88 protein-coding genes, 5 tRNA genes and 1 pseudogene (2 of these 94 only partly in view) are annotated in these 115343 nt (G+C 64.2%); 49 read left to right on the top strand and 45 right to left on the bottom strand.

Annotation, left to right across the window (positions count from 1 at the left end; translation table 11 throughout):
* Positions 1–1009 carry the 5' portion of a zinc-binding alcohol dehydrogenase family protein gene (locus CHB87_RS01025; RefSeq protein WP_089406530.1) on the bottom strand. It extends 5 nt beyond the left edge of the window, so 1009 of the gene's 1014 nt are visible here — the first part of the coding sequence; it begins with the start codon at positions 1007–1009; the stop codon falls past the left edge of the window.
* Between the two features lie 86 nt (positions 1010–1095).
* Between CHB87_RS01025 and CHB87_RS01020 the strand changes: the two genes are divergently transcribed.
* Together CHB87_RS01020 and CHB87_RS01015 are read left to right on the top strand one after the other, a co-directional pair.
* Complete coding sequence (locus CHB87_RS01020) at positions 1096–3528, top strand: RelA/SpoT family protein (protein WP_089406529.1); 2433 nt, start codon at positions 1096–1098, stop codon at positions 3526–3528.
* A gap of 3 nt (positions 3529–3531) precedes the next feature.
* Positions 3532–4545, top strand: coding sequence for a VWA domain-containing protein (locus CHB87_RS01015; protein ID WP_089406528.1), 1014 nt, complete (start codon positions 3532–3534; stop codon positions 4543–4545).
* 242 nt (positions 4546–4787) lie between these two features.
* Here CHB87_RS01015 and CHB87_RS01010 read toward each other — a convergent pair whose 3' ends face one another.
* On the bottom strand, positions 4788–5180 hold the full coding sequence (locus CHB87_RS01010) for a LysM peptidoglycan-binding domain-containing protein (protein ID WP_089406527.1): 393 nt from the start codon (positions 5178–5180) through the stop codon (positions 4788–4790).
* A 36-nt stretch (positions 5181–5216) separates the two neighbouring features.
* Entirely contained in the window at positions 5217–5669 is a 453-nt protein-coding gene (locus CHB87_RS01005) for a YidB family protein (RefSeq protein WP_245817746.1), read from the bottom strand.
* 151 nt (positions 5670–5820) lie between these two features.
* Here CHB87_RS01005 and CHB87_RS01000 point away from each other — a divergent pair, with 151 nt between their 5' ends.
* A complete protein-coding gene (locus CHB87_RS01000; RefSeq protein WP_089406526.1) occupies positions 5821–6225 on the top strand; it encodes a RidA family protein in 405 nt (134 codons plus the stop codon).
* Positions 6226–6448: 223 nt separating this feature from the next.
* On the opposite strand, the gene rpmB is transcribed toward CHB87_RS01000, so the two are convergent.
* A complete protein-coding gene (gene rpmB / locus CHB87_RS00995; protein WP_089406525.1) occupies positions 6449–6637 on the bottom strand; it encodes a 50S ribosomal protein L28 in 189 nt (62 codons plus the stop codon).
* 129 nt (positions 6638–6766) lie between these two features.
* Positions 6767–6843 (bottom strand) — tRNA-Val (locus tag CHB87_RS00990).
* A 160-nt stretch (positions 6844–7003) separates the two neighbouring features.
* Here CHB87_RS00990 and CHB87_RS00985 point away from each other — a divergent pair.
* The 6 genes from CHB87_RS00985 (at position 7004) to CHB87_RS00960 (ending at position 10803) form a co-directional block, all read left to right on the top strand.
* Positions 7004–7540, top strand: a complete 537-nt coding sequence (locus CHB87_RS00985) for a CDP-alcohol phosphatidyltransferase family protein (RefSeq protein WP_245817745.1) — start codon at positions 7004–7006, stop codon at positions 7538–7540.
* 99 nt (positions 7541–7639) lie between these two features.
* A complete protein-coding gene (locus tag CHB87_RS00980) occupies positions 7640–8116 on the top strand; it encodes an RrF2 family transcriptional regulator (RefSeq protein ID WP_089406524.1) in 477 nt (158 codons plus the stop codon).
* 45 nt (positions 8117–8161) lie between these two features.
* The gene (locus CHB87_RS00975; RefSeq protein ID WP_089406523.1) at positions 8162–9439 is read left to right on the top strand and encodes an IscS subfamily cysteine desulfurase; all 1278 of its coding nucleotides are present in this window, start codon (positions 8162–8164) and stop codon (positions 9437–9439) included.
* Positions 9440–9508: 69 nt separating this feature from the next.
* Entirely contained in the window at positions 9509–9928 is a 420-nt protein-coding gene (gene iscU / locus CHB87_RS00970) for a Fe-S cluster assembly scaffold IscU (protein WP_089406522.1), read from the top strand.
* A 151-nt stretch (positions 9929–10079) separates the two neighbouring features.
* Positions 10080–10304 (top strand): hypothetical protein, encoded by a 225-nt coding sequence (locus tag CHB87_RS00965; RefSeq protein WP_142988145.1) that lies wholly within the window; start codon positions 10080–10082, stop codon positions 10302–10304.
* Positions 10305–10311: 7 nt separating this feature from the next.
* On the top strand, positions 10312–10803 hold the full coding sequence (locus CHB87_RS00960; protein WP_089406520.1) for a HesB/IscA family protein: 492 nt from the start codon (positions 10312–10314) through the stop codon (positions 10801–10803).
* 89 nt (positions 10804–10892) lie between these two features.
* On the opposite strand, the gene CHB87_RS00955 is transcribed toward CHB87_RS00960, so the two are convergent.
* A complete protein-coding gene (locus CHB87_RS00955) occupies positions 10893–11603 on the bottom strand; it encodes a DUF6624 domain-containing protein (protein ID WP_089406519.1) in 711 nt (236 codons plus the stop codon).
* Between the two features lie 106 nt (positions 11604–11709).
* On the opposite strand from CHB87_RS00955, the gene hscB reads away from it, so the two are divergent.
* Entirely contained in the window at positions 11710–12336 is a 627-nt protein-coding gene (hscB, locus tag CHB87_RS00950; protein WP_089406518.1) for a Fe-S protein assembly co-chaperone HscB, read from the top strand.
* A gap of 97 nt (positions 12337–12433) precedes the next feature.
* Here hscB and CHB87_RS00945 read toward each other — a convergent pair whose 3' ends face one another.
* From CHB87_RS00945 to cysD, 4 genes are read right to left on the bottom strand one after another with little or no spacing between them, the layout of a single operon-like run.
* Positions 12434–13315: a sulfite exporter TauE/SafE family protein gene (locus CHB87_RS00945; protein ID WP_089406517.1), complete on the bottom strand. Its 882-nt coding sequence runs from the start codon at positions 13313–13315 to the stop codon at positions 12434–12436.
* Between the two features lie 29 nt (positions 13316–13344).
* Positions 13345–14070, bottom strand: a complete 726-nt coding sequence (locus tag CHB87_RS00940) for a phosphoadenylyl-sulfate reductase (RefSeq protein ID WP_089406516.1) — start codon at positions 14068–14070, stop codon at positions 13345–13347.
* Positions 14067–15728 carry a sulfate adenylyltransferase subunit CysN gene (gene cysN / locus CHB87_RS00935; protein WP_245817744.1) on the bottom strand — a complete coding sequence of 554 codons (1662 nt, stop codon included), beginning with the start codon at positions 15726–15728 and terminating at the stop codon, positions 14067–14069. Before cysN ends, CHB87_RS00940 begins: the two co-directional genes overlap by 4 nt.
* 25 nt (positions 15729–15753) lie before the next feature.
* A complete protein-coding gene (gene cysD, locus CHB87_RS00930) occupies positions 15754–16701 on the bottom strand; it encodes a sulfate adenylyltransferase subunit CysD (RefSeq protein WP_089406514.1) in 948 nt (315 codons plus the stop codon).
* 597 nt (positions 16702–17298) lie between these two features.
* On the opposite strand from cysD, the gene CHB87_RS21725 reads away from it, so the two are divergent.
* The 3 genes from CHB87_RS21725 to CHB87_RS00920 all read left to right on the top strand — a co-directional run bounded on the left by CHB87_RS21725 (position 17299) and on the right by CHB87_RS00920 (position 23421).
* Positions 17299–17814, top strand: a complete 516-nt coding sequence (locus tag CHB87_RS21725; protein ID WP_142988144.1) for a hypothetical protein — start codon at positions 17299–17301, stop codon at positions 17812–17814.
* 435 nt (positions 17815–18249) lie between these two features.
* Complete coding sequence (locus tag CHB87_RS00925; protein WP_342743529.1) at positions 18250–21465, top strand: carboxypeptidase-like regulatory domain-containing protein; 3216 nt, start codon at positions 18250–18252, stop codon at positions 21463–21465.
* Positions 21466–21687: 222 nt separating this feature from the next.
* Entirely contained in the window at positions 21688–23421 is a 1734-nt protein-coding gene (locus CHB87_RS00920) for a tetratricopeptide repeat protein (RefSeq protein WP_089406512.1), read from the top strand.
* A 262-nt stretch (positions 23422–23683) separates the two neighbouring features.
* Here the strand turns inward: CHB87_RS00920 and CHB87_RS00915 are convergent, their stop codons facing one another.
* Positions 23684–24370, bottom strand: a complete 687-nt coding sequence (locus CHB87_RS00915) for a DsbA family protein (RefSeq protein WP_245817743.1) — start codon at positions 24368–24370, stop codon at positions 23684–23686.
* A 107-nt stretch (positions 24371–24477) separates the two neighbouring features.
* Here CHB87_RS00915 and CHB87_RS00910 point away from each other — a divergent pair, with 107 nt between their 5' ends.
* Positions 24478–25950 carry a TolC family protein gene (locus CHB87_RS00910; protein WP_089406511.1) on the top strand — a complete coding sequence of 491 codons (1473 nt, stop codon included), beginning with the start codon at positions 24478–24480 and terminating at the stop codon, positions 25948–25950.
* Positions 25951–26011: 61 nt separating this feature from the next.
* On the top strand, positions 26012–26743 hold the full coding sequence (locus tag CHB87_RS00905) for a hypothetical protein (RefSeq protein ID WP_089406510.1): 732 nt from the start codon (positions 26012–26014) through the stop codon (positions 26741–26743).
* 137 nt (positions 26744–26880) lie between these two features.
* Here CHB87_RS00905 and CHB87_RS00900 read toward each other — a convergent pair whose 3' ends face one another.
* Complete coding sequence (locus CHB87_RS00900) at positions 26881–27192, bottom strand: FAD-binding oxidoreductase (RefSeq protein ID WP_089406509.1); 312 nt, start codon at positions 27190–27192, stop codon at positions 26881–26883.
* A 130-nt stretch (positions 27193–27322) separates the two neighbouring features.
* On the opposite strand from CHB87_RS00900, the gene CHB87_RS00895 reads away from it, so the two are divergent.
* Complete coding sequence (locus CHB87_RS00895; protein WP_089407456.1) at positions 27323–27895, top strand: TetR/AcrR family transcriptional regulator; 573 nt, start codon at positions 27323–27325, stop codon at positions 27893–27895.
* Positions 27896–27971: 76 nt separating this feature from the next.
* The gene (locus tag CHB87_RS00890) at positions 27972–28535 is read left to right on the top strand and encodes a hypothetical protein (RefSeq protein WP_089406508.1); all 564 of its coding nucleotides are present in this window, start codon (positions 27972–27974) and stop codon (positions 28533–28535) included.
* A gap of 13 nt (positions 28536–28548) precedes the next feature.
* Here the strand turns inward: CHB87_RS00890 and CHB87_RS00885 are convergent, their stop codons facing one another.
* Positions 28549–29877 (bottom strand): MFS transporter, encoded by a 1329-nt coding sequence (locus CHB87_RS00885; RefSeq protein WP_089406507.1) that lies wholly within the window; start codon positions 29875–29877, stop codon positions 28549–28551.
* A 147-nt stretch (positions 29878–30024) separates the two neighbouring features.
* Between CHB87_RS00885 and CHB87_RS00880 the strand changes: the two genes are divergently transcribed.
* On the top strand, positions 30025–31806 hold the full coding sequence (locus CHB87_RS00880) for an amidohydrolase family protein (RefSeq protein ID WP_089406506.1): 1782 nt from the start codon (positions 30025–30027) through the stop codon (positions 31804–31806).
* Positions 31807–31847: 41 nt separating this feature from the next.
* The gene (locus CHB87_RS00875) at positions 31848–32240 is read left to right on the top strand and encodes a YybH family protein (protein ID WP_176441531.1); all 393 of its coding nucleotides are present in this window, start codon (positions 31848–31850) and stop codon (positions 32238–32240) included.
* A gap of 83 nt (positions 32241–32323) precedes the next feature.
* On the opposite strand, the gene CHB87_RS00870 is transcribed toward CHB87_RS00875, so the two are convergent.
* On the bottom strand, positions 32324–35272 hold the full coding sequence (locus CHB87_RS00870; RefSeq protein WP_089406504.1) for a phosphoenolpyruvate carboxylase: 2949 nt from the start codon (positions 35270–35272) through the stop codon (positions 32324–32326).
* Positions 35273–35355: 83 nt separating this feature from the next.
* Positions 35356–36903: a two-component system sensor histidine kinase NtrB gene (locus CHB87_RS00865; protein WP_245817742.1), complete on the bottom strand. Its 1548-nt coding sequence runs from the start codon at positions 36901–36903 to the stop codon at positions 35356–35358.
* A 194-nt stretch (positions 36904–37097) separates the two neighbouring features.
* Between CHB87_RS00865 and CHB87_RS00860 the strand changes: the two genes are divergently transcribed.
* Both CHB87_RS00860 and CHB87_RS00855 read left to right on the top strand, forming a co-directional pair.
* Complete coding sequence (locus CHB87_RS00860; RefSeq protein ID WP_089406503.1) at positions 37098–38633, top strand: GH39 family glycosyl hydrolase; 1536 nt, start codon at positions 37098–37100, stop codon at positions 38631–38633.
* A 138-nt stretch (positions 38634–38771) separates the two neighbouring features.
* A complete protein-coding gene (locus CHB87_RS00855; RefSeq protein ID WP_245817741.1) occupies positions 38772–40097 on the top strand; it encodes a glucoamylase family protein in 1326 nt (441 codons plus the stop codon).
* A 4-nt stretch (positions 40098–40101) separates the two neighbouring features.
* On the opposite strand, the gene CHB87_RS00850 is transcribed toward CHB87_RS00855, so the two are convergent.
* From CHB87_RS00850 to CHB87_RS00840, 3 genes are read right to left on the bottom strand one after another with little or no spacing between them, the layout of a single operon-like run.
* Positions 40102–40602, bottom strand: coding sequence for a DUF3455 domain-containing protein (locus CHB87_RS00850; RefSeq protein WP_089406502.1), 501 nt, complete (start codon positions 40600–40602; stop codon positions 40102–40104).
* A gap of 18 nt (positions 40603–40620) precedes the next feature.
* Complete coding sequence (locus CHB87_RS00845; RefSeq protein WP_176441530.1) at positions 40621–41661, bottom strand: type 2 periplasmic-binding domain-containing protein; 1041 nt, start codon at positions 41659–41661, stop codon at positions 40621–40623.
* Positions 41662–41668: 7 nt separating this feature from the next.
* Complete coding sequence (locus CHB87_RS00840) at positions 41669–43618, bottom strand: phospholipase C (RefSeq protein ID WP_245817740.1); 1950 nt, start codon at positions 43616–43618, stop codon at positions 41669–41671.
* Positions 43619–43969: 351 nt separating this feature from the next.
* On the opposite strand from CHB87_RS00840, the gene CHB87_RS00835 reads away from it, so the two are divergent.
* Entirely contained in the window at positions 43970–47911 is a 3942-nt protein-coding gene (locus CHB87_RS00835) for a TonB-dependent receptor (RefSeq protein WP_089406499.1), read from the top strand.
* Positions 47912–48068: 157 nt separating this feature from the next.
* Here the strand turns inward: CHB87_RS00835 and CHB87_RS00830 are convergent, their stop codons facing one another.
* Positions 48069–50021 (bottom strand): ABC-F family ATP-binding cassette domain-containing protein, encoded by a 1953-nt coding sequence (locus tag CHB87_RS00830; RefSeq protein WP_089406498.1) that lies wholly within the window; start codon positions 50019–50021, stop codon positions 48069–48071.
* A 65-nt stretch (positions 50022–50086) separates the two neighbouring features.
* Between CHB87_RS00830 and CHB87_RS00825 the strand changes: the two genes are divergently transcribed.
* Positions 50087–51745, top strand: coding sequence for a hypothetical protein (locus CHB87_RS00825; protein ID WP_142988142.1), 1659 nt, complete (start codon positions 50087–50089; stop codon positions 51743–51745).
* 214 nt (positions 51746–51959) lie between these two features.
* Here CHB87_RS00825 and CHB87_RS00820 read toward each other — a convergent pair whose 3' ends face one another.
* Complete coding sequence (locus CHB87_RS00820; RefSeq protein WP_089406496.1) at positions 51960–53465, bottom strand: M28 family peptidase; 1506 nt, start codon at positions 53463–53465, stop codon at positions 51960–51962.
* Positions 53466–53522: 57 nt separating this feature from the next.
* Here CHB87_RS00820 and CHB87_RS00815 point away from each other — a divergent pair, with 57 nt between their 5' ends.
* The 9 genes from CHB87_RS00815 (at position 53523) to CHB87_RS00780 (ending at position 63221) form a co-directional block, all read left to right on the top strand.
* Complete coding sequence (locus tag CHB87_RS00815) at positions 53523–54200, top strand: putative signal transducing protein (protein WP_089406495.1); 678 nt, start codon at positions 53523–53525, stop codon at positions 54198–54200.
* Between the two features lie 94 nt (positions 54201–54294).
* Positions 54295–55647: an NAD(P)-dependent oxidoreductase gene (locus CHB87_RS00810; protein ID WP_089407453.1), complete on the top strand. Its 1353-nt coding sequence runs from the start codon at positions 54295–54297 to the stop codon at positions 55645–55647.
* Positions 55644–56018, top strand: coding sequence for a DUF6717 family protein (locus CHB87_RS00805; RefSeq protein WP_089406494.1), 375 nt, complete (start codon positions 55644–55646; stop codon positions 56016–56018). The genes CHB87_RS00810 and CHB87_RS00805 overlap by 4 nt, the downstream gene beginning before the upstream one ends.
* Positions 56018–57457, top strand: a complete 1440-nt coding sequence (gene preA / locus CHB87_RS00800; RefSeq protein ID WP_089406493.1) for an NAD-dependent dihydropyrimidine dehydrogenase subunit PreA — start codon at positions 56018–56020, stop codon at positions 57455–57457. The genes CHB87_RS00805 and preA overlap by 1 nt, the downstream gene beginning before the upstream one ends.
* A gap of 99 nt (positions 57458–57556) precedes the next feature.
* Positions 57557–58012: a hypothetical protein gene (locus CHB87_RS21720; RefSeq protein WP_142988141.1), complete on the top strand. Its 456-nt coding sequence runs from the start codon at positions 57557–57559 to the stop codon at positions 58010–58012.
* Between the two features lies 1 nt (position 58013).
* Positions 58014–59420: a dihydropyrimidinase gene (gene hydA, locus CHB87_RS00795; protein WP_089406492.1), complete on the top strand. Its 1407-nt coding sequence runs from the start codon at positions 58014–58016 to the stop codon at positions 59418–59420.
* The gene (locus CHB87_RS00790) at positions 59354–60856 is read left to right on the top strand and encodes an NCS1 family nucleobase:cation symporter-1 (protein ID WP_425432467.1); all 1503 of its coding nucleotides are present in this window, start codon (positions 59354–59356) and stop codon (positions 60854–60856) included. The genes hydA and CHB87_RS00790 overlap by 67 nt, the downstream gene beginning before the upstream one ends.
* Complete coding sequence (locus CHB87_RS00785) at positions 60853–61746, top strand: IFT57 family protein (protein ID WP_142988140.1); 894 nt, start codon at positions 60853–60855, stop codon at positions 61744–61746. The genes CHB87_RS00790 and CHB87_RS00785 overlap by 4 nt, the downstream gene beginning before the upstream one ends.
* A gap of 71 nt (positions 61747–61817) precedes the next feature.
* A complete protein-coding gene (locus tag CHB87_RS00780) occupies positions 61818–63221 on the top strand; it encodes an aminotransferase family protein (protein WP_089406490.1) in 1404 nt (467 codons plus the stop codon).
* 155 nt (positions 63222–63376) lie between these two features.
* Here CHB87_RS00780 and chrA read toward each other — a convergent pair whose 3' ends face one another.
* Together chrA and CHB87_RS00770 are read right to left on the bottom strand one after the other, a co-directional pair.
* A complete protein-coding gene (gene chrA / locus CHB87_RS00775; RefSeq protein ID WP_245817739.1) occupies positions 63377–64549 on the bottom strand; it encodes a chromate efflux transporter in 1173 nt (390 codons plus the stop codon).
* A gap of 93 nt (positions 64550–64642) precedes the next feature.
* Positions 64643–65455 carry a hypothetical protein gene (locus tag CHB87_RS00770; RefSeq protein ID WP_089406488.1) on the bottom strand — a complete coding sequence of 271 codons (813 nt, stop codon included), beginning with the start codon at positions 65453–65455 and terminating at the stop codon, positions 64643–64645.
* A 122-nt stretch (positions 65456–65577) separates the two neighbouring features.
* On the opposite strand from CHB87_RS00770, the gene CHB87_RS00765 reads away from it, so the two are divergent.
* From CHB87_RS00765 to CHB87_RS00755, 3 genes are read left to right on the top strand one after another with little or no spacing between them, the layout of a single operon-like run.
* The gene (locus tag CHB87_RS00765) at positions 65578–66291 is read left to right on the top strand and encodes a Crp/Fnr family transcriptional regulator (RefSeq protein WP_245817738.1); all 714 of its coding nucleotides are present in this window, start codon (positions 65578–65580) and stop codon (positions 66289–66291) included.
* 21 nt (positions 66292–66312) lie between these two features.
* Positions 66313–66561 carry a hypothetical protein gene (locus CHB87_RS00760; protein WP_089406487.1) on the top strand — a complete coding sequence of 83 codons (249 nt, stop codon included), beginning with the start codon at positions 66313–66315 and terminating at the stop codon, positions 66559–66561.
* Positions 66561–67007, top strand: a complete 447-nt coding sequence (locus CHB87_RS00755) for a type II toxin-antitoxin system VapC family toxin (protein ID WP_089406486.1) — start codon at positions 66561–66563, stop codon at positions 67005–67007. Before CHB87_RS00760 ends, CHB87_RS00755 begins: the two co-directional genes overlap by 1 nt.
* Here the strand turns inward: CHB87_RS00755 and CHB87_RS00750 are convergent.
* From CHB87_RS00750 to CHB87_RS22825, 6 genes and pseudogenes are all read right to left on the bottom strand, one after another.
* Entirely contained in the window at positions 66994–68547 is a 1554-nt protein-coding gene (locus CHB87_RS00750) for a CoA-acylating methylmalonate-semialdehyde dehydrogenase (protein ID WP_089406485.1), read from the bottom strand. The two genes, CHB87_RS00755 and CHB87_RS00750, sit on opposite strands and share 14 nt — an antisense overlap.
* A gap of 118 nt (positions 68548–68665) precedes the next feature.
* A complete protein-coding gene (locus CHB87_RS00745; protein WP_089406484.1) occupies positions 68666–70435 on the bottom strand; it encodes a hypothetical protein in 1770 nt (589 codons plus the stop codon).
* Positions 70436–70704: 269 nt separating this feature from the next.
* Positions 70705–73923, bottom strand: a complete 3219-nt coding sequence (locus CHB87_RS00740) for a DNA polymerase III subunit alpha (protein ID WP_089406483.1) — start codon at positions 73921–73923, stop codon at positions 70705–70707.
* Positions 73916–75451, bottom strand: a complete 1536-nt coding sequence (locus CHB87_RS00735; RefSeq protein WP_245817737.1) for a DNA polymerase Y family protein — start codon at positions 75449–75451, stop codon at positions 73916–73918. Before CHB87_RS00735 ends, CHB87_RS00740 begins: the two co-directional genes overlap by 8 nt.
* Positions 75415–76146: a hypothetical protein gene (locus tag CHB87_RS00730; protein WP_245817736.1), complete on the bottom strand. Its 732-nt coding sequence runs from the start codon at positions 76144–76146 to the stop codon at positions 75415–75417. Before CHB87_RS00730 ends, CHB87_RS00735 begins: the two co-directional genes overlap by 37 nt.
* 123 nt (positions 76147–76269) lie before the next feature.
* Positions 76270–76563: pseudogene (locus CHB87_RS22825) on the bottom strand (ATPase domain-containing protein); the annotation flags it as partial.
* Positions 76564–76780: 217 nt separating this feature from the next.
* Between CHB87_RS22825 and CHB87_RS22700 the strand changes: the two are divergent.
* The gene (locus tag CHB87_RS22700) at positions 76781–77269 is read left to right on the top strand and encodes a tyrosine-type recombinase/integrase (protein ID WP_089406480.1); all 489 of its coding nucleotides are present in this window, start codon (positions 76781–76783) and stop codon (positions 77267–77269) included.
* A gap of 9 nt (positions 77270–77278) precedes the next feature.
* Positions 77279–77354, top strand: a tRNA-Ile gene (locus CHB87_RS00720).
* Between the two features lie 143 nt (positions 77355–77497).
* On the opposite strand, the gene CHB87_RS00715 is transcribed toward CHB87_RS00720, so the two are convergent.
* Complete coding sequence (locus tag CHB87_RS00715; RefSeq protein WP_245817734.1) at positions 77498–80242, bottom strand: TonB-dependent receptor; 2745 nt, start codon at positions 80240–80242, stop codon at positions 77498–77500.
* Between the two features lie 214 nt (positions 80243–80456).
* Complete coding sequence (locus tag CHB87_RS00710) at positions 80457–81233, bottom strand: phosphatase PAP2 family protein (RefSeq protein ID WP_217896993.1); 777 nt, start codon at positions 81231–81233, stop codon at positions 80457–80459.
* Positions 81234–81532: 299 nt separating this feature from the next.
* Here CHB87_RS00710 and CHB87_RS00705 point away from each other — a divergent pair, with 299 nt between their 5' ends.
* Together CHB87_RS00705 and CHB87_RS00700 are read left to right on the top strand one after the other, a co-directional pair.
* Complete coding sequence (locus CHB87_RS00705; protein ID WP_089406477.1) at positions 81533–82459, top strand: tetratricopeptide repeat protein; 927 nt, start codon at positions 81533–81535, stop codon at positions 82457–82459.
* Between the two features lie 200 nt (positions 82460–82659).
* A complete protein-coding gene (locus tag CHB87_RS00700; protein WP_089406476.1) occupies positions 82660–83901 on the top strand; it encodes an MFS transporter in 1242 nt (413 codons plus the stop codon).
* 76 nt (positions 83902–83977) lie between these two features.
* Here CHB87_RS00700 and CHB87_RS00695 read toward each other — a convergent pair.
* The 5 genes from CHB87_RS00695 to CHB87_RS00675 all read right to left on the bottom strand — a co-directional run bounded on the left by CHB87_RS00695 (position 83978) and on the right by CHB87_RS00675 (position 86721).
* Positions 83978–84054, bottom strand: a tRNA-Arg gene (locus CHB87_RS00695).
* A gap of 70 nt (positions 84055–84124) precedes the next feature.
* Entirely contained in the window at positions 84125–84769 is a 645-nt protein-coding gene (locus tag CHB87_RS00690) for a hypothetical protein (RefSeq protein ID WP_089406475.1), read from the bottom strand.
* A 41-nt stretch (positions 84770–84810) separates the two neighbouring features.
* Positions 84811–85824, bottom strand: a complete 1014-nt coding sequence (locus CHB87_RS00685) for a YheT family hydrolase (RefSeq protein WP_089406474.1) — start codon at positions 85822–85824, stop codon at positions 84811–84813.
* Positions 85821–86606: a DUF72 domain-containing protein gene (locus CHB87_RS00680; protein ID WP_089406473.1), complete on the bottom strand. Its 786-nt coding sequence runs from the start codon at positions 86604–86606 to the stop codon at positions 85821–85823. The genes CHB87_RS00685 and CHB87_RS00680 overlap by 4 nt, the downstream gene beginning before the upstream one ends.
* A 40-nt stretch (positions 86607–86646) precedes the next feature.
* Positions 86647–86721, bottom strand: a tRNA-His gene (locus CHB87_RS00675).
* A gap of 66 nt (positions 86722–86787) precedes the next feature.
* Between CHB87_RS00675 and CHB87_RS00670 the strand changes: the two genes are divergently transcribed.
* The 5 genes from CHB87_RS00670 to CHB87_RS00650 all read left to right on the top strand — a co-directional run bounded on the left by CHB87_RS00670 (position 86788) and on the right by CHB87_RS00650 (position 96091).
* Positions 86788–87330: a DUF4112 domain-containing protein gene (locus CHB87_RS00670; protein ID WP_089406472.1), complete on the top strand. Its 543-nt coding sequence runs from the start codon at positions 86788–86790 to the stop codon at positions 87328–87330.
* Positions 87331–87352: 22 nt separating this feature from the next.
* Positions 87353–87429 (top strand) — tRNA-Pro (locus tag CHB87_RS00665).
* 501 nt (positions 87430–87930) lie between these two features.
* On the top strand, positions 87931–93903 hold the full coding sequence (locus CHB87_RS00660) for a pectinesterase family protein (protein ID WP_089406471.1): 5973 nt from the start codon (positions 87931–87933) through the stop codon (positions 93901–93903).
* Entirely contained in the window at positions 93900–95759 is a 1860-nt protein-coding gene (locus CHB87_RS00655; protein ID WP_089406470.1) for an NHL repeat-containing protein, read from the top strand. The genes CHB87_RS00660 and CHB87_RS00655 overlap by 4 nt, the downstream gene beginning before the upstream one ends.
* A gap of 11 nt (positions 95760–95770) precedes the next feature.
* Entirely contained in the window at positions 95771–96091 is a 321-nt protein-coding gene (locus tag CHB87_RS00650) for a hypothetical protein (protein WP_089406469.1), read from the top strand.
* Here CHB87_RS00650 and CHB87_RS00645 read toward each other — a convergent pair.
* The 7 genes from CHB87_RS00645 to CHB87_RS00615 form a co-directional block, all read right to left on the bottom strand.
* Positions 96088–96600 (bottom strand): chemotaxis protein CheX, encoded by a 513-nt coding sequence (locus tag CHB87_RS00645; protein WP_089406468.1) that lies wholly within the window; start codon positions 96598–96600, stop codon positions 96088–96090. The genes CHB87_RS00650 and CHB87_RS00645 overlap by 4 nt on opposite strands.
* Positions 96601–96608: 8 nt before the next feature.
* A complete protein-coding gene (locus tag CHB87_RS00640; RefSeq protein WP_217896992.1) occupies positions 96609–97475 on the bottom strand; it encodes a CheR family methyltransferase in 867 nt (288 codons plus the stop codon).
* On the bottom strand, positions 97472–98554 hold the full coding sequence (locus tag CHB87_RS00635; RefSeq protein WP_089406467.1) for a protein-glutamate methylesterase/protein-glutamine glutaminase: 1083 nt from the start codon (positions 98552–98554) through the stop codon (positions 97472–97474). Before CHB87_RS00635 ends, CHB87_RS00640 begins: the two co-directional genes overlap by 4 nt.
* A 135-nt stretch (positions 98555–98689) precedes the next feature.
* Positions 98690–99067, bottom strand: a complete 378-nt coding sequence (locus tag CHB87_RS00630; protein WP_217896991.1) for a response regulator — start codon at positions 99065–99067, stop codon at positions 98690–98692.
* Between the two features lie 36 nt (positions 99068–99103).
* Positions 99104–101662 carry a methyl-accepting chemotaxis protein gene (locus CHB87_RS00625; protein WP_089406466.1) on the bottom strand — a complete coding sequence of 853 codons (2559 nt, stop codon included), beginning with the start codon at positions 101660–101662 and terminating at the stop codon, positions 99104–99106.
* A 49-nt stretch (positions 101663–101711) separates the two neighbouring features.
* Complete coding sequence (locus tag CHB87_RS00620) at positions 101712–102158, bottom strand: chemotaxis protein CheW (RefSeq protein WP_089406465.1); 447 nt, start codon at positions 102156–102158, stop codon at positions 101712–101714.
* The gene (locus CHB87_RS00615) at positions 102155–104554 is read right to left on the bottom strand and encodes a chemotaxis protein CheA (RefSeq protein ID WP_089406464.1); all 2400 of its coding nucleotides are present in this window, start codon (positions 104552–104554) and stop codon (positions 102155–102157) included. Before CHB87_RS00615 ends, CHB87_RS00620 begins: the two co-directional genes overlap by 4 nt.
* Positions 104555–104683: 129 nt before the next feature.
* On the opposite strand from CHB87_RS00615, the gene CHB87_RS00610 reads away from it, so the two are divergent.
* The gene (locus tag CHB87_RS00610; RefSeq protein WP_089406463.1) at positions 104684–105076 is read left to right on the top strand and encodes a response regulator; all 393 of its coding nucleotides are present in this window, start codon (positions 104684–104686) and stop codon (positions 105074–105076) included.
* A gap of 147 nt (positions 105077–105223) precedes the next feature.
* Positions 105224–105877: a hypothetical protein gene (locus tag CHB87_RS00605; RefSeq protein WP_089406462.1), complete on the top strand. Its 654-nt coding sequence runs from the start codon at positions 105224–105226 to the stop codon at positions 105875–105877.
* Positions 105878–105960: 83 nt separating this feature from the next.
* On the opposite strand, the gene CHB87_RS00600 is transcribed toward CHB87_RS00605, so the two are convergent.
* The 3 genes from CHB87_RS00600 to CHB87_RS00590 form a co-directional block, all read right to left on the bottom strand.
* Positions 105961–108321 carry a choice-of-anchor D domain-containing protein gene (locus tag CHB87_RS00600; protein WP_089406461.1) on the bottom strand — a complete coding sequence of 787 codons (2361 nt, stop codon included), beginning with the start codon at positions 108319–108321 and terminating at the stop codon, positions 105961–105963.
* A gap of 170 nt (positions 108322–108491) precedes the next feature.
* Positions 108492–109757 (bottom strand): Zn-dependent hydrolase, encoded by a 1266-nt coding sequence (locus CHB87_RS00595; protein ID WP_217896990.1) that lies wholly within the window; start codon positions 109755–109757, stop codon positions 108492–108494.
* Positions 109758–109991: 234 nt separating this feature from the next.
* Positions 109992–110216 carry a hypothetical protein gene (locus tag CHB87_RS00590; RefSeq protein WP_089406460.1) on the bottom strand — a complete coding sequence of 75 codons (225 nt, stop codon included), beginning with the start codon at positions 110214–110216 and terminating at the stop codon, positions 109992–109994.
* 152 nt (positions 110217–110368) lie between these two features.
* Between CHB87_RS00590 and CHB87_RS00585 the strand changes: the two genes are divergently transcribed.
* The 3 genes in view from CHB87_RS00585 to CHB87_RS00575 are tightly spaced (at most 21 nt apart) and all read left to right on the top strand, a layout consistent with a single transcriptional unit that may run on beyond the window.
* Positions 110369–112798, top strand: a complete 2430-nt coding sequence (locus CHB87_RS00585) for an SLBB domain-containing protein (RefSeq protein WP_089406459.1) — start codon at positions 110369–110371, stop codon at positions 112796–112798.
* A gap of 19 nt (positions 112799–112817) precedes the next feature.
* A complete protein-coding gene (locus CHB87_RS00580) occupies positions 112818–114050 on the top strand; it encodes a GumC family protein (RefSeq protein WP_176441527.1) in 1233 nt (410 codons plus the stop codon).
* Between the two features lie 21 nt (positions 114051–114071).
* Positions 114072–115343 carry the 5' portion of a hypothetical protein gene (locus tag CHB87_RS00575; RefSeq protein WP_089406457.1) on the top strand. The gene runs 90 nt beyond the window's last position, so 1272 of the gene's 1362 nt are visible here — the first part of the coding sequence; its start codon is at positions 114072–114074; the stop codon falls past the right edge of the window.

Here is a 115343-nt window from a genome sequence, read left to right as displayed (position 1 = left end):
ATCCTTCCAGCACCAGCTTGCCCTTCGCCTTGCCGCTCTCGATCAGCGCATGCGCCTTCTTAAGGTTCGCGGCGTTGATGATCCCCAGCGTGTCGGCGTGGGTGGAGCGTAGGACGCCCTCGCCGATCAGCCGGCTGACCTCGTCCAGCAGGCGATGCTGTTCGATCATGTCCGGCGTCTGGAAGATCGAGCGGGTAAACATCAGCTCCCAGTGCAGGCTCGCGGCCTTGCGTTTCAGCGGTTTGGCGTCGAGCGTGGGCGGGTCGTCGATCACGCCGATCTTTCCCTGCGGCCTCAGCACCTCGATCACCGCGGGGTAGTGCTTGTCGGTCGCGGTCAGGCAGGCGATGTACCCGACCTCCGCATGGCCGATGCGCTGCATCTGCGGCGCGAACGGCTGCGTGTGGTCGATGACGTAGTGCGCGCCCAGCTCCAGGCACCAGTCGCTCGTCGCATGGCGCGAGGCGGTCGCGATCACGGTCAGTTTGGTCAACTGGCGCGCGAGCTGGATCAGGATCGATCCCACGCCGCCCGCGCCGCCGACGATCAGGATCGCCTCGCCCTCGCCTCCGCCTCGCGCGACGCCGAGGCGGTCGAAGAGCAGCTCCCACGCCGTAATCGAGGTCAGCGGCAGCGCGGCGGCCTCGGCGAACCCGAGCGATGCGGGCTTGTGCCCGACGATGCGCTCGTCGACCAGGTGCAGTTCGGCGCAGGTCCCAGACCTTAGCAGCGATCCGGCGTAGAAGACCTCGTCTCCCGGTCGGAAGAGCGTACACTCCGGCCCAACCGCCTTCACTACGCCCGCCGCATCCCAGCCCAGAATTTTGTATTGTTCGCCCTCGGCCGGCGCGCCGGTCTTGCGCACCTTCGTGTCGACCGGGTTGACCGAGACGGCCCTTACCTCGACCAGCAGGTCGCGGCCCGCAGGCATCGGCGCCGGGAGATCGATATCCAGCAGGGAATCGGGGTCGCCGATGGGGAGAGGACGCTGATAGCCAATCGCTCGCATAACAATCTCCTATAGGAAGAGGCGGTTTTGCCCTGTCCAGTGTGCAGATGAAACTTATCCCGCAACCTCGCACTCTATAATGGACTATGGCAAGCGCACAACCGGCGATTCCATCCGCCGCTCCGGTCAATCCGCGCACCACTGCAATCCCCACTGGCGAGCCGCTCAGCGAGGTGGGCATGCTGATGGAGGCTGCGCCTCCGAAGCCGCTCGAGAGCTTTACCCCGGTGGTGACTGCGCTCGATGAGCCCACGGGCAGCTTTTTGCCGATCGCGCCACCGCCCGCGGCGCCCGACGCCTCCGATCCGGATGGACTGATCTCCGGCTTCCAGCGCCTGCTGGACACAGTCCGGGCGAACCGCCCGCACGACGATCTGGATCTTATCCGCCGCGCCTGGGACTTCGCGCTGCAGCAGCATACCGGCCAGATTCGCAAATCGGGCGAGCCGTATGTGATTCATCCGCTGGCAGTTAGCCAGATTCTCGCGGACCTGAAGATGGATTCGACCGCGATCGCCGCCGGTCTGCTGCACGATGCGGTTGAAGACACGGACGTCACCAGCCCCGAGATCGCGCGCCGATTCAACGAACAGGTGGCGCACATCGTCGAAGGCGTCACCAAGCTGGACAAGATCAAGTTCGCGAATCGCGAAGATCACCAGGCGGAGAACATCCGCAAGATGCTGCTGGCCATGGTCACGGATGTGCGCGTGGTCATCATCAAGCTGGCCGATCGTCTGCACAACATGCGCACGCTGCAGCATATGAAGCCTGCCAAGCAGCAGGAGATCTCGCGCGAGACGCTCGATATCTACGCGCCGCTGGCGCACCGGCTGGGCATGGGCAAGATGCGCGGCGAGCTTGAGGATCTTGCCTTCCGGTACACCGATCCCTACGCCTACGCGGCCGTCGAGGACGAGGTGAACGCCATCCGCGGCGAGGGCGAGGGCTTCCTCTCGACCATCGTCTTCACGCTGCAGCAGAAGCTGAAGGAGTTCAACATCGAGGGCCGGGTGGAGTCGCGCATCAAGCGGCTTTACTCCATCCAGCAGAAGCTGGTCTCGCAGAAGGTGCCGGTCGATCAGGTCTACGACCTCTTCGCGATTCGCGTGATTTGCAACTCGGTGCAGGATTGCTACGCCCTGCTGGGGCTGTTGCACTCGATCTGGCGGCCGGTGCCGGGACGCATCAAGGACTTCATCGCCATGCCGCGGCCGAACCTCTACCAGTCGCTGCATACGACGCTGATCGCCGCCGGCGGCCACCAGTTCGAGGTGCAGATCCGCACGGAGGAGATGCATCGCATCGCCGAAGAGGGCATCGCGGCGCACTGGAAGTACAAGGCTGGCGACGTCGTCAGCGCGAAGGACGAGCAGCGCTTGGCCTGGGTGCGGCAGCTCATGGAGTGGCAGCGCGAGATGTCCGACCCCAACGAGTTCATGTCGACGCTGAAGATCGACCTGTACCCGGAGGAGGTCTACACCTTTACGCCCAAAGGCAAGGTCGTCGTGCTGCCCAAGGACGCGAGCCCGATCGACTTTGCCTACGCGATTCACACCGACGTCGGCCACAAGACGACCGGCGCCAAGGTGAACGGACGCATCGTGCCGCTGCGGCACAAGCTGCGCAACGGCGACATCTGCGAGATCACGACGCAGGCGGGCCACGCGCCGAGCCGCGACTGGCTGTCGTTCACCAAGTCCAGCCGCGCGCGCAACAAGATCAAGCACTGGCTGAACGAGCACCAGCGCGAGCGCGCCATCGAGATCGGCGGCAAGCTGCTGGACCGCGAGGCGCGCAAGTACAAGCTGTCGCTGGGCAAGTTCGAGGACGCCGACTACGCGCGCGTCGCCGGCGAGTACGGCCTGGGCACGAAGGCGGAGCTGCTGGCGAATGTCGGCTTCGGCAAGTATTCGGCGCGGGTGGTGCTGAACAAGCTCGAACCCGGCAGCACGATGGCGGTCGAGCCCGCGGCGCCGGAGGTTGGGCCGGGAAACACGGTCGGGCAGATGTCCGACGCGGTGAAGAAGGTCTACTTCGGCAAGGGGTCGGACTCGCTGCAGGTCGAAGGCCAGGACGATCTGCTGGTCTATCGCGCGCGTTGTTGTAACCCCATCCGGGGTGAAGAGATTATCGGCTATGTGACGCGTGGAAAAGGAGTTGCGGTTCACGCCCGGCCTTGTCCCAACGTTCAGAATCTGCTGTATGAGTCCGACCGCCGCATCCAGGTCGAGTGGGGCGCCAGCCCGCTGGAGCCGGGCGCATCCAAGCCCCAGACCTACCCCGTCCGTCTCACCGTCCTGTGCGAAGACCGCTCCGGCCTGCTGAAGGAGTTTACGGCCATCATCGCCGAGGACGGCACGAACATCCGCTCGGTCGACTCCAAGCCCACCGCCGACGGCAACGCGCTGGTCGACTTCGTCATCGAGACCGTCGACGTCCGCCACCTGAACAAGCTCACGCAGAATCTGCGCAAGGTGCAGGGCGTACGCGACGTGCAGCGCATCCAAAAGATTTAGCCTATGCGCCTCTTCCTGCTCGCGCTGTTTCTCGTTCCGTGTGCGCTTCACGCGCAGGACGACGCCACGCCGTTCACCCTGCGGTCGCAGACCTCCGTTGTGCTGGTGCCGGCGCAGGTTCAGACGAAGAAGGGCGAGGTCATCTACGGGCTGAAGCCGGAGCAGTTCCTCCTGACCGACAACGGCGTCGCGCAGAAGATTCGCGTGGATGAGGATGTCGACGCGCAGGGCTTGTCGCTCGTGGTGGTGGTGCAGTGCAGCCGCGCCGCGATCATGGAGGCCCAGAAGACGCGCGGTCTGGGAGAGATGATCGACGACCTGACGGGCGGCGCGCCGCACGAGGTCGCGCTGGTCTCCTACGGCTCCGAGCCGGAGCTGCTGACAAACTTCACCTCGCGTCCGCAGAAGCTGGCCGACGCCATCGGCCAGTTGCAGCCGTGCGAGGACGACGGCGGCGCCGCGCATCTCGACGCGGTCGCCTTCGCGAACAAACTGCTCGAACGGCGCGATGAGCAGATCGCCCTTGACCCGCGCATCAAGCGCTACCGGCACGCCATCGTGCTGATCGGCGAGACGCGCGACCACGGCTCGAAGGCCAAGCCGGCGGACGTGATCGCCGCTCTCGGCCGATCGAACACGGTGCTCGACGCCGTGGCGTTCTCGCCCGGCAAGACCGAGATTCTGAACGACCTGCACTACGGCGGCGGCTCCGGCCCGATGGGCCTGCTGGTGATGGCGGTGAACGCGCTGAAGAAGAACGTGCCGCATACCCTGGCGTCGCTCTCGGGCGGCGAGTACACGAACTTCACGACGCAGAACGGCTTCGACGCCGGGCTGCACCGGTTGTCGAACCACATCCACAACTACTACCTGCTGAGCTTCCAGCCAGCCGCGTCGAATACGCCGGGAATGCACCATCTGGAGCTGAAGATTCCCGACTACCCCGACGCGCAGATTCGCTCGCGGATGAGTTACTACGCGGGCGACGCGCCGGCGCCGGATGTGGCGGGGAAGTAGGTCCGAAGAAGTGCCGGAGTGATATCGAGTCTCGTTAAGGACACGGCTTCAGCCGTGCCACCTATACAGATTTCGCATTTAAGAACCTCTGGATATTCATCGCCAAGATGATCGAAACCGTACCTCAGCGGCTAAAGCCGCATTTCGTACCTCTTCTATGGCACGGCTGAAGCCGTGCCCCTAAACACAGAACCGGCCCGCATCGGATATCCGATGCGGGCCTTTCTTTACGCGAAAAAGACCTACGGCAGGACGGGTAGCGAGATGGTCTTGCCCACCGCCACGTTGTTCGGGTCGGGAAGGTGGTTGGCCTTCACGATCTCCGGGTACTTGTTGCCGTTGCCGTAGAACAGCTTCGCCACCGCCGAGAGCGTATCGCCGGACTTGATCGTATACGGCTGCTCCGCTCCGCCGGTCGTCGCAATCTCGTGCTTCAGATCGGCGTAGACCGGGTCGACCGACTTGATCTCGTTCCAGACGCGGTTGGCGACCACCTGCGACGGCACCTGTGCGACGAGGTGAAGCTGTTCGCCGTCCAGCTCCGAGCTGACGAACTTCGCGCCATACGGCTCGAACTGCTTGATCTTGTCGATCACCGGCATGTACTTGTTGTTCAACGCCTCAAAATCTGCCATACCTATCTCCTTGTGCTGCACAGAGTTGGATGCAGATTAGAGGAAGCGCGCAAGCATCTGCTGGGCGAATCCGCCGAGCTGGCTCTGGACGCCGGCCTCGCCGCCCGCTGCAAAGTGCTTCATGATCATCGGCAGCAGCATGGCGATCGCCGCCTGCGCGATCTGCGGAGAGACGCCCGCCTTCTCCGCCGCGCTCTCGATCAGGCCGGTGCCGCCAAGACCCTGCTGCACCTGCTCGGGCGAGGCGGTCTGGCTCTGGCCGGACGCCCACTCCTGCACGCAGCCCGAAAGGCCGTTCTGCTGGAAGCTCTCGACCAGCCCGCCAATGCCGCCCGGATGCTCCTGAAGCGCCTGCATCAGGCCGCCCGCGACTTTGGCCTGATCGGCCGGCGTCACCTGTTCGCCGTCTGTCGTCGTGGCGGGCTGGCCGCCCATGCGCTCTTCAATCTGCTGTGTTGCGATCGATTCGATTGCGTCGAAAAATCCCATATCGTACCTCGTTTGAGTTGGCGAATCCGCTGGAAGAGCCAGACCAGTGTAGGGCAAAACCGGCGTGTGCGGCATGGGCGCGCGGGGGAACTTCACAAAGCGGCTTCGCGGAAGTTTGCGAAACCGGCCGCGCCGTTGGACAATCGAAGCCATGCAGACCAAGACCGCAATTTCGACCACCGCCGCTCCCGCCGCCATCGGCCCCTACTCGCAGGCCGTGCGCGTGGGCGATATGCTCTTCACCTCCGGCCAGGTCGCGCTCGATCCCGCCACCGGCCAGCTCGTTCCGGGCGGCATCGAGGCCCAGACCGTCCGCGTGCTGGAAAACCTGAAGGCCGTGCTCGCCAAGGCCGGCATCGACATGGTGCACGTGGTCAAGACGACCGTCTTCCTCAAGGATATGAAGGACTTCGCCGCCATGAACGAGATCTACGCGAAGTACCTGGCGCCCGAAGGCGTCGTGCCGCCCGCGCGCTCGACCGTGCAGGTCGCCGCGCTGCCCAAGGATGCGCTGGTGGAGATTGAGGTGATCGCCAAGGAATCGCCGGAAGAGTAGCCCTTGCAAAATGCCTGTCCCGAGCGAAGCGAAGGACCTGCTGTTTGCCTGAAGCGGCGTTGGCGCTCCGGGCAAACAGCAGGTCCTTCGACTCCGCTGCGCTCCGCTCAGGATGATAGACAGAAGTGGCCGGAGAAAAGCACGAAAAACCCCGGCTGCCGAAGCGGCCAGGGCGTTCTTGTCTTGCTGGACCCTTGAATCGGAGTCCTAAATCTTGATTTGACTAGCCTTTGACGACGACGCCGGTCTTGATGCAGCTGGTGCAGACGCGGACGCGCTTGCTGGCGCCGGCGATGCGGGCGCGAACCGACTGCAGGTTCACATTCCAGCGGCGGCGGGTCTTGTTGTTGGCGTGAGAGACGTTGTTACCGAACTGCGGGCCCTTGCCGCAATATTCACATTTGGCTGCCATGGTGGTGCTCCAATCTCGTAAATCCGACCGGACATCCATCCGGCGGTAATCTTGAACGCAGAGTATCCAGAACCGCTGATTCACCCGTTCTAAACTCTGTGGAGTTTACTGCTGGGGAACTGCTGGAAATGGTAGGCACGAGCGGATTCGAACCGCTGACCTCTACCGTGTCAAGGTAGCGCTCTAACCAACTGAGCTACGCGCCTGCATGCGTTTCTCTAGTGTACCCGCAATCTGGCTTTTGAAGCAACAGGGGAGAGAAATAGATGCAGTTTCGCCAGTTGGGAACTCATCGGCAAAGACGGGCGCGAATGCGATACGATGGGCACACCGCGAGCCGTGCCTCTTCTACGCCAATTCGGGTCCATGCCGAACCTTCTGACGATGGCTCGGCTCTTCATGATTCCGTTTATGGTCATCGAGATTCTGGACGGGAACTTCACCGTCGCCTTCATTCTATTGATGATCGCCGGCGTATCGGACGGTCTGGATGGCTTGCTGGCGCGCTGGCTCTCGCAGCAGACGACGCTCGGACTCTACCTCGACCCCATCGCGGATAAGTTGCTGCTCAGCACGTTGTTCATCGCGCTCACCCATGCCGGGCTGATTCCGCGCTATGTGACGGTGCTGGTCTTCAGCCGCGACTTCGGCATTCTGCTGATCGCGACCCTGCTGTTCGCGACCCACACGCTGCGCGATTTTCGTCCCAGCTTCTTCGGCAAGGCGAACACCTTCGTCCAGATCGTGGCGCTGGTCTGCCTGATGGCGGGGCAAACCTTCGCTATCCCCGGGCTGAAGATGGTGACCGATCTGCTTTTGAAGGCGATCGCCGTGCTGGCGCCGCTCTCGGCGGCGCAGTATGCGTGGATCGTGATCCGCCGGGTCAACGCGCCCGCCGCCTAGGTCAAAACGGTTGCGCCCGCAGAACGTGGGCCGTACACTATCTAAGACCGGACAGGTCCGATTCATCGGCCCGTCCTTGAGGGAATTGCAAAAGCCGATATGCTTCGTCTGACCAAAAAAGCGGACTACGGCCTGATGGCCCTCAAGTACCTGGCTGAGAAGGCGGCGAGTCCCACTGCGTCCGGCAACAACGCGCAGAGCGCCAAGGATATCGCCGAGGCGTACCACATCCCGCCGCAGCTTCTGGCGAAGATTCTGCAGACGCTCGCCAAGGGCGGCATTCTGGTCTCGCACGCCGGAACCAACGGAGGGTATGCGCTGGCCCGGCCGGCGGCGGAGATCTCTGCGTTTGAGGTGATTCGGACGATCGACGGTCCGCTCTTCATCACCAGTTGCATCACGATTCACGGCACGTGCGATCTTGTGGGCCACTGCACCATTAAAGAACCGCTTCGAAAGGTCAACGACAGCATCAAAGACCTGTTGAGCGCGATTCGCATCGCCGATCTGATTGAACCGGCCGACCAGGAAGAACATATCTCCGTCGGCGGCGGACTGATCTCGATCGCCCTTTAGTTTTCGTTTCAAAGTTTTCGTTTCAAAGGATATAGGAGCAATAGAATGAGCGACATCGCATTGAACGGCCTGGTCATCTCCGAGAGCGCAACGCCACTTCCCGAGGGCGTCACGCTGCCCATCTACATGGATAACCATGCGACGACCCCCATGGACCCGCGCGTGCTCGAAGCGATGCTGCCGTACTTCGGCAAGATCTTCGGCAACGCCGCCAGCCGCAATCACCAGTTTGGCTGGGAGGCCGAGCAGGCCGTCGATAAGGCGCGCGAGCAGGTTGCGAAGCTGATCGGCGCATCCGCGAAGGAGATCATCTTCACCTCCGGCGCGACCGAATCGAACAACCTCGCCATCAAGGGCATCGCCGAGATGTACCGCGAGAAGGGCAACCACATCATCACGCAGACGACCGAGCACAAGGCTGTGCTCGACACCTGCAAGAAGCTCGAAAAGATGGGCTACCGCGTCACGTACCTCGAGGTACAGGCTGACGGTCTGATCTCGATGGACGATCTGAAGGCGGCGATGACGCCCGACACGATCCTGGTCTCGATCATGTTTGCCAACAACGAGATCGGCGTCATCCAGCCGGTCGAGGAGATCGGCAAGCTCTGCCACGAGCGCGGCGTCATCTTCCACACCGACGGCGTGCAGGCTGTGGGCAAGATTCCGGTCGATGTGCAGAAGATGAATATCGACGTCCTCTCGCTGACCGCGCACAAGATCTACGGACCCAAGGGCGTGGGCGCGTTGTATGTTCGCCGCCGTAACCCGCGCGTGCAGATCACGGAGCAGATCAACGGCGGAGGCCACGAGCGCGGCATGCGTTCGGGCACGCTGAACGTTCCGGGCATCGTCGGCCTGGGCGCGGCGTGCGAGATCGCCGGCGCGGAGATGGAGGCCGAGGCCAAGCGCCAGACCGAGCTCCGCGACTACCTGAAGGCGAAGTTCGAGAACGCGCTGGACTACGTCCACGTGAACGGTAACATGGAGCACCATCTGCCCGGCAACCTGAACATGAGCTTCGTCTACGTCGAAGGCGAGAGCCTGCTGATGGGCATCAACGACGTGGCCGTCAGCTCGGGTTCGGCATGCACCTCGGCTACGCTTGAACCCAGCTATGTGCTGAAGGCTCTTGGACTTGGCGATGATGTGGCGCACAGCTCCATCCGTTTCGGTCTGGGCCGCTTCAACAACAAGGCCGAGGTCGACTATGTTTCGGACAAGATCATCCACGTGGTCAAGCACCTGCGCGAGATGAGCCCGCTGTACGAGATGGTCAAGGAAGGCATTGACCTGAGCAAGATCGAGTGGGCCGCGCACTAAGCCTTAAATTTCAAGCGGCGACCATTTCGCCGCCGTATCATCTAAAACATCAGCGTCAGGAGAAACGACATGGCATACAGCGATAAGGTAGTCGATCACTACAGCAATCCCCGCAACGTCGGACAGATGGACAAGACCCTGGACGAGGTCGGCACCGGACTTGTCGGCGCGCCGGAGTGCGGCGACGTGATGCGTCTCCAGATCCGCGTCAACCCCGAGACCCAGGTCATCGAGGACGCCAAGTTCAAGACCTTCGGCTGCGGCTCGGCCATCGCCAGCTCGTCGCTCGCGACCGAGTGGGTGAAGGGCAAGACCATCGCCGAGGCGCTCGCGATCTCGAACACGGACATCGTCAAGGAGCTCGCGCTTCCCCCGGTCAAGATTCACTGCTCGGTGCTCGCGGAAGACGCGATCCGCGCGGCCATCGGCGACTGGAAGAAGAAGAATCATGTCGCCGAGACCGAAGGCGCTGTCGCCGTCGCTCACTAAAGTATCCCTGCGGGCGGCGTGCGGTCGATCTGTATGCACTTGATCCCATGCCGTCCGTCAGCACCTTTCAGAGCCATCTCAACGCCCGATTTTGAGAGCTGCGATGAACCATGAACCTGGGTGGCTCGACAAAGGAAGCTTTCTCCAGAGGATGGCGAAGGAATCCATCGTCATCTTCCCCATAGCCTTGCTGATGTCGTTCTACGGGTCGGTGCGCTATGCCAGTCTGGACCTCTCGGCGCAGGATATCGCTGCGGTCGCTGTCCTGCTCACCTTGGCGATGAGCGCATACTTCGCCCGAAAGTCGCCGCGAAGACCGCCGACCCTGCCGCAATCGCCAGCGCAGGTTTCCTCCGAACCCATCGAACCGAAGTAGGCCTTTTATGTCCACCGTTTCCATCTCAACCAGCACCTCGCAGTCAATGTCCGCGCCGCCCGCACCGAAAGACCCGCTGGCGGGCATGACGCTGCTCACCGCCGAAGGCCAGCAACCGCGCGCCAAGGCCGCCATCGAAATCACGAAGAACGCGCTCAAGCGCATCCGCGTGGCGATGGCGAAGGAGGGCGTCTCGCCGTCCGAGGGCGGGCTGCGCGTCGGGATCACCGGCGGCGGCTGCTCGGGCCTGTCCTACAACATCCGCTTCGATACCCAGCCACGCGAGCGCGATCGCACCTTTCTCTTCGGCGAGGGAATCGAGACACCGAACGACCCATCCGGCGCGCAGGCAGTTCGCATCTTCGTCGATCCGAAGAGCTATCTCTATCTCGCGGGCATGGTGCTGGACTTCGAAGAGACGCTGATGCGTCAGGGCTTCAACTTCATCAACCCGAACTCGACCAAGAGCTGTGGGTGCGGGTCCAGCTTTTCGGCGTAAGTCACATAAGACAATGCCTAACACCAATCTGCACCGAAGCCTCCGATCTGATCGGTGGCTTCGGTGCAGATCGGTGTTAGGCATTGTCTTTAGGGCCTTTTCGCCGTCTCCGCCCGCGCCATCACGATCTGCTTCGAGACCTTCAGGTGATACATCGCCATCAGGCGGTGCTCGTAGACGTCGATAGGCGGCAGCATCACCTCGGCGCGGCGGCGGTCGAGTCCCGCGGGATCTTCGACGGCGTACATCGCCATCGCGCCATCCACCAGCTTGAACTGCGATCCGTAGCGCTGCAGGTGGCCGGTGGCGATCAGGTCTTTGTCGATCACCAGAGCGAGCGAGGAGCCGTCGATCTTGCCGGCATCGGCGAGGTCCGCCAGCTTCGGCAGCAGCGAGCGCTGCCACTCGCGGTCGGGCGTGTGCGTCAGCAGCAGCATGGCGGCGTTCGAGCCGTCGATGCCGACCAGCGCGATCGTCGGCCATCCGCGCTTTTCGACGATACCTTTCAGTTGATCGCTCAGAAACTTATCGATCTCGGCGAGGTTGGCTGCGACCCGGACAGGGCCTTTCGGGGCGTTGGGGTCGACCTTCAGTCCGCGCGCCTCCTGGTCCGAAGCCTGCATGGAGAGCAGTTGATCGCGCAGCGGCGCGTCGGTTCCGGGACCGTTGCGTTCGATGAGCGACTGGCGGCGATGTTCGATCTCCGCCTGCCACGGCGCAGCCTCCGCCGGCTGTTGTGCCTGGGCGATGACCGGAGTGGCGAAGACGAGTGCGAGAAGGAGCCCATGAACGAGACGCATGGCGTCAGGCTAGCACCCTTCCCAGGCGGCGCAACGCTGGATCGTAAAGCCGGTGCATATCTGGTAACCATGCATCGCGGGCTGGGCTGGGGTAATCTGAAGCTCCATGAGCTACGTTCCCCAAGCCGACTACTTCGCCGTCTTCTCGCTTCCGCGCCATCTCCGCATCGACCTTGCTCCGTTGGAGAAGGCCTTCTACGCGCAGTCGAGGCGGCTGCATCCGGACCGCTTCGCCTCGCGCCCGGCGGAGGAGCAGGAGGCCGCGCTGGCGCAGGCGTCGGAGCTGAACGACGCTTACCGGACGCTCAAGGATCCGATCCTGCGCACGCAGTATCTCCTGACTCTTGAGGGCGTCGAGTTGGAGGAGCAGTCGAAGGCCGCGACCGAGGCGGCGCGCGCATCCGGCACGCAGAAGAAGCAGATCGTGCCGCCGGAGCTGCTGGAGGAGGTCTTCGAGCTGAACATGCAGCTTGCCGAGATGAAGATGGCGAAGCAGATGGGCGAGGACGATCCTATGCTGCGGCGCGATCTTGAGGCGGCGAAGGCCAGCTTCGACGGCAAGATGGCCGAGACGCAGGCCGAGCTGGAGGGACTGTGGGCGGAGTGGGATGCAGGCGTGGATGCTTCGGATGATTCCGCGAAGGGTAAGGCGAAGGACGCCATGGTTGTGCTGCTGAACAAGCGGAGCTATCTGCGGAATCTGGTCAGGGATGTGAACGCGGCGCTGGAGTAGGCGTCGCCTCTACCGGCAGGAAAAGACTGAAGCAGGTCCTCCGCTGCGCGAAGGATGACAATCCTTAAGGGTGAGTGCTGGATAGAGGCAGTCCGCCTTACCGCGTAACGCTGGTCTGTGCCTTCACCTGAGTCTGAGCCTGGAGCGGGGTGATGGTGGTCGCGGCGTGGCTTGCTGGGGCGTGATGCGCCACGTTGCTCGGCGCTGGCTTGGCGGGAGTCGTTGCCGCCTGCCAGCAGAACTGTCCGCCGATGACCATCAGCCAAACCGACAGCGCGAGGCGCAGCGTGCGGTTGGGGATCTTCGGCGCGGCGCCGCTGCCGACGATACCGCCGATTACGCCGCCGACCGCCATGTGGAGCAGCAGGTCGGCCGCATAGTGGCCGTTGATCATGTGAACGCCGGTGCCGACCAGCGCAATGGCGAGGCCGAAGGCCAGGTCCGTGCCGACGACCTGCGGGGCGGTCAGGTCCGTCATGCTCATCAGCGCGACCGTGCCCAGCGCGCCGGCGCCCGAGGACGAGAAGCCGACCTCCGCGCCGATGGGGAACATCAGCAGCCCGACCCACTTCGAGCGGTCGCGCTTCGGCCGGTTGATGCCCGCCGGGCGGAAGTGCCGGAAGAGATGCCAGCCCGAGGTGAAGATGATGATCGCGCCCAGCGCAAACGAAAGCGCAGCCTTCGGCCCGGTAGCGGCGATCCGTTTGAAGAAGATCGAACCCAGGATGACGCCCGGAAGACCGCCCAGCAGCATCCATCCCAGCACCTTGTAGTTGACCTGCTTGCGCACAACCTGCGCCGGCACGACGATCAGCTTCACGATGGCCGAGTAGGCAAGCGCCGTCGAGACCGCGATCTCGATCGGCACATGCAGGAACAGGATCAGCAGCGGTGCGGTGATGACGCCCGCGCCTACGCCCGTCAGGGCGATGACGATGGCGATCAGGAATCCAATAACGTAGCCAAGTGCATCATGCATGGGGGGAAGCCTTCCGGGTGCCGTTGCGGTTACGAGGCCTGCAGGTGAATGCCGCACTCCTGCTTCTGTCCGCCCCAGCGTCCGGAACGCGGATCGTTGGGGTCCAGCGGCAGGCTTGTACACGGCTCGCAGCCGATGCTCGAATAGCCCAGGTCGTAGAGCTTCAGCAGCGGAATATTGCGCTCGGCGGCGTAGGTCCAGACGTCTTTGGAGGTCCACTCGGTCAGCGGGCTGATCTTGCGGATGGTGCGTTTAGAGGGGAGGGTGAAGTCCTCGGCAACCTGCAGCGCGGCGCGGCTCTTTGCCTGCTCGCGGCGCAGCCCGGTGAACCAGAGCCGGTAGCCTTCGAGCGAGCGGAAGAGCGGCTTGACCTTGCGGATGCCGCAGCACTTGCTGGGATCGGTCTGGTTCAGGATGCCGAACTGCGACTCCTGCTCGGCGACCGTGATCTCCGGCTGCAGGCTGATGAGATTCATCCCCCACAGCTTCGCCATCTCGTCCCTATATTGATAGACCTCGGCGAAGTGGTAGCCGGTGTCGAGGAAGACGACCGGCACGCCGGGCAGGGTCTCGCGGACGATGTCGAGGACGATCATGTCCTCGGCCTGGAAGCTGTTGGTGACGACGATCTCGCTCGGCGGGAAGGCGGCGAGCTCGCGTGCGATCAACTCGCGCGCCTCGGCGGCCTTTTCGGCGGTCGTCTGGGCTATGGGCTGGGGCGCATCCAGGGGTGTGACGTGCAGTGCGTCGATCATGCCTTGCCTCCCGCGCGCGCGGTCAGCACGCCTCTCGCCCGCAGCTCGTCCAGAATCCCGCTGGGGCTGTCGCCCTCTTGCTTGTCGTCTTTCTGGTTGTCATTCCCGAAGGGAATCTGCTTCTCGCTTGTGGCATCCACCACCACGAACTCGCCAGTTCCCAGCGACTTTTTGGCGCGTTCGGTCGCGATGCCTTCGACCAGCACGACGAGGCCGAGATGAAGCAGCGAGGCCCAGGTCTTCTCCGATTGCACACGCGTGCGAACGACGGCGACTCCCTCGGCCAGTAGCGCGTGCTCGACCTCGTTGACGAAAGCGTCCTGGGACAGGAAGATCAACGCCGGACGATGGATCGGAGCGGCGTCCGCGCCGGAGAGTCCACGGCGGATCATGCCCGCGGCGAGCGTCGCGTTGGTGTGCGGGTCGATCAGGATGAAGCTGCCGCTCGCGCGATTCTCGGCATAGGGATCGAAGTAGAGCGGACGGACCAGCTCCAGCTCGGCCGCGCCGATATCGTTCATTCCAAGCGAGTTGACCGCCTCGTCCACGATGGTGTGGATGTTGGTCCTGTGCAGCACGCGGGTGACGCGGGCGGAGACGGTCTGCGCGCCGTGCTTCAGCAGGTAGGGCTTGTGGGTCTCCAGCCGCTGACCGTCGAACCAGACTAAACTCGCCTCGAGAGCGGTGGCGTGCTGAGGGCGGTGAAGAGGCGTGGTGATGATGTCGCCACGGCTGATGTCGAGCTCGTCCTCAAGCGTGACCGCGATGGAAAGCGGCGCGCTGGCCGATTCCAGATCGCCATCGAAGGTGGTGATGGACGCGATGCGGCTGGTGCGGCCCGAAGGCAGCGCCAGGATCGTGTCGCCCCTGCGGACGGTTCCGGCGGAGATCTGGCCGGCGAAGCCGCGGTAGTTCATGTCCGGGCGGATGACGCGCTGCACGGGCAGGCGGAAGGGCTTGGTCGTCTCGTCGATCCAGACCGGAACCTCCTCCAGATGCTGCAACAGCGTCGGGCCGGTGTACCAGGGGGTTCGCGTGCTGGGTTCGACGACGTTGTCGCCGTCGAGCGCGCTGACCGGGATCGTCACCAGGCTGGCGTTGCCGAACTGCTTCACCAGAGCGCTGAAGTCCTTCTCGATCTGGCGGTAGACCTCTTCCGAGAAGTCGACCAGGTCCATCTTGTTGATGGCCGCGACGAGGTGCCGGATGCCCAGCAGGGAGGCGATGTACGCGTGGCGGCGGCTCTGGGTCAGGATGCCCTTGCGGGCGTCGATCAGGATGATCGCCAGGTCGGCGGTCGAGGCGCCGGTCGCCATGTTGCGCGTGTACTGCTCATGGCCCGGGGTGTCCGCGATGATGAACTTGCGGCGCTGCGTCGAGAAGTAGCGGTAGGCCACGTCGATGGTGATGCCCTGCTCGCGTTCGGCGCGCAGGCCGTCGGTCAGCAGGGCAAAGTCGATGGTGGGCTTCTTCGCGCCGGCGACGGTGCCGGTGACGGCGCGAACCTGATCCTCGTACACGTTGCGCGAGTCGTACAGCAGGCGGCCGATCAGGGTCGACTTGCCGTCGTCGACCGAGCCTGCCGTCGAAAAGCGCAGCAGGTCCTTGGTCTCCTCGGAGGCGAGAAACTCCTCGATGGCAAAGTCTTTTTCTTCCACAGTATCCAAACCAAGAAGTGACATTTTAGAAATAACCCTCGCGCTTCTTGATCTCCATGGAGCCGTCGGTGTCATGGTCGATGACGCGGTTGGCGCGCTCGCTCGACCGGAAGGTGACCAGCTCGGCGATGATCTTCGGAATGGTGTCGGCGTCGGACCGGATCGCGCCCGTGCAGGGGCTGCAGCCCAGCGAACGCAGGCGGGATTTGACCATCTGGGCCTCGCCCGGCAGGCTCTTTACGAAGCTCTGCTCGGTCGGAATCAGCGAGTCGCCGCGCACGATCATCTCGCGTTCCTTGGCGAAGTAGAGGTCCGAGATCGGGATGTCCTCGAGCAGGATGTAGTGCCAGATGTCGAGTTCGGTCCAGTTCGAAAGCGGGAAGACGCGGATGCTCTCGCCGGGCGAGATGCGCGCGTTGTAGAGGTTCCAGATCTCGGGCCGCTGGTTCTTCGGGTCCCACTGGCCGGCCTTGTCGCGGAAGCTGAAGATGCGCTCCTTTGCGCGGGACTTCTCTTCGTCGCGACGCGCGCCGCCGAAGGCTGCGTCGAATCCGTGCTCGCGCAGGCCGTCGAGCAGCGCCTGTGTCTTCAGCAGACCGCAGCAGCGCTGCGTGCCCAGCTCGACCGGGTTGGCTCCGGCGGCGATGGCGGGTTCGTTGCGCCAGACGCGCAGGTCGAGGCCCAGGTCCTTCGCGATGGTGTCGCGGAACTGGATCATCTCGCGGAACTTGTAGCCGGTATCGACATGCAGCAGCGGAAAGGGAATCTTGCCGGGGTAGAAGGCCTTCTGGGCCAGCCGCAGCATGACGGAGGAGTCCTTGCCGATGGAGTAGAGCATGACCGGCTTCTGGAACTCGCTGGCGACCTCGCGGAAGATGTGGATGCTCTCGGCCTCAAGCAGCTTCAGGTGGCTCAGACGCGCTGCCGTCGGCGCCGCGATCCGGTCGAGTTCGAGTGTGGTGGGGGATGCCATGTCTTGTCGTTTACCTTGGCCCAGCCGGAAGAGTTGGGTGAATCGCAATAAAAATCCCACTCTTCCAGATGTGGAGAGTGGGTGCTTGGTTTCAGGTTGCCGCTTGCTTGGCTTCAGCTACGCTGGCAACAACACTCGCACCCACAGGGACATGCCATACAGCAACAGAGGTTGCAGTGCATGCGACAGCCAGCGGGCGTGGAGCGGAAGATCATTCCTTTAAGCGTGGACGACTTGAGGCGATTTGTCAATTTCAGTGAAGGTCGAGATATATCTCGTGAAGTACCCGCTCACTGTTTATAGTTCAAACATGGCCGCCAATCCCATTGGCAGCAGCAAGCCCTTATAAATATATTTTCCACAGATGGGCGAAATTATATCGATTTATCAATTTCATTGATACAATTGAAACAGCAGCCCGATAACGAGCTATGAATTCAAAATTGGGCTGCTGGTGTTTGGGAAACCTTCCCATGAGGGGTCTTGTGACGAGCAAGCTAGCGAGGGACAAAATAGCTAACGGGGCTCAATAACAGCCCGAGGCGAGAGCGTATTGGCGTACGCTCTCGCCTCAAGCTTAACAGATGAGGTGTCAACATGCCAGTAGATTATGCGGAAGTGATTGCCGAGCTTGAGGCTGAAGAGGGGCGGTTGAAAACTTCGCTAGCTGCAATTCAAGCTGCTAAGCCGGCGTTGCTGCTTTTATGGCAAAAGCAAAACGGAAGTCCCGATCCGCAAACACCGGTTACGATAATGCCGCGTGGAAGGTTCGCTGGGATGGGAGCAACGAAAGCTATTCCCCTACTTCTCCAAGGTCAAGAAGTGCCTATGACCTATCGCGAAATTCACGACGCTCTCAAGGCAGAGGGATGGACTTCAAATAGTTCTGATCCCGCTGCCACTGTTTCTGCAACACTCAGCCAGCTCAGAGGAGAAGTGGTTGTTAAAATCGGCGATGGATGGATGCTGGCTGCACCTGTTCAACTCCCTCCTCCACCGCCCCCTATTTACATCCCGCGGCCACCCGGTTTCAATTCACCGTCAGATTATGGCATCACTGACGACGATGACGACGATTCATTCGAATCGAATAGCCCTGAAAATGAATGGTAGGTGCTTGACGTAAAGGTCGATTCCCGTTACGGTTCTGTAAAGAGATGAAGACCTTCACCCAGATCGCCTGTCGCTGCTGTCGCATGTGTTGCTGCATGCCAGTGGCTGCGCGGGTGTGAATCTTCTGAAGTCTTCGAGCCTGTTCTGGAACAGGTAGCCGATCGAAGCAAGACCAATCTCAGAGAATCCCAGAACCCACGCACCCGCCCTGAGCGATGCGTGGGTTTTTCTTTGTTTCCTCAAGACGAACGAGCGATATGAACTGCTTCTTCTCCAACTCGATGTGCCCTGGCCGGACGACGCGCTGTTGTTGTCGTTGTCCGCGCCCTGTCGCCGTCTGAGTCTCTCGTTCGCCTTATCTTGACCCACCCAGAATGAACGTCCGCGCACGATCGCGTACGTCGCACCGCAGAAAAAACCTCCAGGAGACCTATCTTGCCTTCACCCTTTCGTTCCCTTGGCCGCGCCGCATTCGCCTTTGCCGCATTGAGTACGGCCGCACCCATCGCGCTGCACGCGCAGGTGGTCGGCGGCTCCATCGGCGGCCTCGTCACTGACAGCTCCGGCTCCGTCATCCGCGGCGCGCAGGTGCTGGTGCACAACTCCGAGACCGGCACCGAGCGTCATCTCGTCACCGGGTCGGACGGCCGCTACTCCGCGCCGTCGTTGACCGTCGGCCAGTATGAGATCACCGTCACTGCCGACGGCTTCGCCTCCCGGCATCGCAGCGGCATCGTCCTGACCGTCGGCCAGAGCAACGAGGTGGACCTCTCGCTCGCCGTCACCTCTGCCACCGAACAGGTCTCGGTCGACGCAGGCGTGGAGACGATCAATGTCTCCACCCAGCAGACCCAGGGCCTCGTCGACGAGCGCCAGGTCAAGGAGCTGCCGCTGAACGGCCGCAGCTACGACCAGCTCATCACGCTGAATCCCGGCGCGGTCAATTACACGGCGCAGCGTTCGGGCGGCGTCGGCACGTCGAACTCGTCGGTCGGCAGCATGTTCGCCATCTCCGGCCGCCGCCCGCAGGACAACATCTTCCTGCTCAACGGCATCGAGTACACGGGCGCGTCGCTCATCAACGTCACCCCCGGCGGCACGAGCGGCCAGCTTCTCGGCGTGGACGCGGTCCGCGAGTTCAACGTCGTCTCCGACACCTACGGCGCGACCTACGGCAAGCGCGACGGCGCGCAGATCTCCATCGTCACCAACTCCGGCACGAACACACTGCATGGCGACGTGTACGAGTTTGCCCGCAACAGCTTCTTCGACGCGCGCAACTACTTCGACGGCGCACGCATTCCCGAGTTCCAGCGCAACAACTACGGCGTTGCGCTCGGCGGTCCCATCCGCAAGGACAAGCTCTTTCTTTTCAGCAACTACGAGGGCTACCGCCAGAATCTCGGCCTCTCGCTGGTGACGCTGGTGCCGGATAACAACGCACGTCAGGGCATCCTGCCGACCGGCACGATCACCGTCAATCCCGTCTCGGCGCAGTTGCTGAACCTGTGGCCGGTGCAGAATGGGCCGGAGGTGCTGATCGGCGGCAAGGCCAGCGGCATCGGCCAGTGGATCGGCACCGCGCCGCAGCACATCCGCGAGGACTTCGGCACGGTGCGCGCGGACGCCAACCTGACCGCGAACGACCTGCTCTTCGGCGTCTACACGGTGGACGATTCGACCGCGAATACGCCTTCCTCCAATCCCTACTCGCTGGTCAACGAGGCGCTGCGCGAGCAGGTGGGCAGCATTCAGGAGACGCACGTCTTCTCGCCCCGGCTGCTGAACATTGCGCGCGCCGGCTTCTCGCGCGGCAGCTTCCTCTTCCTCGGATCGGTGCCGGCGAATATTCAGGCGAACACGCCGACCTTTGTCGCCGGCAAGCCGACGGGCGCGGTGGTCATCTCCGGCTCGACCGCCTCGAACGGCGCCTCGGCCATCACGGGCGCGGGCGCGAACGTGGGCTCGAACAACGCCATCACCCGCAACCTGTTCACCTTCGACGACCACATCTTTCTGACCGTCGGGAAGCATCAGATCGAGGCCGGCGTGTGGATTCAGCGGCTGCAGTCGAACGACAACCTGGCGCAGAATCAGTACGGCCAGGCTTCGTTCGCCTCGCTCCAGACCTTCCTTCAGGGCACGATCAAGACCTTCACCTACACCCCGCAGGTGACGCCGCTCAACTGGCGCGCGCTCTATGCCGATGCGTACCTCGAAGATACCTTCCATGTCACGCCGCGGCTGGAGATTCGCGCCGGCTTCCGCTCCGAGACCTCGACCGGCTGGAGCGAGGCGCACGGCCGCGCCGGCGTTTACACCTTCACCAACGGCGTCATCAACACCACGCCCAGCGTGCAGGAGAATGCGCTGAGCCAGAATCGCGCATGGTTCCTACCGGAGCCTCGCCTCGGTCTCGCCTGGAACGTCTTCGGCAACAACAAGACCAGCCTGCGCGCCGGGGTCGGCCTGCACTACTCGCTGCTGGACGCGCTGGACTACCGGCTCGACCAGGCCGCGCCGTTCAACACCACGTACGCCTACAGCGGCACGACGGTCGCCACGCCGACCACGGGCACGGGACAGGTGTCGCCTTCGACCGCGGCCAGCGATATGTACACCCCGTCGCTGGTCTCCTACTCGCTGAAGATCGAGCAGCAGATTGCGCGGGCTACCTCGCTGACGATCGGCTATAGCGGATCGCAAAGCCGGCACCAGATCCTTTCGGGCGACCTGAACGAACCGGCCTTCGTCACCTGCCCCAATCCGGCCTGCCCCACCACGACCGCTCTGCCGGCCGGCACGATCTACTATCCCACCGCGGTGAAGGCGAATCCAGCCGTCGCCAACACCACCTCCTGGTGGTCGGGGGGCACAGGCAACTACAACGCGCTGCAGATCGACCTGCGCCACGACCTGACGCACGGCCTGCAGTTCCGCGCGAACTACACCTGGTCGAAGAACCTGGACGACGGCTCGGCCTGGAATACCTCGGTCTCGGCCAATACCCCGGCGTTCGTGTCGGTGCCGCAGCGTCCTCACCTGGACTACGGCCCGGCCGCAACCGATATCCGCCACCTCGCGGCCTTCAATGCGACGTATGAGCTGCCCATCGGCGAGGGCAAGTACTTCCTGGGCAAGACGAACGGCTTCACCAGCCGCGTCATCTCGGGCTGGTCGCTGTCGAGCATCGCGAACCTGCAGACCGGTTTCCCGTTCTCGCCGCAGCTCGGCTATAACCCCACCAACTCGGGCGACTCGCGCAACCCGGTCCGGCCAAACCTCGTTCCGAACTTTACCGGCTCGCTCTACACCAGGGGTTCGACGGCAACCCGGGCGGCGCAGTACTTCAACCCCAACGCATACACCACACCCGTCAGCGGAGCGGTCGGCAACCTCGGCCGCGACACCTTGACTGGGCCGAACTTCGGCAACCTCGACCTGTCGCTGCTGAAGAGCACGCGCATTGCGGAGAGGGCTCGCCTCCAGTTCCGCGCGGAGTTCTTCAACGTGCTCAACCATACCAACCTGGCGTTGCCCAGTGAGGTCGTTTACACCGCGACCAACAACGTCCTTGGCTCACCCGGCGTCATTACCTCGTCGGCAAATACATCGCGGCAAATCCAGTTGGGCGCGAAGCTCGTCTTCTAAACAGCCACTCCCCAGAGAGAACGGGCGCGAACCTTCGGGGCAGCGCCCGTTCTCGTCTCTGTCGTCCGATCAACCTTTGGAGTTGTCATCCTCCGCTCCGCTCAGGATGACAGAGAGTATGGGCGAGAGCTTTCAGACCCCGGCCAGTCTCGTGGCTATGGAGCGGATCGGTTACTGCTCTCAGACTGCCCCTGGCGCCAGCGGCCCGTTTAGAATGCAGCCATGCCCTCCACGCCTGTTCCCCCGCAGTCTGCCCGGTCCGGCTTCCCCGGCTGGGCGTTCGCGCATGAGAATGTAGCCTTTTTGGCCGCCGCGCTCCTTTGGGTGCTGGCGCTTTACTACCCGCTGCTGCGGGCGCCGTTTCTCGGGGGAGAGACGGCGCGCATCGCCGGTAATGCCGCGCTCGCCTCTTGGCACGAGCTTTGGATTCATCACTTTACGGCTCCAGAGCAACTCGCGCAGGGACTTCTCGGCACGCCGGTCATCCCGACGTATGAGCCGCTCTTCTGGCTCTCGCTCGCGTTCGACCGGCTGCTCTGGGGCGCGAACGCCGCCGGCTATCATGCGACGAACCTCGTCCTCTTCCTGCTGGCCGGCTTTGCCGGCTTCCGCCTGCTGAGAAACCTGCAGATCTCCGCGCCGTTGGCCGGCGCCGCGGCGCTGATCTGGCTGGGGCTGCCCGTGAACTCCGAGGTTGCGGCCTGGGTCAGCGCGCGGGGCTATTCGCTGGCGGCGCTGTTCGTGTTTCTGGCGGCGATCTTCGCGGTGAAGGCGTCCAGAAGCCATAGACCGCTGTGGCTCGCGGTGTACCTGCTGGCGTCGCTGGCCGCGCTGTTCTCGCATCCTGCCGGTCTGTTGACGCTGCCGCTTACGCTGCTGATCCTGTGGCTCGCGGGACGCGCTACCCCGGCGCTGCTCGGGCTGTGCGCCACGCTCGGCGTCGCGGCGGATGCCATGTGGTTCTCCGCGCGTCACCTCGCCGGGACGGTCGAGACCGCGCATGGCGTCACCGCGTGGGGCGCGGGCGTCTCGTTCTTCGAGTACCTGCAGTGGATCGTGCTGCCGATGCGGCTGAGCATGGAGCGCGAGACCTCCATGCCGCATCCTGGCGTGACGGTCGCCGCGATCGTGGGTTGGGTGGGCATCCTCCTGCTGGTCGCCGCCGCGTTCGGACAGCGCCGTTTGAAGCCCCTGGCCTCGGGCGCCTTTGCCTGGATCTGCCTGGCGCTGCTGCCGTTCTGCGGTCTGCTCGCGCTCGACCGCGGCATGGCGGAGCGGTTTGTGTATGTGGCCTCGGCGGGCTTCGCGCTGCTGATCGTCACCCTCGCCGCGTACGCGAGTCCGTCACGGCGTAGGCCCATCCTTGCGCTGATCGCGCTGTGGGTGTGCTGGAGCGTGTGGCGCGTCCACGTGCGCGCGACCGACTGGACCGATCCGGCGCGGCTTTACACCGCGTCGCTCGAGGCTACGCCGGGCAGCGCCGTGCTCTATCTGAACCTTGGCGATCTGGCCCGCGAGGGCGAGGACGCGCCCAGCGCGAAGGTCTACTCCGGCAAGGCCGCCGCGCTGAACCCGGTGAAGCTGGATACGATGCTCGACCTCGGCCAGTTGCTGGACCGGCTGGGCGACGACAAGGGCGCGGAGAAGCAGTATATGAAGGCGCTGAAGCTGGCGCCGGACGACAGCCGCGTCTTCACGCACCTGGGGCTGCTGGCCTATGAAGAGGGCCACGTCTCCGAGGCCGAGGGGATGTTCGGCGCGGCGATCCGCCACAACAAGCTCGACCCCGAGCCCTACTACCGCATGGCGCAGCTCTACCAGGAGGGCGGCTCACCCGATGCGGCGCTGGTGATGTACGAGAAGGAGCTGAAGCTGAAGCCCGGCGATCAATCCGCGAAGGACAACATCAAGATGCTTAAGGCGTCGATGGCGGCCGCGGCGGCGGAGCAGCAGTAAGGCAGGGTCCAGGGCTCAGGGTTCAGCGGCAGACGTCCTATGGTCCCCGCCACGTATATTCGTCATCCTGAGCGGCGTGAAGGACCTGCTTTTCGTTCTTGCTGTTGCTTGTTTTTGCTCTGGGACTGGAGCAAGAACAAGCAACAACAAAAGCCACAGCAGGTCCTTCACTGCGTTCAGGATGACAAACGGCGTGGGCGAGTGCTTGGCAGGTAAACGTAATCCGCCTTAGCCGCGCCCTCTTTATCCGTGAAACAAAAAATTACTTCTGCGTCGTCACCGGCTTCTTCACGTTGTTGTGGACCACCGGCTTCGCGGCGCCGGACTGCGCGATGACCGCGTCGATCGTCGAATAGAGCTGGGTGATGTCCTTGATCTGAATCCAGCCGCGCTCGGTCAGCACCAGGATCGTCGGGGTCTCGGCCACGCCCAGCCGCTGGCCCAGGGTGTAGTCGGCGTTGACCTCGGCGATGAACAGGCCGTTGGGGTCCATGACGAAGGGCATCTTCTGGCCGTTCCTCGCGAACCACTTGGCGGTGAAGTTGTTCAGGTCGTCCTTGCTGCTGATGCTGGTCTGCGCGGCGAAGACGTCGCGGCGGAAGTTCTCGGCGACGGCGAGGCTGACCTTATCCTGCAGGTAGCGCGCGGTAACGGCGGCGTCCTTGCTCCAGCGGTGCATGGGCAGGGGAAAGTCGTGGCGCAGGTAGGGGATCTTGTACTTCACGATCGCGGCGCGGACGATCGGCGCGTCGTGCGCGCAGGCCGGGCACTCCAGATCCTCGAACTCGAAGATGGCGACCTTCGCGCCCGCGGGCAGCTTCAGCATGGACGTATCGTGAAACGCCGTACCCTGCCCCGGAGGCACGGACATCTGAGCGTTGACCGGAAGCGCGGTCAGGAGTGCGGCGGCAGCGAGAAGTACGAAGCGGTTCATGAGTGTCAGACGCATAAGGTTGTGAGAGGTATTTTATCCGAGTGGCGACTTTTCTACGAAAGCCGGGATTTTCGCCGAAGATTTCGCAACCGCAGCCGCGCCGTGGCACTCTGATAGGAGTGATGCGTTTTCAGAAGACAACCTCCGCCGCCGGTGCGCGGCACAAGACCGGGCTGCTGCTGACCTCCGCGGCGCTCGTCGGCATCTCTCTGCCTGCGCTTGCGCAGGAACCCGCAACGCTTCCGCCAGCGCCCAGTGCGGTCAAGAGCACGACGGAGCTGCCCGGCGCGCCTGCGGGCACCGTGGTCGCGGCCCAGCCTGGCGCGATGCCGCTCAGCCTCGACGACGCGATTGCGCTCGGCCTGCGGCACAACCTTCAGATTCTATTGGCCCAGCAGCAGGAGCGCTATGTGCGCGGCGAGACCCTGACCGTCGGTAATGCGCTGCTGCCCGATCTGACCGCGACCGCCTTCTCGCGCGCGCAGGAGATCAACCTCGCGGCGATGGGCTTCAAGCCCGGCTCGATCAAGATTCCCGGCATCGTCATTCCGCAGATCGTAAAGGTCAACACGACCAGCGCGCAGGTGAACCTTTCGCAGGCGCTGTTCAATGTGCCGGCCTACTATCTCTACCGCGCGGCCCAGAAGGCGCAGGAGGGCGCGGGCTGGAATACGCTGAATGCACGCGGCGCGACCGTTCTGTCGATCGGCACCGGCTACCTGCGGGTGCTGGCCGATGCGGCCATGGTCGCCAACGCGACCGCGCTGGTCAAGCAGGATGAAGAGGTCTTCCACCATGCGCAGGCCTCGCACGACGCCGGCGTGGGCCTGCATCTCGACGTGCTCCGCGCGCAGGTGCAGTTGCAGCAGCAGCAGCAGACGCTGATTCAGGACGAGGACACGCTCGCCAAGGATAAGATCGCGCTCAACCGGCAGATGGGCATCCCCGCCGACCAGGAGCTGCAGTTGACCGACGTGACGCCCTACAACGACTTCTCGGCCCTGAGCATCGAGGACGCGCGCGCCCTCGCCTACACCCGGCGCAAGGATCTGCTGAATCTGCAGGCGCAGATGGCGGTGGCGGAGCAGGCGCGCAAGGCGGTCCGGTACGAGCGTCTGCCGAGCGTTTCGGTCGGCGGCTACTACGGCCTGCTGGGTGAGACGACCGGCATGTACCACGGCAACTTCGCCGCGCAGGGAAGCGTGAAGTTCCCGATCTTCGAAGAGGGTACGCTGCGCGGTCAACGCGAGGTCGCCGAGGCGCAGATGATCGCGCTGCGCCGGCAGGTGGAGTCGCTGAAGGTTACGATCGAGTCGCAGATCCGGTCGTCGATGCTGGATGTGCAGTCGTCGTCCGAGCTGGTGAAGGTCGCGCGTTCGAACGTCGAGCTTTCGACGCAGGAGCTCGCCGACGCCACCCTGCGTTACGAGGCGGGCGTGGATGACAATCTGCCCGTGGTCCGGGCGCAGGCCGCGCTGGCCGGGGCGCAGGCGCAGCTCATCCAGAACGAGTTTCAGTACAACGGCGCGAAGCTGCAGCTCGCGCGCAATACCGGTGTGGTCGAGACGCAGTATAAGGACTATCTCGGCAAGTAGAGAATCTTCCGCATCCTAGCTTCCGTGGGTTGGCATTAGACTGGACCTGATCGGAGGGACAATGGAAGACGGAAAGAAGATGGCGATCGGTCTCGGGGTCGTGGGCATACTGGCTCTGGGCATACGCTTTGGACTGCTCTATAAAGACCGCCACGAGGCGGACAAGCCAGCCCCGGTCGTGGCCTCCGCGCCGATCAACCCCGATTACAACGTCTTCCTGAAGAAGGAACGGCCGGACTCGCTGAAGGACGCGAAGAGCCTGAAGGGCCGCACCCTGTGGGTGAGCGCCGGTGGCCAGATGAACTATTATCCCTTTGCCGCCGGCAAGGTGGACTACGCCAAAGACCAGGGCGTGCTGCTGGGCGCGGAGCAGCTCCAGATACAGGACGCCGTGGAGCAGGCAGCGCCGAAAGGGTCGCTCGCGACCTCGCGCATACCGGCGGGCGACAAGCAGGTGCTGCTGGTCTTCACGAAGGCAGGCGCGCCGGCCGAGTATGCCGTACCCGTAGGCACGAAGACCGGCCAGGACTACACGTTTTCGACCGACGAGATCTTCTTCTACGACGATCCGCACATTCTCTACAAGCACTGGGGGCCGGAGGTGTGGAAGGCGATCGACGAACACCGCGTGATGCCCGGCATGACCGAGCTGGAGTGCCAGATGGCGCTCGGCCAGGTGCTGAAGCCAGGCGGCGGAGCCGAGGGCGACCGCAGCATCGAGTTCGACCACCAGGGCAAGCCGATCCGGGTGCAGTTCGAGCACGGCAAGGCGACGACGATCACGCCGCTGTAAAGGCGGCTACGTCCGCGATGGCGACCCGAAGGTGCTTGTCATCCTGAGCGCAGTGAAGGATCTGCTTTCGCTGTTGCCTGTTCTTTCCGGAGCAATCAGGATGACAAGTTCATTGGCGCGAGCTTAAGACTCCTCCATCAGGGCCTTGCGTATTTCAGATAAAACTCGTTCTCGAAGAGGTTGTCGGGGTCGTATTTTCGTTTGAGGCGGAAGAAGTCCTGAGATTGAGGATAGGCCGCCTCGAACTCGTCGCCAGAGGCATGCAGGCGGTACGGCAGGTAGTAACGTCCGCCCGACCGCAATGCCGCGTCGATGAGTTCTCGCGTCATCTGACCCATGTCCTGATCGGCGGACGCCGTACGGTGCTGACTGAAATACATGACAAACGCGATCATCGGCTGGTCGGCGTACCGTAGCAGGGTGTCGTTGTCGGTCTGAACTTCGCGCACGGTGTAACAGAATACCCATGAGCTCTTCCCGAACCATTTATGAATGGCGACAGACCCCTCGGATCTGCTTCCAGGAAATCTCCACGAAAATTGTTTGCATCTCGCCCTACTAGTTGGTAGTCATATCAGCATGCAAGAGAAGACCGCAGACCGCATTCTTCAAATCGCCAAAACCCTGATCATCGATCGCGGATATTCAGCGTTCAGTTACGCCGATATCGCGGAGGCGGTCCAGATTCGGAAGGCGAGTATCCATCATCACTTTCCGACGAAGGCCGACCTGGTGGTCGCGGTCCTCAAGGCTCATCGAGAGGGGCTCCTGCAGGGAACGCAGCAACTGACCGAGAACGTCGCCGAACCGCTGGCGCGGCTTCACGCCTATGTTCAGTACTGGGAGGGCTGCATTCGGGATAAGACCCAGCCGTTCTGCATCGCGGCGCTGCTGGCGGCGGAGCTGCCGAGCCTTCCGGAAGAGGTGCGGGCCGAGGTCCGGCTGTACTTCACGACCCTGGGCGAATGGCTACGCCAGACCCTCGAAGAAGGCGCCGGGAGCCGCACTCTGAAGCTCCAGCGGAGCCCGGAAGACGAGGCGCAGAGTCTCATGGCGAGCATCCACGGGGCTATGTTGTCTGCCCGTGCTCTTGGAAGCTGCGATGTATTTCAAGCCGTTACCGCCAATGCATTGCAACGTATCTCCGACTAAATCCTGGACGCAGAGCCCGTAAGGTCTTCGTCTGCTCCATCAACCTACCAACTAGAAGATAGTACAAGGAGCCTACATGTCCATCACCACCTCCAGCGAAATGCAACAGGCGCGCTCTCTGCGCAACCTCTACTTCACCCGTACAGGCGTCCAGCTTCTCTGGGCCGGCGTCGTCATCGCCACCGCGGCCAGCAACCCTCCGCTGGCCGCTGGCCTGTTGATCCTCTATCCGCTGTGGGACGTCGCCTGCACCGTGTACGATCTGCGGTCCGCCGCGCGCTCAAGCCAGGGAACGCCGACCGCACAGTACATCAACGCCGCTCTCGGAACTCTGACGGCGATCGCGATCACGCTGACCGCCTTCAAGTCGCCGCAGCAGGCGGTCGTTGCCTTTGGCGCGTGGGCTTTCGCGGCCGGACTGGCGCAGCTTGCCGTCGGGATCGTTCGCAGAAAGCAGTTGGGCGGGCAGTGGGCGATGATTCTGAGCGGCCTGCAGTCCGCGGGCGCGGGTGTGGCGTTCATCCTGGGCGGGCTTCACGACAAGGTCCACATCAAGGACCTCGGGGGCTACGCGGTCTTCGGCGGAGTCTACTTTCTGATCGCCGGCTACCTGATGCACCGCAAGCTGTCCAGAAGCTAATCAGCGTGGCGAATCAGTCGACCGGCTCCGCTTCGCTCAAGGCCGTCTCCGCCGCGCGCAGGCTCTCGGCGGTCAGGGCGTCCGCGTGGCGCAGCGCGGGGAAGAACGCCGCCGTCGCGCCGGTGACCATCAGTGAGCCGATGCCGCCGAGGACCACCGCGCGCACCGCGCCGAACCAGTGCGCCGTCAGCCCGGATTCGAACTCGCCGAACTCGTTCGACGCGCCGATGAAGAGCCAGTTGACGGCGGAGACGCGGCCGCGCATCTCGGGCGGCGTGGCCAGTTGCAGGATGCTCGACCGGATGACGACCGAGATCATGTCGCTCGCGCCGATAGCCACCAGCGCCAGCAGGCTCAACCAGATGCTGCGCGAGAGGCCGAAGACGACCGTCGCCGAGCCAAAGATGGCGACGCAGACCAGCATGATCTTGCCCGCGCTGTGCTTGATCGGGCGGACGGTCAGCACCAGGCTGACGACGAGCGCGCCGAGCGACGGCGTGGCGCGCAGGATGCCGAGGCCCTGCGGTCCGGCGTGCAGGATCTCGGTCGCGAAGATGGGCAGCAGCGCGACCGCTCCGCCCAGCAGGACGGCAAACAGGTCCAGCGAGATCGACCCCAGCAGCAGCTTCGTCCGCCAGACGTACTCCAGTCCGGCGAGCATCGTGCGCAGGCTGAAGGCCTTCTTCTCCATGTGCTCGAAGCTCGGGCGCAGCATCGCGATCAGCACCAGAAACGTCGTAAGCATCAGCAGGGTAAAGAGATAGACGATCGGCGCGCCGGTCCAGCGCTGCATCGCGCCGGCGAACTGGAAGGTAAAGAGGAGTCCGCCGACGGCTGGGCCAAGGATGTTCGCCGTCTGGTAGACCGTCGCGCCCCAGGTGACGGCGTTGACGAAGTCTTCCTTAGGCACGAGCGAGGGAAGCAGCGCGCTCGAGGCCGGTCCGCTGAACGCGCGTCCCAGCCCTATGCCGACCAGCACGGCGTAGATCGGCCAGACATGGCCGCCCGAGATGAAGCGTCCCGTCAGCGCGATGTAGAGCAGGCCGAAGGTGCAGACGAGCTGCAGCGCGTAGCAGGCGAGGATGATGTTCTTCCGGTTGTAGCGGTCCGCGATGTGGCCGGCGGCGAGCATGCAGAAGAGTCCCGGCAGAAAAAGCGCGAGGCCGGTATAGCCAAGGTCGAGCGCCGAATGGGTGATCTGGTAGACCTGCCAGGCGACCGCGACCGACTGCGCCTCCGCGCCAAGGATCACTAAAAGGCGGGCGGTCTGATAGAGCCGGAAGTTGCGCGACCGGAAGGCGCCGGTAGATCGAGGTTGGGAGGGTTCGGTCGGGCTCGCCATGCTGGTTTTATCGTTTCACAGTTTGGCGGCTGGCTTCGCCAAATGTCGGCGACTTCGTGTAGAACGGAAGATGCGCCCTGCCGTTTCGTCCCCGTCGCCGAATGCGTGAAGTTGTATTCCCACTTTCATTTGGTCTGAGGATCTTTTATGAAGCCTGCTTTTGCGCGTGCTGTCCTGTCCAGCCTTGCCGCCGCTGCTCTGTTTGTGTCGCCGATGGGGGCAAGCGAGCCTGGCCTTGCCATCGTTGGGGCGATGGTCTTCGACGGTACAGGCGCCGCGCCGGTGGTCGAGACGGTCTTGATTGTCGACGGGCGCATCACCGCTGTCGGCCCGAAGATTGCGATTCCCAAGGGCTATCGCACGATCGAGGCCAGGGGCGAGGCGCTGCTGCCGGGCTTCTTCGACCTGCACACGCACTGGACAGCGAGCGGATCGCCCGCGACGACGCCGATCATCGCCAACGCCGATCTGGCGGCGGGCGTGACGACGGTCAACGACTTCAACGCCGCGCCGGAGAGCTACGAGGCTCGCCGCGCGTGGCTGGCGACGCTGGTCGCGCCGCATGTGAATCTCTGCGGCCGCCTGAGCACGCCTGGCGGACACGGGGCCGACTGGGCCGACACGGCGACGACCAAGATGGTCAGCACGCCTGCCGGCGCCCGCGCGGGTGTGGACTCCATCGTCGCCTACCACGCGGACTGCCTGGGCGAGGTCATGACCGACGGCTGGCGCTACGGCACTGCGCCGGACATGACCAGCATGAACGAGGACGCGCTGACCGCGCTGGTCGACGAGGCTCATAAGAACCACATCCCCGTGCTGACCCACACCGTCACCGTGACCAAGGGCGCGGAGGCAGGCCGCGCGAAGGTAGACGTGATCGCGCACGCGCTGCAGGATCGCGACATCGACGATGCAACGGTTGCCGCGATCAAGGCCGGCGGCAGCGCGCTTGCGCCAACGCTCGCGGTCTACGAGCCGGACAAGCCGGGGCACAACAGCAGCTTTCCGCCATCCGACCCGCGCCACGCGCAGGCGATGCGGAAGTTCAAATACGCGCTCGACAATACGTTGAAGCTCTATAGCGCCGGCGTGCCGATCGCGCTGGGCACCGACGGCGGTATGCCCGCGACGCTGCACGGCAAGGCCGCGCTGCGCGAGATGGAGCTGCTGGTGCAGGCAGGGCTTCCGGCCTCTGCCGCGCTGGTGGCCGGTACGGCGAACAGCGCACGTGCGATGGGCGAGCTAGCGGATCGCGGGACGATTGAGGTGGGCAAGCGCGCGGACTTCGTGTTGATCCAGGGCAAGCCGTGGGAGAACATCGCCGACGTCGAGAAGACCGACCGCGTCTTCGTCGACGGCAAGCTCCTGTTCGGGCCGGGCGCGCCGCCGGCGAACGCCGACCTGCCCATGCCCGCCGTAAAGGTCGCCGCGCTGGTCGACGACTTCGAGCGGACGGATGGCCGGTCGAATCTGAACACGCTGGTCGTGACGAATCCCGATGGCGGGCTCGACCGCACGACGGAGATCCTCCAGGTGGTCCCACGCGAGGGCGGCCACGCGCTGATGATGACGGCAAAGATGGCCGCCAAGGACAATGCGACGGCCAGCGTGGTGCTCCCGCTGACGAAGGGCTCGGTCGCGCCGGCGGACCTGACCGGCTACCACGGCGTGCGCTTCGAGCTGCGCGGCGATGGCGCGTACCGGGTGTCGCTGAAGGGGCTGAAGGGCACGTGGAGCTCCGCGCCTGTCGCGGGCGACGATGGCTGGAAGTCGGTCGAGGTGCCGTTCGCCTCGCTGAAGCCTGTCGGGGAGAAGAATGCGGCAGCGGTCTGGGGTGGGGATGATTTGACGGAGATTGAGATTGTCGACCATCGCGCGGCTGGGGCGGCTAGCTGGGTTGAGATCGATAACGTGACGTTGTACTGAATGGCGTTCGAACCCATCGGAAGGACCTACAGGATAAAGGCTTGAACGAAGAGTCGAATGAAGCGGCGATCCTTCGCACGCGGGACAACTCCAATCGCGCCATCGCGCGACGCAACCTGCTTGGCGTCGGAGACTCCCTCGCCCCCGACTACGTCGGCATCATCGGCGACGGCACGTTCGTGCCCTCGCGCGCCGAGTATCTCAGGTTGTTCAAAGAGGGATTCGACCGCCCGAAGCAGAGCATGACCTACGTGCGAACACCCGAGGTCATCCATGTCGCGGACGATCAGATTCTGGCCGCGGAGCATGGCAGCTGGGTCGCGACGCTCCCTTCCGGCGCCGTCGCGTATACGGGCGCCTACGCTGCCATGTGGCGGCGGATGCCAGCGGGCTGGAAGATCAGATCGGAGATCTTCGTCACCCTGACCGGCTAACCGCTCGCCCATGAGCTGAGGGCTTGAGTGCGGGACGGCGAAAGCAAGTTACGAGAAACAGGGGTGGGGAGCCCAAGAGGGCATCAGCCTGTGTTGCGCAGCCCGGCTGCGATACCGTTGATCGTCGCCGTGATCGCCCGGTTCAGCTCCGGGTTGTCGTCGCCTGCGCGTTTGCGTCGGATCAGCTCTACCTGGATGAGGCTGAGCGGGTCGACGTAGGGATTGCGCAGGCGGATCGAGTGTTCGAGCACCTTGTTCTTTTCGAGCAGCGCCTTCTGTCCGGTGATCGCGAGGATCATCTGGATGGTCAGGTCGAACTCGGTCTTCAGCACGGTGAATACGCGATCGCGAAGCGACTCGTCTTCAACCAGGGAGGCGTACATGCGGGCGATGCCGAAGTCCGCCTTGGCCAGCGCCATCTCCACGTTGCGGATGATGTCGAGGAAGAGCGGGAAGCTCTTCGCCATGGTCTGAAGCTGGGCGAGGCCGTCGGGGGTGGAGTCGGCGTAGGACTTCAGCGCGTGGCCGACGCCGAAGTAGGCCGGCACGAGCTGGCGCGACTGCATCCAGCCGAAGACCCAGGGGATCGCGCGGAGGTCTTCCATGCTGCGCTTCTTCGCGGAGCTGGCGTCGGTGCGCTTGGCCGGGCGGGAGCCGATGCGGGCGTGCTCCAGTTCGGCGACCGGCGTGGCCTGTTCGAAGTAGACGAAGGTGTCGTTGCTCTCGACGATGTGCTGGCGGTAGAAGGCGTAGGAGGCCTCGGAGAGGGTGTCGAGGATTGCCTCCCACGCGGGCAGGAGTTCGCCGGTGAGGTGCGGGTGGCTTTGAGCGTTTGTGGTGGTTGCAGAAGCGGATCCTTCGGCTTCGCTCAGGATGACAGCATTTCGGGTGGGGATGACAGACTTTTTGGATTGGATGACTGCGTCCGGGCGGGCGATGGCGTCGAGGCTGGCGGCGATCATCAGCTCGAGATTGCGCTCGGCGAGGACGACGTCCGAGTACTTCCAGTTCAGCACCTCGCCCTGTTCGGTGATGCGCAGCTCGCCGGAGAAGCTGTCGACCGGCTGGGCGTAGATGGCGCGGTGGGTGGGTCCGCCGCCGCGTCCGACCGTGCCGCCGCGGCCGTGGAAGAGCCGCAGCGTGACGCCGCACTCGCGGGCCACGTCGTGGAGAGCGCGGTGCGCCTTGTAGATCTCCCACGTGCTGGTCAGCATGCCGCCGTCCTTGTTGGAGTCGGAGTAGCCGAGCATGACCTCCTGCTTGTAGTTCCACGACTCCAGCAGCGGTTTATAGATCTCGCTGGTCCAGAGCTCGCGGCAGATGGCGGGCGCGTTCTGCAGGTCGGGGATGGATTCGAAGAGCGGCACGGGCTGCAGGCCAGGATCGGAGGAGTTGGGGTCGGCCTCGACCCTGACGCCGCCGAGGCGGGCAAGCCAGAGCACGTGCAGCACGTCCTCCGCGCTGGTGGCGCCGCTGATGACGTAGCGGGGCAGCGCCTCGGGTGGGTTGGTCCGCTTCAGTTCGGCGATGGCGCGGAAGGTGTCGATGACCTCCTGGGTTTGGGGCGAAAGGGCTGGCGGCAGGGCGAGCGTCTCGCCTTCGACGGCCGGCTTCCAGGCCGAAAGCTCGGCGATCGCCGTGGCGTGGACGCGCGCGTGCTGGCGGATGTCCAGCGCATGCAGGTGCAGGCCGTAGGTGCGGGCTTCGAGCAGCAGCGGGTCAATCAGCAGGGCCGAGAGGCGGCGGCCATTATTTTCGATCAGGCTGTTGCGTAGGACGGTCAGGTCGCGGATGAGGTCTTTCGCACAGTTGTAGGGCGGCAGCGTGGGCGCGGACTGGCCGACGGACTGCACGTAGCTCATGACGCTGGCCTGCGGCGGCGCGCCGAGCCGCATCATGATGCAGGCGATCAACAGGCGCGCGCTCTCGGTGGGGAAGCGTTCGGCCATGGTGTTCGGCGGGGCGTTGGGGCCGGCCTTGGCGAGATAGCGGTCGACGAGTTCGAGCAGTTCGGTCGAGACCGGCACCTGCGCGGTGCTGGAGCCAAGCTGTTCGAAGACCATCTGGAGCCGTTTGCGGTAATGGGTGAGCAGCAGGTTCTTCGCCATCGCCATGGCCTCGGTCGTCGCGGCGGGAGTGACGAAGGGATTGCCGTCGCGGTCGCCGCCGATCCAGGATCCGAAGTTGACGAGCAGGGGCAGGTCGGCGATGGCGGGCGCGGGCGTGTCGGGGAACTCGGCCGCGAGCGCCTGCGCCACTTCGCTGTACAGGACGGGCAGGGTATCGAAGAGGCTGGACTCGTAGTAATCGAGCGCCATGCGGATCTCGTCGCGCACGAGCGGGCGCGCGTTGCGGACGTCGTCGGTCTGCCAGAGCGCGGTAATCTCCGCGGTCAGGTCCTGTTCGAGCGCTTCGAGGGTCGACTCCGGGACGGGAATCTCGTCCAGCTTTTCGAGCAGGTCGGAGATGCGGCGGCGCTTGAACATCACACTGCGGCGCGCGACCTCGGTCGGGTGCGCGGTGAAGACGGGGGTGATGCAGACGCGCTTCAGCAGCTCCTCGGTCGTCTCGGCGGTGAAGCCGGCGGATTTAAGCGCGCGAATCGTACCGCGCAGGCTGCCGCGCTGGGGCGGGGCGGCGGCGTCGAGCTGGTGCGACAGGCGCCGGCGCTTGCGGTGGTTGGTCTCTGCCAGATTGATGAGCTCGAAGTAGAAGCTGAAGGCGCGGCCAAGCTGATAGGCGGTGGTGGCGTCCTCGCAGTGCGCGTGGACGCTGAAGAGCGCCTGCTGAAGCTGCGAGTTGGCCTCGGCCTGGTCTGCGCCGTCGGCCTCGCGCCGTGCGATGGCGGTGCGGCGCAGGTTTTCGACCGCGTCGAAGAGCGCCGGGCCGGCCTGTTCGCGCAGCACCTCGCCCAGCAGCGTGCCAAGGGAACGGACGTCGCGGCGCAGGGGCGCCTGTTTCAGGTCGCCGGTGGGCGCCAGCAGCTCTTCCAGTCGTTGTTGCCAAGAGGTCGGGGTCCAATGTGACGGCATGCATCGATTATGCAACGACGGCAGGGATGCGTGCGCGGGGAATGCCGGTATCTATTCGTTGCAGGCCGTTGCACGTCGCCGGGCTATGGCGTCAGGCCCTGGAACGGCAGGAAAAGCTGGAAGACGGTGCCCGAGGCGCCGGGGCGCTGCGAACTGCGCACGATGAGCCGGCCGCGGTGGCGGGCGACGATCTCGCTGCTGATCCAGAGGCCCAGGCCGGTGCCGCCGATGCCCTTGGTGGTGTAGAAGGCCTTGTACATGCTGCGCAGCGTCTCCGGCGCCATGCCGCTGCCGGTGTCGGCGACGGTGATGGCGACGCCGCGCTCGCCGGAGCGCCATTCGGTCGCCTCGCGGGTGCGAACCAAAAGCTTGCCGCCCTGGCCGTGCATGGCGTCGACCGCGTTGCCGACCAGATTGTTCAGCACCTGGCGTATCTCGCTCTCCATGCAGACGATGGACTGCGCCGACCGGCCGCGGCGCTCCACCGCGACGCGGGAGTTCTGCAGCTTCGAGTGGTAGAGGTCGAGCACGGAGTCCGCCAGTTCGGTGCAGGCGATCGCCTGCGGCCGCGTGGACTGCTTGTAGAACCGCAGCGACTGCGAGGTGATCAGCTTCACGCGCTGCAACTCGCGGTCGGCCATCTGCAGATAGGTGCGCGAGTCGACGACCGCATCCGAGCGCTCGGCGAGGTAGAGCAGGTTCATCACCGACTCCAGTGGATTGTTGATCTCATGCGCGATCGACGATGCGAGACGTCCGACGGCGGCCAGTTTCTCGCTCTCGCGCAGCGCGGCCTCGAACTCCACGCGCGCGGTGACATCGTTCTGGATGCCGACGAAGTGCGTCAGCGCGCCATCGCGGTTGCGGATGGGCGAGAGCGAAAGCTCGTTCCAGAAGGCGCTGCCATCCTTGCGAAAGTTCTTCAGCACGGCGACGGTCTCGCGACCGTCGCGCAGAGCCTCGCGGATCAGGGTGATGGCGGCCTGATCGCGTTCGCCGTTTTGCAGAAAGCGGCAGTTTCGGCCCTGCACCTCTTCGAAGCTGTAGCCAGTCATGACCTCGAAGGCGGGGTTGACATAGATCAGCGGCAGGTCCGAACGCGTGGCGTCGGCGACCGAGATGCCGCTGGTGACGGAGCGGAAGATGCGGCGGTTCAGGCTCAGCTCTTCGAGCGCGTCCTGATATCGCCGCGCAAAGGCGCGGTGCGAGTAAAGGATGAGCCCAAGCTGCGCCACGACCGGCGCCGGGGTCTGTGGCAGCGGCAGAATGCCGTCGAAGCTCAGCTCGGACTTGTCGTAGCTGTAGACGCTGTCGGGGGTGCGCGGCACGACCGCGACCACGGCAGGGTTGACTCCCTCGCCGGTCTCCTCGCGCTGCGAAAGCAGGGTACGAATCGAGCGTGCGTCGGGCTCGTCGGCGACGATCAGCTCGCACTGGATGAGAGCTTCAGGCGTGGCCTGATTCGCGGTCAGGAAGATCGGCTGCAGCTCCAGTTGCACGGCTACGCCTTCGATCAACCGCCGGTTGGTTGCGTCCTGCACCAGAATGCCGATACATGCCTTGATGTCCGGCTCCGGCAGGTTGCCGGTATGCAGACTTTGTTCGAATTCCTCAATAAATGAACGTTTCAAGAAGCCTCCAATGCGCTTCACAAACAGACAACAATGCGCTTCACAAGCAGACGACAGATTTTTAGGATGCGTCCCCAGACGGTTCCGTAGCTTCGGCGGACGCTGTTTTGACGCGGTCCACTTCAGCTGCAACCATCCCCAGCCGGGTGGAATCTCAAGTCCATGCAGGATTCTTTCTGTACGAGGTTTTGAAGATGCAGATCAAGCGATCCATCGGCGCGTTGCTGTTGTGCGCGGCCGCCGCGTTACCCGCCCAAGCGCAGAAACCGGCTGCGACCGAGCTTCATATCGATGCGCATGCGGCAGGCACGCCGTTCCCTCACTTCTGGGAGCGGATGTTCGGCTCCGGCCGCGCCATTCTGACGCTGCGCGAGAGCTATCGCGACGACCTGCGCACGGTGCATGAGGCCACGGGCTTCGAGTATGTTCGCTTCCACGCCATCTTCCATGACGAGACGGGCTTCTTCTCGCTCGACGCCAACGGTAAGCCGGTCTACAACTTCTCCTACATCGACCAGATCTACGACGGCCTGCTCGATAACGGTGTGAAGCCGTTCGTGGAGCTGAGCTTCATGCCGAAGGCGCTGGCCTCCGATCCGAATGCGCTGCACGCCTTCTGGTACAAGCAGAACGTCTCCGCGCCGAAGGACTATGCGATGTGGGATGAGATGATCCGCCAGTTCACGCAGCATCTGGTCGATCGCTATGGATTGGATGAGGTCTCGCAGTGGTACTTCGAGGTCTGGAACGAGCCGAACATTGACTTCTGGGTCGGCAAGCCGGCGCAGTCGACTTACTTCGAGTTGTACGACCACACGGCGCGCGCGGTGAAGCAGGTGAACCCGCGCCTGCGCGTCGGTGGGCCGGCGACCGCGCAGGCCGCCTGGGTCACGGACTTTCTCGCGCATACGAAGCAGCAGGGCGTGCCGGTCGACTTCGTGTCGAGCCACATCTATGCCAACGACACGGCGAAGGATGTCTTCAAGACCGACGAGCAGATACCGCGCGATCAGATGGTCTACCGCTCGGTGAAGAGCATTCACGATCAGATCGCGGCATCGCCGTATCCAGCCATGCCGCTCATCATGAGCGAGTACAACGCGACCTACGCGAATGAGCCCGATGTGACCGACAGCATCTACATGGGGCCGTGGCTTGCGAACACCATCCGCCAGTGCGACGGGCTCACGCAGATGATGAGCTACTGGGCGCTCTCCGATGCATTTGAAGAGCAGGGCGTGGTGAAGACGCCGTTCTATGGAGGCTACGGCCTGATCGCCGCGGACAACATCATCAAGCCCGCGCTGAACGCCTTCTCGATGCTGCATCGGTTGGGCGGCACGCGGCTCGCGAACGACTCCGATGCAACGCTGGTGACGCGCCGCAAGGATGGTTCGCTGGTCGTTGCGCTGTGGAACTACGCGCCGCCCATGGGTACGGGCGCGACCTATACATCGTCCGCGCCTGCGGGCCCGGCGCGCAGCTTCGATCTCAGCCTGACCCACGTGCCGTTGAATGCGCACGTCACCCTGCAGCGGCTCGATGAGAACCACGGCAACGTGCTGAAGGCCTACGACGCAATGGGCCGGCCGGCCTTTCCTTCGCTGCGCCAGTTGGACGAACTGCATGAGGCGTCGCAACCCTCGACGCCGGAGACGCTGCATCTGACCGGCGGACGCCTGCGCGTGAACGTGCCTTCGCAGGGGCTCGTCGTACTGGAGATCAAGTGAAGCGAAGCGACCAGCGCCCCCTGGACGTCATCTAATCCACGCAGCGTTGCGGTATGAGTCTGTCGTTGCACTGCAGCATTGAAGGATGAAATGCGCAGCCGGTGTAAGTCCAGCGTCCCGGAAGAGATGAGAGGACGCATGGTACGAAAGGAACGCATGAAGGTCGATCGCCGCGAGGCTTTAAAGCTGCTGGCTGCGGTGGGCATGGGGGCGGGCCTGACCGAGCCTCTCCTCGCCAAGTCGAAGACTGCGCCGCTACCCAACGCCATGATCAAACTGACGCCGCAGCAGGATGCTTTTCTCGACGACCTCGAGCGCAGAGCATGCCTCTACTTCTGGGAGCAGGCAAGCGCGTCCAATGGACAGGTCCGCGACCGCGCACGCTCCTTCGGCAAGGAGACCGGGCGCGTGACCAGCATCGCGGCCACGGGGTTCGGGCTCACGGCGCACTGCATCGCGGACATGCGCGGCTACATGCCTGCGAGCGACCTGCGCGGACGCGTGCTCAAGACGTTGCAGTATCACTACGAGCAACTGCCGCACGACCACGGCTTCTTCTTTCACTTCAACGATATTGAGACTGGCAAGCGCGCGTGGAACTGCGAGGTCTCGTCGATCGATACGGCGCTGCTGCTCTGCGGCGTGCTGACCTGCCGCGCGCACTTCACCGGCGGCGGCGTGGAGTCGCAGATACGCGAGTTGGCGACGAAGATCTACGAGCGCATCGACTGGCCGTGGATGCTCAACGGCGGCACGACCTTCAGCATGGGTTCGATGCCCGAGACCGGATTTCTGAAGTCGCACTGGAGCACGTACTGCGAGCTGATGATGCTGTATCTGCTGGCGCTCGGCTCGACCACGCATCCGGTTGAGCCCATCTGCTGGATCAGCATCGCGCGGCCCTATATCGACTACGCTGGCTTCCACTACGTCTCCGATCTGGCGCCGCTCTTCACGCATCAATACAGCCATGCCTGGTTCGACTTTCGCGGGCAACGCGACCGCTACATCAACTACTTCGATAACTCGATCACGGCCACGCGCGCGCACAAGGCGTTCTGCCTTGCACAGAAGGGCATGAGCTATACGGACGACTACTGGGGGGTGACGGCGTCGGATTCTTCGCGCGGCTATACGGCATGGGGCGGCCCGCCGCTGCTGGGCAAGATCGACGGCTCGGTCGTGCCCTCGGCCGCGGCCGGATCGTTGCCGTTCCTGCCCGAGGAGTGCCTGCGTGTGCTGATGTCGCTGCGCGAGAACTACGAGATCGCGTGGGGCCGCTATGGCTTCGTCGACGCCTTTAACCCGGACGATAACTGGTACGATCGCGACGTGCTCGGCATCGACCAGGGCATCGGTCTGCTGATGGCGGAGAACCTGCGCAGTCAGTTCGTCTGGCAGACCTTCATGAAGAACCCCGAGGCGGTCGAAGGCATGAAGCGCTCGGGATTCATCAAGACTTAGGGCGCTACTTCGCGGTTGCGCTGTAGAAGCTGTACGTCGCGGTGTAAGGCACGCGCGAGACCGTACCTGCATGTTCCTTGTCGCATGCTGCTGGATCCGCCTGGCCGCCCTTTGTGTCAGTGCGGCGGATGTAAGCGACCGGTGTGAAGGCGCCCTTGCCCGTAGTCTCGGATGCCTTCAACAACAGCCATGGAATGGCCCCGGCCACGGGCGCCGTGAGCGATTGCACGAGCTTACCGTGGACCGTGCTGCCGTCGTGATGCATCCACACCGGACCGGCACCATGCGTGCCGATCTTCTCCTCCTGCACGTAGAGCCCGGCCTCCGGCGCGACGAAGGTCCATGCCGCAACATCGGCCTTCACGTCGCAACGATAGATCTGCACGCCGCGTCCTTCGGCGGTGAGCACGAGATGCTGGCCCGCGGGCGCTTCGACCGACTGCGCAGGAACGACCGTGCTCATCGCGACGAAAAGACCAAGTGCGGTGTAGGTGGAGATTCGCATACGCACAGTGTACCGCCGTTACTTCAACGGCAGCGCCATCATCAGGCCGCCGTGCGACCACAGCGTGTTTGGCCCACGCGCCAGCTTCAGCGGCGATGCGGCGCCGAGGTCGCGCTCGTAGATCTCGCCGTAGTTGCCCGTGGCCTTCAAGAGCTGCGCGGCCCAGTCCGGCGCAAGGCCCAGCGGCGCGCCGAGCTCATGCGTCCTGCCCAACAGGCGGCCGATCGACTCGACCTCGCTCCTGCGCATGGCTTCGACGTTGGCGGCGGTCACGCCATCCTCCTCGGCCTGCAGGAGTATCTCGACGGTCCATGCGGCGATGTGGCTCAGGTCTGCGTCCGTGCTGCGCGTGGCGATGGCGAGCGGATCCTTCGAGAGCAGCTCCGGCAGCAGTGCATAGTCGTCCGCATGCTTGCCGAAGGCGAGGCGCGTGTTCGCCAGGCGTGTGCCGTCGCCGGCGAGCGCGGCGCAGTTGCCGGTCGCATAGGCGGCCTGCATCTCGCCCTCTTCCTGAAAGGGAAATGGAACGAAGTCGAGGCGCTCGCGGATGAACCATGCGCGCAGGCTGACCTCGGTCTCGGTCTCGGCGATGAAGCAGATTTTCTTACCCGCGAGCTGCCTTGCCTGGGTGATGCCGAGCTTCTTCGGAACCATCAGCGCGAGACCGTCATAGAGGACGGGGCGCGTCATCGCAACCCATGACGGCGCCGCATGGGCGAAGTCCGCCGTCTGCGTCGCGATCATGTCGATAGCGCCGGTGCGCAGCGCCTGCTGGCCGGTGGCGTCGTCGGGAAACTCCGCGTAGGCGACCTGCGCGTGCGGCCCGAGGATGGCTGTGGCGACTGCCTTGCAGAGGTCGTGGTCGAAGGCCTCGCGCGAGCCGTGGTCGTCGCTCGTCGAGAACTCCGCCTCCTCTTGATTGACCCCGCAGGTAAGCGTATTCGTCGCGCGAATGTGGGCGAGCGTGGCCGATGTCTGGGCGTGCGCGACGCCTGGGATTGACAGGATGCACACCGTCAGGCCGATATGTAACCGCAGAGGCGCCTTTTGAAAGATCATGCTCAGGTTATGGAACCCACGTGCCCGAGGTCGGAATGCCCGGCGTGGTGTCGGGTCGTGGGTTGAAGTCGACGGGGATCGGGTTGGGCCGGTTGGCATCGGTGGGTGTAAGACCCAGCGCCTTGCAGCCGTTGCCGCCGTAGTGCGGGAAGGCGGCGATGACGGACTCGGGAATCTCCGCGTAGCTTGCGGGCAGCGGCGCGCGTTTGCCCTGCAGGCGCAGCGTGTCGAATCCGCTGATCAGGTCGCCTACGCCCGCGACCTTGTCGTCCGCGGGACCGAGATCCTTCTGGCCCGTGCGTTCGAGGCCCAGCGCGCGACCATGCTCTTCAACGGGCAGGTCCGCGAGCGGGATGAGATGGAAGAGCTCATCGACCATCTTGATGATCGAGCTGTGCTCGGCCGGCTCATGCGAGACGCCATGCGCCACGCCGAAGGGCGAGATGAGAATCATCGGGATGCGTGGCCCCTGGTCGAGCGCCTGTCCGGCCGTGTCGTGCGTGCGGACCTTCGGCTGCGCATGGTCGTAGAGGCCGTCGGACTCGTCGTATGCGATCAGGATGACGGAGTCCTTCCAGTACGGACTCTCGGCGATCGCGTTGATCTCGCGCGCCAGCAGCGCCTCGCTGATCTGCGAGTCGGCGTAGCCTGGGTGATCGTCGTTGCCGTCGAAGACCGTGGCCAGCTTCGGGTTCGGATCGGCGGGTTTGAAGCCCTGAATGTTGCCGTAGCCGCCGCGCACGTAGAAGACGCCGGAGTCCGGCAGCCGCTTGGCCGCGACATCCTCGAAAAACGCCCCAAGTCCATGCATATGCGCGCTGGCCTGTGGGTTGTTGGCTACATAGCCGAAGTACTGCGGACCGTTGTGGTGAATCACGTAGTCCTTGTGGGTTGCGACGCCGGCCGGGTCGGTCGGCTCGTGTCCGTAACCCTGCTGGTACCAGCCCCAGTTCACCGCGGCCACGCCATGCCCGGCGATCTTCGCGATGTCCTCTTTCACGTCCGTCAAGTCGAAGACAGGATCGAAGTCGGTGGCGGTGGTCTTCTCGATCTCGCTGCCCATGAAGGAGAGCGGCAGCGTGGCGAAGGTGAGGTTCGGCGCGTGGCCCTTTGCGTTCGAGGGCTCGGGCCGCGTGGGGTTGCCGGCGGCGTCGAGCGCCAATCCCCAGTATGGCTTCGCGTTCGAGACCAGCGGCAGCGCGCTGCCGTCCTTCGGGTCGCCGAGGTTCGGATGCAGCATCCACTGCGTCTCGCCGGTCTGGCCCGCGATCATCGCGATGGCGTTTGGACCCGAGGGGCCGACGACCGTGTCGAAGAAGTGGTCGAAGAGCGTAAAGCGGTCGGCGTACTGCCACATGAAGGGCGCGATATCGCAGTCCACATGCGCCATCACCAGCTCGCCGAACTGCTTGCGTTCGAGCGTAGGGAACTTCGTGGGTTTGCCATCGACCAGCGTCACGCCCTCTTCGGTCAGCGCGTACTGGTCGTTGTGCGCGACGGTGTCGGCGTCGAGCCCCAGCTTGCGCGCGATCGCGACATGGCTGTGATTTACCGAGCCGAGGTCCTGCGGGTAGAGCGGCACGACCTTGCCGTTCACGTCGGTCACCGTCGCGGGGATGCGGAAGGGCGAGATGGTCCCGACCGTGCCGTCGACGTTCACGATCGGCTGCACGAAGCCGGGCGTCTCGGCGGCGGGCCGATTGTAGAGGCCGTCCGCGCCGGGGTAGCTGCCGAAGTAGAAGTCGAAGGAGCGATTTTCCTGGAAGAGGATGAAGACATGCTTCACGCGCTGACGCAGCAGGCGGAGCTTTTCCTCATTCGGGAGCGCGGGTTCTTTGGCTGGGTCGATGGCCCAGGCTTTGACGGTCTTGCCGGGCGCGGGGGCGAGTTCGACCACGCGGCCACTGGTCTGGCCGTTGAGATGGGCCGGCCCGGCCACGCTAAGTGCAACTGTCAAAAGGGCAATGGGAAATCGCGCACATCCACGCTCGATCGTCATGTGTACAGTCTATGCGAGGGAGCTGCCGCATGGCGTGGCTCGGCTCTCCAACACCGTGGAGGAAGATAAGTTTCGCGTCTTCAGAATCTTATTAAACTCTCGCCAAGAATTTGAGAATGCGCTATGGTGAATCAGCACTGACACACAACTGATAGACACCAAGGGCCCTACAGCACCCGTGCCGTGGCGACGACTCGCATCTTCGAGTGGTCATAACCCGCTTTTGACTCTTAGCTTTCTCTTTACTGCCGTGTGGTTTTGTCAGAGTAGTCCACCAACATGCAGCTTCGATTTCGGAGACCATCGCACATGTACTCGCGCCCCCGCATCGCTTTCAGTCTTTCGGCTCTTTCGTTGTCGCTCCTGCTCTGTCCCAGTGTTGGGTTTGCGCAGCAAACCTTGGGCGGCATCACCGGTGTGGTGACCGATGGCGCAGGCGCCATCCTGCCCGGTACGACGGTCGTGGTCACGAGCATCCAGACCGGCCTTACCCGCACGCAGACCTCCGGTTCGAACGGCTACTATGCCTTCTCCAATCTGCCCATCGGCGACTACACGCTGACCTTCACGCACGACGGCTTCAAGGTCTCGAAGATCCCCACCATCGCCGTGCAGGCGGATCGTACCGGCACGGTGAATGCGGATCTGGTCGCCGGCGGCGCATCCGATTCGGTGACGGTCGACGCCGTGCCGCTGATGAACGCGACCGATACGACCAACGGGTATGTGCTTGAAAAGGATCAGATCGAATCGATTCCGCTGCCGACAGGCAGCTTCACCGGACTGGCCATCGCGTCGCCCGGCGTGAACGCGGAGCTGCCGGGCGGCACCGGCGTCAACTCCGGCCTGGGCAACGCGCCCATCTGGGCCAACGGTCAGCGCGACACCTCGAACAGCTTCCTGCTGAATGGCGTCGACGGCAGCAATCTGTTCAACGGCAAGAGCACCAGCCAGGTGGCCTCGGCCCGCGTGGTGAACAATACCGGCGTCAGCAACTCGGGCGGCGGCGGCGTGGAAGGCGGCTCGTCCTCGGTCTATCTGGCGATCGGCAACGCGATCCCGACGCCCGCGCCCGAGACCATCGAAGAGGTTCGCGTCAACGCCTCGATGTATGACGCGTCGCAGGGTTCGTCGAGCGGCGCGCACATCGACCTGAGCACGAAGTCCGGCGCGAACACCGTCCACGGATCGGCGTATGGCCGCCGCGGGACGAACTGGATCAACGCCGCGCCGTTCTTCTTCAAGAAGGACACGGGCATTCCCGAGAGCGACAAGAATCCCTCGCTGCATCGTTACACGGCGGGCGGAACGCTCTCTGGCCCCCTCATCAAGGACAAGCTCTTCGGCTTCGTGGCTTATCAGCACCTGCACATCTCGGACGAGGAGACGGGCGACACGACGCTCTCCGTGCCGAAGGGCCTGTCCAACGATCGCTCGGCGATCACGCTGGCGTCGCTTGAAAATCCGAATGACGGCACAGGTTCGACCAGCTCGGACTGGTCTTCCAACCCTGTCGGCCTGGCGCTGTTTCAGGCGAAGATGCCAAACGGCCAGTACCTTATTCCGAACGATAACGGTCGTACGCTCGACTACTTCTCCGCCGCGAACGCGTTTGAGAAGGGCACCTCGTACTTCATCTCCGACCAGGCCGTGGCTGGGTTGGACTGGAATGCGAGTTCGAAGGATCTGCTGGCGATCAAGTATTACTATCAGCACGATCCGAGCACCTCGCCGTATGCGCTCTCGAGCGTGCCGGGCTTCACCGAGCATATGGACACGGGTTCGCAGGTGTTCTCGATCAATAACGTACAGAATCTGCGCTCGAACCTGAACGTGACCGAGACCCTGGGCTTCATCCGCGAAAAGGCGTACAGCACGAATGAGCAGCCCTTCGCGCCGGGGCAGGCGGGTACGGCGGCGGCGGCGTTCACGACCGCCTTCGGCTCGTACTTTCCGGGCATCACCATCGTGGACGTTCTAAACGGCGGCCAGCCGGACGGCCTCGGCGCGCAGTCGCTCAACATCGGTCCCAGCGCCGCCTCGCAGAGCGCGTACACCGGCATCTTCCAGAATCGCATTCAGCCGTCGTTGAGCGCGATCTACACCAAGGGCCGTCACACGCTGCAGACCGGCGGCAGCTACTCCTACACGCAGTTGAATGTGCGCGACCAGCGCACCGGCAAGGGGACGGTGGCGACGCCGGACTTCACCACCTATGGCAAGGGCTGGGTGACGCCGTACAGCACCAACGGCTTCGTCGCGACCACCTTCCTGCAGGGCGACGCCAACCGTTACTACCGCGCGAACCAGTTGGGTCTCTACGCGCAGGATAAGTACCAAGTGCTCTCGAATGTAAGCCTGACCGTGGGCGCGCGTTACGACTGGAACGGCGGCCTGACCGAAAAGTACGGACGCATTTATAACTTCGACCCCACGCAGTATGCTTACAATGCGCCGAGCGACGTGATCTCGAACGCCGGTCTGATCATCGCGGGCAACAATGTGAATGGCACCTCGGGCGTGAGCAAGACGACGCTGACGGGCCGGCAGTGGGGCTTCGCGCCTCGCCTCGGCGCCGCCTGGCAGCCGGGCTTCCTCGATCACAAGCTGGTTGTCCGCGGCGGCATGGGCATGTACTACGATCGCGGCGAGCTCTACACGTATTTGTCGCCGGGTTATGCTGCGGGCGAGGTCTCGGGCGGTCCGTTCGGTATCAGCCAGACGCCGCCGTTCGTCACGCAGCAGAGCTGCCCGTACAGCGCCTCGTACTATGCGGGTAAGCCCTATCCCAACCAGAGCTATCTGTACGACTACTACATTCCCATCTGCGGCGACGATCCGGTGAATGGCGTCCTGAGCACGAACGGCAGCACGTACTCGCTGGCGTCGCCCTGGGGCACCGTGCGCGCCGCCGGACCTTCGAACCCGAAGGCCTCCGATCTGGTGAAGTACCTGCCCACCGCGGCCGGCATCATCGCCGGCGTTCAGCCCTTCACGCTGGGCGACTATGCACGCGGCAACAAGCTGCCCTACAGCATCAACTTCACGCTGGACCTTCAGTATCAGCCGCGCCGCGACGTCATGGTCGAGATCGGCTACGTCGGCAACCTCGGACGCCATCAGGTCATTCCGCTGCCCTTCAATCAGGCGCAGGTGGCGACGCAGGGGGCGCCGACCCATCCGGGCGGATACGCCGCGACGCAGCAGTTCAGCTACGGCTACACGGTGCTGGATCCCAATACCTACGAGCCGATCTGCGTGAACGATCCGACGGAGGCGAACTGCAAGTTCGGTCAGATGCAGTCGAACTACGAGGGAGGCAACGTCGACCTGCGCGTGCCGTATCTCGGCTACTCGTCGGAGTCGGAGAGCTACACCGCGGCCGGCATCTCGGCGTATCACGCGCTGCAGGTGCATGTGGATAAGCGCATCAGCCACGGCTTCCTCGCGGGCGCCTCGTACACCTACTCGCATGTCACGGACGAGCAGAGCGCGCTCGGCCTGTTCTATAACGGCAACGACCCGAAGAACCTGCGCAGCGGCTATGGCTCGGCGGACTTCGATCGCACCCACGTGTTGAACGTCACCTACAGCTACACGCTGCCGAAGTTCTACGGCGACGGCACGCTGAAGGGCAAGCTGGCGAACTCGTGGTCGCTGAACGGCATCGTCATCGTGCAGAGCGGCCAGCCGTACAGCGTCATCGACTACTCGGGCGCGGTGGGCAGCCTCTACTACAGCACCTTCGACGGCATCACGAACCCCATCGTTCCGCTGGCGCCGGGCTGCACGCCGAAGAGCGCGAAGACGGGCGACAACGGCGCCTTCTACAACCCGATCACACAAACGGGCGCCGCGTTGAAGGCCTCCTGCTTCACCATCCCGCTGATCGCGCAGGGCACGCAGGGCGTGCCGGTGGGCGACGCCTTCGAGACCGGCTTCACCGCCGGCCAGCGCAATATCTTCCGCCAGACCTGGCAGAAGCGGGGGGATATGTCGCTGGTCAAGACGATGCAGGTCTACGACAAGTACAGCCTGAAGTACACCTTCGATGTCTTCAACGTGACCAACACAACCAGCTTCGACATCCCGACCGACAACGTCTCGCAGAACGCGGGGTATAACAACGAACCGTTCTACAGCACCGATCCGTACAGCCTCTACACGCCCAGCCCGGCAGGACTGGGTGTGACGAAGCATGCGATCGGCTCGCCGCGCCAGATTCAGATGTCGCTGCGTCTGCTGTTCTAATCCTGCCAAAGGAGAAAGGCCACGCCCCCGAAGTCCTGGGGCGTGGCCCTTTTCTTTTCCTATCAAAGAAGCTGTCATTCCGAGCACAGCACGTCCTTCACTGCGTTCAGGATGACAAGCCGCGTGGGCGGTGCTTGGCCGCTCAAGGGAAGCTGCTCTAATCCTGCTGCGATTCCAGCTCCAGCGCCAGCTCTTCCCACTCCACCAGCGCTCTCGCATGCTTGGCTCGCAGCACATCGAGCGCCGCCGCGGCCTTCTGCGCCGCATCCGGAGTCGTGAAGACGGCCATCGCCGCCTCTGCCGCTTCGATCTCGGCTTCGATCTTCGGGATGACCTCTTCGGCCTCGCGCACCTGCTCTTCCAGCAGACGCAGCTTGATCGGGTTCAGCCGCTTTACCGGCGGAGTCTTCACCACGGGCGCGGGCGCGGCCACAACCGGTGCGGCCACCGGAGCAGGCGCGGCGACGAACGATGCGGCCGTCTTCTCCGGCCCGCCGGCCTTGCGGTAGAGGTAGTCCTCGTAGTTGCCCGGATAGATATGCACGCGGCGGTCTTCGACCTCGAAGACCTTGGTCGCAAGTCCTTCGATGAAGTAGCGATCGTGGCTGACGAACAAGACCGTGCCGCTGAACTTGCGGATGGCGTCGAGCAGCACGTCCTTCGCGCGCAGGTCCAGGTGGTTGGTCGGCTCGTCCAGCAGCAGCATGTTCGCCGGCGAGACCAGCATCTTCGCCATCGCGTAGCGGTTGCGTTCGCCGCCCGAGAGCACGCCGAGCTTCTTGAACACGTCGTCGCCCGAGAACATGAAGCAGCCCAGCAGGCTGCGCAGGTCGGTCTGCGGCACCTTCGGCGCGATGCCGCTGATGTCGTCGAGCATCTCGGCGTTGCCGTCGAGCACCTTGTACTGGTCCTGCGCGAAGTAGTCCGCGAGCACGTTATGGCCGAGCTTCACCGTGCCGGAGGTCGGCTCTTCGAGCTTCGCCAGCATGCGGATCAGCGTCGATTTACCCGCGCCGTTCGCGCCCACCAGCGCGATGCGGTCGCCGCGTTCGATCGTGAAGGTCAGGTCTTCGAGGATGCGCTTGGTCCCGCCGTCCTTCGCCGGATAGACCTTCGTCAGGTTCTGTACGTCGATGACCGTGCGGCCGGATGCCGGCGGTTGCGGAATCGTGAAGTGAATCGTCGACTCCTCCTCCGGCACCACGATGCGCTCGATCTTTTCAAGCTCCTTCATCCGCGACTGCACCTGCTTGGCCTTGGTCGCCTGCGCGCGGAAGCGGTTGATGAACGACTCCAGGTGCTCGATCTGGTCCTGCTGATTCTTGTACGCGGACATCAGCTGCGTGCGGCGTTCTTCCTTTTGTTTCAGATACTTCTCGTAGTTGCCGAAGTAGAAGTGCGCGCGCTTGTTCCAGATCTCGACCGTCTTGTTGACGGTGACGTCGAGGAAGTAGCGATCGTGCGAGATCAGCACGAAGGCGTTCTCGTAGTTGCGGAGATAGTTCTCCAGCCACTCGCGGGTCTCGAGGTCCAGGTGATTGGTCGGCTCGTCGAGCAGCAGCAGCGACGGCTTCTGCAGCAGCAGCTTGGCCAGCGCGATGCGCATCTGCCAGCCGCCAGAGAACTCCTCCGTGCGCCGCTCCCACTCCTCCTTGCCGAAGCCCAACCCGCCCAGCACGGTGCCAACCTGATAGTCCAGGGTATAGATGTCGTGCGCGTGCATCAGCTCGGTGATGTGCGAGTAGCGGTCGGCGGCGGCCTGGTAGGCGGCGCTGGCCGGGTCGTGCTCGGCGAGCTGGTGGCTCAGCGCCTCGGCCTCCGTCTCAAGCCCGCGCAGGTCGTCGAAGACCGAAAGGCACTCCTCGAAGACGCTCTTGCCGCGCAGCGCCAGGCCGTCCTGCGGCAGGTACCCGAGCGTCATGCCCTTCTGGCGCGAGACCGTTCCGTAGTCCAGCCCGTCGATTCCCGCCAGCACCTTCAGCAGCGTCGACTTGCCCGTGCCGTTGCCGCCGACGAGACCGGTGCGCTCGTCCGGCGTAATCAGCCAGTTCACATCTTCGTACAGCAGTTTTTGGCCGAATCGCTTGCCGGCCCCTGAGAGTTGTAGCATGAGCTTCTATCTTCTCATTGTTGGCCGAAACCGCGCGGGCTGCATCTCATAGGTTGAGACCGCGCATGAACGACACGTCCACCCCCTCTCCGCTCCCCACCCGCTCGCCACGACGTGCGGGCCTGCCCCTGCGTGCGTGGTATGCGCTCGGAGCGGTTGCACTGACGGTGTTGAGTGCATTGGCTTTCACGGCGGCATGGGTGGTTCGCCGCGCTGAGCCGGAGGCGCGCCGCCTCGTCATCGAGACGCTCTCCGACCGTCTGCATACGCGGGTGGAACTCGACCAGTTGCATGTCTCGCTGCTGCACGGCATGGGCGGACTGCAGGTTACAGGCTCGGGACTGCGCATTGAATCGATCGACGGCAGCGGCCGCCCGGCCACATCCGGCGTTCCGATGCTGACGGTCGAGGGCTTCGCCTTTCGCACCAGCCTCGGCACCCTGTTGCACGACACGCCGGGCGCCATCGACGTCTTCGCCACGAATGCCATCGTCACGCTGCCGGCCGCGTCCAGCGCCGCGCAACCGGTGAAGCTGAAGCCGCTTCCCGGCATCCTGCTGGTGCATGACGTCGTCGTTACGGGAGCGAAGATCGTGTTTGAACCCGCCCAGCCCGGCGCGGAGCCGGTGGAGTACGATCTGCGCGAGGTGCGGCTCGCGGACCGGGGCGACGGCCATGCCTTCGCCTACACCGGAACGGTTGTGGGGGCGGGGCTGATCCCCGACGTTCACGCGAGCGGAGATCTCGGCCCGTGGCTGCCTTCCTCGCCCAGAGATACCCCGATCGACGGCAGCTATCGCTTCGAAAAGGGGGATCTGCGGGCGATTGCGGGACTCTCGGGTACGGTGGCCTCGACCGGCAGCTTCCACGGAACGGTCAGCCAGATTGCCGCCGAGGCGGACGTCGAGATCCCCGACTTCGCGCTTGCCATCAGCGCGCATCCCGTTTCTTTGCATGTACATGCCCAGGTGTTGGTCGACTGCGCGACGGGCAGTGCGATCATTGCGTCGAGTACGACGACGTTTCTCCACACCTCGATCGCCGCGACCGGAACCGTTACGCGCGCGCCTGAAGGCTTCGCGGTCGAGGCCGACAAGCAAATTCAAGGGCGCAGCGAGGACATGCTGGTCCTGTTTTCGAAGGCGCGCACGCCGGTGATGAGCGGCGCGCTGGAATACAAAGGCCACCTGAGCGTGCCGCCGGGCCAGACGAACGTCATCACCCGCGCGCACGCCCGTGGCGTGGCCGCGATTCGAGGCGCCGCCTGGGCGGACAGGGCGATGCAGCAGCAGATCGACGCCGTCAGCCAGCGCGCGCAGGGCAAGGCCGAGGTGGCGAAGGGCGACCCGAGGAAGATTCCCGTTGCGACCTCCGACGTGACCATGCAGGTCGCCATCGACAACGGCGTGATGAGCCTGACGCACGTGGTTGACAGCATGCCGGGCGCGTCGGTCGTCATGCAGGGCACGTACGCGCTGATCGGCGGACGGGTGGATATGCACGGCGTCGCCCGGACGGCGGCCCGCGCATCGCAGCTTACGACGGGCTGGAAGAGTCTGCTGCTGAAGCCCGTCGACCCGCTCTTCAGCAAGCACGGCGCAGGGGCGGAGGTGCCGGTGAAGATGACCGGCGACCTTGCGCACCCGGCCTTCGGTACCGACTTCAAGAATCGCGGCGAGGATCAGCGGAAGACGGAGAAGATCGTGACGGTGCAGAAGAAGTAGCTATTACGCTTCGCCCAAACGCCTTTAAGCTTCGCCGGAACGCCTGTCATCCGACCCAAAATGCTTGTCATCCTGAGCGGAGCGAAGGACCTGCTTCACCTGAAGTGGCGATGGCGCCACCGGGAAACAGCAGATCCTTCGCTACGCTCAGGATGACAGGTTCGGCAGGATGACAGGTTCGCTCAGGATGACAGGCCATTCGGGGAATGGACTTTTACTGCTGGCGTCCACCCGGCGCAGGCATCGGCGCCACCGCCTGGCTGCAATGTCCCGCCGCATCGCAGGCGCGGACGCCGATGAAGACATTATCCTTCGACACGGGAATCGTGGCGGAGAACGCGCCGGACTTCGTCGTGGGGTCCATGTACTTCGCTGCATCTCCCGCGTACTCCCAGTCGGAGGCGGCGGTCTGGCGCCAGACGATCTGGTAGCGAACCTCGCCGGAGGCGGCCAGCGGCGCCTCCCAGGTGATCGTCGTGTCCAGGTGATACGGCGGGTTGGTCACGTAGACCTTCTGCGGGATGCCCGGCGAGCTGGCCAGCGTCGCGAGCGTCGCCATGTTCAGCCGCGCGACCTGCGCGATGTATTTGAAGTCGTCGAACTGCAGCAGGTCGCCGTACTGCACGCCGTTTTCGACGCGCGGCGTCTGGTGCTGGTGGTGGAAGTCCTCGCGCCACTCCGTGAAGCGCACCGCGGCGAAGCCCTCTGCATTGAATGACTTATGGTCGCCGCCGCGACCGAAGCGGTCCAGCCGCAGCTCCATCACCGGGGCAAAGGTTCCGTAGGCCTGCTTGCGGACGGCTGGGGCGAAGTAGGTGCGGGCGGTGTCGACGACCTCGCGGGCAAGTTCGCGGGATGGCGTGTCGTTGTCCGCGCCGACGGCGAGCGCCGCCTGAATCTCGGCCAGCGGCAGGGTCGGTAGAATGCCCTGCGCGAAGACGCGGACGGCGGTCTTATCCTGCAGCGTGTCGCCCGGCGTGGTGTTGCCGCCGACGATGTCGTTGTTCAGCACGCCTTCGAGCTCCCAGCCCTCGGCCTTCGCCAACTTCGCGAAGTGCGCGCTGCCGATCAGCCCCTGCTCTTCGCCCGCGACGGTGACGAAGACGATGGTCGCGGGAAACTTGTACTGGCTCAGCACGCGCGCGTTCTCCATGCTGACGGCCGAGCCGCTGGAGTCGTCGTTGGCGCCCGGCGCCGCGTCATGGTCGTTCATCACGTCGCTTTCGATCGTGTCGTAGTGGCCGGTGACGAGGTAGATGCGCTTCGCCTGCGCCGGATCGGTCCCACGCAGGACGGCATAGACGTTGCGCAGGATCGTCGGCTTGCGGATGCGCGCGTTCGCGCCCGGCAGCGGCTCCTGGGTGAACTCGTCGACCTTCACTTCGAGGCATCCGCCGCAGGCCTTGCTGTACTCCTCGAACTGTCCCTTGATGTACTCGGTCGCGGCTGCGATGCCGGTGCCGGGCGCCAGATCGGTCTCCATCGAAGAGAGCGTGTTGCGCGTCTTGAAGCTGACCAGCTTCTCGATGTTCGCCTTGATCCGCGCGTCCGAGACCTTCGTGAGCGCGACGGCGATCTTCGGGTCGACGGGCATCTTCGCCAGTGGTGCGCCGGTCATCACGTAGTCGCGCTTCACTGGCTGCTGCGCGTGCGTGGGCAGGTTCAGCAACAACAGGGCGGCAGGCAGAAGAACGAGAGGGTTACGATTCGGCAGGAACATGCTTGACCTTTTCCGCAGCGTGAAGTCGATTGATTCGAGGGTATACCATCGGCCTCTATGAATCCTTCGCCCGAAGAGTTCGCCGCCACCTATGCCAGCCTCTCCGAGCCGGAGTTGCTCCGTACCGCGCATGCGTACGATTCCCTGACCGAGCCGGCGCAGGCTGCGCTCCGGGCCGAGTTCGCACGGCGCGAACTGGAGCCGCCCTTCATCGACGCGCCGGACGAGGGGGTCGACAGCAGTGCGCTCGTCACCATCCGCCGCTATCGCGATCACTCCGAGGCCATCGTCGCGCGTTCGCTGCTGGAGTCGGCGAGCATCCCCGTCTATCTGGCGGACGAAAACTTCGTGCGGATCGACTGGCAGATGTCGAACATGGTCGGCGGCATCCGGTTACAGGTTGCGCAGTGGGACGAGGCGGCCGCGCTCGAACTCCTCGACCAGCCCTCGCCCGGCCCCATCGACTTTGCGCCGGGCGAGAGCTTCCCGAAGCTGCACTGCCCGGTCTGTTCCTCGATCGACATCGCCTTTCGCGGGGAGTATCACGCCGTGGCGCGCACCTCCTTCCAGCTCCTCTGGCCGTTTCCGATCCTGCTGCTGCCTCTAACCCTGCTGCTGCAGGCTCTCGACCGCTGGCGGAATCCTCCGAATACCTGGTCCTGTGCGCAGTGCGGCGCACGTTGGCAGGATGTCTCCGCGGAAAATCCACCACCAACCTCGAACTTTGGTGCATAATCGTCTCTTCCACAAAACGAAATTCCCTCCGCTCGACTTCGCCGGAGGGATTTCGATTTAAGCTGTCTCGATTTAAATGGGGAGCCCGACGCAGATGCCAGAAGTGGTTACGTTTCTCGAACAGTTCCAGCCCAGCGCCGAAATCGTCGCGCGCTTTCCCGACCTGCATCCGTCGCTCGACAGGCAGGCGGCCATTCCCGAGGCCAACCGCTGCCTGTTCTGCTTCGACGCGCCTTGCATGGTGGCCTGTCCCACGCACATCGATGTGCCGCGCTTCATCAAGAAGATCGCGAGCGGCAATCTGGCCGGCTCGGCGAAGACGATCCTCGAGTCGAACGTGCTGGCGTCGAGCTGCTCGCGCGCCTGTCCGGTGACGGTGCTCTGCGAGGGCGCATGCGTGATGAACCACTACAACAAGCAGCCCATCCAGATTGGCATGCTGCAGCGCTATGCGATGGACGCTTTCCACGCAAGCGGCGCTCCTTTACCCTACGCATTGCCGCCAGAAACAGGGAAGGCCGTCGCGCTCATCGGCGCCGGTCCCGCCTCGCTCGCCTGCGCGGCCGAGCTGCGGAGGCACGGCATCGCGGCGACGATCTACGACGCGCGCCCCATGCCCGGCGGGCTGAACACCTACGGCATCGCCGAGTACAAGCTGCCGCTCGCCGAGAGCCTGCGCGAGATCGACCTGATCGCCCAGCTTGGCGTCTCATTCGAGTTCAACACACAGGTGGACGCCGCGAAGCTGGCCGAGCTTGAGGCCACGCACGACGCTGTCTTCCTCGGCATGGGGCTTGGCGCGATCCATCGGCTCGGTCTCGCGAACGAGCAGATGCCCGGCGTGACCAACGCGCTCGACTACATCGAGGGCTACAAGACCGGCGCGATTCTGACGGCGCCAGCCAGCGTCGCCGTCGTCGGCGCGGGCAATACCGCCATCGACGCGGCCAACGCCGCCGTGCGGCTCGGCGCGACCGATGTGACGATGATCTATCGCCGCGGTCCGGAGCAGATGTCCGCCTTTGACTTCGAGTATGAGCACGCGAAGCAGGAGGGCGTGCAGTTCCTCTGGCACGTGCAGCCGACCGCGATCGTAGGCGAGGACAAGGTCGAAGGCCTGACGCTCAGTATGCTCGAGGCAAGCGCGGACGGCTCGCTGATTCCCATCGCGGGCTCGGAGTTCACGCTGCCGGTCGACCTGATCGTGCTCGCCATCGGCCAGGCAACGCACACGGCTTTTCTGACCGAGCAGGGCACGGTGAAGACCGAGCGCGGCCGCATCCTGATCGATCGCGCTACCGGCCAGACGAGCAACCCCAGGTACTTCGCCGGCGGAGACTGCACCAACGGCGGCCGCGAGGTCGTCGACGCAGTGGCCGACGGCAAGCGCGCGGGCATCGGCATCGCCGCGTCTTTGAAATCGATGGGGGAGTCGGCGCCGGCATGAACCAGATCAACGTCATCGCGCCCTACAAGTACCTCGGCATCTGGGTCTTCGACGACCCGAAGAAGGGGCTTGTGCAGGAGGCCTTCGTCGGCGGCGCGGATACGATCCTCGACCTGCTCACGCAGAGCATACCGCATGCGGAGAAGGGCTTCGTGCTGCTCTTTTCGAGCCACGTCTTTCCCGGCTTCCAGCATCATCTGACCTGGCGCCGGGAAGAGAAGGGCGGCAACGTCTACTGCGTCTCCGACCTCAAGCTCGAGGGCTGGCTCTGCCCGGCCCTGCTGCGTTACTTCGGCCACGCGCCCGCGGAACTCTTCATCCAGTTGAAATCCCTGCCAGCCGAGCACAAGCATGCTCCGGAGACGTACTGATGCCTACCCTCGAAAATACCTTTGCCGGAATCAAGTGTCTGAACCCCTTCTGGCTCGCCTCCGCGCCGCCCACCAACTGCGGCGAACAGATCATGCGCGCCTTCGACGCGGGCTGGGGCGGCGCCGTGTGGAAGACGATCGGCGACCCGGTCACCAACGTCAGCTCGCGCTATTCGTCGATCGACTGGGCCGGACAGCGCATGATGGGCTTCAATAACATCGAGCTCATCAGCGACCGTCCCATCGAGACCAACCTGCGCGAGATCGCCGAGGCCAAGCGCCGCTATCCGAAGCACGCGGTCATCGCGTCGCTGATGGTCGAGTCGAAGCGCGAGGTGTGGCACGACATGGTGAAGCGCGCCGAAGAGGCCGGGGCCGATGGCCTGGAGCTGAACTTCGGCTGTCCGCATGGCATGAGCGAACGCGGCATGGGCTCGGCCGTGGGCCAGGTGCCGGAGTACTGCGAGCAGATCAGCTACTGGGTGAAGGAGGTCGCGCGCACGCCGGTCATCGTGAAGCTGACGCCGAACATCACCGACATCCGCATGTCCGCGCGCGCAGCCAAACGCGCCGGCGCCGATGCGCTCTCGGCCATCAACACGATCAACTCCATCACGGGCATCGACCTCGACACCTTCACGCCGAACCCCAATGTCGACGGCAAATCAAGCCACGGCGGCTACTGCGGCCCGGCGGTGAAGCCCATCGCGTTGAACATGGTGCAGCAGATCCAGTCGGACGCGCTCTCCGTGCTGCCGCTCTCGGGCATCGGCGGCATCGGCTCCTGGCGCGATGCGGCGGAGTTCATCCTGCTGGGCTGCGGCAATGTGCAGGTCTGTACGGCGGCCATGCACTACGGCTACCGCATCGTCGAGGACATGGCCGACGGCCTGCTCGAATGGATGGCCTCGAAGGGCTTCGAGACGATCGAGGACTTCCGCGGCCTCTCGCTGCCGAACGTGAAGGAGTGGAAGCAGCTCAACATCAACTCGCGCATCGTGGCGAACATCCACGCGGACAAGTGCATCGGCTGCCAGCTCTGCTACACCGCCTGCTGGGACGGCGCGCATCAGTGCATCCACGTCGACCGGACCGAAGGCGGCCTGGACCAGCCGGTCCTGGGCACCGACCCGCGCTACGCACAGCACGAGGCCAACCCGCACGGCAAGCCCACGCCCGCGCAGGTCATCGGCCTGTCGAACAAGTCCGTCACGATGACGCCGATCCCGAAGCTCGACCTCGGCGGCGTTGGTTCAGGTTCGGGCGGCACGCCGCTCTCCCGCATCCCGCGCGTGGATGTGGATGAGTGCGTGGGCTGCAACCTGTGCTCGCTCGTCTGCCCCGTGCCGGACTGCATCACGATGGATAAGGTGGAGACGGGGTTGCCGCCGCAGAGCTGGGAGGAAAGAGTGGCCAGCAGAGCGGCGACCGCTCAATAACAATGCAGTGTTAAGGGCACGGCTTCAGCCGTGCCTCCAATCACTTCGGTGTATCGCGGCTTTAGCCACTGAGTTACGCTTTTTTTTGAGGTGCAACGAATGAGACTCGAGATCAAAGGTTTGACCGCAGCAGCCGGTCGTTTTACCTCGATATGGGGGTGGTACGTGTCTGGCTTCAAATCAGACCATCACTGTCAGGCTTGCTTCAGAGGCTCATTGGCCAGCGGCATCAGCAAGGATATGCTCGACTGCGACTCTCTTGCTCTGCGTACAGATGTTCCCTACTTTTACCTCTGTGCGTTGGGTCGACCAAGAAGTGCCGAGTCGAATGTACATCTTGTCGTGCGGCCACAACAAGGTGCGATGGCGAGCGTTGGATCACTGTATGGTGCGACCTTCACGATTCACGATGCCATCGCAATTCGCATCAGAAATCTTCCAAAGGGTTGGCATCGGTTGGGAGATGAATTCACACAATGCCCAAACTTTCAATTTGCCGTTCAGACATACGGCTATCCACTTCCGGATGGAACTCTCGATAAAGGTGAAAGCTAGTATGGGAATCCTGATCCAGCACGGCACAGTCGTCAACGCAGACTCCACCATCCAGGCCGACGTCCTTATCGAAGGCGAGAAGATCGCAGCCGTTGGCCCTGACCTGCCAACAGCAGGCCACACGCTGGTGGACGCCACCGGCCTGCTCGTGATGCCCGGCGGCATCGATGTCCACACTCATTTGGACATGCCCTTCGGCGGCACGACCTCGGCGGACGACTACTTCACAGGCACACGCGCCGCGGCCATCGGCGGGACGACCACGGTGATTGATTTTGCACTGCAATCGCGCGGGCACACGCTTGCAGAAGCACTGAAGACCTGGGACAAGAAGGCCGAGGGCAAGGCGGTCATCGACTACTCGCTCCACATGGCTATTACCGATCTGAACCCCGGCGGCGGCAAGGACTTCAAGACGCTCGACGAGATGGCCGACATGGTCGCGCGCGGCATCACCAGCTTCAAGCTCTTCATGGCCTATCCCGATGTGCTGATGATCGACGACGGCCTGATGTTCCGTGTCATGCAGAAGGCGGCGGAGCTGAACGGTCTGATCCTCGTGCATGCGGAGAACGGCGCGGCCATCGACGTGATTGTGTCCCAGGCTCTGGAAGCGGGACACACCGAGCCGCACTGGCACGCGCTGACGCGTTCCGCCGAGGCAGAGGCCGAGGCCACGCACCGGGCGATCGCTCTTGCGCAGATGGCCGGCGCGACCGTCTACATCGTGCACCTCTCGAACGCTGACTCGCTGCGCGAGCTGGAAGCGGCGCAGTCGCGCGGACTGCGTGCGATCGCGGAGACTTGTACCCAGTACCTCGTGCTCTCGCGCGAGGAGCAGATGCCGGGCAAGAGCTTCGACGAGGCGAAGTACGTCTTCACCCCGCCGCTGCGCGAGAAGAAGCACCAGGCGCCGCTGTGGCAGGCGCTTGCCGATGGCTCGCTGTCTGTCGTCTCGACCGACCACTGCCCGTTCCGGTTTGAAGACCAGAAGGCGCTCGGCAAGAACGACTTTACGAAGATTCCGAACGGTGGTCCGGGCATCGAGAATCGCCTGCAGATCCTGTGGCATTATGGGGTCAACGCCGGTCTCATCACGCCGGAGCGATTCGTCGAACTCGCGGCGGCGGCGCCCGCCCGCATCTTCGGCATGACGACCAAGGGGGCCATCCAGCCGGGCAAGGACGCCGACATCCTGCTCTGGGATCCCGCAGCCGAGTACACCATCGAGGCCGCGACGCAGGCGATGAACACCGACTACAGCATGTTCGAAGGCTGGAAGATCAAGGGCAACGTCGCGAAGGTCTACTCGCGCGGCGAGCTGGTCGTCGATCGAAACAAATTCCTCGGCGAGGCAGGCAGAGGCAAGTTCCTGCACCGCAAAGCCAATGCAGGAGGCCTGTCATAGCCACCGACCTGACCCACTCGGAACTCGTCGACGCCCGCATCGTCAACCCGGACCCGCGCCTGTACAACGAGGACCTGGCGCCGACCTCTCCCGCGCGCCGCACGTGGAGCACCTACAACTACATCGCGCTGTGGTTCGCGATGTCGATGGAGGTGACGACCTACATGCTCGCCTCGTCGCTGATCGCTGGCGGCATGAACTGGAAGCAGGCCGTCGGGACGATCCTGCTCGGCAACCTCATCGTACTTATCCCCATGGTGCTGAACGCGCACGCGGGCGCCAAGTACGGCATCCCGTTTCCGGTCTTTGTGCGCGCCAGCTTCGGCACGACCGGCGCGAACATTCCGGCAGTGCTGCGGGCCATCGTCGCATGCGGATGGTTTGGCATTCAGTCGTGGATCGGCGGCCAGTCGATCGCGGCGATGATCAACGTGCTCGCGCCTGCGACCGTCGCGATGCCTGCGGTGATCTGGGTCTGCTTCCTCGGCTTCTGGGCGCTGAACATGTTCGTCGTGTGGCGCGGCGTGGAGTCGATCCGCTTCCTCCAAGGCATCTCCGCGCCGTTCCTGCTGGTCATGTCGCTGGTGCTGCTGGCGTTCATGGTGTCGAAGGCCGGCGGCTTCGGGCCGATGCTTTCGGCGCCGAGCCACTTCACGAGCACGAGCGCGGGCTGGCGCTTCTTCTTCCTCTCACTGACAGGCATGGTTGGGTACTGGGCGACGCTCTCGTTGAACATCCCGGACTTTACGCGGTACGCGAAGTCGCAGGAGTCGCAGATCGTCGGCCAAGCCTTCGGTCTGCCGGTGGCGATGACGCTCTACAGTTTCATCGGCATCGCGTGTACATCGGCCTCGACCGTGGTCTTCGGCGAGCCGATCTGGAGTCCGATCACGCTGCTCGGCCGCTTCCACCAGCCGCTGATCGCCTTCCTCGCGCTCGTCAGCATCCTGATCGCGACGCTGAACGTGAACATCGGCGCCAACGTCGTCGGGCCTTCGAACGACTTTTCGAACCTCAACCCGCGCCTCATCAGCTTCCGCACCGGAGGCCTGATGACCGGCTGCATCGGCCTGTTGATGATGCCGTGGAAGCTGATGGCCAGCCACACGAACTACATCGGCTGGCTGGTCGGCTACTCCGGCCTGCTGGGCCCGGTCGCGGGCATCATGGTTGCGGATTACTTCTTTATCCGCAACAAGGTGCTCGATGTGAACTCGCTTTATCAACGCTCGGACGTGTATGGGTATGTATCGGGCTTCAACCCGCGTGCGATTGTGGCGCTGGTTTGCGGTGTGTTCGCGGCTTTGATTGGGGAGATCGTGCCGACGTTGAAGCCGCTGTTTGACTATGCTTGGTTTGTGGGGTTCTTCCTATCTGGCGCGCTGTACGTTGCGCTGATGCCTAAAGCCGCCCTTTCGGCAGGGAGGTCACAGTGAACTATGAGGTTTGTCGTAGCCCTGAAAATGGTTTTCTTGGTCTACAAATCACTCAAACAGAATTCGATTCTCTGATGCGTGCTCAGAAGACGATAAAGGCAGTTTCAGATATTGAATTTCGCTATGATATGTTGCTCGGTAATTTTCTTGATCTTCAACGGATGACGTTTGAGATCATCGCCAGTTCGACACTACGCTACAAGCCTGACATGAACTCCCTTTTGCTCCCTTTGGTGCCCATCGGGCGTGTCTTTCAAAACTTTCTTTCAACGGCTAGCGCCTATGTCGGGCAGTTCAGATCCAGCGCGCTGAAATCTCTCAAGCAAGGTGCAAACCTTATCGTGGAACAAGAGCGGGACAGAAGCTTTGAGTTTCGCGTAATGGAGAGTCTGCGGAATCATGCTATGCATAAAGGGCTGCCAGTGCGATCGTATCGGCCACATGGAGGGTGGGAAAATATTACAGACCCAAAGCTTGCAAAGCGAAAAGAACGTATGGCCATTTCGTTGAGTGTGGAAGATCTCTTGCAGGACCCTCGTTCTAGCAGTGATGTATTGCAAGAACTCAAGCAAAGAAATCCTAATGACATCGATCTGCTTGCATGGTCGAAGCATTACCTGGAGAGCTTATCCAAGATTCACATCGGAATTCGTGAACTGATGAAAGATGAGGAAAATCAAGCTAGGAGTCTGAGAGCCGCTGCGGTCACACGATTTGCTGAACTTAATGGCAAGCTCCATATGGATTTTGTCTTAGCAACAGAGAAAGACAGCTCTGGCAATGTCTGCCGTGAAACTTATTTGAATCCTCAATTGGAAAACTTGGTTGATTCTTTACGATCTAGGAATAAAGCGCTCGGCGCGTACTCGCGTGTCGAAATCGTTGTTTGAGCGTCCCTGTAACTTCACTTAGATAGGCAAAGTTTGAGCGACAGCAACCATTTTCTTGAAAGGCCGTACCCATGAGCACCGAATCAACACTCACCACGCAGGAAGTCGTCGACATCACCCGCACCACGAACTACGGCACATGGCGTTTCCAGAAAGGCTGGAATCCCATGCACATCGTCGACGCCAAGGACTGCACGATCACCGACGCGGCCGGCAAGACCTACCTCGACTTCAGCTCGCAGCTCATGTGCATGAACCTCGGGCATAAGAACGAGGCCGTCATCGCGAGCATCGCAAAGCAGGCGCAGGATCTGGCCTATGCGATGCCCGGTTACGCGACGACGGCGCGCGCGGAGCTCTCGAAGCTGCTGCTCGAAGTGCTGCCCAAGGGGCTGAACAAGTTCTTCTTCACGACGTCCGGCACCGATGCGAACGAGGCCGCCTTCAAGATCGCGCGCATGTACACGGGCAAGACGAAGATCATCGCGCGGTATCGTTCGTACCATGGGTCTACCTCTGGAAGCATTGCTGCGACCGGCGATCCGCGCCGCTGGGCGATGGAGCCGCGCGGCAAGCAGCAGGGCGTCATCTTCGCGCCGGAGGTGAACTGCTTCCGCTGTCCGATCAAGCACACCTACCCGCAGTGCGGCATCGCGTGCGCGGACTACCTCGAGCACATGATCCGCAACGAGTCGGACGTGGCCGCCGTGCTGGTCGAGCCCATCGTCGGGACCAACGGCGTGCTGGTGCCGCCAGACGAGTACATGCCGAAGCTACGCAAGATCTGCGACGAGTACGGCGTACTGCTGATCGCCGACGAGGTCATGACGGGCTGGGGACGCACGGGCAAGTGGTTCGCGATGGAGCACTGGGGCGTGACGCCCGACATTCTGACGACGGCCAAGGGCATCACCTCGGCGTATGTGCCGCTTGGGCTTTGCGCGACGAGCGAGAAGATCGGCGACTTCTTCCAGGATCACTACTTCGCGCACGGCCACACGTACGAGGCGCATCCGATGACGCTTGCGCCGGGCACGGCGACGATCAACGAGATGAAGCGGTTAAACCTCGTCGAGCGCGCGGCCGACTTCGCGCCGTACGTGCAGGAGCGGCTCGAAGCCATCAAGGCGAAGCATCCGAGCGTCGGCGATGTGCGCGGCAAGGGGCTGTTCTGGGCGGTCGATCTGGTGAAGAATCGGACGACCAGGGAGCCGTTCAACACGTACGCGGACAAGGTCTCGGGCAAGCCGCTGCTGGTGGATCAGATCGCGGGCAAGTGTCTGGCCGAGGGCGTCATTATTCAGGCCTGGGTCTCGCACTTCGTCATCGCGCCGCCGCTGATCGTGACGAAGGAGGAACTCGACCACGGTCTCGACATGCTGGACAAGCATCTCGCCATCGCCGATGCGCTGGTGGAGGCCGACGCTCCGCTGGTTGTGGTCGAGGTCGCGTCTTCAGTCACCTCCGACAGCTAGAGCGGATTGCATCATGGTGTAGAGCAGAACAAGCAACAGCAAAGGGCAAAGCAGATCCTTCGCTCCGCTCAGGATGACAAACAGGGAGTGCGGGCGCCCCATGTCTCGATTCTGAGACATGGGGTTTTCAGTGCCGATTCTTTCAAGATCGCGGCCTATCGGAGGCCGATGGCGAACGATATGACACCCACGGCGATGACTACGATCCCTGGCGGCAGCTTCCAGATCGTCAGGCCGAGAGACGCCGCCAGCACCACGGCAAGGTCTACGCCGGTGTGGACGCTGCCGCTCCAGACCGGACGGATCAGCGCCGCGCCCAGTACGCCGACCACCGCCGCGTTGACCCCCGCAAGCGCTTGGCTGAACCGCGGCCGAGCGCGCAACTCCGTCCAGAAGGGAAGCACAGTCGAGACCAGCAGCAGGCCGGGAAGAAAGATTCCCGCCAACGCAACCAGTCCGGCGGCGAGGCGTTGCGATGCAGTTCCCCGACACACCGCGGCTCCGAGGTATGCGGCGAAGGTGAAGAGCGGTCCCGGCAGAGCCTGGGCGGCGCCGTACCCGGCCAGAAACGCCGGCTGTCCGATCCAGCCGCGTGCCACGACCGCGGATTCCAGCGCCGGCAACACCACGTGTCCTCCGCCGAAGACGAGCGCGCCAGCCTGATAGAACCGAAGAAAGACCGCGGGAGTCGTAGCGCCGGCGAACGGAATCGCGGAGGCTGCAAGCAGCAGTACGAAGAGCGTGCCAGCCAGTACGGCGCCGCGCCTCGCGTCACCCATCCAACGTACACCCGAATACGGCGCAGGCTGCGGTCGGTCGCACAGAATCAGACCGGCCGCGGCGCCGAGAAGGATAGCCAGCAGCGTTCCGTATGCAGGTGGGCCAAGCAGCGCCATAGCCGCCGCAGCCAGGGCGATCAGCCAGCGCGGCCAGTCGGGCGCGAGGCTCCGCTGCATGGCCAGCGCCGCCTGCGCGACCACGGCGACTGCTGCCAACTGCAGCCCATGCAACAGCGCGCCGCCGGCTCGTCCGTTGAAGAGCAAGTGCCCAAAGGCGAACGCGAGCATCAATGCGGCGGAGGGCAGGGTGAAGCCGGTCCATGCGGCCAGGCCGCCCAGCCATCCCGCGCGTCGCAGTCCGATCGCGTAGCCGGTCTGGCTGCTGGCGGGGCCGGGCAAGGCCTGTGCCAGCGCAAGGATCTCGGCGAACTCGACCTCGGAGAGCCAGCCGCAGCGTTCGACGAACTCCGCGCGAAAGTACCCGAGGTGCGCCACTGGGCCGCCGAAGCTAGTGCAGCCCAGCCGCAGAAAGATAAGGAACACCTCCATCGGCGATCCTCGTCCCGGGGTACTTTCTGTGGCGTCAAGGCTCATACGTGGAGCTATGCTACCGGCTGGGCCTGCATTTTGTGTAAAGAGAACTTAGCGCCCGGCGTGGGCTGTCTGGAGCAGTGTGGCTACGCGCACGGTGCGGACGATGGCGGGCTCTCTGGCGGCCATGATCTGGCGCATCTCTCCTGCGACGCTGGTGTCGCGGCAGAGTGCGTCGGCGGGGCAGTCCTCGCAGCTCACGCAGCCCTTCGCGGTGGTAAGAAAATGCGCCTTAACCGCCGCCGCGGCGAACGGAGTCTTCTCCGTCCGCCACGCCTGCGACGCCACTGCCGCTGGATGTCCGGCGCGGTATTCGAGGAAGAGCATGCGCGATCCGGTGAGGAGTTCGCTCGCGCCGTAGAGCCCGGCGTAGGCCGCGACCGCGAGCGACACCGCGCCGTAAGCCAGTGCAATCGGCAGCGCAAACGTTGCGACGGTCAGTGCGATCGCGGTGGCATAGCAGGAGAGGCAGCCGTACACGCGATGCGTGTCGCGTGCGACCCGCCACTCCGCATACGCGGCGAAGGCTGCCTGCGCGGCGCCGATGCCGACCAGCCAGCGCGCGTCCATATCGTTGTAGCCGACGAGGAAGAGCAGCGCTCCGGCGGCCAGACCGGCGATGGCCTGCGCGTAGACGGTGCGGCTGGTGGTCGCGCGCGCCGGCAGTAGGTGGCCGAGGAGAAGCAGCACGACCCCGTCGAAGATGCAGTAGGTGGCCCAGCCGGCGATGGCGAGGGTCTCGAGCACAGGCAGCGACAGCATCGAAGCGGTGACCTGGGGCAGGGCCAGGATGCCGGCCGCGGCGAGCAGCGTCAGTGCTCCGCGGATCGAGGAAAACGTCCAGTACTCGCGAAAATCGTTCATGAGGGTGACTCCTTGTTGTTGAGTTTCGGCGCAAGAACGAGAAAGCGCGGTGACCGCGAACACGCGCCCCTGTGATGCCGGTCACAATCGGGCCTATACTGGGCCTGAATCCGGTTTTCGCCATGCCTATTGCGCGCGCCCAATTCGCTACCCGTTGTGAGAGCTGCGAACACCGCACGCTGCGGCTGTTCTGCAACCTGACGCCGGACGCGCTGGCGGCTTTTGGCGCGATTGGAACCAGCGCCAGCTTCCCGCGCGGCGCGACGCTCTTTCGCGAAGGCGACCCTGGATCGGCCATCCATGTGCTGTGTTCCGGCCAGGTGAAGCTGTCGTGTACGTCGCCGGCGGGTAAGGTGATGATTCTAAAGATCGCCGGTCCGGGCGATCTGCTGGGGCTTTCGGCGGTCGTCGGCGGCCAGCCCTACGAGGTGACGGCCGAGTCGCTCGAGCCGGTCGAGGTGCGGCATATCGGCCGCGCGGACTTCCTCGCGTTTCTGGCGGAGTACGGCGAGGCCAGCATGCACGCCGCGCAGACCATGCAGACGGAGTATCGCAGCGCCTTTCTGGACGCGCGGCTGCTGGCGCTATCGAGCTCCGCCAGCGGCCGGCTGGCGCATGTCCTGCTGCGCTGGGCCGACGGCGTGACCTGCGGGAAGGAGGCGTTGCGCTTCAACATGGCGCTGACGCACGAGGAGCTGGGCAGCATGGCGAACCTCTCGCGAGAGACGGTTACCCGCCTGCTGGGGCGGTTTCAGAAGGAGAAGCTGCTGGCGATTCGCGGGGTGAAGGTGGAGATTCTGGCGCCGGAGAAGCTGCGGGAGCTGGCTGAGGCTTGAGGTTTCGGGTATTCTTCGCGTATGCAGATCACGATCGATATTCCGGACGAACTGGTCGCAGATGTAAAGGCGCGTGGGTTGACGCCTGAAGACGTCATGAAGAGCTTGATCGCCGATCTGGGAGCTACGCTGCATTCCAATGCTGCGCCACGGCTCAACGACGAAGAGTTCAACGCCTCTCTGGACGCACTCGCCCAATTTTCCTCCAAGATCCCGATTCTGCCGAAGGACGCTTTCTCGCGTGAAAGATTCTATGAGGATCACGATTGATGGCAAGGTCACTCTACCTTGCCGATACAAACATCCTTCTCCGATTGGTTCAGCAGAGGCACCCTGAGTATGCCGTCGTGCGCGATGCAGTTGGCCGCCTGCGGAATCGGGGCATCGACCTTGGGTACACTCTGCAAAACATGGCTGAGTTCTGGAACGCGTCCACGCGCCCGCTGAGCAGGAACGGATTCAATCTGACACTCGATGAGACGGAGAGAAACGCTCGTGAGATAGAGCGTAGCTTCACATTCCTGCCGGATACCGAAAGCGTCTACACGGAATGGCGCAGGCTTGTCATGCAGTACAGAATTTCGGGTGTGCAGGTTCACGATGCGCGGCTTGCCGCGGCGATGTATGCCCGCGGCATGACCCATGTTCTTACATTGAACAGCTCAGACTTTGCACGATTCGATGGACTGACGGCGATCGAACCTATCCAAGTGTAGGCATGGTCGTATCGACGCCCACACGGATGCCTGTCGGCCAGCGGCTGGTCACGGTCTTGATGCGGGTGTAGAACCGCACACCCTCAGGCCCATGCACGGCATGGTCCCCAAATAACGACCGCTTCCAACCGCCGAAGCTGTGGAAGGCCATCGGCACGGGGATCGGCACGTTGATGCCCACCATGCCGGCCTGGACGCGGTGGGTGAAGTCGCGCGCCGTGTCGCCGTCGCGGGTGAAGAGCGAGGCGCCGTTGCCGAACTCGTGTTCGTTCACCATCTGGAGCGCGGTCTCGAAGTTGTTGACCCGGACAATGCCGAGGACTGGCCCGAAGATCTCCTCGCGGTAGATCTTCATCTCCGGCTTCACGTGGTCGAAGAGGCATGCGCCGAGGAAGAATCCCTCGCCCGCTGGCAGCGCGCCCGCGCGTCCGTCGACCACCAGCTCGGCGCCTTCGGTTGCGCCGAGGGCGACGTAGCTCGAAACCTTGTCCAGATGCGTCTTCGTGACCAGCGGGCCGAGGTCCACGGGCGAGCCGGGCGCGTCCAGCGCGCCGTCGCCAATCTTCAGGCTCGCGATGCGCGACTCCAGCTTGCCGATCAGGTTGTCCGCCGTGGCGGCGCCGACCGCGACCGCGACCGAGATCGCCATGCAGCGCTCGCCGGCCGAGCCGTAGGCTGCGCCGACCAGCGCGTCGGCGGCCTGGTCGAGGTCCGCGTCCGGCATCACGATCATGTGATTCTTCGCGCCGCCCAGCGCCTGCACGCGCTTGCCCGCCTTCGTCCCCTCGCGGTAGACGTACTCGGCGATCGGGGTCGAGCCAACGAAGCTGACGGCCTGCACGCCCTTGTGCTGCAACAGCGCGTCGACGGCGGATTTATCGCCATGGACGACGTTGAAGACGCCGTCCGGCAGCCCGGCTTCCTTCAGCATCTCGGCCAGCAGATTCGCCATGCTCGGGTCGCGCTCGCTCGGCTTCAGGACGAAGGTATTTCCACACGCGATCGCGACGGGAAACATCCACATCGGCACCATCGCGGGGAAGTTGAACGGGGTGATGCCGGCGACGACGCCCAGCGGCTGGCGCATGGACCAGCTATCGATGCCCGCGCCGACCTGCTCGGTGTATTCGCCCTTCAAAAGCTGTGGGATTCCTGTGGCAAACTCGACGACTTCGAGCCCGCGCGTCGCCTCGCCGCGTGCGTCCGAGAGCACCTTGCCGTGCTCGCGGTTGATGAGCGCGGCGATCTCTTCCAGGCGCTGCTCGAAGATCTCGCGGAACCGGAAGAGCACGCGAGCGCGGCGCAGTGGCGGCTGGCTCGACCAGGCCGGGAATGCGGCGGTAGCGGCGGCGACGGCTGCGTCGACCTCGGCGTCGGTGGCCAGCGGAACCCGCGCCTGCACCGCGCCCGACGCCGGATGGAAGACATCGCCAAAACGGCCGGAGACGCCGGCGACCGGCTTGCCGCCGATCCAGTGCGACAGTTCGCGCAGCGTTGCTTCGGAGGGCGTGGCGGAGACGGGCGTGGCGACTGCGGACATGGCGTGAACCTCGGAAGATTTGGGTGAAGCGGAAATGCAAACGCCTATCCTATCAGACACGGACGCCCCACGACCGCTGGGTTGATCGTGGGGCGTATGGATGGAGGGGGCGCCCCGGCTACGGCAGGTAGTAGCGGAAGCTGGTGTAGACCATGTTGTTGGTGGCCTTGGGCGCGCCGCCGACGCCGGTCCATGCCTCGCGCGTCAGGTACGAGTAGGCCGCGCCGTACTGCAGCTTGCCGGCCGGTCCGCTGTAGAGCCGGAAGACCCAGCCCGCGGAGCCTTCGATCAGCGCGCGTGTGGCGCCGGTGCATGTGCTGACGCCGGGCGCGTAGCCTGTACCCGCGGTCGGCAAGGCCTCCGTGTTGCAGGCCGCGTTCGATGCGGTGGGCGGAGCGTAGCCGACCAGCACGCCGGCGGCGCCAACCTTATACTCGCGCTGCACGTACTCCGTGCCCGCGTAGGCGAAGAGGTCCAGCCGCTTCGACGGGTGGGCCTCCAGCGAGAACATCCCCTGCGCGTTGCGCAGCGGCGCCAGCGTGCCGTTCGGACGCACGGTGATGTCCGGCAGCAGCGACGCGCCATACCGGCCCGTGCCGTCGCCCGCGATCAGGTGCAGCCCCAGGTCCAGCTTCGGCGCGACGGGAAAGCGCGCGTTGGCGATGAAGCCGCCGCCGAAGCGCGTGTCGTTCGCTGCGTTCAAGGAGTTCGTGGGGTAGTTCGGGTAGTAGCGGTCGCGGAAGAACCGGCCGATGCCGCCGAGCTCGTAGTGTCCGAACTTCGGGTCCCATGCGGCCTTGACGATGATGTCCGGCGCCACCTGGTTCGTCAGGTTTGCCTGGTTGCTCTCAAGCCCCGGCAGGGCGCCGGGTGCGCCGAAGAAGAAATTCAGGGGCGCGTTGGTCGCGGCAAACTGGTACTGCGAGGCCTCGAGCGCCACCGCCAAGGTCAGGCGTGGTGTAATCGCATCCTGCAGGCGGAAGCCTACCTGCCGCAGGTACGAGAAGCCGACGTGCGCGTTCTGATCCGGAACGAGCGGCCACTGCTCCGTGTTATTGTCGGTCGCCTTCCTGTTCTCGGTAGCAAGCGTCCACATCTGACCGCCGGTGAACTTGATCTTGCCGACTACGGCCTGCGCCCACGCCTGCCGCAGACGCAGCGTGTAGCTATTGGTCTGGAGATTGTTCGAGGTGATGCCGGCGGAGAGGAAGTCGCCTTCGACAAACGCGTTGATCGTGCCGAAGGGAACCTTGCCGCTGAGCAGGATGTTCGGCCGCGTGGCGCGCGCCGAAGGCACCCACTCGCTGGTCTTCGCCTCGCCGGAGTTCATGTACGGGGTCGCGTTGAAGTTGGTATAGATGTCGGCGTTCATCGCACGCTGACGCCAGATGCTCTCGCCCGCGACGAAGCCGCCGGGCGTAAGCGTGATGCCTTTGTAGTGCAGCGAGAGCGGCTCGTTGATCGCCTTTTCAAGCGTCTTCTCGGAGGCCTTCACCTCCTGTACGCTGGCCGTGACGGCCACGGACTTCACCTGCAGGTCGCCGACGGAGTTCTTCAGGTCGTTCTCGACGACGACGTTCTGCTGCAGCGTGGCGTCGACGGTATCGACATGGGTCGCTGCGGCGGAGGCCTTTCTGTCCGCGCTCAGCACCGCGACCTGGAGCGAGGAGATCTGTTCGTCCTTGGCCGCGAGCGCCGACTTCAACTGGTCGATCTCGCCCTGCAGCTCCTCGCGGAGCTGGCGAATCTGGGTCTCGACCGAGGGCGCGGCCTTCTTCTTCGCGTGCGCCCTGGTCTTTGCGGGGGGCTTCGCCGTTTGGGCCTGACCGGTCAGGGGTAAGACCGCCAGGGAGGCGGCCACGGAGGCGATGCGCAGCGACTTGTTCATACGGACTCCAGAAAAGACAGCGGTGCGGGATGCGTTTTTGGGAAGACGCCAGCGGATGAGAACGCGGCACTCAAGATTCTCCCTGAAAAAGGCCATCGCGCGAGCGCCGTGGAGACGATGTAAGGAAAAAGTAAGAATGTGTGCCAAGACATTCGCGGACGCCCTAGCATCATCGTCATCATGCCGGAAAAGATGAGGTGTGGCCGCGCATTGAAGCTCCCGTGAGCGCCCTTGTCAGAACTTTAGGCTAGAGTGCCTGCTGTAATCGCTCAATGGAAGTCATGAGACCGCACTTCGATGGCTACGGCATGAAGCAACTCCAGAGCCTCGGCCTTTACATGCACGATGCCATCCTGATTCTGGAGCTTGCCGTAGACCTTCAGAAACTTTCCTCGGGTGACGAGCGTTCGTTCGCGTTCGTATAGCTCGGGGTGGATGATGACGTTGGCGATGCCGGTTTCGTCCTCCATGGAGAGGAAGATGAATCCCTGCGCTGTGCCGGGCCGTTGGCGAGCGATGATCGCTCCTGCCGCCCAGACCCGGCGGCCATCGGGTTGCTGTTGAAGCTCTTTGGCGGAGAGAACCCCGGCGCGCCGTAGCGTACTCCGCCGGAAGGCCATTGGGTGCGGGCCAGTGGTAAGGCCCGTTCCGGCATAGTCCGCGATGAGCCGGTCCTCCGTCTTCATCTTGTGCAACGGCGATTGTATGGTGTTTGGGGCGGCGTCCTGCTGGCGCAACAACGGGCCTACAGGGCGGCTTACTTGCTCGATTTGCCAGATTGCATCCCGGCGGTGCTCGACCCCGCCTAGCCTGTTTAGCGCGCCAATACGGGCCAGTTGGGCGAGGTCGCTGCGCGTGAGAGCAGGCACGCGCAGGGCGAGGTCTTCGGTGCTTTGGAATGGACCCCCCGCGTTGCGTGCCTCCACAAGCTGCAACGCTGTAGTGGTCTTAAGGGAGCGGGCATAGTTCAGGCCTAAACGTAGGGAGCGCTTGCCATCCGGTTCGTGCTCGATGGTGCAGCCGGTGTTCGAGACCTGAACATCGACGGGCTTTACCCGCAGCTTGTGACGCTGGGCATCCTTAACCAACACGGCGGGCGTGTAAAAGCCCATCGGCTGATTGTTGAGCATGGCGCAGGTGAAGGCCGCAAGGTACTTCACTTTGAAGTAGGCCGAGGCGTAGGCAATGAGGGCGAAGCTGGCGGCGTGCGACTCCGGGAAGCCATAGAGGGCGAAGGACTGAATGCTCTGGACGATCGTCTCCTGCGTCTCTTTCGCGATGCCGTTGTCTTCCATGCCCTTGCGCAGCTTCACCATCAGCTCCGCCATGCGCTGCCAAGAACGCCGCATCCCCACGGCTTTGCGCAGTTCTTCTGCCTCCGCGCCGGTGAAGTTGCCCACCACCATTGCGATGCGCAGAAGCTGTTCCTGAAAGAGTGGAACGCCCAGCGTGCGTTTCAGGACGGGTTCGAGCGAGGGCAGCGGGTAAGTAATAGCCTCTTTCTTCTGCCTGCGGCGCATGTATGGGTGCATCATCTTGCCGACGATGGGGCCAGGGCGGATGATCGCGACCTGCACCACGAGGTCATAGAACTTCTTCGGTGCGTTGCGTGGAATCGAGGCCATCTGGGCGCGGCTCTCGACTTGAAACATACCCACCGTATCGGCGCGGCAGAGCGTGTCATAGACCTCTTTGTCGTCCTGCGGTAGCTGGGCAATGTCTATAGGCTCGCCGTAGTGTTCGGGGATGAGGTTGAGGCAGTCCTTCATTACCGCCATCATGCCGAGGCCGAGCAGGTCGATCTTGACGAGGCCCAGGTCGGCGCAGTCTTCCTTGTCCCATTGCACGACGGTGCGGCCCGGCATGGACGCGCGTTCCAGCGGCACGACGCGGTTGAGCTGTCCCTGACAGATGACCATCCCGCCGGAGTGCTGCCCGAGATGACGTGGCAAATCCTGCATCCGCTCGCACAACTCGACGTACTTGGCGATGCGCCAGTGTTTGAGGTCGAAGCCTGCATGGCGGAAGTTGTCGCCCATGGTCTCGTCCTTCTTACGCCACTCCCAGTTGCCGATGAGGCCAGAGAGTCGGCCCAATGTCTCTTCATCGAAGCCCAACGCCTTGCCCACCTCGCGCGCGGCGGATTTGCCTCGATAGGTGATGACGTTGGCGGTCATGGCTGCGCCCAACTCGCCGTAACGCTGATAAACGTATTGGATTGCCTGCTCGCGCTTCTCGCCGGAGGGCAGGTCAAGGTCGACATCGGGCCATTCGTTGCGGTTCTCGTTCAGGAATCGCTCAAAGAGCAGGTCCATGCCTACGGGGTCGATGGCGGTGATTTCAAGGGCGTAGCACACGACGGAATTGGCTGCGCTGCCCCGGCCCTGGATCAGGATGTCGTTGTCCTTGCAGAAGCGGACGATATCCCACACGATGAGGAAGTAGCCTGCAAAGCCAAGGGTTTCGATGAGGGCAAGCTCGCGCTCTGCCTGCTTCTTGGCTCGTTCGTGCAGTGCCGGGTCACGCTTGGGTGCGTAGCGATTTTCGATGCCTTCAGCCACCCGCTTACGCAGGAAGATCTTCATCGGCTCGCCGGTAGGGGTATCGAAGCGCGGGAACTCATAGCCGAGATCGTTCAACTCGAACTCCAATCGTTGCGAGACGAGCAGGGTGTTTTCAATAGCCTCGGGAAGATCGCTGAATAAACGGCGCATGGCCTGCGCGCCGCGTACCTGCCGCTGCGAATTAGCCTGCAACAGGCTGCCCGCCTTGTCGAGCGAGGTGTGATAGCGAATGGACGAGAAGACATCCAGGACTTCGCGCTCATACTGCGTGGCGTAGCGGACGCCGTTGGTGGCGAGAATGGGCAGGCGCAGGCTCTCGGCGATGCGAAGTGCGGCCTGATTACGTGCCTCTTCGGCACGGTCGCCGTGGCGTTGCAGTTCTACATAGACGTTGCTGCGTCCAAAGACCTCCGTAAGTTGTTCCACGCACTTGCGGCCTGCGGATTCGCCTCCGCTGTTCAAGGCTGCGGCCAATGGGCCTTCCTCGCCGCCGGTCAGGCATAGGAGCCCGTTGCCGAACTCCGCCAGATCATCGAGCCTTGCCGCACCCTCTGACTTCTGCGGCTCCCGCATTTTGAAGCGAGTGATGAGCTGGCAAAGGTTCTGGTATCCCGTCTGTGAGGCGCAGAGCAGGGGCAGGCGCACCGGCTGGGCAACGTGCTGGTGAGGTAGCCAGACCGGCGGTCGAATGCAGTCGCCCAGACCACGCACCGCGACCTCCGAGCCGATGTGCGCGCGAATGCCGTTCGTCTTTGCGGAGGAGTGGAAGCGCGCAACCCCGTACAGCCCGTTGCGATCAAGCAGCGCCATCGCAGGCATCTGTACTTCGACCGCTGCGCGAATCAGCGACTCCGGCTGCGAGGCCGCTTCCAGGAAGCTGAAGGCGCTGGCCGCATGAAGCTCGACATAGCTCTCGTCAGTCATACAGAGCCTCCAACTGCCAGCGTTTGCGTAGACGGTCGTGCGAGATGAGGCACAGCAGCGTATCGGCTTGAGCCGTTGCGCGGACATCCCACTCCTCGAAAGACCACACCTCGGACGACCACCAATCGCCGCTCTTGCGCCACGGGCCGTAGGCCTCCTGCACCGTGTAACGTTTGCCATGAGCGAAGAACGTTGTAAGGCAACGCCCATCATGCTGACCATGGAGTTCAAGCGGCGGGCGGCAGCGCCGCAAAGCAACGCTGTGCGTGCTCGGAATGTCTTTCTTCGGTACCGTGTTCGGAACGGCGAAGCGCTCCATGACGAAGCTGTCCGGGCGGTGTGTATCGAGCAGCCGGGCACGGCCTACGCGGTCTTCGCCGACCAGCGCGGCGATGCGGGCCAGCGTGACATCCAGACGCATCGGCTCGGGCGTCTGCGGGGCGAAGAGGCCAAGCTGTACCTTGCTGCGGTCGCCTGGCTCGGCGTGGACGAAGATGCTCAGGATGCCCGCAGATGGCGGGTGCGCCTGAAGGTCGAGATGCAGCAACTTCAGCAGCACCTCGCGTTGCAATACGGGCAATGCGGGTTTGATGGTGCGTTCGTGCTCGCCACCGCCATCTAGACCAAGTTTGATAGTCACGCTTGCCAGCGCATATGACCTGTTTTGTGCGCGGGTGAGCAGTTGGTCGAGCATTGGCCCGAGGACAAAAAGCAGCGAATCAAGCATCTCCACGGGCGCATCGAAGGCGACGAACTCCTCCAGGGTGAAGACAGCTTCCTCGGGAACCATGAGATGCGGGTGTTCGCCACGCGCCATCAACCGCAGCCGCTTTCCCGCCTGCCCCAGTCGGACGACCAACTCTACCTCCGGCAAATCGGCCAACTCTCCCAGCGTATGCAGCCCCCAGAGCGCCAGCGTATCTGCCTGCGTAGGGGTGAGGTTCAGAGCCGCCAGCGGTAGTTTGCGCAGGTGCTCGCGCTCCTGCCCCGCAGGGATGAACACTGGAGCCTTGCGAGCCGCAGGCGCAATACTGATGGAGGTAGGCAGGTTCGCACTGCCTGCAAGCTGCGCATGAAAGCGAAGCGCAGCCATCGCGCGCAGAATGTTATTGAGAGCCTGCAGCGCTGGCCCAAAGATGCGCGTTGTGCCGGTCATATCCAGCACCATGACGAAGGCGGATGAGGCCGTCGGCTGCACCTCGATTCGCGGGGTGAATAGCCCTGCGGCCTCCAACAGGGCGGCGCGTGCATTTCGCTCCTCCGGCTGAGAGCGCCGCAGCACGGAGAGGTCGGGAAAGGCGTCCAACTCGGCGCGTGTCATACCCTGCGCCACGCCCAGTTTGAGCGCCTGTGCATTCATGCTGCATACCTGCTCCAGCGGTGCATCGCCTGCAAGCACCACCACCGGCACGCGCTCCAGATCGGGCCGCAGGCGTAGGAGCGCCTGCGCCGGGAACTCGGGAACATAGACGCAGACGTACAGCGGCTCTATTACTTCGCCTGCGCCCATGGGGCCTCGCTTGTCCATGTGCCGGGTCGCTCTGGCTGCGGCGGCTTGCGAATCGAAACGACTCTCTCCGGGCTGCCATGGTGGCGCGTGCGCTCGGTCATGCCAGAGTAGCGAATCCCCGTCATGATGGTGTTCTCCGCTACCATCTGCCCGTTTTCCATGCGGACGACCAACTCCGCACTACTGCGGGCGCTGGGGTGTTGCGTCAGCAACAGCAGGCTGACGCGGGTGCGCTCGCAGGCTGCGCGGAAACGAAACCACGTCGCCAGCGGAATGCGCCATGCCTGTTCGGGCGGCGTGCTGCCCAGGTCGAGCACGATCAGGCTGAAGCCGCCATTTTGCAGGAGCAGATCGGCTGCACGCAGGGCTTGGTCAAGCGCTTGCCAGCGTTTGCCTGCCTCCCGAATCCCGGTCTGGGACAGATTGGAGGAGACTGCTTTCTCCACACATAACCGGCCACCGGAGGGAAGGCCAGGAGTGCGTCGTGGCAGCGGCTCGGCACAACGCGGCGTAATCGCAAGATTCTCGCCCCGGCGCGGTGGAAGCCGGTCGAAGGCGATTTGCTCCTCTCGTTTTTCAACGCGATATGCAAGAGGTCGATTCGCCACGCCCGGCGTCCCGATGGACCGCTTCTCGCGCCGGTTCTGCCGGGCTATCTGGTGATCGTGCAAACCGCCGTGCGCGGTCAGCATGGAGGCAATAGCCTGCGGCATATCCTTGCCTTCAGAGCGCGGGTGCGGGCTGCCACCACCCGTGTTATGAACCGGGCTGGACGAGCCTGCGGTAGGCACGGAGAGGCCTCTGGGGGCTTCAGGAGCGATGGATGAGACTGCTTGCTGGCCTGCGCCACATCGAATCCACAGCAGCCGTTCCAGGTCGACCCCGTTCGCGGCCACGGTCTCCGGGGATAGTGCATCCGCCACGTCTATCCAGGCGCATACATTCCCGTCACGCATGATCGTCGCCACATACGCCAAAGCCGCCGTTGTGCGCCCCGAACCTTCAGCTCCTACGAACTCCGTCAGGTTGCCTGCGGGCAAACCGCCATGAAGTAGCTGGTCTAGTTCCGCCAAGCCGCATTGCACCCGCTCCGGCTCCCTCCGTATGCGCGGGGAGAGAGCGGCAGGCATGCGCGCGCTGAGCGAGACGGCGATTTGATCGCGAAGGAGGGCTGCACTTTTCAAATTAATACCTTCGCCTTATATTCGCCTATCCGCGACGTAGCTGTCACCTCGGATCATAGGAAAACTATGGGAGCGCATCCGTTTATGTCTTTGAAAAAGAAAGGTTTAAGACACATTTTTCTGCTGACATTCACACAGTGCACGCGGGCAGTGCGCGTTATGGGTGGCTGCAAATCAGGGAGGGCAAATCGAAAAACGCCAAACGAAATGTCCCGCTCACCGGGCGAGTCTCTGCTATGCGGACGGCGCGCTTGGCGCACTCCTTATCAGATTTGGTCTTCCCCGGCGAAGTGGTCGGAAAGCCGCTGCTGGGTACAAGTCTGGGACACGCGCATATCAAACTCTGCCGCCCATTCACCCTGCAAGGAAAAAGCGCGTCCGGCATTTCATCTTCCCGAAGGAATTCGTTCTGCACTTGTTGCGTCATACTTGTCTGACTCGTTTAGGTGAGGCAGGGGCAGACGCGTTTACAATCATGAAGCTGGCCGGTCATTCCAGCGTTACAGTCAGCCAGCGCTATGTTCACCCGACGCCGGAGTCTGTAGAACGAGCTTTTGACCGGTTGGAAGCGCTCAATCAGAAGGCATTGGAACGGGTCAGTGGTGCAGAGTCCACACAAAATTCCCCACAGCGTCTTTTGAAGACGGCGTAAGTTGCTGAAGGGCCTATAGCTCAACGGTTAGAGCAGGGGACTCATAATCCCTTGGTTGGGGGTTCGAATCCCTCTGGGCCCACCACTCAAAAACATGCGTAGATACTACTCGCTCACTTCAACCAGAGGTGTCCAGAGGTCGCAACCGCGATTGATTGCAGGGTGCAAATACAAAACCGCGCTGAACGCATGCATCGCGTTCAGCGCGGTTTTTTAGTGCGGGTTGGGTTAGTGTTTCGGGGTGAAGCCGAAGGTGACCGAGAGGACGATGCTGCGGCCGGGCTGGATGCTGACCGTGTCGGCGCCGTTGATCGGCGAGACACTTGTCGGGTTGAACGAATCGGCGTAAGTCGTTCCGTTGGCTGAAATTACCGGCGCGGGGATCACCGCGCCGGCGGCGTTGTAGTTGGTGACGGCGCCAGCGATGCCGTAGCTGGTGAAGTTGTGCTGGTCGAAGAGGTTGTTTACGCTCAGCCGGATCTTCGTCTGATCGAAGCGCGTGCCGCGGCGCAGGGTGTAGTTGAGGAAGGCGTTGGTCACACCGAACGGGTTTACCGTGCCCTGGTTGTGGTACGAGCCGTTGTCCAGACGCTGCGTTCCGACGCGCTTGTTCAGCAGCCCGACGTCGAAGCCCTTGCCCTGGTAGGTAATTGCCTCGGCCTCGGTGTCGGTGGGGCTTTTGGCGACCCACTGGCCGCTGGGCGCGACCTCGGTCAGCAGAGGCGTCGCGGCCGTGCAACCCGCTCCGGCGATGCAGGGGGTGTAGACGTTGCCCTCATAGTAGGCGCGGCCTACCGTGGCGTTCAGGTATGCGCTCAGCCCGTGGCCGAAGTAGATGTTGCCCTCGGCCTCGAAGCCCTTGGTCACCGAGCCCGGCTGCAGGTAGAAGACTGCGGGGTCGAGGTTGGTGCTGGACGTGTAGCTGTTCTGGAACTTGATGTGGTACGCATCCATGTCGAGCGTGACCCGCTTCAGCTTCAGCACGGTGCCGCCCTGGTAGGTGGTCGAGCGCTGCTGCTTGGGCGGCTGCGAGATCGAAGGATTCGGGTTGCTGGGGGTGATCGTCTGGTTGTAGTCGTACACGTTGCTGGGCGGCACGATGGTTCCGGTCGAGACCTGGAAGTAAGCCGACCAGTTGTTCAGGATGCGGTAGTTGGCGTCGGCCGAAGGCAACCACGCGGTGTAGCTGCCGTGGTTGGTGACGAAGGGAGAGCAGACGGTCGGCGTGACCGTCGTGTTGCACAGGTTGCCGATCGTCTTGCCGTCATCGGCGAACTGCTTAGTGTCGATCTTGAAGTAGGAGAACTTCGTGCCCGCGACGATGTTCAGCTTCTTCGTCACATGGAACTCGTACTCGGCGTAGGGCTGATAGGTGTTGTTCCAGAAGAGCTCGGAGAAGTTGGGCAGGGTCTGGTCGGCCCAGTGGTTCACCGGATCGCTGGGGAACTGGTGACGGTTGGTCCTGGCCCACTCGTACCAGAGGCCGGCGCGCAGGATGCCCAGCTTCGAGGTCTGACTTACCTGCAGCGTCTCGCCGTACTTGCGGTAGCTGTTGTATTTGTCGACGCCGCAGGGCAGGGCGGTGACGCCGGTGCTCTTCTTGGTCACGCCGACGTTGCATGGCGCGATGGACAGGCCCAGGTAGCTGGTCGAGCCATTGATCGTGGTCGCATCGACGATCGGGGTGATGGCCGTGTACAGCTCGGAGTTGTCGTAGTTATAGGTGTAGGGCTTGAAGTCCAGCGTCAGGTGGAAGGGAAGCTGCGTCTTCAGACCGACGTACTCGAAGTCGGTCGGCACGTGGTACTTGTTGTACGTGTAGTTGAGCGGGTTGTAGGTATCGGTGTTGCCCGCGAGGTAGAACCGGATGCCGGCGCCGGCATAAAGTGCGTTGGCTCCCGTGCAGGTGTAGCCGGTTGCGGCGCCGTACATCTGGCAGCGCGTCGCGTTGAAGTTCGGCGTGTTCGCATCGACGAAGACGACTCCGGAGAAGCCCGTCAGCGTCGTCTTGTCGGAGAGCTTGTACTGCAGCTTGATCGAGCCCGCGTTGCGATTCTGGAAGTTGTTGCTCTGGTAGCCCTTCGAGTCCATGTGCTGGACGTCGATGAAGGTCATCAGCTTCTTGTTGGGCAGCGTCGCGCCGGAGTCGTACTGGACGTCGGCCAGCAGCGTGCCCCACGAACCGTAGGAGACGCCGCCGCGGATGTTCTGGACCGGTGAAAGATCCTTCGAGAGCAGGTGGATCGAGCCGCCGAACGGCGTGGGTCCGATGGTCGAGGCGGTGCCGGGGCTGCGGTCGAAGTCGATGCCGCCCAGCCACTGCGACGGGAAGAAGGCCCACGAGTGGTGCGTCGGCGAGTTGGTGTCGTAGAACGGCAGCCCGTCGAAGTCGATGTCGTATTCGCCGTCCGAGAAGCCGCGGAAGTAGGTGCTCGACTGGCCCAGACCAATGCCGTTGCCGTTGGTGGTGAAGGTGCCGGGCGCCATGTTGACCGCCTCGCCGTAGTCGGCCAGCGGCGAGGTGAAGTTCTGGATGAAGGCCGAGGTGATCTCCGTGCGGGCGGAGTGCTCATCGAGCAGCGCGTCCATCGGCGCGTAGGCCGCGGCGATGGAGTGCGTCGCGTCGGCGTCGACCGAGATCTCGTCGGTCGCGCCGCCGACCTGCAGGGTCAGCGCGAGCGCGTCGGTATGGTCCGCGCCCACGTGGACGCCCTTCTTGCTCGTCATGCGGAAGCCGGCGGTGTAGACCTCGACGGTATACGTGCCTTCGGGCAGGTTCGGGACGAGGAAGTGGCCCTGTCCATCGCTGGTCGCGTTGAAGGTCTTGCCGGTCTTCTCGTCGCGGATCGCGAGCTTTGCGGAGCTGACCACCGCGCCTTTGGCGTCGGTGACGCTGCCCTGCAGCGGCTGGCTGACCTGGCGGGCGTTTGCCGACAGCGTTGCGAAGGCCAGAAGGGACACCGCGGCAGCCATACGCAGGCAATTCGCAAGGGTTCTGGTCGATTTCATCGTGGCGTGTTGGGGGTTCATTGAGTGGTTCTTCCTTTATCTGGGGGATGAAAGTCTTTCGAGGGGCCGGCTCGAAAAGGCTGAGGCTTCAAAGGCTGCTGCAGATTGGGCGAGTCGCTGCCCAGGCGGTGGAGGCCGCCGTTCTCACAGGCTCTTGGGCGGTTGAGGGAATGGGGCGCTACTTCGCCGCTACGGCTGCATGCTGCTGTGCGTGCAACTCCGCGCTCGCAGCGGTGAGGTCATCCACGAACTTCGCGTTGGACATCATCGCGCCGAAGACCGCGAACGCGATGCGGCGGCTGGCCTCGAGGTCGCTCGGATAATGCACGCCGCAGACCAGCCGGTTGTGTGCATAGTCGTCCGCGCGGTCGAGGATCTCCTGCTTCTTCTCCGGCATCATCTCCGCCAGGGTGAAGCCCAGCAGATAGCCCGAAAGCGTGTGGCCGCTCGGATAGGAGTTGGGCGCCTCGGTCAGCTTGCAGACCGGGTGCAGCGTCTTGTCGCTCTGGTAGGGCCGAGGCCGCGCGAAGACCGTCTTCAGGTCGCCGCTGGCCGCGCCTTCCTCGGCATGGACGCGGGCGGAGAGCGCGGCTGTCAGGGGCAGCGTCTCCGGCTGAAACCACGCGCCGAAGACCGTGCGGTAGCTGAAGATGTCCTGTTCGGCGTCGTCGGCCTTGGCGGCGGCGACCTGCGCGGGTGAGCGCGCGGTCTCGATCCGGTGCAGGGTCGCCAGCTCGGCCTGCGTGGCGGCGGAGTCGGGGGCAGGCGGCGCGGGCGTCAGCGCGGCAAGGCGCAGCGCGGCGGGGTCGAGATAGAGGCTGGCCTTGGCCGCCTTCCTGGCGACTGCCGGTTCCTGCGCTACGGCCGGGCGTCCGCGTAATGCGAGGGCGAATAAAGAGACATGAAAGATCGTGCCGCAGGCAAGCATCCACGCGCGGCCCTGTCGTTGGGACATGTTGCGTTCTCCTGACATCTTCTTCTATGTGCCCAGTCTGGCAGCGCCCTGTTTTCGTTTTGTGACGGCACTGTGAACGGGCTGCGAATAATGAGTTAAGGAGCCTTAAGGTTTCCTGTCCTGGCAGGGCCATCGAGCTGCGGCGAACCGTGCGCGAGCGTGAACCACGTTTGGTACGCGATATCCACTCCTTTTCGTTGCCTTTTCGCGAAAGGGACTTGATTGGTAACCGGTCGCGCGACATACTCGCAGGAGCGTAACCAAAGCAGCAACCTGAGCCAGGGGACGCAAACAGACACGTGACCAGATACAGCCGCCAAGACGTACTGCGAATCCTTCACCTGCAGCCCCGACATCTCGCGGCCTGGGAGCGGGCTGGGCTGATCCCGACTCTCACGGCGGACGACGCCTACACCTTCGAACATCTGTCGCAGCTCCGCGCCCTGCGCGAGATGCACGCCGCGCGCGTCTCCTCGCGCAGTATTCGCGCCTCGTTCGACGCGCTGAAGGTCGCGGGGATGAACAACCCGCTGCTCGAAGCCAGCGCCGTCCGGCGCGGCGCCCGGCTGGCCTTTCGCCACGGCGGCGCACTGCTGGACCCCATGACGCAGCAGCTTGCGTTCGACTTCGAGACCTCCGCCACACCGCAGTTGCACATGGTTCGCGCCGGCGAAAAGCAGCCCGAGCGTCGCGACACGCAGCAGCACGCGCACCTGCAGGAGCTCTTTCTGCGCGCCGTACGGCTGGAAGAGGACGCCTCCACCATCACCGAGGCGCAGCTCCTTTATGAGGAGATCCTCTCCCTTAGCCCGAATCACGCTCCGGCGTCGATCAATCTCGCCACGATCTTCTATCATCAGCGGCAGTTCCAGCGGGCGGAGCAGCTCTACCGCCATGCCACGGTCGCCGACCCCGACTACGCGCTTGCCTTCTTCGACCTGGGCAATGTGCTGGACGAGATGCAGCGCCTGCCCGAGGCCATCGCCGCCTACCAGCGGGCGGTCGAGATCGTGCCCGGCTACGCCGACGCGCACTACAATCTGGCGCTTGCCTTCGAGCGCCAGAATGAGCGCCGCCGTGCGCTGCGCCACTGGATGGCTTACGTCCGGCTCGATCCGGTCGGACCATGGGCGAATCACGCCAAGATGCAGGCGCGCAAGATCCTCAGCACTGAGCGCCTGGAGATCGTCTCCCGCCGCGGTCGCAGCGTGCCCGTCGCGGGTTAGTCGCCGCTGGTTTCTATCGCCAAACGGCAGTTATTCCGAGCAAGAGACTGTCATCCTGAGCGCAGCGAAGGATCTGCTTCTCCTGAAGCGCCACGTCCTCCGCCCGCCGGTATCGCCGGTGGAACATAAATCCCAGCAATCCTCCCTTGTAATCATGCGCGTTTGACCACGAACCCTTTACACTGTGGTCAGGCCACACGATGAGCGCACAGTCCAACCCGGCACCGAAGGCTCCGCTGCCGTTTCTAGGACTTGCCTGCGCCGTCGGCGTCTCCTCGATCTACTACAATCAGCCGCTGCTCATCGATATGGGCCACACCTTCCACGGCACAGCCGGGCAGGTGGGCTTCGTCGCCGTGGCGACGCAGGCCGGTTACGCCCTGGGCATGCTCTGCTTCGTGCCACTGGGCGACGTGCTCGAACGCCGCTCGCTGATGATGAAGATGTATGGCGCGGTCGCGGTTGCGTTGCTGCTGGTGGCGCTGGCGCCCAGCCTGCCATTTCTGATCGCGGCCAGCGCGCTGGTCGGCATGCTGGCCTCGGTGACGCACATCGCGCTGCCCATTGCGCCCGATCTCGTCGGCGACGCACAGCGCGGACGAGCCATCGGCATCGTCATGACGGGGCTGCTGCTGGGCATCCTGCTCGCCCGCACGTTTGCCGGCTGGGTCAGCAAGATTCATGGCTGGGAGTATGTCTTCGTCGTCGCCGCCCTCATCAACCTGGCCTTCGTGCCGCTGCTGCGCTGGAAGATGCCCGCGCTGCCCCCCAAGCAGGAGATCACTTATAAAGATGCGATGATCTCGCTCTGGACGCTGCTCCGCACGCAGCCCCTGCTGCGCGAGAGCTGCGTGCTCGGCGCGCTGGCCTTTGCTTCGTTTTCCTGCTTCTGGACCACGCTGGTCTACCTGCTCGCCAGCCACTATCAGCTCGGCGCGGGTGTCGCTGGAACCTTCGGCGTGGTTGGCGCGGCGGGGGCGCTGGTGGCGCCGATCGCGGGCCGCATCTCCGATAAACACGGTCCGCGCTGGGTCCTGATGGCTGGCATCGGCACGCTCGCGCTCTCGTACCTGATGCTGTGGGGCGGGGAGCTGGCGCACACGCGCGTCGCACTGCACATCGCCGCGCTGGTCGTGGGCGTCATCGTGCTGGACATGGGCGCGCAGATGACCCAGATCGCCAACCAGACACGGATCTTCGGCCTGGTGCCCTCGGCCCGCAGCCGACTGAACACGGTCTATATGGTGTGCTACTTCGCGGGCGGCGCCATCGGGTCGGCCTCGGCGGCGATCGCATGGGACCACTGGCACTGGAACGGCGTATGCACGCTGGCTCTGACCTACATCGGCCTCGCAGCGCTGCGCCTGATCACCGGCGTGCCCGACGCTCCGAGGAACCAAAGCCAGACGGAGTCGCACAGCGGGGCGATGGTCAAGGCGTAGAGCAAAGGGAATACAAGACGCAGAACCTTCGCCGCGCTCAGGATGACAGCTCTTATTAGGGATAGACGAGAGGGTGTGGTGAGCGAGGCAGGGATCGAACCTGCAACCCCGAGCTTAGAAGGCTCGTGCTCTATCCGATTGAGCTACTCGCCCGTCTGCGTCTGGTGTTGATTGTAGCTTTTCTTTCTGTCATTCCCGCAGGGAATCTGCTGTCGTTCTTCGGCTACAGCCTGGACTGCGCCAGATCTTTGCTGCGAATCACCCCGACCACCGCCTCCAGCGCCTGCCCCCAGTTCTCGTAGGCCGACGCGGCATCCGCGCCGATGGCCTTTACGTAGACGCTGATGGCGAAGCCCTCCTGCGGGCCGGTCAGGTCGACCATCGCCGGGCGCAGGATGCAGTCCAGCGCCGCGTAGGGATGATCGAGCGGCTCGACATGGCGTTCCAGCCGGTGCAGCAACTGTTCGTGCTGGTGGAACGAGGCGAAGGTGGAGCGGTCGCGCCAGATCAGGTCGATATAACTGGCGAACCCCGCCGGCGCCTCGGCCGCGGGAATGTCCAGCTCGTACTGCAGCGCCTCCAGCTCGTCGGCGAAGTCGCCGTCCAGTGCATAGGCATCGCATTTGGCTGTAAAGACGGGCGAGCGGTTGGCGTTCAGCGCTCGCAGCGCCTGCATGATCGGCGCGTGCAGCTCGGCCTCGGGTAGATGGTCGAGGTCGTAGGGATTCTCGCGCAGGTCGACGAACTCTGGGCCGGCCGCTGCCGGGGACGTCGCTCCCGTCTCTGCGTACGACGTCTCCGCGAAAGACCAGGGAACCACCAGAACGGGGTCGTCCACCCCACATGCCACCGACCACTCTGCCACCATCCGGTTATTATCTCAGACCGCTGGCCGATTTCAGCGCCGTGCTAGCCCAGCACGAAGTCCACCAGTGTGGACTCCGCCCAGTAGCCGTCGTCTCCGGCGGCCGCATCGGGTGGCGCGAGAAACGCGCAATGGCCGCCGTGCTCCGTTTCGATCATGTGGATGCTGGGGTTGGCGTCGATCTTCGCGCGGCTCTCCCGCGTAATCAGCACGAAGGGGTCGTCGAGCGCGTGCAGGATCAGCGTCGGCACGGCGATCCGGTCGAGCACGCGCGCTGCGGCGGCCCGGTAGTAGTAGTCCTCCGCGCCGCGGAAGCCGGAGTAGAGCGCCGTAATCTTCTCGTCGAACTCGCGCAGCGAGCTGATGCCGGTGGCGCGGTTGGCGTCGTAGGCACGGGGGAAGAGGACCGTCTTGCGGCGATACCGCTTCAGCAGTGCACGCAGGAACTTCCACTCGTAGAGCCGGTTGGCGGGCGCATGCAGCAGCGTCGCCGAAGGCCCCAGGTCGACGGCGGGAGAGACGCCGACGACGCGGTGAAGCTCCGGCGGAGCGGCCTCGCCCACGTCGCCCGCCAGCTTCAGGACGAGGTTGCCGCCCATCGAATAACCCACCAGCGAGACCTGCCGCAGTCCGTACCGGTCGACGAAGTAGCGCATCACCGCCAGCACGTCGCCCGACAGGCCGGAGTGGTAGAGCGTCGGCGTCAGCGCCTCGGTCCCGCCGCAGTTGCGCATGTTCATCCGGACGACGTTCGCGCCGCGCTTCCACAGCTTGTTCGCGTTGCCGACGATGTACTGCGAGTCCGACGAACCTTCAAGGCCGTGCAGCAGGATCACCGTCGGCCGCTCCGCACGCACGCCGGCAGGCTGCCAGTGGCAGACGCACCGCACCTGGCTGGCGATCTGGCTGCCGCTCGCGGGCGAGACTTCGACCAGTTGTTCTTCCGGCGCCGGAAGCGTGTCGGTGCGCGGCAGGAAGTTGCCGACGATCGTCTGCAGGTGGCCGTTCGTCAGGTAGCGGCGGCAGAGGTAAGGCTTTGGGTTGAACTCGAAGCTCATCCGGCGGCGACCGCCATTCGCAGCAGAGCCGCGCCGTTCAACGCGCCGGTCGGCTCGTCCTCATGCTTGAAGTAGGCGTAGACCTCACGCCCAGCGTCGGTCAGGTCGGCAAACTTCGCGACAAATTCGGCGAGTTCCGCGTCCGTGTATCCGCCATTGCGCCGCAGCCGGAAGCAGGTATGCGCGGGCGCGGTGTGGACCTCGGGGCTGGCCAGGTCGTCGCTCTCGGCGATGCACAGCGCCGCGCCGAACTCGGTCATCAGGGCGAAGACCTCGGGCGCGAACCAGCTCTCGTGGCGGAACTCGAAGGCGATCTTCTTTTCTTTCAATGCGGAGATGGACAGGAATCCGCGCAGCCGGTCGAGGTCGAGCTTGAAGTTAGGCGGAAGCTGAAAGAGCAGCGGCCCCAGGCGTCCGGCATCGCCGACGGGCTGCAGGGCGGTGAGCAAGTCCGTCACCTGGCCTTCGCAGTCGCGCAGCCGGCTGAAGTGCGTGATGCGCTGCGGCGCCTTGAAGCTGAAGCGGAATCCCTCGCCGGTCGCGGCCAGCCATTCGGCGAGCATCTTCGGCGTCGGCAGCGCGCGGAAGGTGTAGTTCACCTCGACCGAGTTCATCTGCGAGGCGTAGAAGCTCAGGAATTTTTTGCTGGAGACGTTCGCGGGGTAGAAACCCGGCTTCCAGGTCGCATACGCCCAGCCCGAGGTTCCGGCGAAGAGTCCGTCCGGCGCCGCCGGAGGCAGGGAAGCCGGTTCAGGCTTTTTCGCAGCACTGGAGACAGGCATTCGCGGACCTTGCAGGGTTTTGCTGAAGAGAAGAGGTGTTTGGGGCGGCTAGTGGGTTTCGAACCCACGACATCCGCTGCCACAGAGCGGCGTTCTGCCACTGAACTATAGCCGCCACATTGATTCTGAGTATACCACCTATGGGCGAATGAGGCATCCTAAATGCAGGGGCGCGCCAAAAATGCCGATCACCACCAAACCCGAGATTCTCTCGCCCCGCCAAACCGCCAGCCGGACCGGCGATCGCGTCCGCACCGGCGGCCTGCTGAAGGATGAAAACCTCGACCTGCTCTCGCATCTGCTCGACGATTTCATCCGCATTCCCGGCACGCCGATCCGTTTCGGACTCGACGGAATCGCAGGGTTTATCCCTGGCATCGGCGACGTGATCGGCGGGCTCGCCTCGTCGATCATCATCCTTGCCGCGTGGATGCGGGGCGTGCCGTATATCACGGTGCTGCGCATGGTGGTCAACGTTGGCATCGAGACCGCCGTGGGCTCGATCCCGGTGCTGGGCGACGCCTTCGACATCTACTGGCGCGCGAACCGCCGCAACTATGCGTTGCTGGCCGGCAGCCTCGAAAGCCCGCGCCGCCACACGGTTGGAAGCTGGCTCTTCCTGGCCGGCCTCTGCATCGTGTTGACCGCGCTGATGCTCGCTCCGGCAATTCTGCTCGGCTGGTTACTCTTCCATCTGTTTCACGTACACCCACGCGGGTTGTGATGCGTTAGACTAGAGATATCGTCGGGGCGTAGCGCAGTCTGGTAGCGCATCTGGTTTGGGACCAGAGGGTCGGGGGTTCGAATCCCTCCGCCCCGACCATTGAATTCCTTTCGGGCGTCTCGCCCATCCCATTACAATCAACTTCTCCGGAAACCGTGGCGGCGTCATCCCCTGCGATGGCGCGGCGCGCACGGCATTCGGATCGCGCTTATCGCAGAAGCGACACTCTTCGCCGGTAGATTCGTCGTGGACCATGAGTTGGTCCGCCCGGCGAGCCAGATGATCCGGAAGTTTGACCATCGGGTGGTCCTTCCCATCTTCAGCCATCAGGGCGGAGGATAGGACCTTTCCGGGCGCCGACGCCACCTCCTTCAATAGAGAAGCAGACCTCGCAAGAGTCGGATAAGTCTTCCTAAGTGACAGAAAAATAAAGAAATTAAACAAAAAGAAAATTTTAGATTGACATCTTCGAGTGGCGGGCGGTAGTTTGCCGGTGCTCGAAAAAATTGCTTTTCCCGGTCTCTGTGGTCTGACCAGCATTCGAGTGCCTGTCACAGCTCCGCTTCAAGCACTGGAGTCCAGTTTCCCGAGGTACTGTTCATGTTGCCTGCCGTTCGTCTCGCCTGCCGGTCCGCTCTGGCGCTCGCTCTCGGTCTTCTGCTCGTCGCGCCGGCGGTCGTTCCGTCGGCCAGCGCGCAGACGCCGGTGATATTGCCCAGCACGGTCACCTCCATCGCCGGCAACACACCCACCGCGAGCACGGTGGGCGCCGCCTGCCCGACGAACGCGCAGTTCACCGCGACCGACACGCTCGGCAACGGATGCCCAGCGGTGAACGCCGTCTTCGCGGGCAACGAGCGCAGCATGGTCGTCGACCCGCAGGGCAACGTCTACGTCATCGCCGACACGACCAATCCGCAGGCTGTCCGCCGCATCGACGCGCGCACGGGCAACATCTCGATCTTCGCCGGCGCGGGCTCCGGCGGTTGCGGCGCCTCGTCCACGGTCTATGGGACCGTTTACTCAGCCACCGACAAGGTCGGCGATGGCTGCCCTGCTTACAACACCGGCGGCTTCAACGGCGGTCGCGGCCTGGGCATGGACCCCTACGGCAACCTGATCATCACGGTCACCGGCGACCAGGCGCTGCACTTCGTCTGCAACAACGTTTCGCCGCTCTGCACCGCCGCCCAGGCACGCGTGAACTACATGCGCAACATCGCCGGCTGCACGCCCAGCACGAGCGGCTACGGCACCACGGTCAGCGGCGCCACGGTCGGCTCCGCGGGCGACGGCACGCTGGCAACGCAGTTCAGCGGCACCTGCACGGTCGGGGTCAACGCGCCGCGTCAGGCCGCGGGCGATCGCTGGGAGAATGTCTACTTCTCCGACAACTCGAACAACCGCATCCGCGTCGTGCTGGGCGCGCCGTCCATTACGGTGAACGGCGTCGCCGTGGCGAACCCGCTCTATGCCGCGCTTGCGCTGAACAGCTCCTACGCGACGCCGACACAGGGGTATATCTACCCGATGGCGGGCGGCGGTACGGCCTGCTCGGCCAAGACGGACGCCGGCGGCGACGGCTGCCCCTACTACCAGACCGTGGTCGGCAGCACCACGACCGTGGCCGGACTCGCGGTCGACAACGACGGCGACTTCCTCTTCGCCGACGGCCTCGGCCGTCTGCGCACCGTCTACATGGGCGGCACGGCGATCAAGGCTGCTCTTGCCGCGAACGGCATTCTCGCTCCACAGGTTGGCTACTCCTATGCGCTCATCGGCAACGGCCTGGGTGCAAGCGGCGCGACCGGCGGCACGTTCCTGTACTACAACTCCAATCTTTCGGGCACATACCTCGGCACGTCGTACTCCCTGCAGGCATCGGCGCAGCGCATCGCCGTCGATGCCGCGGGCAATGTCTACATCGGGGACCAGGCGCAGGTGCTCTTCTACGACATCTTCACCGGCTATGTGAGGCGTCTGGGCGGCGGAACCACCGCGACCTCGTGCAACTCCTCCTCCATCGGCGACGGCTGCCCCATCGCGCAGTCGCTCTTCGGCGCGGCGAACTCCGTGCTTTCGGTTGGACTCGATAACCTCGGCAATCTGTACATCCAGGATTTGACGAACAAGCTGATCCGGCGCGTCTCCGCCACGGCTCTGCCCACTGCCGCGGTCAACGGCTCGCTAACCTCGAACCTTGTGGTGCATGCGCCCTCGCCGTCCTCGACGGTTGCGGTCTCGGCGCCGGCGAGCGCGGAGTTCAGCCTCGGCTCCACCACCTGCGCTGCGGCGAACTCCGACGGCACGGTCGACTGCTTCACGCCGGTCACCTATACACCGAAGGCCCTGGCCCAGCGGACGGAGCCGGTCGCTATCGCGACCACCGTTGGCGGCACGACCACCACCAAGGCGAACCAGCTTACCTCGCTCGCCACCGGCAGCGCGCTGGTCTTCGACCTCTCCGGCACGCCATCGACCTCGGTGCTTGGCGCAGGCACAACCGGAAGCACCGCCGTGGTGCTCGACGGCGCTGGCAACGCCTATGTCACCGGCACGCAGGGCATCAGCAAGGTCTCGGGCTCAACCGTCACCAGCGTCTCGGCGACTCCGGCCAGCTACATCGCGGTCGATGCGCAGGGCAACGTCTACGCGGCGAATGCCTCCGGCGTTAGCATTGCGAAGTACAGCTACAACGCCGCAACCGGGACGTATAGCTCCGGTACGGTGACGATTCCGCTCATCCCGATCAACGGCTCCAGCGTGCAGGGCGGCTCCGGACCCATGACGGTGGACGCCAACGGCAACATCTACATCGCCGACCTCACCAACAAGCAGGTCATCCGCTTCTCGCAGACCGCGAACGTCGGACAGCAGCTCACCCAGACCGCGCTCGGCTCGCCCACCGCCATCACGCAGGACTACTACGGCAACCTGCTCGTCATCGACGGAACCTCGGTCCTGAAGATTCCCGCTTCCGGTCTGGCGATCTCGACCAGCTCGCCCATCGCCAGCCCCCGGCTTACCTTTCCGACCGCGCTCGTCGCCCCCACCGCCATCGCGGTCGACCAGGGAGAGAACGTCTACGTGGCCGACAGCGGCAACATTTTGGCGCTCTCGCTCAGCGGTTACCAGTACACCATCCCCGGCATCTCCGGCTCGGGCGTCGCGGTCGACGGCGCGGGCAATCTCTACACCACCTCCAGCACGGTTGCGGGCATCACGCAGGTAGCGCGCAACGCGGAGAGCTATAACTTCGGCACGAATGTTTCGACCGCCTACGTCGGCGTCTTCCTCAACACCGGCGCGACCGCGGCCACGGGCTTCAACCAGACCGATACGGGCGGCAACTTCTCGGCGCTTGCCCCCGCCACGCCGCTCGCGACCTCCGGGCCGACCTGCAATCTCGCCTCGACCGCGCTTGCGGGCGGCGCGCTCTGCAATGTCTCGATCAAGTTTGCCCCCACGGCCTCGGGCAACGGCGTCGTCACCGACGCGATCACGCTGCTGCCGGCGTCCAACACGCTCGGCGGACTGACCGTCAGCGGCACAAAGAACGGCAGCACCGCGACCACCACCACGGCCATCACCGGCAACACCGCCGGTCTGATCTATTCCACCGGCACCGAGACGACCTTCACCGTCACCCTGACCCAGAGCGCCGGCGCCCCCGCCGGCAACGTCTCGGTCTCGATCGACGGGGGTACGGCGGTCGCCTACCCGCTGACCGCCGCGACCGCCTCCACCGCAACCGCCACCGTGCCGATCGCCGGGCTCATCGCCACCTCGCACACCATCGCCGCGACCTACGGCGGGTCGTCGGGCATCGCCGGGTCCAGCTCGCCGATCACGACCTTCTCCATCGCACCGGCCACGACGAGCGTCACATGGAACCCCGGCGCGACGACGCAGCCGTTCAGCGCGGCCATCGGGACATCCGTCCTGAACGCCTCCGGCTTCTCGGGCTCGACCAGCGTCCCCGGCGCCGTGGTCTACACGGCGACGCCCTCGGGCGGCTCGGCCGCGGAGATTCACTCCGCCAGCTACCTCGCTATCGGCAGCTACTCGCTGACGGCGACCTTCTACCCGACGGACTCGGTCGACTACACGGGTTCGACCGCTTCGGTCGCCAGTTACACCGTCACCAAGGCCAACACGTCCGCTCCGGTGGGCGCGTCGCAGATGCTCGTGGCCTCGGACGGCACCGGCAACTACACCACCGTGCAGGCCGCGGTGAACGCGCTGGGCACGACCGGGGGCTCGGTCTATATCAAACCCGGCACGTACACCGGCTTCGTCGCCGTGGTGCAGCCCAACGTCTCGCTGCGCGGCCTCGGCGGCGACCCGACCCAGGTCATCCTGACCAAGAACGCCGGAGCCTTCAGCGTCGCGCCGGGCACGGGCAACGGCTACGCGGGTGAGTTCACCTCGGCCAACACCAACGGAGCGCAGCTCGCCTCCGGCAGCACGGTCTTCGCGGGCGACGAGGGCTCGGCCACTCTGATCGTAGCGAAGGGCATCAACAGCTCCATCTCCACCTCCACCCTCACGCCGAACAACTTCTACAGCGAGAATCTCTCGCTCATCAACACCTGGAACACCGACACCACAACCACCACGACCACCTACCTGAGCGGCAGCGCCTGCACCGCGAACGCCGGCGTGGCCCGCACCTACAGCGATCTCTACAACAGCGGCCTCGAGTGCGCCTCGCAGGCGCTGGCGATCTGGACCACCTCCGACCTGGCCGTGATGAACAACGTCTACACGGCCAGCCTGCAGGACACCATCTACGCCGGCAGCCAGGGGGCGCCTACCCCGGCCCGCCAGTACTGGTTCCGCGGCAAGGTCACCGGCGACGTGGACTATATCTTCGGCGACGCGGCGGCGGTCTTCGACCATAGCAACATCTACACCGCCTTCCACGGCGCCACCGCCTCCGGCACCGAGACCATCGAGGCGCAGAACAAATCCGTCCGCACCGGCGCGACCGGCGATTACCTCAGCGGCTACGTGATGAACGGCGACACGTTCACCTCGCAGGCGCCGGGTATGACCGGCCTCTACTTCGGCCGCCCGTACGGCACTTACTCCACCTGGATCATGCTGAACAGCTACGTCGACCAGGTGTCGGCCGTCGGCTACATCGAGTTCTCCGGCGACAACAACCTGCCCACCTCCACCTACGGCGAGTACAACGACCTGGCGTACACCGATCCGGCGACCGGTGCGGCGGATGCCAACGGCGTCCTCTACCTGGGCTCCGGCGGCAGCACCGGCTCCGGCGTTACCGGCACGCGCGAAACCACCTCGCAGTCGCCCGGCACACCCATGGCGAACAATGTCGTGAGGACCAGTGTGACGCAGGCGCAGGCGCAGGCCTACTACCCGACGAACTTTCTGGGTACGACGGTCTCAAGCTCCACCACGCCGAACTGGAACCCCACCGCCGCGCTCGCCACGCAGGTGAACGCCTTCGTTCCCTCGGGCACATCGTTGTCGGTGAACGCCGGAACCAGCGTGACGCTGCTCATGCGTCCGCAGACCCCCGGCCTGGGCGCGGTCACCTACGGCAGCTACACCGTCCCCACCGGCTCGTACACCCTGACCGATACCTTCGGCGGCAAGGCGACCGTGTTGCAGACCGGGTCGCTCGATGCCGCGGGTGAGGCTTATTACACCTCCAGTGCGCTTGCCATCGGCGTTCACAGCCTGACGTGGAGCTACTCGGGCGACTCGAACTTCAACGGCTCGACCACCGGCACGGCCTACACCCTGACCGTGAACGGCACGACGACCAGCACGACCCTCTCGGTCAATACCGCCAGCCCGGCCTACGGCTCGGCGGTCTCCATCAGCGCAACCGTCAGCCCGGCCACCGGCTCGGTGACTCCGACCGGCTCCGTGGTTCTGACGGTGGACGGCGCCACCCAGATCACGCAGACGCTCGCCGGCGGCATCGCGAGCTTCTCGCTCACCGGGCTTTCCGCCGGCAATCACACGCTCTCGGCAGCCTACTCCGGCGACACGACCAACAACGCGAGCACCGGCACGGGCAGTGTTTCGCTCACGAAGGCGCCGCTCACGGTGACCGGCTCGAGCTTCGTCCGCGCGTTCGAGACCGCGAACCCGGCGCTCAGCTATGCGATCACCGGCGCCTTCTATAACGGGGACACGGCGTCCACTGCGATCAGCGGCACGGCCTCGGTCAGCACCACCGTCGTGCCGAACTCGCCCGCCGGCGCCTACCCGGTCACGGTCGCAGCCGGTACGCTCAGCTCCACCAACTACAGCTTCACCTATGTCAACGGCACTGCGACGGTCAACGGCAACGCCGCCCAGACCATCCTCTTCGGCGCATTGCCGAACATCGCCAACGGCTTGACCGTGCCGCTCTACGCTCGCGCGCTCTCCGGCCTGCCCATCACCTATACCGTCAGCGGACCGGCCAGCATCAGCGGCAACCTGCTCACCGTCACCGGAACCGGTTCGGTCACCGTCACCGCCAACCAGTCCGGCAACACCACCTTTGCAGCAGCGACCTCCGTCTCCAGGAGCTTTACCGCCCAATGATGACCGCAAACCACGTGAACACAGCACTCCGGCAGCGCCGCCGTACCCTGGCAGCGGCGCTTGCTCTCTCCATCGTTGCCCTGGCGGCCACCGGTTGCGGCATCGGCCTGCCGGGCACGGCGGACTCCACCACCTCGGCCACGGCGCTCGCCAGCAGCGGCATCCACGGCTACGTGCATGGCGGTCAGCAGCCGGTCAGCGGAGGCTCCATTCAGCTCTTCGCCGTCGGCAGCAGCGGTTACAGGTCCGTCGCCACCTCGCTGATGAACTCCGGCACGACCGTTACCACGGGCTCGGACGGCAGTTTCAACGTGACCGGCAAGTACACCTGCCCCACGGCAAACCCCGCCGCGCTCACCTATATGACGGCCTCCTTTGGCAACCCCGGCCTGGCCGCGGGAGCCAACAATACGAAGCTCGTGCTGATGGCGGCGCTCGGCCCCTGCAACACGCTCCTGGCGAACTTCCCCTTCATTTCGGTGGACGAGGTCACGACGGTCGCCTCGGTCTACGCCCTCTCGGCCTTCATGTCCGATGCCGCGCACATCGGGGCGCCCTCGGCGAACCTCACGGGCATCTCCAACGCGTTTTCGCTCGCCAATACGCTGGCGAACACCGGCACCGGCACCGCGCCCAGCCTGAACGCGCCCATCACCTCCAGCATCCCGGTCAGCGAGATCTACTCGATCGCCAACACCATCTCCACCTGCGTCAACTCCACCGGTCTGGACTCGAACTGCTCGAGCCTGATCTCGCTCACCACCGCGGGCGGCATCACGCCCGTGGACACGGCCACCGCTGTGCTGAGCATGGTGCGCAATCCGCTCAACCAGGTTGCCGCGCTCTACAATCTCGCGCCCTCCACGCCGCCCTTCCAACCCGCGCTGACATCCGCGCCCGCGGACTGGACCGTCGCGGTCAAGAGCACGGGCGGCGCTCTCAGCGCACCCACCGGCATCGCCATCGATATCTCCGGCAATGCCTGGGTCGCCAATGCAAGCGGCAACTCCATCACTCAGTTCGGCCCTGCCGGCGCACTGCTCTCCGGATCCACCGGCTACACCGCCACCGGCCTGCTCGGTCCGCAGGCGCTGGCCATCGACCAGAGCAACAACGTCTGGATCGCGAACTCCACCGGCGGTAGCGTCATCAAGTTGACGGCATCCTCCGGCCTGGTCCTCTCCGCGACCAGCTACACCGCGGGCGGCATCGTCAGCCCGTCGGCCATCGCACTCGACGGCCTGGGCAACGTCTGGGCGGCGAACTACACCACCGGCGCCATCTCCGGCATCACCTCGGCGGGCGCGGCCATCCCCGGCAGCCCATTCACGGCGAGCGGCACGGTCAGCCTTCCCACCGGCCTTGCGATCGACGCGTCGAACAACGTCTGGATCAGCAACTCCGGCTCCGGCGTCGTCTCGGAGATCTCCTCCTCCGGAGCCACCCTCAGCGGCGCCGGCTACACCGACGGCTCGTTGCTGGCGCCGGGCGGCATCGCGCGCGACCTGATGGGCAACACCTACGTCTCGGCCTCGGGCATCAACGCAGTCAGCGTCTTCGGCTCGACCGGCTCGGCCCTGACCTCAAGCCCGGTCTCCGGCACGATCTCTCTCCCGGCGGGCATCGCGGTCGACGGCGCGAACGTCGCCTTCATCGCGAACAGCAAGACGAGCGGCAGCCTCGCGATGCTGACCTCGCCGACCGGAACGCCGGTCTCGCTCGGCTCCCTGAATGCGCCGGTAGGCGTGGCGGTGGATGGCTCGGGCAACGTCTGGACGGCGAACTCGGGCGATAACTCCGTGACACAGTTCATCGGCGTCGGCACGCCCGCGACGGTGCCGCTGGGTCCTCGCTAGTCCAGGGGTCCATGCTCATTACCCTGACGGGTGGCACGGCGCCGGCCAACCTGGTTGCAGCGCTGCTCAATCTGGCTAATAACTCGTCGCTCAACACCACGGCGCTCTTCGAACTTGCGCCGGCCAACGCTCCGTTTCAGCCCGCGCTGAATATCCCGCCGCCGGACTTCACGATTCACCTGTCGTCGCCGACCACGCTCCAGCTCTCGGCGACCGCAGTGACCCTCCCGCAAACCGCTGTGGGCAATAGCCTTAATGGAACGGGGCAGTGGCGATTCGGCAGGGAATCCAGCTCGGAGGGGCAGATCCTTCGAGCCGGACTTGCCCGCTAGGCTTTCTTCTCTCTCACGCGCCGCCCTCTGACGTCCTTCTTGAAGTCGGTCGACAGCACCAGACGGAAGGCGCCGAAGGCGGAGTCGAAGTGCAGGCAGCTCAACTGCATGTGCGGCGCCATGACCTCCATCTCGGATGCCTTCGCGAAGACCTCCGGCGTATCGATGCGCGTGTCGCACGAGAGCAGCCCCTTCAGATTGCCGCCGATGGTGTTGATCAACTCGCCCACGGCGTCGCCCACGTCGGAGTTGAACGCGCCCGGCGTCTCCACGCCCATCACCAGGTGGGTGAAGGTGAAGGCGATCGATGGGCTGCACTCGATGCGCAGACTGCCCTGGCTCTCGCCCATGTATTGAATGCGGGCGGAGATGGCGGCCTGATCGTCGTCGGCCGCATGGTTCGGCGGCGAGGGGAAGACCTCCATGCCCGCCAGGATGGCAAAGGCCTGGGTTGCAACGGCGATCTGCGCTTCGAGATTTTCAGGTGTGGCCAGGTCGGTCAGCGTCATGGTTTGTCCTATCGCACGGAGTAGAAGGTCGATTGCCCGTAAAGCTTTCGTTCGAAGCGGTGGTCCATTCCGATCAGCGTCTCCGCGCAGCCCAGCACCAGCTTGCCGCCGGGAACAAGGTTGCGCGCAATGGAGGCGAGGATCTGCTGCTTGGTCGTAGCGTCGAAGTAGATGAGCACGTTGCGGCACAGCACCAGGTCGCATGGGCCGATGCCCGCGTAGCTGCCGCGCAGGTCCAGCCGTTCGAACCGCACCATCGTGCGGAGTTCCGGCTTCACCTGCCAGTCCAGCCCGCTCTTGGTGAAGTACTTCATCAAGAGACTTATCGGCAGCCCGCGGCTTACCTCGAACTGCACGTACTTGCCCGAGCGCGCGCGTTCGAGCACCTGATCGGAAAGGTCCGTGCCGACGATCTCCACCTGTCCGGGGGTGAAGCCGGCTTCGAGCAGGCTCATCGCCACGCTGTAGGCCTCCTGCCCGGTGGACGAGGCGGCGGACCAGATGCGCAGCCGGCGCGTGCCCGCGGCCTTTGCCAGCTCCGCGAAGACCGTCGTCTTCATCGATTCGAAGATCGTCTGATCGCGAAAGAAGAGCGTCTCGTTGGTCGTCATGGCCTCGACCACGAGCCGCGCCAGCGATGGCGCCCGCCCGCTGGCGACGCGGTCGCAGAGTGCATCGAGCGAGCCCAGGTTCTCGCGCAGCACGAGGGGGCGCAGACGACTTTCGAAGAGGTATTGCTTGTCCTCGTCCAGCACGATGCCGGATTCGGCATAGATGAACGTCTGCAGAAAGCTATAGCTGCGCGTGGACAACTCGCCGATCGAAGGCGCGGTTGGAAGCGAGCCGAAGCTCGTGGTCTGTGTCTGCATCGTCATCGGGTATGCGCCCTCTTCATCAGCTCCGGTACGATCCTGTGGATAGGCAGCACGGCGTCCGCCAGATGAGCGCCCACGACCGCGCCCGGCATGCCCCACACCACGCTCGTCGCCTCGTCCTGCGCCAGCACGGTTGCGCCGCGCGCCTTCAACATGCGCGAACCTTCCAATCCGTCGTAGCCCATGCCCGTCAGCACGGCGGCGATCGCGCGACCGTCGAGATTCTCGACGATCGAGCGGAAGAGCACATCGACCGCCGGCCGGCAGGAGTTCTCGCGCGGGCCTTCGTCGAGCGCCACGGCGAGCCCTCGGCCGGCTCGCACCACGCGCATGTGATATCCCCCCGGCGCGACGATGGCCTGTCCGGCCTCGACGGTCATGCCGTCCTTGCCCTCGCGCACCTCGATCGCGCATGCGCGATCCAGCCGCTCGGCCAGCATCTGCGTGAACAGCGGCGGCATGTGCTGCACGATCACGATCGGCAGCGGGAAGTCGCGCGGCGCCATGGGCAATGCCTCCAGCAACGCGGTCGGCCCACCGGTCGAAACGCCAATGGCGCAGATCTCGTGATATATCGTTGCGGCAGGCGAGGCCGCCAGCACGATCGGCTTCGGCGCCGGCGCCGCTTCGTCACTCGGCGAACCGGCGAAGCGAAAGAACTGCTTCACCTTCATGAGCAGCTCGACGGACAGGCGCTCAAACGCCGAGCCCTCCATCTGCGCGGGTTTGCCCACGTAGTCGCTCGCGCCCGACATCAGCGCCTCGATGGTGGTGTCCGCGCCCTGCGTGGTCAGGCTGCTCAGCATCACGACGCGCACATTGGCATGCCGTTTCGCGATCTCGCGCAACGCCTCAAGCCCCGTCATCTCGGGCATCTCCACATCGAGCGTCACCACCTGCGGCTTCAACTCGGCGATCTTCGTCAACGCCTCCAACCCATTGCAGGCCACGCCGACAAGCTGAATCGCGGAGTCGCTCTCCAGAATGCGCGACAGCATCCTGCGGATGACGACCGAGTCATCCACCACCAGCACTCGAATTTTCTCCGTCGCGGAGAGCGTCTCTGGAACGTATCTCATAGCTGCAAGTAAGCCTTTGATCTGCGTACTGTTGGTCCTGCATTTGTATCGTCTTCAAGATAGGCCAGGGCTTGCGCCGTGGCCTATCCGGATCCGCGCGCGAGCGACGCTCCGGCCCTTCCTCTCCTTGTCGCTTCAATAAGGCAACAACCCAAGCACCCTCAACTTGTCCGCGATCATGTCCTCCGTGAACGGCTTCATCACATACTCGTTCGCGCCACAGGCCAGCGCCGATGTGATGAACTCCACATGCGTCTCCGTCGTCACCATCATCACCGGCAGATCGTCGAAGCGCGGCTGATCGCGCATCTCCGCCAGCAGTTCCAGACCGTTCATCTCCGGCATGTTGAAGTCCACGCACATCAGGTCGAGATCGGTATCTTCGCCTTCGAGCAGGTTCAGCGCCTCGAAGCCGCCCTCCGCCTGCAGCACCTCGAACCCGTTGCGCACGAGGATGCGCGCCAGCATGTTGCGTATTGCCTTCGAATCGTCGACCACCAGCGCCTTCATCATTTCGCCCTCGCGTCAATATGTAACCGAATAGGATCGCTATGCAATGCGGAAGCGGTGCACCAGCACCTGCAACTGCGTCGCCATCTGGGTCAACGCCTTGGCCGCGTTCTCCGTATCGCGGGCGCCGTTGGTGGTCGCCTGCGCGGACTCCGCCACGACATTGATGTTGCGCGCGATGTCGCTCGTGCCGCGTGCGGCGTCGGTTACATTGCGGCCGATCTCGTTCGTCGTCGCCGTCTGCTCTTCGACCGCGGAGGCGATGGTGCTTGAGATGTCGTTCACCTCGTTGATGATCGAGCTGACGTCGCCGATGGCCTTCACCGCTGCCTTCGTATCGTTCTGGATCGCCTCGATCTTCAGGCTGATCTCCTCGGTCGCGCGCGCCGTCTCCTTCGCAAGTTCCTTCACCTCATTGGCGACCACGGCGAAGCCCTTACCTGCCTCGCCCGCGCGCGCGGCCTCGATCGTCGCGTTCAAGGCAAGCAGGTTCGTCTGCTGCGCGATCGAGGTGATGACCTTGATGACCTTGCCGATCTCCTGGCTCGACAGGCCGAGCTTGCTGATCGTCTGGTTCGTCTCATCGGCCATCGCGACGGCGGTGCGTGCGATGCGCGATGCGCCCGATGCGCTCTTCGAGATCTCGCGGATCGAGGCCAGCATCTCCTCCGAGCTCGCCGCGACGATGCTCACATTGGCCGACACCTGCTCGCTGTTCATCGACACCGCTTTTGCCTGCTGGAACGAGCCGTCGGAGTTCAGCGCAACCTGCTGGCTGATGCGCAGCAGCTCCTCCGACGCCGAGGAGACGCCCATCGCCGTCTCGCCGATGCCCGTGATGCTTGTCCGGAGATCGGCGATCAGCTTGCCGAAACCCGCAGCCACCTTGCCGATCGCATCGTCTCCCTCAACCGTCAGCCGGCGCGTCAGGTCGCCGTCGGCGGCCGCGGCCACGACCGTCAGCAGCTCGTTCACCTTCTGCTGCAGCACGGCGGCGGCGGCGCGTTCGTGCTCTTCGGTCAACAGCGTATCCTGCTTCATCTGCACGGCTGCCGTGATGTCGGTCGCCACCTTCACGACGCGGTTTACGCGACCGGTCACGTCGAACATCGGGCTGTATGTGGCCTGCAGCCATACCTCACGCCCGCCCTTGCCGAAGCGCCTGAACTCCGCCGTCTTGAACTTGCCTTCGTTCAGATCGCGCCAGAACTGCGCATACTCCTGACTGTCGCGATAGCCTGCTTCCACAAAACCGCTATGGTGCTTGCCTTTGATCTCGTCGGCCGCATAGCCGAAGGCGCGGCAGAAGTTTTCATTCACGTTGAGGCAGATGCCGTCGTTGTTGAATTCGATGACCATCTGGTTGCGGTTGGTCTCGTCCATCTGGCGCTGCCGGTTCTCTTCATCCACCTTCTGCTCGGTAATCAGGGTGGTCACGCTGATCACCTTGGTGACGCGCCCGCCCTCGTCGACGATCGGCACATACGTGCCTTGAATCCAGATGACGCGCTTATCCTTGGTATGCCGCTTGAAGGAGTCGTAGCAGCACTTGCCTGCCGCGAGCTCCTTCCAGATGTCGACCGCTCCGGGAATCTTCAGATCCGGATGCGTCAACATGCTCTGGTGCCTGCCGATCAGCTCTTCGCGTTCGTAACCGAATGCGTTACAGAAGCGATCGTTCGCCACCAGCATCACCCCGTCGGGGCTGTACTCGGCATACAGGTTCGCGTTGTCGATCGCGTAGCGTACAGCCTTCGCCTTCTGGCGGTCGAGCTCCAGCTCCGTAATGTCGTAGCGCACGCCGATATACTTGCGCGGCTTGCCGTTCTCGCCCATGACCGGCGCGATCACCGCGTCCACGTAATAAGGAGTCCCGTCCTTCTTGCGATTCTTGATGACGCCGCGAAAGGTGTTGCCGCGTCCGATCGTGCTCCACAGCTCCTTGAATGTCTGCTTCGGCATGTCCGGGTGCCGCGTTGTGCTGTGGGGATGCCCGATCAGCTCCTCGCGGCTGTACTGCGAGATCTCCACAAATTTTTCATTGATGTCGACGATGTCGCCCTTCAGGTCCGACTCGGAGACGATGCTCGTCATGTCGGTGATGGCGGCACGCACCTTGTACTCTTCCACCTGCTCCTGCAGGGCGTGCGCCGCCGTTGCGTCGATGCCGAAGGCCACCACCTTCTCGAGCATCCCGTCCGGACCGGGGATAGGGCTGTAGGAGCCCTGGAGCCACAGCGCACTGCCGTCCTTGCCCATCAGCCGGAAGGCGCCGGTCTGCGGCTCGCCGCGCTCCAGGCTCTGCCAGAACGCGCGATACTCCGAACCGTTGCGTTCCGCCGGCCCGGCCGTAAAGATGCTGTGATGCTTGCCCTCCAGTTCGTCGAGCCGATAGCCCGTCATGCGCAGGAAGTTCTCGGTCGCGGTCAGGATCACGCCATCCATGCCAAACTCCGCGATCGCCTGCACGCGGCTCATCGCCTCCAACTGGCGGGCGAGTTCGGCGGAGACGTTGAGACCCGCGGTGGCGGCGCGGCGCGGCGCTTTGCTGCGGATCATCTTGCGGACAGGGCTGGCAGTGGGCTTGGTCTTCAGCATGGCGTATTCCTCTCGAACTTTCGCGTACGGTATCGAACTTCAAAACTCTTTAGCTGCAGGCGTTCTCGAAGACGCGGGCCGTGTCGAGCACCAGCATCAACCCGTCCTTCACGTGGTACACGCATTGAATGAGCTGCCTCTGTTCAAGCGGCATATTCTCCGGCACCGGCGCATAGGCCGACAACGGGATGTCGATCACATCGCAGACCTCATCGACCAGCAGGCTGACGACCGAGTCGCCCGTGCGGATGGCGATGTTCACGCGCTGATCGTCGCCCTCGGCCGCCGGCAGCCCCAGGCTGCGACGTGTATCGATCGCGATCACGATCTGGCCGCGCAGGTTGATCAGGCCTTCGACCGCCTGCGGCGCGAGCGGCACGTGCGTCATCTCCTGTCGGCGGATCAGCTCCTGCACCTTCAGCACCTCGATGCCGAGAAAGAGATCAGCAACACGAAAGGTTGCATATTGGCGCGAGTCGGTCGGTCTTGGCGTCATGCGACCTCCCGCAGTACGACCGTGTCGTCCTGCGCCGTCGACCATTGGTCGCCGCTTGCGCTTACGATCGCATGCAGGTCGAGCAGGTCCGTCACCTTGCCCCCGATCACGGCGGAGCCCAGCAGGCCCGGCGCCGTGCAGCCGCGGCGCACCGCGATCGCTTCATCGACGATGTCGACGATCTCATCCACCACCACGCCGATGCGGCGCACGCCGTCGGTAAACACGATGACCTCCATGATCTCCGGCGCAAACGCATCGTGCGCGCAGCCGGGATCGAGCACCTGCGCGAGCGGCACCAGAGAAAGGATGTCGCCGCGATAATGCAGCACCGCCTGCCCGGCCGCGCGCTCGACGCGAGCCGTAGGCACCTTCTCGAGCCGCGCCACCATCGGCAGCGGAACCGCCAGTCGATGAAAGCTGCCCGCGCGAAAGAGCAGCAGCATCTGCGTTGGCGCGTCCACCTGCTGCATGCGTCCACGCTCCGCCTCCTGCCCCACGCCGGTGCGTCCCTGCAGGCTCGCAAGCCGCGCCACGCCCGCCACATCGAGGATCAAAGCTGGCAGGCCATCGCCCATGATCGTGCCGCCGAGATAACACTCCAGGCCCTTGAGCTGGCGCCCAAGCGGCTTCACCACAATCTCCTGCGTGTCGTGGATCGTATCGACCACCAGCGCGATCTGCCGGCCCTCCGCATGCAGCACCACGATGCTCACCACGTCGCGGTCGTCCGGCGCCGCGCTCTTGCCCAGCACCTTGCGCAGATACACCAGCGGCAGCAGCTTGCCGCGATAGTGAAAGATCGGCGTGCCATGCAGGCTCTTGATGCGCTCCGCGATCTTCGCGCCTTCAAGCCGCACGAGTTCCAGCAGGTTTGCCTGCGGCACCACGAAGCGTTCTTCCTTCACGCGGCCACCGGGCTCGGAGGTCAGCGCGACGATCAGCCCCGGTATGATCGCGAGCGTCAGCGGGATGCGGATGCGGATCGTCGTGCCGCATGGCTCGCCCGCGAGTATCTCCACGTTGCCGCCGATCTTCTCGATGTTTGTCTTCACCACGTCCATGCCCACGCCGCGGCCGGAGATGCTGGTGATCTTCTCGGCCGTGCTGAAGCCCGGCGCGAAGATCAGCTCGCGTGCGGCGCGGTCGCCCATCTGCGCGGCCTGCTCTTCGGTGATCAGACCCTTCTCGATCGCCTTGGCCTTCATCTTCGCCGGATCGATGCCCGCGCCGTCGTCGGCGATCTCGATGTTCACCACGCCGCCTTCGTGATAAGCGCGCAGCAGCAGCCGGCCTTCGGCGTCCTTGTCCTTGCCTTCGCGGATGGCGGGCAGCTCCACGCCGTGGTCGCAGGAGTTGCGCACGATATGGGTCAGCGGATCCTTGATCGCTTCGATGATCGTCTTGTCGAGCTCCGTGTCGGCGCCGATCATCTCGATACGTATCTGCTTGCCGCATTGCTGCGCCAGGTCGCGCACGATGCGCGGCATCTTGTTCCAGACCACGCCGATGGGCTGCATGCGCGTCTTCATCACGCCCTCCTGCAGCTCGCTGGTGATGAGATTCAGACGCTGCGAGGTCTTCTGCAACGTGGCGCTCTGGCTGCTGGTGTCCTGCAACAACTGGTTGCGAGCCAGCACAAGCTCGCCGACAAGGTTCATCAGCTTATCAAGCAGACCCACATCCACGCGGATGGTCGAGTCGATGGAGTTGGCCGCCTCGGGCCGTCTGCGCTCCGGCGCCGCCGCCGGCTCCGGCGCCTCTGCCTTCGCGACCATCACCGGCGCGGGAGCGGACGCGCTCTTCAACGCTACCTCCGCAACTGGCTCTTCTCTTATCGCCACAACTTCCGTCATCCTGGGCGCAGCTTCCGCCACGCCAGCGGCAGCTTCCGTCATCCTGAGCGAAGCCGAAGGAGCTGCGTCTGTTTTTGCTTTCGCTCTTGTCTTCACCGCAGCGGGAGCTGCGACCGGCGTCTCCTCCGCGGGCCAATGAAGATCGAGATGCGCCTGCTCCAGCCGCCCGATCAACTCCGCGCAATCCACCTCGCCCTCGCCGCCCGTGGTCTCGATGCTGATCAGCAGCATCTTGATCTTGTCGACGGCTTCGAGCACCAGCGAGATGAGCGGCGGCGTCAGCTTGCGCTGGCCCGCGCGCACCTGCGACAGAATGTTCTCCGTGATGTGCGCCGTGCCGCTCAGCCGGTCGTAGCCGAAGAAGCCGCATGTGCCCTTGATCGTATGGATGGTGCGAAAGACGCTTGAGATCAGCTTCTTATTCTCCGGCGTCTTTTCGAGCTTCACGATCTCATCGTCCAGCGTGACGAGGTTCTCGTTGCTCTCGATCAGGAACTGGCGAATGTCTTCATTCATCTGCTCGCGTTCATTTTGATCCATTGCTCAAGCCACCCTCTCGCTAACCCACTTATCGGTGCGGTACTGCGGGAGCATTAACCTCCATCGAACCGCTCATGCCCGCCGGGCGCGGGCCGATGTAAGGAGAAAGCTCTTCCGGAGGAATGTTTCATGCGCGCGATGATTGTCGACGATTCACTGCTGCTGCGGTCGATGGTGGAGAGGGCCGTGCGCGCCGCGCACCCAGCCTTCAACGAGTTCGTACACGCCACCGACGGCATGGATGCGATCCAGGTGCTGCGCTCCGAGCTGCGCGCGAAGCAAAAGCTCGACCTCATCGTCACCGACACCAACATGCCCAAGATGAGCGGACTCGAGTTCCTCGAACGCATCCAGAAAGAGAAGCTCTGCGTCGGCACCGAGATCATCATGATCACCACCGAGAACAGCCCCACGCACCTGGCCCGCGCGAAAGCCGCCGGCTCCAAGGGCAACATCTCGAAGCCCTTCACGCCCGAGATGGTGAAGGCGCTGCTGGGCCCGCTCTTCCAGGGCCGCCGCTAGCTTATTTCGCACCACCCAGAAAGCCCGTCATCTCGACCGGAGCGAAGCGGATGGAGAGACCCCGTATTGGCTCTTGCTCTTGCCACTCTCGTTTGTCTTCCTCCTTCCGCACTTCGTCTATCCTTAAAGACCGAGAGCACGGAGAAGATGAAGACAAGCAGATGGTTCCACTGGAAGACCCTGGCCGCAAGCGCGATCCTCGCGGCGCTTGCCTACGCCGCATGGCGTCAGTTCAACGCGGCGACGGAGAGCTACAACCTGACGCACATGCGGGTCTACGCCGTGGCGTCGGTCATGCTCGCGATGGCCAGCGCGGTCAGCCTTGGCCTGCCTGCCATCGCGGCGTCGGAGAGGCAGCGCCGCCAGCGCGCCGCGGCCATCGTCGACACCGCCAGCCGCAGCGGCGACTACACGGCAAAGTTCCCCACGTCGGATCGGGTGATGGCCATCGGCCTCGCCTCGTTCACGGCGCTCTTCACGGCGTTTCTCTGGAGCCGCTCCTTCGACGATCGACTCCGCTGGAGCATCACGCTGCTGCTGACCGGCCTCGCCTGGTATGCCTACCGCGTCTCCGCGCTGCGGGTGCGCTTCACCAGCAATCGCATCACGATCCACATGTATCCCTTCGCGCCGTACGTCCAGCGCTACAGCGCGATCACGAAGCTGCGCGTCGGCCCCGGCAACGTACACATCCGCTTCGAAGATGGGCGCACGTTGAACCTCTGGTCGGGCATGGGCGAGGGCGAGGTGATCGTGAAGATTCTGCAGCGGAAGGTCGACATCGTACCCGAGACCCGCTGAAAACCATCCTGCCTTCACGCACGAAAAACCGCCGCATCGAGCCCATGCCCGATGCGGCGGTTGTGTTTCGCATTGCCGTGCGCTTACTTCGCGTTCACCGTAAGCGAGTACGTCGCCGAATGCACCAGGAAGCCATCGGTCGCGGTGATGGTGTAGGTGTAGGTTCCGGGCGCGGTGTAGGCGGCGTTCTCCGCCGGCAGATGCCCGCTGCAACCCGTCAACGATGTGCTGGCCGCGACCAGCACCAGCAGCATCAATGCGCCCCGCAGCAAGCGCCGCCCGTTGCGCCGGTTCAACCACAGCAGCAGACCGCTGCCCAGGCCGACGGCCCACATCCACTGCCCGCCGAAGCCGCCGTATCCGATCACGGTGTACTTCGAGGTCGTCCCGATCGTCACCGTGGTCGTCACCGGAGCGGTCAGGGCGAACACATTCGAGCCCAGCGTGCAACTGGAGGCCGCGGCATTCGTCGTGCAGCTCAGCGATAGTTGCGAGGAGAAGCCCGCCACCGGCGTCGTCAGCGTGCTCAGCGCCGCGCCCAGCCCCGCCACCACCGTGCCCGAGGTCGGCGTTCCCACGATCGTAAAGTCGATGCCATTGCCCGTCAGCGAGGACGGCGTGCCGGAGTAAGCCGCGCTCGAGGAGTTCACCGCCACCGTGCCGGGGCGTGGGCCCGTCGTCGTCGGTTTGAACGTCACGCTCACCGAGCAGCTTGCCAGCCCCGCCAGCAGCGCAGGGCAGTTCGTCGAAACGCTGTAGTCGCCCGTCGTCACGAATCCCGGCACGGTCACCGGACCGCTGGCGCTGTTGGTCACCACCAGCGTCTGCGTCGCGGTCGCTCCGACGTCCAGGTTGCCGAAGTTCAGGGTGGTAAAGTTCACCACCAGGTCGGGAATGCCAATGCCGGTCAGCGTCGAGGTCAGCGTCGTCGCGCCCGAACCGACCGAGAGCGTGCCCGGACGCGTTCCCGTCGTCGTCGGATTGAACGCCACGTTGATGCTGCACGTTCCGCCCGGCGTCACGCTGACGCAGTTGCTGCCCGTCACCACGTAGTCGCCGCTCGCGTTGATCAGCGTTACGCCCTCGGCGAAGGTGGAGTTGTTGGTCCAGGTAAAGGTCTGCGAGGCGGTCTGGAAGTTGATCGGCTGCGAGCCGAAGTCGGCCGAGGCCGGCGTCAGCGTTGCGGCCGTGCCGTCGTTGGTCAGCTCGAACAGGCTGTACTCCAGCAGCTTCTCCTGCGGAGTCATCGGCACAGCCGTATTGCACTCATTGGGGAAGGTCGTTCCGGCCGGGGTCGTCCCGTTGGACGGCGCCTCCACGTGGTACTCGTTGAAGAGCACGCGTCCGCACTGGTTGGTCGAGGCGCCCACCGGCGCGTTGAAGACGAACTGCATGACCGGGTTCGACGGCGGATCGACGAGCGTCATCCACGACTGGGTCGGCGGAATGACGCCGTTAAAGTCGTGCTTCAACGTGTCGATCGTGATCTGTCCCGGCGTCGTGGTCGCGCCCACCAGCGGCAGCCATGCCGCCAGCGTCTTGCCCTCGGCGAAGGTCTGGTCGATGACGCCGGTGCCGGAGTTGCCCAGCGTCGCCTGGTTGACGGCCCAGTTCACCACGCCCGCGAACGGGCCGTTCTGGTACATCCACTGGTAGCTGTAGTGGCTGGAGTAGACGCGTCCGCCGGCGTTCGCGAAGCCCACCAGGTTGGTGTACTCGGCTGCCGTCTTGGCCGCCGGATACGCCCCGCCCTCGCACGGCAGCATCAGCACGTCGTAGCTGTTCAGCACCGCCGGGTCGGACATCAGTGTGGTCTCGGAGGCGGTCGTCGACTGACTGATCACCGAGCCCGAAGCGCCGCTGCCCGCGAAGAGGTTGACGCGCCCCGTGCCGCCCAGATCGGTAAACTCGCTGGGGTCGATGCCGACCTTCAGCAGCACGCACTCCACCTGGTCGGCGGCGCCCGTGGCCACGGCAAACTTCGGAATATCGCCCTCCGCCTTCGTGCGCGGCATGCGTGCGCTGAAGGCGGTGTTGGTGCAGGCGGTCGTGATCGGCACCACCTGATCGGTGCGGCGCCAGCGACCGGACTGGATTACCAGCGGAATGTTCGCGCCCACCGGCACGTTCGTCAGGGTAAAGCTGCCGTCGGTGCCGGTCGTCGCGCCCACCAGCGGCGAACCCGAGGGCGGCGTACCCGGAACCGGGCAGCTCACGCCCGCCGTAAACGGGTCTACCGCCGCGGTCGGAATATAGACCAGCACATTCGGCAGCGGGTCGGTCCCGTTCGGCGTGTAGATGACGCCGCTGATCGAGGTGGTCCCGCCGTTCGGGCACGTGACCTGCTGCGTACACAGGCCGCTGGTGCAGGTCGTCGGCGCCTGGCCAAAGGCCGGAAGGCTGAGAGCGAGGAAGGCGAGAGCCGAACCAAGGGAAAAGCGCATAGAAGGGAAGCCTGCCAGCAAAGAAGATTCGGGGCGGTACCAGGTACAGACGAGGATTTCTGCGCCGGGATTACGTGGCGATCATTATAGAGGCAGCAGGCAAAGTCTTCGCCAAAACTTTCCGAACTCCGGAACGCGCCTCAGACGAACCCACCCACGGGCAGACGCACTCACCCCAGCGCCACCACCGTCTTCGCCGCCAGCCGTCCAAACGCCGTTACCGCCGCCTCCAGATCCTCCAGCCGCGTGTCTTCCAGACTGTTGTGGCTCAGGCCTTTGAGCGACTGCACGAACATCATCACCGTGGGGATGCCGCATCGCGCGACCTCGGCCGCGTCGTGCAACGGGCCGGACGGCAGCTTGTGCGCCTTGCCTGCCGTCTCCACGATCGCCTCTTCGCACAGCCCGATCAGCACCGGGGCGAAGGGCACGGGCTCGATGCTCCAGATGCGCGACCACTCCACGGTGCAGCCTTCCTCTTCGGCGAAGCGCTCGCTCGCGGCCTTGGCCTCGGCGAACATCCCGGCCAGCACGCCTGCGTCGAGATCGCGCATGTCGAGCGTCGCCTCGCACCTCCCGACGACCGCCGTCACAATGCCAGGAAAGGTCTTCACACTGCCCATCGTCGCCACCGCATCGGGATGCTTCCGCGCGATCGGACGAATCTCGAGCGCCAGCTTCGCCGCCGCGGCCAGCGCGTCGCGCCGCACCGCCATTGGGGTCGAACCGGAGTGAGCCTCCTGCCCGAAGAACGTAATCTGATGCCGTTCGACTCCCTTGGTGCCCAGGACGACGCCCAACGGCCAGCCCATATTTTCAAGCACCGGGCCCTGCTCGATGTGGAGTTCGAGGTATGCCGCCGCCTGCCCGCGCTCGTCCGCCGCCGCGCCGATCCCTTCGACCGCGACGCCGCAACGCGCCAGCGCGTCCTCCAGCGTTACCCCGTCCCGGTCGGTCCGGACTCGGTCCGCTGCAATGCTGTGCGTACCCGCAAAGGCCGACGAGCCGAAGAGGCTTCGCCCAAAGCGCGCGCCCTCCTCGTCCGCCCAGTCCACCAGCCGAATCGTCATCGGCGGCAGGCCGTCGTAGAAGACGGCAAGCGAGCGCAGCACCTCGAGTCCCGTCACCACGCCGAGACACCCGTCGAGCCAGCCGCCGTTCGGGACGGAGTCGAGATGGCTGCCCAGAATCAGCGACCGCTCGGTCGTCCCGCGCAGCGTCACCCAGCGATTGCCGGCTGCGTCCGTCGCGCGTTCGACCTTATAAGGCAGTGCACCCAGCTTGCCTTCGAACCACGCCCGCGCCTTCAGCCAGGTGTCGGTCCAGGCGACGCGCTGCGCGCCGTGCGTGTCGCCGGTAAGCGCCCGCAGTTCGGTCAGGTTTTCGATCACGTTGCTCGCAGTTACGGCAAAGCGGGAAGAGACTTCGGTCGGCACATTCACCTCGGGGTTGGGCGCAAGCTCTGCCGGGGGCAGTGCTGCGATTGTAAAACTCTTTGGCGGAACCACTCCCAAAGTCCGTCATCAACTACCTAAAAGCCTGTCATCCTGAACGGAGTGAAGGACCTGCTTCTCGCTCGAAGCGCCGCAGCTCTCCAGGCAAAAAGCAGGTTCTTCGCTGCGCTCAGAATGACAGGCTTTGTCCGAATACCACAAACCTGGTCCAAGTCCCTAAGACTTCTCTCCCGCCGTCCCGGGCGTAATCCCCGTGTTTCCCGGCGCCGAGGGGTCGATGGCCCCCAGCTTGTTCTCCGGCGTGGGCGACTGCACCTTCGTCGGTCCGCTTCCGGCGGTGTTGTGTACATCGCCCTTCGGCCCGGAGGGCTCCGCCGCGACCTTCGGGTCGTGCAGCGACTGTTCCTTGACTCCCGTTGCGACTGCCGTTGCCTGTGCCATAAACACCTCTGCCCGTTAGGAGTCCGAAGCGACAACCGCCGTTGCCCTCCGCAAGCGGTTTTAGGTTGTAGACTAGGCGCAGGCTCGTGCCGGTAGCGTTCGACCCTTCCAGGCCCATGCCGAAATCTTGCCCGATGACAGGACCCAGAGTCGTGACCGAAGTGCAGTCGCCTCAACGCCCCGCCCGCCTCCGCGGATTCCTCCGGCCAGCTCCGGTCCTGTCTTCCGCGCTGCTGCTCTGCATCGGTCTGACGCAGCCGGCCTTCGGACAGGCGGCGGCTGCCGCGCCCGCCGCCGCCGCGCCCGCTGCCGCCATGGCGCCGGCTCAGACGCCCGCCGCGCAGCCCCTCGGCGCCAACCAGCAGGACGGCGCCCGCGCCGGCGCCGACGACACCCGCAACCAGAACACCCGCGTGAGCCGCGGCTCCGTCCTCCTCGCGCCGCCCGACCGCCTCACCGACTTCCAGCGCACCGTGCAGGAGACCACCGGCCAGCCCCTGGCCATCTTCGGCGCCAGCCTCTTCGCCAATGTTCCCAGCACCTTCGCGCCGGTCGAGGATGTGCCCGTCGGCCCCGACTACGTCCTCGGTCCCGGCGACGAGCTTCGCGTCCAGGTCTTCGGCCAGGTCAACCAACAGAGCCTCTTCGCCATCGACCGCAGCGGCGATATCTCGCTCCCGCAGATCGGCCCCGTCCACCTCGCCGGGCTGCGGTTTTCAGAGGCGCAGACCTTCCTCAAGACGCGTCTCGGCCAGGTCTATCGCAACTTCGACGTCAGCGTCGGCATGGGCCGCCTGCGGTCGATCCAGGTCTTCGTCGTCGGCGAGGCGCGCCGTCCGGGCGCCTACACCGTCAGCTCGCTCAGCACGCTGCTCAACGCGCTCTTTGCCTCGGGCGGCGTCCTGCCGCAGGGCAGCCTGCGCGATATCCAGGTGCAACGCGGCAAGCAGACCATCGCGCACTTCGATCTTTACGACCTGCTGCTGCACGGCGACAAGAGCAAAGACATCCCGCTGCAGAATGAGGATGTCATCTTCATCCCCGTCGCCGGTCCGCAGACCGCTGTCCTCGGCTCCGTGCCCAATCCGGCCATCTACGAGACGCTGCCCGGCACGACGGTCCAGCAGGCGATCGACCTCGCCGGCGGACTCACCTCGCTCGCCGCCGGCGCGCATATCCGGCTGGAGCGCGTCTTCGAGCACACCATGCGCTCGGTCGTCGACGTCGACATCGCGCAGGGGCAGAACCCCTATGTGCAGACCGGCGATATCGTCACCGTGCCCGCCGTGCTCGATAAGTTTCACGCCAGCGTGACGCTGCGCGGCAATGTCGCCAACCCCGGCCGCTACGTCTGGCACGAGGGCATGCACGTGCTGGACCTGATCCCCAGCCGCGACGCGCTGGTGACGAGGAACTACTTCCGCCGCCGCAACGAGCTCGGCCAGATCTCGTCCGACTACGGCGAGAACCAGACCGCGCCCTCGGACGCGACCGAAGGCGCGGTCGGTCCTCACGCCTCCGCCACGCCGTCGCAGGCCATTCAACGCGGCAGCGCGCAAGGGCAGAGCGGCAACTCCGTCGCCACCGCGCTCACCAGCAACAGCGGCGTCTTCCAGGCGAAGAACGATGTCGTGCTCAGCGCGCCCGATATCAACTGGAGCTATGCCGTCATCGAGCGGCTCGACGCCCGCACCCTTACCACCTCGCTCATCCCGTTCAACCTCGGCAAGGTCGTGCTCGACCGCGACCCGGCGGAGAACAAGGAGCTGCTCGACGGCGACGTCGTCACCATCTTTTCGAACGCCGACATCAACGTGCCCACCTCGCAGCAGACGCGCTTCGTGCGGCTCGAAGGCGAGTTCGTCGCATCCGGCGTCTACAGCGTGCAGCCCGGCGAGACGCTCCGTCACTTGCTGAAACGCGCCGGCGGACTCACGCCAGACGCTTATCTCTACGCGTCGGAGTTCACGCGCGAGTCCACCCGCCGGGTCGAACGCCAGCGCCTGAACGAGTACGCGCAGTCGCTCGACGCGCAGGTGACCAGCGCGGCCGCGTCTTCGAACGCCAAGGCCATCAACGACCGCGACGCCGCCTCCGCCACCGCTTCGCTTGCCGACGCGCGCGAGGCTATCGCTCGGCTCCGCCAGCAGGAGCCCATCGGACGCATCGTCCTGCCGCTCACGCCGGACTCGCACGATATCGACTCGCTGCCCGACCTCGCGCTCGAGGATGGCGATCGCTTTGTCGTGCCGCGTCTGCCCTCGGTGGTCAACGTCGCCGGCCAGGTCTACAGCGCCAACGCCTTCGTCTACTCCAGCGGCCGCCGCACGATCGATTACCTCCGCCAGGCCGGCGGCCCGGATCGTCAGGCCGACGCCAAACGCACCTTCGTCATCCGCGCCGACGGCTCCGTCTTCAGCAACCAGTACGGCAAGGTCGACCGCGCGCTCATCAATCCGGGGGACACCATTGTTGTGCCGCTGCGGCTCGATCGCCGGGCGATCCTGCGCAATCTGCTCGATATCTCCAATATCGTCGGCCAGTTCGGTCTGGGCGCGGCAGCCATCGAAGTGTTGAAATAGTAGGCCAAAGGAGTTGCAGGTGTCGTTAGAGAGCCCCACGCCGTACCGCGCAGAGCTTCGCCCCGAGCCTTCGGGCCCGCCGCCAGCCCCTCCCTCCGGAGGAGAGCTGGACCTCTTCGCGCTCCTGCTGGTGCAGCAGCGGCACTGGCTGCGCACGTTTCTCTTCGGTGTCGCCGGCTTCTGCCTCATGCTCGCCTGGATGCTGACCGCCGTGCCGCGCTTCTCCTCCACCGCCGTGCTGCTGGTCCCGCAGGCCAACCCCAGCGCCGCCGGTCTGGCCCTGCAGATGGCCAGCGGACTGGACCTGATGGGCGGCGGCTTCGAGGTGTACGTCGACATCCTGAAGAGCCGCTCCCTGGCCGACCGCCTTATCGACAAGAACGGCCTGATGGCCTTCTATCACGCGAAGACCCGCGCGGACGCGGAGCGTGCGCTGGCTGCGAGCAGCATCTTCGAGGCCTCGAAGGAAGGCCTCATCCGCATCACGGTCGAGACGGGCGACAAGAATCTCTCAGCCACGCTCGCCAACGGCTACCTCACGGAGCTGGACCGGCTGAACCAGACGCTCGCCATCACCTCCGCGGGACAGCAGCGCGTCTTTTACGAGCGCCAGATGGTCCAGGAGAAGGACGCGCTTGCCGATGCTGAGGTCGCGCTGAAGCAGGAGCAGGAGAGATCCGGCTTGATGCTGCCGCCGGCGCAGGCGCAGGCCGCCCTGACCGCGATCGAAAACACACGCGCGCAGTTGCGGCTCCGGCAGATTCAGCTCAACGGCATGCTCCAGTCGGCCACCGAGCAGAACGTCGAGGTCGTCCGGCTGCGGGCGGAGATTGCCAGTCTCGAGGGCCAGCTCGCCGCCATGAAGAGCGGAAGCGGAGAAGAGGCCGGGTTCTCCACCTCCAAGGCGCCCGGAGAGACCCTCACCTACACACGGCTTGCGCGCGAGGTGAAGTTTCACGAGACGCTCTTCGAGCTGCTGGAAAAGCAGTTCGAGACCGCACGCCAGCAGGAGGCCAAGACCATCTCCATGGTCCAGATCCTCGATCCCGCCGTGCCGGCCGACCACAAGTCCTGGCCGCCCCGCACGCTTTACTGCCTGCTGGGCATCGCCGGCGGCCTCGGTTTCGGCTTCGTCTATACCTTTCTCGAAGCCTTCGTCCGGACGGTCGCGCGGAATCCGGAGAATCGCGCGCGGTATCGTCAGCTCGTGTCGGGAGGCGCCGATGAGACGCATGGTCCGGCGGCCCGGTAGCTCCGGCAAGCGAGGTGCGCCATGACTCTTTCGGTGATCGACTGGCTCGTCGGCGTGGCTTTTTTCACGTCGTCCTTCGACGTCTTCGGGGTGCTCAATATCGGCGGTTCGCTGCGTCCGGGCCAACTCATCATGGTCTTGATGCTGATCTGCGCCATGGCGAAGATGCTGCAATCCGGCGTGATCCTGCTGCCGCGCGGCGGCGTCTCGCTGCTCTGCTGGACGACGCTGCAGGGCGTGCTGCTCTATGTCAGCACCGCCGGCATGGGCGGCATCCAGCTTTATCTGCTGCTGGTCTTTACCGTCGTCTCCGTCTTCGCCATGCTGCAGGTCTATGGCCGCAGCGCGCATGTGGAGGTGCTGATGCGGTATTACCTCTACTCCTATCTCTTCATCGCCGGCTTCGGTCTCTTCCAGTTCGTCACGCCCTCGCTGCATCTCGGGCACTATCTCGTGCAGCAGTGGATCATCCATGGCGTGCTGCCGCGCGTGAACGGCTTCAGCTATGAGCCGTCCTTCTTCGCCACCTACCTGCTCATGGGCTGGATCATGCTGATCGACCTGCGGGCCTCGCGGGCGGAGATCACGCGCGACCCGCGCTGGCGCTACATCGCCTGGGGCGTCGGCATCATCTTTTTTCTCTCCACCAGCAAGACGGCCTGGATCTTCCTCGGCGTCGAGGGGGCGGCGCGTCTCCTGCCCGTGCTCTGGAGCGGACTCGGCGGCGCCAAGCGGCGTCTTGCCCGGGGAGATATTCGCATCGCGCTGCCGCGTGGCCGCGTCGTCGCGTTGATGCTTCTCGGCGCCGTGCTCGTCGCGCAGGGGCTGCGCACGCTCTCGCAGCATCTGGACCTCAATACCTTCCTGCAGGGCTCCGGGTTGAACAACACCGCGGCTCACTCCGTCACCACGCGCGCGATGCAGTTCGACGACACATGGACCGTCTTCAAGGAGCAGCCGTTGATCGGTCGCAGCATGGGCGGCGTCGCCGCGCGCATCGCGGAGCTGCACGGCCAGCAGGTCGCCACCGCCGCCGACCTGAAGGTGAACTGGGGCTTTCCCGTACTCATCGAGGTGCTGGCGGGCAGCGGCGTGCTGGGCATCCTGCCCTTTCTGTGGTTCTTCACCGCCATCACGCTGGGAGAGTTCGCGCTCATCCGCAGGCGTTGGCAGGATGAGCGCGCCAAGTGGCTGCGTGCGCTGGTGCGCGCCCTGCTGTACGAGTTTGCGATCCTGCTGGTCGATCAGAATCTTCTCCGCGTCTACTTCTGGTTCCACGTCACCATGGTGGTT

Source organism: Granulicella rosea, assembly GCF_900188085.1.
GTDB classification, from domain to species: Bacteria; Acidobacteriota; Terriglobia; order Terriglobales; family Acidobacteriaceae; genus Edaphobacter; species Edaphobacter rosea.
This window is presented reverse-complemented; position numbering and strand designations above follow the sequence as displayed.

Excerpts from the sequence above, each read along its gene's own strand:
- CHB87_RS00880 (WP_089406506.1), top strand. The coding sequence starts at position 30,025 with ATGAAGCCTGCTTTTGCGCGTGCTGTCCTGTCCAGCCTTGCCGCCGCT.
- CHB87_RS00870 (WP_089406504.1), bottom strand. The coding sequence starts at position 35,272 with ATGCCGTCACATTGGACCCCGACCTCTTGGCAACAACGACTGGAAGAG.
- CHB87_RS00715 (WP_245817734.1), bottom strand. The coding sequence starts at position 80,242 with ATGGCTGCCGCGGTGTCCCTTCTGGCCTTCGCAACGCTGTCGGCAAAC.
- CHB87_RS00735 (WP_245817737.1), bottom strand. The coding sequence starts at position 75,451 with ATGGACAAGCGAGGCCCCATGGGCGCAGGCGAAGTAATAGAGCCGCTG.
- CHB87_RS00835 (WP_089406499.1), top strand. The coding sequence starts at position 43,970 with ATGTACTCGCGCCCCCGCATCGCTTTCAGTCTTTCGGCTCTTTCGTTG.
- CHB87_RS00640 (WP_217896992.1), bottom strand. The coding sequence starts at position 97,475 with ATGACGATGCAGACACAGACCACGAGCTTCGGCTCGCTTCCAACCGCG.
- CHB87_RS00590 (WP_089406460.1), bottom strand. The coding sequence starts at position 110,216 with ATGGCACAGGCAACGGCAGTCGCAACGGGAGTCAAGGAACAGTCGCTG.
- CHB87_RS00685 (WP_089406474.1), bottom strand. The coding sequence starts at position 85,824 with ATGAGCTTCGAGTTCAACCCAAAGCCTTACCTCTGCCGCCGCTACCTG.
- CHB87_RS00830 (WP_089406498.1), bottom strand. The coding sequence starts at position 50,021 with ATGCTACAACTCTCAGGGGCCGGCAAGCGATTCGGCCAAAAACTGCTG.
- CHB87_RS00755 (WP_089406486.1), top strand. The coding sequence starts at position 66,561 with ATGGCAAGGTCACTCTACCTTGCCGATACAAACATCCTTCTCCGATTG.
- CHB87_RS21725 (WP_142988144.1), top strand. The coding sequence starts at position 17,299 with ATGCCAGTAGATTATGCGGAAGTGATTGCCGAGCTTGAGGCTGAAGAG.
- cysD (WP_089406514.1), bottom strand. The coding sequence starts at position 16,701 with ATGGCATCCCCCACCACACTCGAACTCGACCGGATCGCGGCGCCGACG.
- CHB87_RS00740 (WP_089406483.1), bottom strand. The coding sequence starts at position 73,923 with ATGACTGACGAGAGCTATGTCGAGCTTCATGCGGCCAGCGCCTTCAGC.
- CHB87_RS01015 (WP_089406528.1), top strand. The coding sequence starts at position 3,532 with ATGCGCCTCTTCCTGCTCGCGCTGTTTCTCGTTCCGTGTGCGCTTCAC.
- CHB87_RS00780 (WP_089406490.1), top strand. The coding sequence starts at position 61,818 with ATGAGCACCGAATCAACACTCACCACGCAGGAAGTCGTCGACATCACC.
- CHB87_RS00645 (WP_089406468.1), bottom strand. The coding sequence starts at position 96,600 with ATGACGCTGACCGACCTGGCCACACCTGAAAATCTCGAAGCGCAGATC.
- CHB87_RS00660 (WP_089406471.1), top strand. The coding sequence starts at position 87,931 with ATGTTGCCTGCCGTTCGTCTCGCCTGCCGGTCCGCTCTGGCGCTCGCT.
- CHB87_RS00915 (WP_245817743.1), bottom strand. The coding sequence starts at position 24,370 with ATGCGTCTGACACTCATGAACCGCTTCGTACTTCTCGCTGCCGCCGCA.
- CHB87_RS00730 (WP_245817736.1), bottom strand. The coding sequence starts at position 76,146 with ATGCCGCAGGCTATTGCCTCCATGCTGACCGCGCACGGCGGTTTGCAC.
- CHB87_RS00600 (WP_089406461.1), bottom strand. The coding sequence starts at position 108,321 with ATGCGCTTTTCCCTTGGTTCGGCTCTCGCCTTCCTCGCTCTCAGCCTT.
- preA (WP_089406493.1), top strand. The coding sequence starts at position 56,018 with ATGCCTACCCTCGAAAATACCTTTGCCGGAATCAAGTGTCTGAACCCC.
- CHB87_RS00920 (WP_089406512.1), top strand. The coding sequence starts at position 21,688 with ATGCCCTCCACGCCTGTTCCCCCGCAGTCTGCCCGGTCCGGCTTCCCC.
- CHB87_RS00765 (WP_245817738.1), top strand. The coding sequence starts at position 65,578 with ATGCCTATTGCGCGCGCCCAATTCGCTACCCGTTGTGAGAGCTGCGAA.
- CHB87_RS00885 (WP_089406507.1), bottom strand. The coding sequence starts at position 29,877 with ATGGCGAGCCCGACCGAACCCTCCCAACCTCGATCTACCGGCGCCTTC.
- CHB87_RS00750 (WP_089406485.1), bottom strand. The coding sequence starts at position 68,547 with ATGTCCGCAGTCGCCACGCCCGTCTCCGCCACGCCCTCCGAAGCAACG.
- CHB87_RS00810 (WP_089407453.1), top strand. The coding sequence starts at position 54,295 with ATGCCAGAAGTGGTTACGTTTCTCGAACAGTTCCAGCCCAGCGCCGAA.
- CHB87_RS00855 (WP_245817741.1), top strand. The coding sequence starts at position 38,772 with ATGGTACGAAAGGAACGCATGAAGGTCGATCGCCGCGAGGCTTTAAAG.
- hscB (WP_089406518.1), top strand. The coding sequence starts at position 11,710 with ATGAGCTACGTTCCCCAAGCCGACTACTTCGCCGTCTTCTCGCTTCCG.
- CHB87_RS00960 (WP_089406520.1), top strand. The coding sequence starts at position 10,312 with ATGTCCACCGTTTCCATCTCAACCAGCACCTCGCAGTCAATGTCCGCG.
- CHB87_RS00965 (WP_142988145.1), top strand. The coding sequence starts at position 10,080 with ATGGCGAAGGAATCCATCGTCATCTTCCCCATAGCCTTGCTGATGTCG.
- CHB87_RS00605 (WP_089406462.1), top strand. The coding sequence starts at position 105,224 with ATGAAGACAAGCAGATGGTTCCACTGGAAGACCCTGGCCGCAAGCGCG.
- CHB87_RS00625 (WP_089406466.1), bottom strand. The coding sequence starts at position 101,662 with ATGCTGAAGACCAAGCCCACTGCCAGCCCTGTCCGCAAGATGATCCGC.
- CHB87_RS00635 (WP_089406467.1), bottom strand. The coding sequence starts at position 98,554 with ATGAGATACGTTCCAGAGACGCTCTCCGCGACGGAGAAAATTCGAGTG.
- CHB87_RS00670 (WP_089406472.1), top strand. The coding sequence starts at position 86,788 with ATGCCGATCACCACCAAACCCGAGATTCTCTCGCCCCGCCAAACCGCC.
- CHB87_RS00955 (WP_089406519.1), bottom strand. The coding sequence starts at position 11,603 with ATGCGTCTCGTTCATGGGCTCCTTCTCGCACTCGTCTTCGCCACTCCG.
- CHB87_RS01020 (WP_089406529.1), top strand. The coding sequence starts at position 1,096 with ATGGCAAGCGCACAACCGGCGATTCCATCCGCCGCTCCGGTCAATCCG.
- CHB87_RS00815 (WP_089406495.1), top strand. The coding sequence starts at position 53,523 with ATGAATCCTTCGCCCGAAGAGTTCGCCGCCACCTATGCCAGCCTCTCC.
- CHB87_RS00745 (WP_089406484.1), bottom strand. The coding sequence starts at position 70,435 with ATGAACAAGTCGCTGCGCATCGCCTCCGTGGCCGCCTCCCTGGCGGTC.
- CHB87_RS00860 (WP_089406503.1), top strand. The coding sequence starts at position 37,098 with ATGCAGATCAAGCGATCCATCGGCGCGTTGCTGTTGTGCGCGGCCGCC.
- CHB87_RS00620 (WP_089406465.1), bottom strand. The coding sequence starts at position 102,158 with ATGACGCCAAGACCGACCGACTCGCGCCAATATGCAACCTTTCGTGTT.
- CHB87_RS00610 (WP_089406463.1), top strand. The coding sequence starts at position 104,684 with ATGCGCGCGATGATTGTCGACGATTCACTGCTGCTGCGGTCGATGGTG.
- CHB87_RS00890 (WP_089406508.1), top strand. The coding sequence starts at position 27,972 with ATGTCCATCACCACCTCCAGCGAAATGCAACAGGCGCGCTCTCTGCGC.
- CHB87_RS00845 (WP_176441530.1), bottom strand. The coding sequence starts at position 41,661 with ATGATCTTTCAAAAGGCGCCTCTGCGGTTACATATCGGCCTGACGGTG.
- CHB87_RS21720 (WP_142988141.1), top strand. The coding sequence starts at position 57,557 with ATGAGACTCGAGATCAAAGGTTTGACCGCAGCAGCCGGTCGTTTTACC.
- CHB87_RS00945 (WP_089406517.1), bottom strand. The coding sequence starts at position 13,315 with ATGCATGATGCACTTGGCTACGTTATTGGATTCCTGATCGCCATCGTC.
- CHB87_RS00710 (WP_217896993.1), bottom strand. The coding sequence starts at position 81,233 with ATGTCCCAACGACAGGGCCGCGCGTGGATGCTTGCCTGCGGCACGATC.
- CHB87_RS00630 (WP_217896991.1), bottom strand. The coding sequence starts at position 99,067 with ATGATGAAGGCGCTGGTGGTCGACGATTCGAAGGCAATACGCAACATG.
- chrA (WP_245817739.1), bottom strand. The coding sequence starts at position 64,549 with ATGGAGGTGTTCCTTATCTTTCTGCGGCTGGGCTGCACTAGCTTCGGC.
- CHB87_RS00975 (WP_089406523.1), top strand. The coding sequence starts at position 8,162 with ATGAGCGACATCGCATTGAACGGCCTGGTCATCTCCGAGAGCGCAACG.
- CHB87_RS00805 (WP_089406494.1), top strand. The coding sequence starts at position 55,644 with ATGAACCAGATCAACGTCATCGCGCCCTACAAGTACCTCGGCATCTGG.
- CHB87_RS00690 (WP_089406475.1), bottom strand. The coding sequence starts at position 84,769 with ATGGTGGCAGAGTGGTCGGTGGCATGTGGGGTGGACGACCCCGTTCTG.
- CHB87_RS00985 (WP_245817745.1), top strand. The coding sequence starts at position 7,004 with ATGCCGAACCTTCTGACGATGGCTCGGCTCTTCATGATTCCGTTTATG.
- CHB87_RS00650 (WP_089406469.1), top strand. The coding sequence starts at position 95,771 with ATGCTCATTACCCTGACGGGTGGCACGGCGCCGGCCAACCTGGTTGCA.
- CHB87_RS00940 (WP_089406516.1), bottom strand. The coding sequence starts at position 14,070 with ATGATCGACGCACTGCACGTCACACCCCTGGATGCGCCCCAGCCCATA.
- CHB87_RS00655 (WP_089406470.1), top strand. The coding sequence starts at position 93,900 with ATGATGACCGCAAACCACGTGAACACAGCACTCCGGCAGCGCCGCCGT.
- CHB87_RS00905 (WP_089406510.1), top strand. The coding sequence starts at position 26,012 with ATGGAAGACGGAAAGAAGATGGCGATCGGTCTCGGGGTCGTGGGCATA.
- CHB87_RS00980 (WP_089406524.1), top strand. The coding sequence starts at position 7,640 with ATGCTTCGTCTGACCAAAAAAGCGGACTACGGCCTGATGGCCCTCAAG.
- rpmB (WP_089406525.1), bottom strand. The coding sequence starts at position 6,637 with ATGGCAGCCAAATGTGAATATTGCGGCAAGGGCCCGCAGTTCGGTAAC.
- CHB87_RS00615 (WP_089406464.1), bottom strand. The coding sequence starts at position 104,554 with ATGGATCAAAATGAACGCGAGCAGATGAATGAAGACATTCGCCAGTTC.
- CHB87_RS00910 (WP_089406511.1), top strand. The coding sequence starts at position 24,478 with ATGCGTTTTCAGAAGACAACCTCCGCCGCCGGTGCGCGGCACAAGACC.
- CHB87_RS01005 (WP_245817746.1), bottom strand. The coding sequence starts at position 5,669 with ATGGGATTTTTCGACGCAATCGAATCGATCGCAACACAGCAGATTGAA.
- CHB87_RS00680 (WP_089406473.1), bottom strand. The coding sequence starts at position 86,606 with ATGCCTGTCTCCAGTGCTGCGAAAAAGCCTGAACCGGCTTCCCTGCCT.
- hydA (WP_089406492.1), top strand. The coding sequence starts at position 58,014 with ATGGGAATCCTGATCCAGCACGGCACAGTCGTCAACGCAGACTCCACC.
- CHB87_RS00850 (WP_089406502.1), bottom strand. The coding sequence starts at position 40,602 with ATGCGAATCTCCACCTACACCGCACTTGGTCTTTTCGTCGCGATGAGC.
- CHB87_RS00760 (WP_089406487.1), top strand. The coding sequence starts at position 66,313 with ATGCAGATCACGATCGATATTCCGGACGAACTGGTCGCAGATGTAAAG.
- CHB87_RS00895 (WP_089407456.1), top strand. The coding sequence starts at position 27,323 with ATGCAAGAGAAGACCGCAGACCGCATTCTTCAAATCGCCAAAACCCTG.
- CHB87_RS00820 (WP_089406496.1), bottom strand. The coding sequence starts at position 53,465 with ATGTTCCTGCCGAATCGTAACCCTCTCGTTCTTCTGCCTGCCGCCCTG.
- CHB87_RS00825 (WP_142988142.1), top strand. The coding sequence starts at position 50,087 with ATGAACGACACGTCCACCCCCTCTCCGCTCCCCACCCGCTCGCCACGA.
- CHB87_RS01000 (WP_089406526.1), top strand. The coding sequence starts at position 5,821 with ATGCAGACCAAGACCGCAATTTCGACCACCGCCGCTCCCGCCGCCATC.
- CHB87_RS01010 (WP_089406527.1), bottom strand. The coding sequence starts at position 5,180 with ATGGCAGATTTTGAGGCGTTGAACAACAAGTACATGCCGGTGATCGAC.
- iscU (WP_089406522.1), top strand. The coding sequence starts at position 9,509 with ATGGCATACAGCGATAAGGTAGTCGATCACTACAGCAATCCCCGCAAC.
- CHB87_RS00770 (WP_089406488.1), bottom strand. The coding sequence starts at position 65,455 with ATGAACGATTTTCGCGAGTACTGGACGTTTTCCTCGATCCGCGGAGCA.
- CHB87_RS00700 (WP_089406476.1), top strand. The coding sequence starts at position 82,660 with ATGAGCGCACAGTCCAACCCGGCACCGAAGGCTCCGCTGCCGTTTCTA.